At 27.9% G+C, this 113,489-nt stretch carries 141 protein-coding genes and 2 pseudogenes (2 of these 143 only partly in view); 99 read left to right on the forward strand and 44 right to left on the reverse strand.

From position 1 onward, the window contains the following. From kdpB to ASUIS_RS04380, 5 genes and pseudogenes are all read right to left on the reverse strand, one after another. Window positions 1-38 (reverse strand): annotated as a pseudogene (gene kdpB, locus ASUIS_RS04355) (potassium-transporting ATPase subunit KdpB); it reaches 1,962 nt to the left of the window's first position. A gap of 31 nt (window positions 39-69) precedes the next feature. Next, entirely contained in the window at window positions 70-1,767 is a 1,698-nt protein-coding gene (kdpA, locus tag ASUIS_RS04360; protein WP_118885856.1) for a potassium-transporting ATPase subunit KdpA, read from the reverse strand. 2,120 nt (window positions 1,768-3,887) lie between these two features. Beyond that, window positions 3,888-4,535 (reverse strand): hypothetical protein, encoded by a 648-nt coding sequence (locus ASUIS_RS04365; protein WP_118885857.1) that lies wholly within the window; start codon window positions 4,533-4,535, stop codon window positions 3,888-3,890. Between the two features lie 417 nt (window positions 4,536-4,952). Next, the gene (locus ASUIS_RS04375) at window positions 4,953-5,189 is read right to left on the reverse strand and encodes a hypothetical protein (RefSeq protein WP_118885859.1); all 237 of its coding nucleotides are present in this window, start codon (window positions 5,187-5,189) and stop codon (window positions 4,953-4,955) included. A 9-nt stretch (window positions 5,190-5,198) separates the two neighbouring features. Beyond that, entirely contained in the window at window positions 5,199-5,420 is a 222-nt protein-coding gene (locus ASUIS_RS04380; RefSeq protein ID WP_192894445.1) for a helix-turn-helix domain-containing protein, read from the reverse strand. A gap of 304 nt (window positions 5,421-5,724) precedes the next feature. Between ASUIS_RS04380 and ASUIS_RS04385 the strand changes: the two genes are divergently transcribed. Both ASUIS_RS04385 and ASUIS_RS04390 read left to right on the forward strand, forming a co-directional pair. Next, complete coding sequence (locus ASUIS_RS04385) at window positions 5,725-6,441, forward strand: hypothetical protein (RefSeq protein ID WP_118885861.1); 717 nt, start codon at window positions 5,725-5,727, stop codon at window positions 6,439-6,441. A gap of 306 nt (window positions 6,442-6,747) precedes the next feature. Continuing rightward, a complete protein-coding gene (locus tag ASUIS_RS04390) occupies window positions 6,748-7,878 on the forward strand; it encodes a tyrosine-type recombinase/integrase (RefSeq protein WP_118885862.1) in 1,131 nt (376 codons plus the stop codon). Here the strand turns inward: ASUIS_RS04390 and ASUIS_RS04395 are convergent. The 15 genes from ASUIS_RS04395 to ASUIS_RS04465 form a co-directional block, all read right to left on the reverse strand. After that, window positions 7,871-8,116 (reverse strand): MerR family transcriptional regulator, encoded by a 246-nt coding sequence (locus ASUIS_RS04395; RefSeq protein WP_118885863.1) that lies wholly within the window; start codon window positions 8,114-8,116, stop codon window positions 7,871-7,873. The two genes, ASUIS_RS04390 and ASUIS_RS04395, sit on opposite strands and share 8 nt — an antisense overlap. After that, on the reverse strand, window positions 8,109-8,321 hold the full coding sequence (locus ASUIS_RS04400) for a hypothetical protein (protein ID WP_118885864.1): 213 nt from the start codon (window positions 8,319-8,321) through the stop codon (window positions 8,109-8,111). Before ASUIS_RS04400 ends, ASUIS_RS04395 begins: the two co-directional genes overlap by 8 nt. Next, window positions 8,315-8,716 (reverse strand): hypothetical protein, encoded by a 402-nt coding sequence (locus tag ASUIS_RS04405; RefSeq protein WP_118885865.1) that lies wholly within the window; start codon window positions 8,714-8,716, stop codon window positions 8,315-8,317. Before ASUIS_RS04405 ends, ASUIS_RS04400 begins: the two co-directional genes overlap by 7 nt. Before the next feature lie 127 nt (window positions 8,717-8,843). After that, complete coding sequence (locus tag ASUIS_RS04410) at window positions 8,844-9,110, reverse strand: hypothetical protein (protein WP_118885866.1); 267 nt, start codon at window positions 9,108-9,110, stop codon at window positions 8,844-8,846. A 41-nt stretch (window positions 9,111-9,151) separates the two neighbouring features. Then, window positions 9,152-10,849, reverse strand: coding sequence for a ParB/RepB/Spo0J family partition protein (locus tag ASUIS_RS04415; RefSeq protein WP_118885867.1), 1,698 nt, complete (start codon window positions 10,847-10,849; stop codon window positions 9,152-9,154). A 2-nt stretch (window positions 10,850-10,851) separates the two neighbouring features. Beyond that, on the reverse strand, window positions 10,852-11,139 hold the full coding sequence (locus ASUIS_RS04420) for a hypothetical protein (RefSeq protein ID WP_118885868.1): 288 nt from the start codon (window positions 11,137-11,139) through the stop codon (window positions 10,852-10,854). Next, on the reverse strand, window positions 11,120-11,398 hold the full coding sequence (locus ASUIS_RS04425; protein WP_192894446.1) for a hypothetical protein: 279 nt from the start codon (window positions 11,396-11,398) through the stop codon (window positions 11,120-11,122). Before ASUIS_RS04425 ends, ASUIS_RS04420 begins: the two co-directional genes overlap by 20 nt. Continuing rightward, window positions 11,391-12,002, reverse strand: a complete 612-nt coding sequence (locus ASUIS_RS04430) for a ParA family protein (protein ID WP_118885870.1) — start codon at window positions 12,000-12,002, stop codon at window positions 11,391-11,393. Before ASUIS_RS04430 ends, ASUIS_RS04425 begins: the two co-directional genes overlap by 8 nt. 14 nt (window positions 12,003-12,016) lie before the next feature. Then, window positions 12,017-12,394: a hypothetical protein gene (locus ASUIS_RS04435; protein WP_118885871.1), complete on the reverse strand. Its 378-nt coding sequence runs from the start codon at window positions 12,392-12,394 to the stop codon at window positions 12,017-12,019. A gap of 2 nt (window positions 12,395-12,396) precedes the next feature. Beyond that, entirely contained in the window at window positions 12,397-12,603 is a 207-nt protein-coding gene (locus ASUIS_RS04440) for a hypothetical protein (protein ID WP_118885872.1), read from the reverse strand. 13 nt (window positions 12,604-12,616) lie between these two features. After that, the gene (locus ASUIS_RS04445) at window positions 12,617-12,940 is read right to left on the reverse strand and encodes a hypothetical protein (protein WP_118885873.1); all 324 of its coding nucleotides are present in this window, start codon (window positions 12,938-12,940) and stop codon (window positions 12,617-12,619) included. A gap of 385 nt (window positions 12,941-13,325) precedes the next feature. Further along, on the reverse strand, window positions 13,326-13,514 hold the full coding sequence (locus tag ASUIS_RS04450; RefSeq protein ID WP_118885874.1) for a hypothetical protein: 189 nt from the start codon (window positions 13,512-13,514) through the stop codon (window positions 13,326-13,328). A 555-nt stretch (window positions 13,515-14,069) separates the two neighbouring features. Then, window positions 14,070-14,666: a hypothetical protein gene (locus tag ASUIS_RS04455; RefSeq protein WP_118885875.1), complete on the reverse strand. Its 597-nt coding sequence runs from the start codon at window positions 14,664-14,666 to the stop codon at window positions 14,070-14,072. After that, the gene (locus ASUIS_RS04460; RefSeq protein ID WP_118885876.1) at window positions 14,653-15,717 is read right to left on the reverse strand and encodes a type I restriction endonuclease; all 1,065 of its coding nucleotides are present in this window, start codon (window positions 15,715-15,717) and stop codon (window positions 14,653-14,655) included. Before ASUIS_RS04460 ends, ASUIS_RS04455 begins: the two co-directional genes overlap by 14 nt. A gap of 36 nt (window positions 15,718-15,753) precedes the next feature. After that, the gene (locus tag ASUIS_RS04465; RefSeq protein WP_118885877.1) at window positions 15,754-16,389 is read right to left on the reverse strand and encodes a helix-turn-helix domain-containing protein; all 636 of its coding nucleotides are present in this window, start codon (window positions 16,387-16,389) and stop codon (window positions 15,754-15,756) included. A gap of 100 nt (window positions 16,390-16,489) precedes the next feature. Between ASUIS_RS04465 and ASUIS_RS04470 the strand changes: the two genes are divergently transcribed. The 34 genes from ASUIS_RS04470 (at window position 16,490) to ASUIS_RS04640 (ending at window position 40,680) form a co-directional block, all read left to right on the forward strand. Next, complete coding sequence (locus ASUIS_RS04470) at window positions 16,490-16,717, forward strand: helix-turn-helix domain-containing protein (RefSeq protein WP_118885878.1); 228 nt, start codon at window positions 16,490-16,492, stop codon at window positions 16,715-16,717. Further along, window positions 16,717-17,217: a phage regulatory CII family protein gene (locus ASUIS_RS04475; RefSeq protein ID WP_118885879.1), complete on the forward strand. Its 501-nt coding sequence runs from the start codon at window positions 16,717-16,719 to the stop codon at window positions 17,215-17,217. The genes ASUIS_RS04470 and ASUIS_RS04475 overlap by 1 nt, the downstream gene beginning before the upstream one ends. Before the next feature lie 3 nt (window positions 17,218-17,220). Next, a complete protein-coding gene (locus ASUIS_RS13670) occupies window positions 17,221-17,391 on the forward strand; it encodes a hypothetical protein (protein WP_153801672.1) in 171 nt (56 codons plus the stop codon). After that, window positions 17,384-17,602, forward strand: a complete 219-nt coding sequence (locus ASUIS_RS04480) for a helix-turn-helix domain-containing protein (RefSeq protein ID WP_118885880.1) — start codon at window positions 17,384-17,386, stop codon at window positions 17,600-17,602. Before ASUIS_RS13670 ends, ASUIS_RS04480 begins: the two co-directional genes overlap by 8 nt. Continuing rightward, window positions 17,595-18,965: a DnaB-like helicase C-terminal domain-containing protein gene (locus tag ASUIS_RS04485; protein WP_118885881.1), complete on the forward strand. Its 1,371-nt coding sequence runs from the start codon at window positions 17,595-17,597 to the stop codon at window positions 18,963-18,965. Before ASUIS_RS04480 ends, ASUIS_RS04485 begins: the two co-directional genes overlap by 8 nt. Further along, on the forward strand, window positions 18,965-19,153 hold the full coding sequence (locus ASUIS_RS04490) for a hypothetical protein (protein WP_118885882.1): 189 nt from the start codon (window positions 18,965-18,967) through the stop codon (window positions 19,151-19,153). Before ASUIS_RS04485 ends, ASUIS_RS04490 begins: the two co-directional genes overlap by 1 nt. Next, window positions 19,146-20,000 (forward strand): hypothetical protein, encoded by an 855-nt coding sequence (locus tag ASUIS_RS04495; RefSeq protein ID WP_118885883.1) that lies wholly within the window; start codon window positions 19,146-19,148, stop codon window positions 19,998-20,000. The genes ASUIS_RS04490 and ASUIS_RS04495 overlap by 8 nt, the downstream gene beginning before the upstream one ends. Beyond that, on the forward strand, window positions 19,997-20,368 hold the full coding sequence (locus ASUIS_RS04500; RefSeq protein ID WP_118885884.1) for a hypothetical protein: 372 nt from the start codon (window positions 19,997-19,999) through the stop codon (window positions 20,366-20,368). Before ASUIS_RS04495 ends, ASUIS_RS04500 begins: the two co-directional genes overlap by 4 nt. Continuing rightward, on the forward strand, window positions 20,365-20,706 hold the full coding sequence (locus tag ASUIS_RS04505) for an HNH endonuclease (RefSeq protein ID WP_118885885.1): 342 nt from the start codon (window positions 20,365-20,367) through the stop codon (window positions 20,704-20,706). Before ASUIS_RS04500 ends, ASUIS_RS04505 begins: the two co-directional genes overlap by 4 nt. A gap of 96 nt (window positions 20,707-20,802) precedes the next feature. Next, entirely contained in the window at window positions 20,803-21,372 is a 570-nt protein-coding gene (locus ASUIS_RS04510) for a P27 family phage terminase small subunit (RefSeq protein WP_118885886.1), read from the forward strand. Continuing rightward, window positions 21,362-23,011, forward strand: a complete 1,650-nt coding sequence (locus ASUIS_RS04515) for a terminase large subunit (RefSeq protein WP_118885887.1) — start codon at window positions 21,362-21,364, stop codon at window positions 23,009-23,011. Before ASUIS_RS04510 ends, ASUIS_RS04515 begins: the two co-directional genes overlap by 11 nt. 646 nt (window positions 23,012-23,657) lie before the next feature. Beyond that, a complete protein-coding gene (locus ASUIS_RS04530) occupies window positions 23,658-24,887 on the forward strand; it encodes a phage portal protein (protein WP_118885890.1) in 1,230 nt (409 codons plus the stop codon). Further along, window positions 24,887-25,618: a head maturation protease, ClpP-related gene (locus tag ASUIS_RS04535; protein ID WP_118885891.1), complete on the forward strand. Its 732-nt coding sequence runs from the start codon at window positions 24,887-24,889 to the stop codon at window positions 25,616-25,618. Before ASUIS_RS04530 ends, ASUIS_RS04535 begins: the two co-directional genes overlap by 1 nt. Window positions 25,619-25,620: 2 nt before the next feature. After that, window positions 25,621-26,742: a phage major capsid protein gene (locus tag ASUIS_RS04540; protein ID WP_118885892.1), complete on the forward strand. Its 1,122-nt coding sequence runs from the start codon at window positions 25,621-25,623 to the stop codon at window positions 26,740-26,742. Window positions 26,743-26,753: 11 nt separating this feature from the next. Then, on the forward strand, window positions 26,754-27,155 hold the full coding sequence (locus ASUIS_RS04545) for a hypothetical protein (protein WP_118885893.1): 402 nt from the start codon (window positions 26,754-26,756) through the stop codon (window positions 27,153-27,155). Beyond that, window positions 27,152-27,718 carry a head-tail connector protein gene (locus ASUIS_RS04550; protein ID WP_118885894.1) on the forward strand — a complete coding sequence of 189 codons (567 nt, stop codon included), beginning with the start codon at window positions 27,152-27,154 and terminating at the stop codon, window positions 27,716-27,718. Before ASUIS_RS04545 ends, ASUIS_RS04550 begins: the two co-directional genes overlap by 4 nt. Then, window positions 27,718-28,047, forward strand: a complete 330-nt coding sequence (locus ASUIS_RS04555; protein ID WP_118885895.1) for a phage head closure protein — start codon at window positions 27,718-27,720, stop codon at window positions 28,045-28,047. The genes ASUIS_RS04550 and ASUIS_RS04555 overlap by 1 nt, the downstream gene beginning before the upstream one ends. Next, a complete protein-coding gene (locus ASUIS_RS04560; protein ID WP_118885896.1) occupies window positions 28,040-28,447 on the forward strand; it encodes an HK97-gp10 family putative phage morphogenesis protein in 408 nt (135 codons plus the stop codon). Before ASUIS_RS04555 ends, ASUIS_RS04560 begins: the two co-directional genes overlap by 8 nt. Continuing rightward, on the forward strand, window positions 28,440-28,787 hold the full coding sequence (gp17, locus tag ASUIS_RS04565) for a tail completion protein gp17 (protein WP_118885897.1): 348 nt from the start codon (window positions 28,440-28,442) through the stop codon (window positions 28,785-28,787). Before ASUIS_RS04560 ends, gp17 begins: the two co-directional genes overlap by 8 nt. A gap of 3 nt (window positions 28,788-28,790) precedes the next feature. Next, the gene (locus ASUIS_RS04570; protein ID WP_118885898.1) at window positions 28,791-29,231 is read left to right on the forward strand and encodes a phage tail tube protein; all 441 of its coding nucleotides are present in this window, start codon (window positions 28,791-28,793) and stop codon (window positions 29,229-29,231) included. Then, entirely contained in the window at window positions 29,231-29,581 is a 351-nt protein-coding gene (locus tag ASUIS_RS04575; RefSeq protein WP_118885899.1) for a hypothetical protein, read from the forward strand. The genes ASUIS_RS04570 and ASUIS_RS04575 overlap by 1 nt, the downstream gene beginning before the upstream one ends. A gap of 68 nt (window positions 29,582-29,649) precedes the next feature. After that, window positions 29,650-29,889 (forward strand): phage tail assembly protein T, encoded by a 240-nt coding sequence (locus tag ASUIS_RS04580; protein WP_118885900.1) that lies wholly within the window; start codon window positions 29,650-29,652, stop codon window positions 29,887-29,889. Window positions 29,890-29,891: 2 nt separating this feature from the next. Beyond that, window positions 29,892-32,033 carry a phage tail tape measure C-terminal domain-containing protein gene (locus ASUIS_RS13855; RefSeq protein WP_118885901.1) on the forward strand — a complete coding sequence of 714 codons (2,142 nt, stop codon included), beginning with the start codon at window positions 29,892-29,894 and terminating at the stop codon, window positions 32,031-32,033. After that, window positions 32,033-32,368, forward strand: a complete 336-nt coding sequence (locus ASUIS_RS04590) for a hypothetical protein (RefSeq protein ID WP_118885902.1) — start codon at window positions 32,033-32,035, stop codon at window positions 32,366-32,368. The genes ASUIS_RS13855 and ASUIS_RS04590 overlap by 1 nt, the downstream gene beginning before the upstream one ends. A gap of 2 nt (window positions 32,369-32,370) precedes the next feature. Further along, complete coding sequence (locus ASUIS_RS04595) at window positions 32,371-32,994, forward strand: DUF1833 family protein (protein WP_118885903.1); 624 nt, start codon at window positions 32,371-32,373, stop codon at window positions 32,992-32,994. Next, the gene (locus ASUIS_RS04600) at window positions 32,991-33,380 is read left to right on the forward strand and encodes an NlpC/P60 family protein (RefSeq protein WP_118885904.1); all 390 of its coding nucleotides are present in this window, start codon (window positions 32,991-32,993) and stop codon (window positions 33,378-33,380) included. Before ASUIS_RS04595 ends, ASUIS_RS04600 begins: the two co-directional genes overlap by 4 nt. Further along, the gene (locus tag ASUIS_RS04605) at window positions 33,368-37,309 is read left to right on the forward strand and encodes a phage tail protein (RefSeq protein ID WP_118885905.1); all 3,942 of its coding nucleotides are present in this window, start codon (window positions 33,368-33,370) and stop codon (window positions 37,307-37,309) included. Before ASUIS_RS04600 ends, ASUIS_RS04605 begins: the two co-directional genes overlap by 13 nt. A gap of 1 nt (window position 37,310) precedes the next feature. After that, entirely contained in the window at window positions 37,311-38,324 is a 1,014-nt protein-coding gene (locus tag ASUIS_RS04610) for a hypothetical protein (RefSeq protein ID WP_118885906.1), read from the forward strand. An 11-nt stretch (window positions 38,325-38,335) separates the two neighbouring features. Beyond that, window positions 38,336-38,806 (forward strand): hypothetical protein, encoded by a 471-nt coding sequence (locus ASUIS_RS04615; RefSeq protein WP_118885907.1) that lies wholly within the window; start codon window positions 38,336-38,338, stop codon window positions 38,804-38,806. Further along, window positions 38,803-39,048: a hypothetical protein gene (locus ASUIS_RS04620; protein WP_118885908.1), complete on the forward strand. Its 246-nt coding sequence runs from the start codon at window positions 38,803-38,805 to the stop codon at window positions 39,046-39,048. Before ASUIS_RS04615 ends, ASUIS_RS04620 begins: the two co-directional genes overlap by 4 nt. 1 nt (window position 39,049) lies before the next feature. After that, window positions 39,050-39,499 (forward strand): phage holin family protein, encoded by a 450-nt coding sequence (locus tag ASUIS_RS04625; RefSeq protein WP_118885909.1) that lies wholly within the window; start codon window positions 39,050-39,052, stop codon window positions 39,497-39,499. Continuing rightward, window positions 39,496-39,849, forward strand: a complete 354-nt coding sequence (locus ASUIS_RS04630) for a hypothetical protein (protein WP_118885910.1) — start codon at window positions 39,496-39,498, stop codon at window positions 39,847-39,849. Before ASUIS_RS04625 ends, ASUIS_RS04630 begins: the two co-directional genes overlap by 4 nt. A 55-nt stretch (window positions 39,850-39,904) precedes the next feature. Next, window positions 39,905-40,099: a hypothetical protein gene (locus ASUIS_RS04635; RefSeq protein WP_128326720.1), complete on the forward strand. Its 195-nt coding sequence runs from the start codon at window positions 39,905-39,907 to the stop codon at window positions 40,097-40,099. After that, the gene (locus tag ASUIS_RS04640; protein WP_118885912.1) at window positions 40,096-40,680 is read left to right on the forward strand and encodes a transglycosylase SLT domain-containing protein; all 585 of its coding nucleotides are present in this window, start codon (window positions 40,096-40,098) and stop codon (window positions 40,678-40,680) included. The genes ASUIS_RS04635 and ASUIS_RS04640 overlap by 4 nt, the downstream gene beginning before the upstream one ends. Before the next feature lie 96 nt (window positions 40,681-40,776). Here ASUIS_RS04640 and ASUIS_RS04645 read toward each other — a convergent pair whose 3' ends face one another. After that, entirely contained in the window at window positions 40,777-41,163 is a 387-nt protein-coding gene (locus tag ASUIS_RS04645; RefSeq protein ID WP_118885913.1) for a class II SORL domain-containing protein, read from the reverse strand. A 143-nt stretch (window positions 41,164-41,306) separates the two neighbouring features. Here ASUIS_RS04645 and ASUIS_RS04650 point away from each other — a divergent pair, with 143 nt between their 5' ends. The 3 genes from ASUIS_RS04650 to ASUIS_RS04660 all read left to right on the forward strand — a co-directional run bounded on the left by ASUIS_RS04650 (window position 41,307) and on the right by ASUIS_RS04660 (window position 43,651). Next, window positions 41,307-42,128, forward strand: a complete 822-nt coding sequence (locus tag ASUIS_RS04650; protein ID WP_118885914.1) for a thiamine-phosphate kinase — start codon at window positions 41,307-41,309, stop codon at window positions 42,126-42,128. 26 nt (window positions 42,129-42,154) lie between these two features. After that, window positions 42,155-43,219 carry a tRNA pseudouridine(13) synthase TruD gene (truD, locus tag ASUIS_RS04655; protein ID WP_118885915.1) on the forward strand — a complete coding sequence of 355 codons (1,065 nt, stop codon included), beginning with the start codon at window positions 42,155-42,157 and terminating at the stop codon, window positions 43,217-43,219. A gap of 78 nt (window positions 43,220-43,297) precedes the next feature. Beyond that, window positions 43,298-43,651 (forward strand): hypothetical protein, encoded by a 354-nt coding sequence (locus tag ASUIS_RS04660; RefSeq protein WP_118885916.1) that lies wholly within the window; start codon window positions 43,298-43,300, stop codon window positions 43,649-43,651. 40 nt (window positions 43,652-43,691) lie between these two features. Here ASUIS_RS04660 and ASUIS_RS04665 read toward each other — a convergent pair whose 3' ends face one another. After that, window positions 43,692-45,869, reverse strand: coding sequence for a methyl-accepting chemotaxis protein (locus tag ASUIS_RS04665; RefSeq protein ID WP_118885917.1), 2,178 nt, complete (start codon window positions 45,867-45,869; stop codon window positions 43,692-43,694). A gap of 107 nt (window positions 45,870-45,976) precedes the next feature. On the opposite strand from ASUIS_RS04665, the gene ruvA reads away from it, so the two are divergent. The 6 genes from ruvA (at window position 45,977) to ASUIS_RS04695 (ending at window position 51,556) form a co-directional block, all read left to right on the forward strand. Further along, entirely contained in the window at window positions 45,977-46,540 is a 564-nt protein-coding gene (ruvA, locus tag ASUIS_RS04670; RefSeq protein ID WP_118885918.1) for a Holliday junction branch migration protein RuvA, read from the forward strand. Window positions 46,541-46,565: 25 nt separating this feature from the next. Further along, window positions 46,566-47,606 (forward strand): D-alanine--D-alanine ligase, encoded by a 1,041-nt coding sequence (locus ASUIS_RS04675; protein WP_118885919.1) that lies wholly within the window; start codon window positions 46,566-46,568, stop codon window positions 47,604-47,606. 3 nt (window positions 47,607-47,609) lie between these two features. Then, on the forward strand, window positions 47,610-48,329 hold the full coding sequence (locus tag ASUIS_RS04680; RefSeq protein ID WP_118885920.1) for an alpha/beta fold hydrolase: 720 nt from the start codon (window positions 47,610-47,612) through the stop codon (window positions 48,327-48,329). Beyond that, window positions 48,316-49,752, forward strand: a complete 1,437-nt coding sequence (locus ASUIS_RS04685) for a Mur ligase family protein (protein ID WP_118887638.1) — start codon at window positions 48,316-48,318, stop codon at window positions 49,750-49,752. The genes ASUIS_RS04680 and ASUIS_RS04685 overlap by 14 nt, the downstream gene beginning before the upstream one ends. Window positions 49,753-49,766: 14 nt before the next feature. Further along, window positions 49,767-50,255 (forward strand): HIT family protein, encoded by a 489-nt coding sequence (locus ASUIS_RS04690; RefSeq protein ID WP_118885921.1) that lies wholly within the window; start codon window positions 49,767-49,769, stop codon window positions 50,253-50,255. A gap of 71 nt (window positions 50,256-50,326) precedes the next feature. Beyond that, window positions 50,327-51,556 (forward strand): zinc ribbon domain-containing protein, encoded by a 1,230-nt coding sequence (locus ASUIS_RS04695; RefSeq protein ID WP_118885922.1) that lies wholly within the window; start codon window positions 50,327-50,329, stop codon window positions 51,554-51,556. Window positions 51,557-51,590: 34 nt separating this feature from the next. Here the strand turns inward: ASUIS_RS04695 and ASUIS_RS04700 are convergent, their stop codons facing one another. The 3 genes from ASUIS_RS04700 to ASUIS_RS04710 form a co-directional block, all read right to left on the reverse strand. Beyond that, the gene (locus ASUIS_RS04700) at window positions 51,591-52,841 is read right to left on the reverse strand and encodes an NAD(P)/FAD-dependent oxidoreductase (protein WP_118885923.1); all 1,251 of its coding nucleotides are present in this window, start codon (window positions 52,839-52,841) and stop codon (window positions 51,591-51,593) included. A gap of 533 nt (window positions 52,842-53,374) precedes the next feature. Next, window positions 53,375-54,349, reverse strand: coding sequence for a hypothetical protein (locus tag ASUIS_RS04705; protein ID WP_118885924.1), 975 nt, complete (start codon window positions 54,347-54,349; stop codon window positions 53,375-53,377). A gap of 25 nt (window positions 54,350-54,374) precedes the next feature. Beyond that, the gene (locus tag ASUIS_RS04710) at window positions 54,375-55,025 is read right to left on the reverse strand and encodes a S24 family peptidase (RefSeq protein WP_118885925.1); all 651 of its coding nucleotides are present in this window, start codon (window positions 55,023-55,025) and stop codon (window positions 54,375-54,377) included. A gap of 416 nt (window positions 55,026-55,441) precedes the next feature. Between ASUIS_RS04710 and ASUIS_RS04715 the strand changes: the two genes are divergently transcribed. From ASUIS_RS04715 to ASUIS_RS04780, 14 genes are all read left to right on the forward strand, one after another. After that, a complete protein-coding gene (locus ASUIS_RS04715) occupies window positions 55,442-55,624 on the forward strand; it encodes a hypothetical protein (protein ID WP_118885926.1) in 183 nt (60 codons plus the stop codon). Between the two features lie 9 nt (window positions 55,625-55,633). Continuing rightward, complete coding sequence (locus tag ASUIS_RS04720; protein WP_118885927.1) at window positions 55,634-55,867, forward strand: hypothetical protein; 234 nt, start codon at window positions 55,634-55,636, stop codon at window positions 55,865-55,867. 1 nt (window position 55,868) lies between these two features. Next, window positions 55,869-57,974 carry a DDE-type integrase/transposase/recombinase gene (locus ASUIS_RS04725; protein WP_118885928.1) on the forward strand — a complete coding sequence of 702 codons (2,106 nt, stop codon included), beginning with the start codon at window positions 55,869-55,871 and terminating at the stop codon, window positions 57,972-57,974. A gap of 8 nt (window positions 57,975-57,982) precedes the next feature. After that, complete coding sequence (locus ASUIS_RS04730) at window positions 57,983-58,687, forward strand: ATP-binding protein (RefSeq protein ID WP_118885929.1); 705 nt, start codon at window positions 57,983-57,985, stop codon at window positions 58,685-58,687. Then, window positions 58,677-59,510, forward strand: a complete 834-nt coding sequence (locus ASUIS_RS04735; protein ID WP_118885930.1) for a hypothetical protein — start codon at window positions 58,677-58,679, stop codon at window positions 59,508-59,510. Before ASUIS_RS04730 ends, ASUIS_RS04735 begins: the two co-directional genes overlap by 11 nt. Beyond that, window positions 59,498-59,725: a hypothetical protein gene (locus tag ASUIS_RS04740; protein ID WP_118885931.1), complete on the forward strand. Its 228-nt coding sequence runs from the start codon at window positions 59,498-59,500 to the stop codon at window positions 59,723-59,725. Before ASUIS_RS04735 ends, ASUIS_RS04740 begins: the two co-directional genes overlap by 13 nt. Window positions 59,726-59,840: 115 nt before the next feature. Continuing rightward, complete coding sequence (locus ASUIS_RS04745) at window positions 59,841-60,122, forward strand: hypothetical protein (RefSeq protein ID WP_118885932.1); 282 nt, start codon at window positions 59,841-59,843, stop codon at window positions 60,120-60,122. A gap of 56 nt (window positions 60,123-60,178) precedes the next feature. After that, a complete protein-coding gene (locus tag ASUIS_RS04750) occupies window positions 60,179-60,844 on the forward strand; it encodes a DUF3164 family protein (protein ID WP_118885933.1) in 666 nt (221 codons plus the stop codon). Further along, window positions 60,841-61,377 (forward strand): glycoside hydrolase family 108 protein, encoded by a 537-nt coding sequence (locus ASUIS_RS04755; RefSeq protein WP_118885934.1) that lies wholly within the window; start codon window positions 60,841-60,843, stop codon window positions 61,375-61,377. Before ASUIS_RS04750 ends, ASUIS_RS04755 begins: the two co-directional genes overlap by 4 nt. A gap of 1 nt (window position 61,378) precedes the next feature. After that, complete coding sequence (locus tag ASUIS_RS04760) at window positions 61,379-61,606, forward strand: hypothetical protein (RefSeq protein ID WP_118885935.1); 228 nt, start codon at window positions 61,379-61,381, stop codon at window positions 61,604-61,606. A gap of 115 nt (window positions 61,607-61,721) precedes the next feature. After that, on the forward strand, window positions 61,722-61,934 hold the full coding sequence (locus tag ASUIS_RS14025; protein ID WP_438938489.1) for a DUF7220 family protein: 213 nt from the start codon (window positions 61,722-61,724) through the stop codon (window positions 61,932-61,934). A 281-nt stretch (window positions 61,935-62,215) separates the two neighbouring features. Then, window positions 62,216-62,527, forward strand: coding sequence for a hypothetical protein (locus ASUIS_RS04770; protein WP_118885937.1), 312 nt, complete (start codon window positions 62,216-62,218; stop codon window positions 62,525-62,527). Then, window positions 62,514-63,428, forward strand: coding sequence for an AAA family ATPase (locus ASUIS_RS04775; protein WP_226799987.1), 915 nt, complete (start codon window positions 62,514-62,516; stop codon window positions 63,426-63,428). Before ASUIS_RS04770 ends, ASUIS_RS04775 begins: the two co-directional genes overlap by 14 nt. A gap of 294 nt (window positions 63,429-63,722) precedes the next feature. Further along, window positions 63,723-64,157: a phage protein GemA/Gp16 family protein gene (locus ASUIS_RS04780; RefSeq protein ID WP_118885938.1), complete on the forward strand. Its 435-nt coding sequence runs from the start codon at window positions 63,723-63,725 to the stop codon at window positions 64,155-64,157. Here ASUIS_RS04780 and ASUIS_RS04785 read toward each other — a convergent pair. The 4 genes and pseudogenes from ASUIS_RS04785 to ASUIS_RS13925 form a co-directional block, all read right to left on the reverse strand. Next, window positions 64,105-65,265, reverse strand: a complete 1,161-nt coding sequence (locus tag ASUIS_RS04785) for a putative phage abortive infection protein (RefSeq protein WP_118885939.1) — start codon at window positions 65,263-65,265, stop codon at window positions 64,105-64,107. The two genes, ASUIS_RS04780 and ASUIS_RS04785, sit on opposite strands and share 53 nt — an antisense overlap. 227 nt (window positions 65,266-65,492) lie before the next feature. Next, window positions 65,493-66,338 (reverse strand): putative phage abortive infection protein, encoded by an 846-nt coding sequence (locus ASUIS_RS04790; RefSeq protein ID WP_118885940.1) that lies wholly within the window; start codon window positions 66,336-66,338, stop codon window positions 65,493-65,495. Between the two features lie 94 nt (window positions 66,339-66,432). Beyond that, window positions 66,433-66,933 (reverse strand): IS3 family transposase, encoded by a 501-nt coding sequence (locus tag ASUIS_RS13920; protein ID WP_118885941.1) that lies wholly within the window; start codon window positions 66,931-66,933, stop codon window positions 66,433-66,435. Beyond that, window positions 66,917-67,579: pseudogene (locus ASUIS_RS13925) on the reverse strand (IS3 family transposase); the annotation flags it as partial. The pseudogene ASUIS_RS13925 and the gene ASUIS_RS13920, both read right to left, overlap by 17 nt. 444 nt (window positions 67,580-68,023) lie before the next feature. Here ASUIS_RS13925 and ASUIS_RS04805 point away from each other — a divergent pair. The 24 genes from ASUIS_RS04805 to infA all read left to right on the forward strand — a co-directional run bounded on the left by ASUIS_RS04805 (window position 68,024) and on the right by infA (window position 79,372). After that, window positions 68,024-68,422, forward strand: coding sequence for a hypothetical protein (locus tag ASUIS_RS04805; RefSeq protein WP_118885943.1), 399 nt, complete (start codon window positions 68,024-68,026; stop codon window positions 68,420-68,422). Window positions 68,423-68,755: 333 nt separating this feature from the next. Continuing rightward, window positions 68,756-69,070, forward strand: coding sequence for a 30S ribosomal protein S10 (gene rpsJ, locus ASUIS_RS04810; RefSeq protein WP_014473685.1), 315 nt, complete (start codon window positions 68,756-68,758; stop codon window positions 69,068-69,070). 18 nt (window positions 69,071-69,088) lie between these two features. Next, window positions 69,089-69,664: a 50S ribosomal protein L3 gene (rplC, locus tag ASUIS_RS04815; RefSeq protein ID WP_118885944.1), complete on the forward strand. Its 576-nt coding sequence runs from the start codon at window positions 69,089-69,091 to the stop codon at window positions 69,662-69,664. Next, on the forward strand, window positions 69,661-70,272 hold the full coding sequence (rplD, locus tag ASUIS_RS04820; protein ID WP_118885945.1) for a 50S ribosomal protein L4: 612 nt from the start codon (window positions 69,661-69,663) through the stop codon (window positions 70,270-70,272). The genes rplC and rplD overlap by 4 nt, the downstream gene beginning before the upstream one ends. Before the next feature lies 1 nt (window position 70,273). Next, window positions 70,274-70,555, forward strand: a complete 282-nt coding sequence (locus ASUIS_RS04825) for a 50S ribosomal protein L23 (RefSeq protein ID WP_108557717.1) — start codon at window positions 70,274-70,276, stop codon at window positions 70,553-70,555. Between the two features lie 11 nt (window positions 70,556-70,566). After that, a complete protein-coding gene (gene rplB, locus ASUIS_RS04830; RefSeq protein ID WP_118885946.1) occupies window positions 70,567-71,394 on the forward strand; it encodes a 50S ribosomal protein L2 in 828 nt (275 codons plus the stop codon). Between the two features lie 9 nt (window positions 71,395-71,403). Continuing rightward, a complete protein-coding gene (rpsS, locus tag ASUIS_RS04835) occupies window positions 71,404-71,679 on the forward strand; it encodes a 30S ribosomal protein S19 (RefSeq protein ID WP_118885947.1) in 276 nt (91 codons plus the stop codon). Between the two features lie 2 nt (window positions 71,680-71,681). Continuing rightward, a complete protein-coding gene (gene rplV / locus ASUIS_RS04840) occupies window positions 71,682-72,014 on the forward strand; it encodes a 50S ribosomal protein L22 (RefSeq protein WP_118885948.1) in 333 nt (110 codons plus the stop codon). Next, window positions 72,014-72,718, forward strand: coding sequence for a 30S ribosomal protein S3 (rpsC, locus tag ASUIS_RS04845; protein ID WP_118885949.1), 705 nt, complete (start codon window positions 72,014-72,016; stop codon window positions 72,716-72,718). The genes rplV and rpsC overlap by 1 nt, the downstream gene beginning before the upstream one ends. Before the next feature lie 2 nt (window positions 72,719-72,720). Then, window positions 72,721-73,146, forward strand: a complete 426-nt coding sequence (gene rplP, locus ASUIS_RS04850) for a 50S ribosomal protein L16 (RefSeq protein ID WP_118885950.1) — start codon at window positions 72,721-72,723, stop codon at window positions 73,144-73,146. Further along, on the forward strand, window positions 73,133-73,324 hold the full coding sequence (gene rpmC, locus ASUIS_RS04855; protein WP_118885951.1) for a 50S ribosomal protein L29: 192 nt from the start codon (window positions 73,133-73,135) through the stop codon (window positions 73,322-73,324). The genes rplP and rpmC overlap by 14 nt, the downstream gene beginning before the upstream one ends. A 10-nt stretch (window positions 73,325-73,334) precedes the next feature. After that, window positions 73,335-73,586, forward strand: coding sequence for a 30S ribosomal protein S17 (gene rpsQ, locus ASUIS_RS04860; RefSeq protein WP_118885952.1), 252 nt, complete (start codon window positions 73,335-73,337; stop codon window positions 73,584-73,586). Then, on the forward strand, window positions 73,586-73,954 hold the full coding sequence (rplN, locus tag ASUIS_RS04865; protein ID WP_004510830.1) for a 50S ribosomal protein L14: 369 nt from the start codon (window positions 73,586-73,588) through the stop codon (window positions 73,952-73,954). The genes rpsQ and rplN overlap by 1 nt, the downstream gene beginning before the upstream one ends. A gap of 1 nt (window position 73,955) precedes the next feature. Next, complete coding sequence (gene rplX, locus ASUIS_RS04870) at window positions 73,956-74,195, forward strand: 50S ribosomal protein L24 (protein WP_118885953.1); 240 nt, start codon at window positions 73,956-73,958, stop codon at window positions 74,193-74,195. 1 nt (window position 74,196) lies between these two features. After that, window positions 74,197-74,745, forward strand: a complete 549-nt coding sequence (gene rplE, locus ASUIS_RS04875; RefSeq protein WP_118885954.1) for a 50S ribosomal protein L5 — start codon at window positions 74,197-74,199, stop codon at window positions 74,743-74,745. Continuing rightward, complete coding sequence (locus ASUIS_RS04880) at window positions 74,745-74,930, forward strand: type Z 30S ribosomal protein S14 (RefSeq protein WP_105912160.1); 186 nt, start codon at window positions 74,745-74,747, stop codon at window positions 74,928-74,930. Before rplE ends, ASUIS_RS04880 begins: the two co-directional genes overlap by 1 nt. 13 nt (window positions 74,931-74,943) lie before the next feature. After that, entirely contained in the window at window positions 74,944-75,342 is a 399-nt protein-coding gene (gene rpsH / locus ASUIS_RS04885; RefSeq protein WP_118885955.1) for a 30S ribosomal protein S8, read from the forward strand. 9 nt (window positions 75,343-75,351) lie between these two features. Beyond that, window positions 75,352-75,888 (forward strand): 50S ribosomal protein L6, encoded by a 537-nt coding sequence (gene rplF, locus ASUIS_RS04890; RefSeq protein ID WP_118885956.1) that lies wholly within the window; start codon window positions 75,352-75,354, stop codon window positions 75,886-75,888. Between the two features lie 9 nt (window positions 75,889-75,897). After that, the gene (rplR, locus tag ASUIS_RS04895) at window positions 75,898-76,257 is read left to right on the forward strand and encodes a 50S ribosomal protein L18 (protein ID WP_118885957.1); all 360 of its coding nucleotides are present in this window, start codon (window positions 75,898-75,900) and stop codon (window positions 76,255-76,257) included. Window positions 76,258-76,266: 9 nt separating this feature from the next. Further along, window positions 76,267-76,707 carry a 30S ribosomal protein S5 gene (gene rpsE, locus ASUIS_RS04900; RefSeq protein ID WP_014473702.1) on the forward strand — a complete coding sequence of 147 codons (441 nt, stop codon included), beginning with the start codon at window positions 76,267-76,269 and terminating at the stop codon, window positions 76,705-76,707. A 4-nt stretch (window positions 76,708-76,711) separates the two neighbouring features. Continuing rightward, window positions 76,712-77,110, forward strand: a complete 399-nt coding sequence (rplO, locus tag ASUIS_RS04905; protein WP_118885958.1) for a 50S ribosomal protein L15 — start codon at window positions 76,712-76,714, stop codon at window positions 77,108-77,110. 2 nt (window positions 77,111-77,112) lie between these two features. Continuing rightward, on the forward strand, window positions 77,113-78,375 hold the full coding sequence (secY, locus tag ASUIS_RS04910) for a preprotein translocase subunit SecY (RefSeq protein WP_118885959.1): 1,263 nt from the start codon (window positions 77,113-77,115) through the stop codon (window positions 78,373-78,375). A gap of 2 nt (window positions 78,376-78,377) precedes the next feature. Beyond that, window positions 78,378-79,142, forward strand: a complete 765-nt coding sequence (map, locus tag ASUIS_RS04915; protein ID WP_118885960.1) for a type I methionyl aminopeptidase — start codon at window positions 78,378-78,380, stop codon at window positions 79,140-79,142. Window positions 79,143-79,153: 11 nt separating this feature from the next. After that, complete coding sequence (infA, locus tag ASUIS_RS04920; protein WP_014473706.1) at window positions 79,154-79,372, forward strand: translation initiation factor IF-1; 219 nt, start codon at window positions 79,154-79,156, stop codon at window positions 79,370-79,372. A 164-nt stretch (window positions 79,373-79,536) separates the two neighbouring features. On the opposite strand, the gene ASUIS_RS04925 is transcribed toward infA, so the two are convergent. After that, complete coding sequence (locus tag ASUIS_RS04925) at window positions 79,537-79,749, reverse strand: hypothetical protein (protein ID WP_118885961.1); 213 nt, start codon at window positions 79,747-79,749, stop codon at window positions 79,537-79,539. A gap of 127 nt (window positions 79,750-79,876) precedes the next feature. Here ASUIS_RS04925 and ASUIS_RS04930 point away from each other — a divergent pair, with 127 nt between their 5' ends. The 6 genes from ASUIS_RS04930 (at window position 79,877) to ASUIS_RS04955 (ending at window position 88,955) form a co-directional block, all read left to right on the forward strand. Continuing rightward, on the forward strand, window positions 79,877-80,545 hold the full coding sequence (locus ASUIS_RS04930) for a uracil-DNA glycosylase (protein ID WP_118885962.1): 669 nt from the start codon (window positions 79,877-79,879) through the stop codon (window positions 80,543-80,545). Then, a complete protein-coding gene (locus ASUIS_RS04935) occupies window positions 80,542-81,789 on the forward strand; it encodes a hypothetical protein (RefSeq protein WP_118885963.1) in 1,248 nt (415 codons plus the stop codon). The genes ASUIS_RS04930 and ASUIS_RS04935 overlap by 4 nt, the downstream gene beginning before the upstream one ends. 45 nt (window positions 81,790-81,834) lie before the next feature. Next, window positions 81,835-83,592: an aspartate--tRNA ligase gene (aspS, locus tag ASUIS_RS04940; protein ID WP_118885964.1), complete on the forward strand. Its 1,758-nt coding sequence runs from the start codon at window positions 81,835-81,837 to the stop codon at window positions 83,590-83,592. 32 nt (window positions 83,593-83,624) lie between these two features. After that, window positions 83,625-84,404, forward strand: coding sequence for a metal ABC transporter solute-binding protein, Zn/Mn family (locus ASUIS_RS04945; RefSeq protein ID WP_118885965.1), 780 nt, complete (start codon window positions 83,625-83,627; stop codon window positions 84,402-84,404). A gap of 120 nt (window positions 84,405-84,524) precedes the next feature. Next, window positions 84,525-87,110: a chemotaxis protein CheW gene (locus ASUIS_RS04950; protein ID WP_118885966.1), complete on the forward strand. Its 2,586-nt coding sequence runs from the start codon at window positions 84,525-84,527 to the stop codon at window positions 87,108-87,110. Window positions 87,111-87,182: 72 nt separating this feature from the next. Then, window positions 87,183-88,955, forward strand: a complete 1,773-nt coding sequence (locus tag ASUIS_RS04955) for a YgiQ family radical SAM protein (protein ID WP_192894462.1) — start codon at window positions 87,183-87,185, stop codon at window positions 88,953-88,955. A gap of 77 nt (window positions 88,956-89,032) precedes the next feature. Here ASUIS_RS04955 and ASUIS_RS04960 read toward each other — a convergent pair whose 3' ends face one another. Next, window positions 89,033-89,674, reverse strand: a complete 642-nt coding sequence (locus ASUIS_RS04960; protein ID WP_118885967.1) for an adenylate kinase — start codon at window positions 89,672-89,674, stop codon at window positions 89,033-89,035. A 130-nt stretch (window positions 89,675-89,804) separates the two neighbouring features. On the opposite strand from ASUIS_RS04960, the gene ASUIS_RS04965 reads away from it, so the two are divergent. The 3 genes from ASUIS_RS04965 (at window position 89,805) to ASUIS_RS04975 (ending at window position 92,353) form a co-directional block, all read left to right on the forward strand. Beyond that, a complete protein-coding gene (locus tag ASUIS_RS04965) occupies window positions 89,805-90,374 on the forward strand; it encodes an adenylate kinase (RefSeq protein ID WP_118885968.1) in 570 nt (189 codons plus the stop codon). Between the two features lie 3 nt (window positions 90,375-90,377). Then, the gene (locus ASUIS_RS04970) at window positions 90,378-91,148 is read left to right on the forward strand and encodes a competence/damage-inducible protein A (RefSeq protein WP_407923310.1); all 771 of its coding nucleotides are present in this window, start codon (window positions 90,378-90,380) and stop codon (window positions 91,146-91,148) included. 65 nt (window positions 91,149-91,213) lie between these two features. Further along, window positions 91,214-92,353: a DUF817 family protein gene (locus tag ASUIS_RS04975; RefSeq protein ID WP_118885970.1), complete on the forward strand. Its 1,140-nt coding sequence runs from the start codon at window positions 91,214-91,216 to the stop codon at window positions 92,351-92,353. 7 nt (window positions 92,354-92,360) lie between these two features. Here the strand turns inward: ASUIS_RS04975 and ASUIS_RS04980 are convergent, their stop codons facing one another. From ASUIS_RS04980 to uvrC, 4 genes are all read right to left on the reverse strand, one after another. Further along, complete coding sequence (locus ASUIS_RS04980) at window positions 92,361-92,717, reverse strand: VanZ family protein (protein ID WP_118885971.1); 357 nt, start codon at window positions 92,715-92,717, stop codon at window positions 92,361-92,363. A gap of 76 nt (window positions 92,718-92,793) precedes the next feature. Further along, window positions 92,794-92,958 (reverse strand): nucleotidyltransferase family protein, encoded by a 165-nt coding sequence (locus ASUIS_RS04985; protein ID WP_204513380.1) that lies wholly within the window; start codon window positions 92,956-92,958, stop codon window positions 92,794-92,796. 39 nt (window positions 92,959-92,997) lie between these two features. After that, the gene (locus tag ASUIS_RS04990) at window positions 92,998-94,020 is read right to left on the reverse strand and encodes an alanine racemase (protein ID WP_118885972.1); all 1,023 of its coding nucleotides are present in this window, start codon (window positions 94,018-94,020) and stop codon (window positions 92,998-93,000) included. 2 nt (window positions 94,021-94,022) lie between these two features. Further along, on the reverse strand, window positions 94,023-95,873 hold the full coding sequence (gene uvrC / locus ASUIS_RS04995; RefSeq protein WP_118885973.1) for an excinuclease ABC subunit UvrC: 1,851 nt from the start codon (window positions 95,871-95,873) through the stop codon (window positions 94,023-94,025). A 124-nt stretch (window positions 95,874-95,997) separates the two neighbouring features. Between uvrC and ASUIS_RS05000 the strand changes: the two genes are divergently transcribed. Both ASUIS_RS05000 and ASUIS_RS05005 read left to right on the forward strand, forming a co-directional pair. Next, the gene (locus ASUIS_RS05000) at window positions 95,998-96,636 is read left to right on the forward strand and encodes a GNAT family N-acetyltransferase (protein ID WP_118885974.1); all 639 of its coding nucleotides are present in this window, start codon (window positions 95,998-96,000) and stop codon (window positions 96,634-96,636) included. A gap of 339 nt (window positions 96,637-96,975) precedes the next feature. After that, window positions 96,976-98,067 (forward strand): response regulator, encoded by a 1,092-nt coding sequence (locus ASUIS_RS05005; protein ID WP_118885975.1) that lies wholly within the window; start codon window positions 96,976-96,978, stop codon window positions 98,065-98,067. Here the strand turns inward: ASUIS_RS05005 and ASUIS_RS05010 are convergent. The 3 genes from ASUIS_RS05010 to ASUIS_RS05020 all read right to left on the reverse strand — a co-directional run bounded on the left by ASUIS_RS05010 (window position 98,061) and on the right by ASUIS_RS05020 (window position 99,898). Beyond that, on the reverse strand, window positions 98,061-98,804 hold the full coding sequence (locus ASUIS_RS05010) for a choline/ethanolamine kinase family protein (protein ID WP_118885976.1): 744 nt from the start codon (window positions 98,802-98,804) through the stop codon (window positions 98,061-98,063). The two genes, ASUIS_RS05005 and ASUIS_RS05010, sit on opposite strands and share 7 nt — an antisense overlap. After that, a complete protein-coding gene (gene pnuC, locus ASUIS_RS05015; RefSeq protein WP_235659495.1) occupies window positions 98,794-99,351 on the reverse strand; it encodes a nicotinamide riboside transporter PnuC in 558 nt (185 codons plus the stop codon). Before pnuC ends, ASUIS_RS05010 begins: the two co-directional genes overlap by 11 nt. Before the next feature lie 67 nt (window positions 99,352-99,418). After that, a complete protein-coding gene (locus tag ASUIS_RS05020) occupies window positions 99,419-99,898 on the reverse strand; it encodes a glutathione peroxidase (protein WP_118887642.1) in 480 nt (159 codons plus the stop codon). Between the two features lie 205 nt (window positions 99,899-100,103). Here ASUIS_RS05020 and ASUIS_RS05025 point away from each other — a divergent pair, with 205 nt between their 5' ends. Continuing rightward, a complete protein-coding gene (locus ASUIS_RS05025; RefSeq protein WP_118885978.1) occupies window positions 100,104-102,017 on the forward strand; it encodes a HAMP domain-containing methyl-accepting chemotaxis protein in 1,914 nt (637 codons plus the stop codon). A gap of 26 nt (window positions 102,018-102,043) precedes the next feature. After that, complete coding sequence (locus ASUIS_RS05030) at window positions 102,044-102,739, forward strand: SapC family protein (RefSeq protein WP_118885979.1); 696 nt, start codon at window positions 102,044-102,046, stop codon at window positions 102,737-102,739. Between the two features lie 21 nt (window positions 102,740-102,760). On the opposite strand, the gene ASUIS_RS05035 is transcribed toward ASUIS_RS05030, so the two are convergent. Together ASUIS_RS05035 and ASUIS_RS05040 are read right to left on the reverse strand one after the other, a co-directional pair. Beyond that, on the reverse strand, window positions 102,761-103,423 hold the full coding sequence (locus ASUIS_RS05035) for a response regulator transcription factor (RefSeq protein ID WP_118885980.1): 663 nt from the start codon (window positions 103,421-103,423) through the stop codon (window positions 102,761-102,763). Continuing rightward, complete coding sequence (locus tag ASUIS_RS05040; protein ID WP_118885981.1) at window positions 103,420-104,484, reverse strand: hybrid sensor histidine kinase/response regulator; 1,065 nt, start codon at window positions 104,482-104,484, stop codon at window positions 103,420-103,422. The genes ASUIS_RS05035 and ASUIS_RS05040 overlap by 4 nt, the downstream gene beginning before the upstream one ends. 86 nt (window positions 104,485-104,570) lie before the next feature. Here ASUIS_RS05040 and ASUIS_RS05045 point away from each other — a divergent pair, with 86 nt between their 5' ends. After that, on the forward strand, window positions 104,571-106,931 hold the full coding sequence (locus tag ASUIS_RS05045) for an ATP-binding protein (RefSeq protein ID WP_226799990.1): 2,361 nt from the start codon (window positions 104,571-104,573) through the stop codon (window positions 106,929-106,931). On the opposite strand, the gene ASUIS_RS05050 is transcribed toward ASUIS_RS05045, so the two are convergent. The 4 genes from ASUIS_RS05050 to ASUIS_RS05065 all read right to left on the reverse strand — a co-directional run bounded on the left by ASUIS_RS05050 (window position 106,924) and on the right by ASUIS_RS05065 (window position 111,638). Continuing rightward, entirely contained in the window at window positions 106,924-107,355 is a 432-nt protein-coding gene (locus ASUIS_RS05050) for an NUDIX domain-containing protein (RefSeq protein WP_118885983.1), read from the reverse strand. The genes ASUIS_RS05045 and ASUIS_RS05050 overlap by 8 nt on opposite strands. 63 nt (window positions 107,356-107,418) lie before the next feature. Continuing rightward, window positions 107,419-109,512, reverse strand: a complete 2,094-nt coding sequence (locus ASUIS_RS05055) for a TonB-dependent siderophore receptor (protein WP_118885984.1) — start codon at window positions 109,510-109,512, stop codon at window positions 107,419-107,421. A gap of 116 nt (window positions 109,513-109,628) precedes the next feature. Further along, entirely contained in the window at window positions 109,629-110,498 is an 870-nt protein-coding gene (rhuM, locus tag ASUIS_RS05060) for a RhuM family protein (RefSeq protein ID WP_118885985.1), read from the reverse strand. A gap of 219 nt (window positions 110,499-110,717) precedes the next feature. After that, a complete protein-coding gene (locus ASUIS_RS05065; RefSeq protein ID WP_118885986.1) occupies window positions 110,718-111,638 on the reverse strand; it encodes a DUF4365 domain-containing protein in 921 nt (306 codons plus the stop codon). Window positions 111,639-111,815: 177 nt separating this feature from the next. Between ASUIS_RS05065 and urtA the strand changes: the two genes are divergently transcribed. Beyond that, window positions 111,816-113,087 carry an urea ABC transporter substrate-binding protein gene (gene urtA / locus ASUIS_RS05070; protein ID WP_118885987.1) on the forward strand — a complete coding sequence of 424 codons (1,272 nt, stop codon included), beginning with the start codon at window positions 111,816-111,818 and terminating at the stop codon, window positions 113,085-113,087. A 52-nt stretch (window positions 113,088-113,139) separates the two neighbouring features. Beyond that, window positions 113,140-113,489 carry the 5' end (the start) of an urea ABC transporter permease subunit UrtB gene (gene urtB, locus ASUIS_RS05075; protein WP_118885988.1) on the forward strand. 1,228 nt of this gene lie beyond the right edge of the window, so the window shows 350 of its 1,578 coding nt (coding positions 1-350); its start codon is at window positions 113,140-113,142; its stop codon lies beyond the right edge, outside the window.

Consider the following 113,489-nt stretch of genomic DNA (forward strand, 5'->3'; position numbering starts at 1 on the left):
CGACTCTTTAAATGCATTTTTTATTATTGCGTTATTATTAATTTGAACTGTTTCTTTCATATTTTTTCCTTAATATATCTTGCCAGATAGCATAAGTACATGCTCTGCAATCGCTGTAAACGTTAATGCTGGTAAAAATGTCAACGCTCCCAAAATTAGAATGGTAAACGCCAAAAAGATGGTAAACGTCGTATTATCACTTTTCACTGAACCAGAAGATAGAGCATACGTTTTTTTGTTCGACATACTCACAGCAATTGCAATCATTGGAATGATTACCCCGAAACGACCAATAAACATCGCAATAGCCAACGTAATGTTATAGAACGGTGTATTCGCTGTAAGTCCAGCAAATGCACTTCCATTGTTTGCAGCTGCAGATGTGTAAGCATAGAGAATTTCTCCCAAACCATGCGGTCCAGCGTTGTTTAAGCCTGCTAGTCCATCGGCATAATTCGCCGCAATTGCCGAAAATCCCAAAATTGCCATCGATGGAAGCAATAAAGCGATGATAACAGCTTTAATCTCATAAGCTTCAATCTTTTTACCCAAATACATAGGTGTTTTTCCAACCATTAGACCGATCATAAACATTGAAAGGAGTACATAAACTATCATTGCGTAAAATCCTGCACCGACCCCACCAAAGATAACCTCTCCAACCATCATCTGAAGCATCATTGTCCCACCAGCAAGAGGCGAATAACTGTCATGCATAGAGTTAACTGCACCACATGATGCCGCTGTCGTAACCGTTGCAAATAGACTCGATGCACCTAAAGCAAACCGAACTTCTTTCCCTTCCATACTTGGTCCATTTTCAACACCCAAAGAGCTCAGCATCGCATTTCCCTGCGATTCAGCATAGTACGTACCACCCAGCGTTAGCGCAAACAACAGTGTCATCGCCCCAAAAATAGCAATCCCCTCTCGACGGTTACCTGCAAATTTACCATATGTAAACAACAATGCGACAGGAATTAAAAAGATTGAAAATATTTGTATAAAATTAGTCAATTCATTCGGATTCTCAAAAGGATGGGCACTGTTGACATTGAAAAATCCGCCACCGTTAGTCCCAAGCAGCTTAATTGCCTCTTGACTTGCAACAGGACCCATTGCCAAAGTTTGTTTTGCTCCTTCTATTGTAGTTACATCAATATACGGTGCTAAAGTCTGAATTACCCCTTGTGACACGAAAAAGACTGCACAAATCAGCGCAATTGGCAATAACAAACGTAATGTTGTTTTAGTCATATCAACATAAAAATTGCCAATTCCTCTACCCGTTAAACCACGCATAAGAGCTACTGCCACTGCAGCACCAGTAGCTGCGGAAAGGAAGTTTTGAATACTTAACCCGACCATTTGTGAAAAGTAGCTCATCGTACTTTCACCACCATAACTTTGCCAGTTTGTATTAGTAACAAAACTAATGGCTGTATTGAGTGCTAAATGCCAACTTAAATTCGAGAAATTTTGTGGATTAAGCGGAAACACATTTTGAAAAAATAACATAAAAAATAAAGCAAAAATTCCAAGAATATTAAACACCATCAGTGAAACAGTGTACTCTTTGAAACTTTGTGATTTTTTAGAATCAATACCACTGATACGAAATAAAATATTTTCAATCGGAGATACAATTGGATCTAAAAATGTTTGTTTACCATCAAAAATCTTGTAAATATAATTACCAAGAAAAAAGCCAAAAATGACCACCAAGATTGCGAATAACGCAAATAATACCATGTCTAATTCTTCCATTTATAGCTCCTCAATCTTTACAAGAGAGTAAATGAAGTAAATAAGCAACATTATTGCAAGCGTTGCGCCTGCGATTATTTCAAACATCATGTTTGACTCCACATAAAATAGATTTCAAGTGGTATTGTACTCCGTAATAAGTCAAGAAAATCTCAAATAATTCGGCAATGATGTCAAGAAAAAATCAAGATTTAATATTATACTTCTTGAATAAACTGTAAATCCTTTATCCCAATTTATTATGGCACATGCTATTTAATATAGTTTCAATAATAATCTTTTGATTTCATTAAAATTCTAAAGAAAGAAAAAGTATTTTTTCAAGTAAGGATTCAAAACCTATAGTTCTATTATTTTTATCACTTGGGAAATGTCCAGTTACGGAACGATAGTTTTTTTGATTTATCTTTGTTCAAAAAGTTATTGCATCATCATACATAATTTATCCAAAGTTATTTTGATAGGTTATAGTCTAAATTTTTTTAAATATTAAAATATTTCTTCGTACTATTACTTTTTAATGAATTAATATATTTTGAAACATAAGGTTATAATGGTATTAATATAAAAATTAGACTTAATTAAAAAGTTTTTAGAATCATTTTTAATTTGATTAATAAATCAATATGTTGAATGATTATTAAGTTTTCAATTGATGTTGATATATCTTTAATTCAAGATTATATTTATAAAAATGTAAAAAAAATTTAATTTTATTAACTATTATCATTTTTTAATGAATATGACATTTTATAACTGGTTTAATACTAGAAATATCATAATCAGCTCTTTTTTTTAAGCAACTCAGAAATAACATGAGAATCAGCCATAATTAAGTATCCTTTAAATTTGAGAAAATAGAAAGAATTTAGTAAATTTTAGAGATTTTTTCTTGTGCAAGTGCTACATAATATTGTATTTGTAACTCATCTTTATTCTTCATCTTTATTATAAGTTTTTATTAATTTATAAATTAGAATTACAACTAAAATACCTATTATGCTCACCATTGTTATATTTCCATAAGACATATAAATCCTTTAATTTTATTATAGGTTTATTCTAAATCAAAATCTATCAATTATTTATCAATATATAAAGATAAAAATAAAGATTTTATAAAAACAGTTTTAATTTACTTTAATTAGAAAATAGTACAAAATATGTTCTCAACTAGAGAGATTTATTATCTTCAAAATATAACACTTTATATGATAAACCCTTAATAAATTGGAAAGAAAATCAAACATTTTATTTTAATTTAAAAAAGAACTATACGCCAAAAATTGACGAAAAAAATAACTTGTTTTATGAATTAGAAAGCGAGAAAAAAAATGGAGAATTTTTATTAAATAGTGATAAAAAATATTCAGCAAAAAAATAGTAAATTTATCATCAATTTGTTTTACTAAATTTATTAGAATATCTTTATCAATAGGATTTTGATGTTCTCTCCTTTGAATTGCATGTTTTGAGATGATAAGCTTTGTTTGATTTAATAAATTGTTCATGGTGTCTCTTTTTGGATTTTATAATGTAATTATATATAATATATAAAAATACTTCTTTTTAATAACTTTTATCTTAAAATTCTTAAAACTTCAAATCAAATTAAAGATAAATAATGGATAATAAAAAAACTGCTCCAACTGAAAAAATAAAAAAGATTAAGTGGGGGAGAAAGATTTAAGTAAAGGCTTATATGTTCCAAACACTAATAGCCTCAAAAGAAAAGGCTTTTAGAGATATCATGTGCAATTGACCGACTTAATTACAATGAAGGACCAAAAACAAAAGGAGACGGAATGTATTGGATCTACACAAATTATAATCCGTCAACAAGAAATAGGACACAAAAATGATTGACAAATTGGTACAAAGATGAATTATAAAAACAAGCTCAACAACCTGTACCTGGAGTATGTTCAAAAACTTAAACTTTTTTGGAACAAGCTTACCTTTAATAAAAACTGCTCGTAAGAGATTTTAGAACAATTAAACTGAAGGGCAAGTGGCAAAAAGACTTGATAGTTTGGTCTTTAAATTTTACTTATTCGACACTTGAAAGCTCAAAAATCTCGTTCTTTATACTTGTCCTTCCTCTGTGTTTTGTTGTATATTTATCTAGTGCCTATTACTTTTACTATAGGTTCAATTTCATTTTCTAACAATGTAATTCCAAATTCATGCTTGCTTAGTACTAATATTCTTTTAGTTCTTTGTTTTATTACATCACTATTTATCTTTTGAGGATTATTTTCAAATTCTTTTTTTGATAAATATGTAATAATACCTTCCTTTGATAAATTTGATATTAAATTTATATCAATTCGTTCTACAATAATTTTAAGTAATTTAATGATATCTATTGTCTCTTCTTCTTTAAAAGATAATATATTTGTTGATGTAAAATCAAGACTATTAATTGTTCCTGACCAATAATTATTTAAAATATTACCTTGAGTCGTAATTAAACTTGAAAAGGAAGGTGAAATACTATCAGCAATATGAGTAAAATGATTTCTTCTTAGTCTAATATATTTTAAAGTGTCAATTATCTCTCTATTAATAATATTATAACTTGAGTTAGTTAAAGTTAATATATATTTTTCTTCTAATTCCTTACTGTTTGATAATTGGTATGTTAATGGATTAAAATCTTTTAATAATTGAATACCATCTTTTAGGTAATTACTTGTTACCTCATAGCTAGTTGATATATATGAACCAAAAGTAACTGTTTGATCTGTCAACCCTTGAAATGACAAAAAGTCATACCCTATGACAATTTGTCACCCCTAGTAATTTGTACATTTTTGAGCATTTGATATTGGACAAATTCATCGAACCATTTTTGAGTTGTCCTTAAAAAATTAGTTTCAGCATTTATCGTTAAGAGTTCCTTTTCAAAAAGTTCATTAATTGCTCTTTGCACACTTCTTTTACTAATCCCGAAAATATCAGCAATCGATTGTCTTGAAGAGTAACACCAACCAGGAGCTATAGAACTTGGATTATTTGACACCTTCTTTTCTTTTGTCAGAAGACATAAATATCCTTTTATAGTAATTGTTATATTAAATAATTGATTAGTATTTGTGTTATAATGCTAGTCAATTAGAACCTTAAGTGCTTTAATTGGCTCTCTCTTAGTTATACTCACCAAAGTCTTTTAAGAGGGAGTTTCATATTGTTTTCATCTGATTATCAATCAAATGTTTTGCAATTGCAGTGATTGAGTACATAATTTGTCCTCGTTCTTTTCCATTACTTCTTGTATATGGAATACCTCTTGCTTCTGATCTATCTTTTTGTAGAGCTTTATTGCTACATCCAACGACAGTAGATGTTTCATCTTCATCAAGAGTAACTTTTCCAAATTTTTCAAAAAGCAATTTTGATAATGTTTCATATTCATTCATTTTATATTCCTAGTTTTGAGCTAAAAATTCAGCTATGTCTCTTTTAGTATAAATGTATGATTTTCCTATTTTTTTACATTTAGGACCAATATTTTCTTTTGCCCAATTTACAATTGTTCTAGATTGGACTCTTAATATTTTTGCTACATCATTACTATCAAGTGTTAGAGTTTTTTCAAAACCTAACTCATTTATGTCATTTAAATATTTTTCTATAATTTCATCTTTCATAGAATTCTCCATTTCTTTATGATTAATTTTTTAATTTGAACTTTTGATTAATCAGGCTGTTCCACAATCCTTTACCCTCTTATGGTGAGGACTACCCTTGGACATTATGATTTTAAAGAACAATAAATATTAACAATTAAATGTAATATTTACATTTAAAAGTATTAATATGCATATAAAATGTATTATATACAAAAATAATTTGATTAGTCAAGCATTTTTACATTAAAACTCATAAAAAATAGATAAAATTGTATTATTTACATTTTTAAGCTATAATTATAAAAATTAATAAGGAATAAAATTGAAAGAAGCTATAAAAAAAATATTAGATATATCAGATAAAACTTATTATAATTGGAAAAATCAAAATAGACCTATAATTTTATTACTAGAGTTATGTTTTAGTGAAAATGAATTAAATACATTTTTGATTAATAATGAGAAGCCATATAAAATTTCTTATGCTGATAATTATTTTTCTAGTTTATATCGTAGCTTAATGCATTATATTGTTTCAAATGAAGGTTCAAAAGCTTTATTTACTACATTATTCAACAATAAAGATGTAAATATCTATAATATTGAAAATCTAATTCTAAATGAATTTACGGAAAAGAACTTAGATAATTATGATATTATTGAATATTTTAATAAAAAACCTGATAAAAAATTATTATTATATATTTTTTATAATATTGATAATAAGTGGTTGATCTTAGAAGAAAGTTTAATAGAATATAAATGGCTAATAATTTATTTTGAGATTTTTAAACTATCAATTGAAAAAAATATTTATGATGAAATTTTTGGACAGCCAAATAAAGATATTGATAAGTGTGTAGTTCCAAGACCACCTTTCCTATTTGCTTCTTATCACAATAATGATCTAATAGAAGATAAATATTTATATATATTATTAGAGATAAAAAAATCAATAATTGATGGAACATATAAAAATTTGCCTAAATATTCTCCATATGATAGTGAATTTAATTTACATACAAAAACAATTGAATAATAAAAATTTTAATCTAGGTGTCAAATAGGTGTCAAACATAAAAAAGGCAAGAGATAAAAACCTCTTGCCTTTTCGATACAGTAGTGTTTAGTGCTTATTCAGCTACTGATACTTCTACTGGTGTACCTTCCTTTTTACAATAAAAAAACAATCTTTTCTATAACTCCCAAAAATAGCCTATATATACTATGAAATCGTGCTTACTAATCAACTTGTCAAAATACTAATATCACATTTAACCACATTTAAAAACAATTAATTGTAAACTTAGGTTACAAATAGGTAACAAAAAAATCAAGGCTTTTTATGACTCCAACTAAGTTTACAGGTGTATATTATCGTGATACAAAAAGTAATGAAAGAATATTTTATATCACATACAAAATAAAGAGTAAATTAAATAGGGAAAAGATAGGTTCAAGCAAAGAGGGAATCACAGCAGCTTATGCTAGTAAGATTAGATCTAAAAGAACTTCAATTGATAGGTTAAAAGAAGATGCACCTATGAATAAAAAAATTATTCCAACTTTTGATGAAGCTTTTGAAATGTATGTAAAAAAGATTGAAGGGAAGAGTGATACAAATAATCAGATAAATAGATATAAGCTTCATGTAAAACCAACTTTTGGAAATCATAAGTTAGATGATATTTCAATTGAAATGTTAGAAGATTTTAAGAGAAAATCAAAAACTTTAATAAGTGCAAAAACTAAAAGACCTTATTCTTCAAAAACATTAAATGATTGGCTAGATATTATTAGTACAGTTTACAATTACATGAAAACAAATCATGATTTAGATATTAAAAATCCTGCTCACAATGCAAAGCTTCAAAGAGAAAAAGTTGATAATGATAGAGAAAGATATTTGGATTTAGATGAAATAGAAAAACTTTGGGAGTCAATAGAAAATAGAAAAGGTGATGATGAAGTAACTTATAGAATTAAACTCTTTGTAGCTTTATCTTTGAGTACAGGTGCAAGACTTAGAAGTGTAATGACAATATCTAAAGCAGACATAAATTTACAGCAAGATACTATCCTCATTAAGAATCATAAAGCAAATAGAACATATACAGGATTTTTACATCAAAATTGGAAAAAATTAATTGAAGATAGAATGAAAGAGTTAAGACCAGTTGATTATATAGTTAGTGGAACACCAAATGAAATTGTGAGATCTGTAATTGGTAGAAATTTACAGCCACTATTAGAGCAGTTTAATGAGGGGATTGATGAAGCTGATACAAAAAGAAGAGTTGTAATTCATAGCTTAAGGCATACCTTTGCAAGTTTACTTGCAATCCAAGGAACGCCTATTTATACTATTATGAGATTAATGGACCATGCAGATATAAGTCAAACTATCAGATATGCTAAATTAAGCCCTGATAGTGCAAAAGATAGTGTAAAGCAGTTAGCTTTTAAAATTAAATAGTTTTAGTTTCATTTTCAATAATCTGTTTTGCAATTGCAATAATAGAATAGAGTGGTTTTCCTTGGGGTTTATTATTTAGTCTTGTAAATGGAATACCAATAGCTGCTGCTCTATCATCTTCAAGAGTTCTTTTTGATACTCCTAAAATTTGAGCAGCTTCTTCTGTATCAAGTACAACTTTTCCAGTTTGTTTAGCAATAATTTCTGCTAATATTTTTGAATCTTCAAGTTTACTCATATTTAACCTTTCTAATTTCAATTGAACTATTAGTATCACCTTCATGATCAATTTCATATTGTTCAATATATTTATCTAACTTATCTTTTGAATCAAAAGTTTTTTTTACCTCACCTGTACACATATGAAACATATGTATTACCTCATACTCTTTTACTAGACCTGAAAAATCATTATTTGTCAGTTTTTTTACAAAATTTAGCATTTAATTCTCTCAATAGTTTTATGAAGCCTAAACCTCTCTTTTTCACCACAATTATAAGAATCCCAATTGTATGGAACAGAAACAAAGCCATTGTGATAGCATTTTCTATCAGAATCATTATCTCCACAATTATCTCTGCTATTTGGATGAATACAAGCTCCATTCACAAAATAAGCACAATTCCCACAAATCCAAACTACTGGGAAAACTTTTTTTCTAACTAATTTATATTTGTCAAGTAAACCTATTGATTGATAAAAAACTTTTACCCAACCTTTTTCAGGAACAAAACCAAAGAGAATAAATTCATTTGTTTGAAACTTTTCAGTTAAAGATTTACTTTCACCAGGTATTTTTATATCATAAGTAAATTCATCTACTATTTTATCTTTCATTTTTTATCACTCCATCGTGACAAGTACTTTTTAACAACAGTAAAACCATTTTCTTTAAGTTCTTTTATTGCTTCTTGTTCTTTTGTCATGTTTATGTCATCCTATATTATTTTTTTGTATTAATAGCCTATAAAATAGGGCTTGGTTTATGTAATGCTTTCGTCATATCTACATAATTCTTTTTATATTTATACAACGGCATATATTCAATGTAAAATTCATTATTTCCACATTTAGGACAAATATGTTCTTGTTCAACTTCATCTTTCTTTTTTAATGCAAGTTGTGGATAAGTACCTTTCCATTTACAAGCTCTTGTTCTTGTACAAACTCTTATTTCTACACATTCAACTTTTTCTACATCATCTAATTCATTTAATGCTATTTTTGTCATTATAGTTTCCCTTTGATTTTTTCTAGTCAAGATGAGGGGGATTAAAACTTATATTGTTTTTTCAAATACCCACCAGTTTTTAATATATCTTTTGGAAGAGTATTTAAAAAATTACAAGCTTTTTCACTTCCTGTATTCTCATATTTTATATATTCTTTTTTAGAATTTTTAATTAAAGTTTTTGCTTTGTTATATGAGATATGTTCAGATTCATTATCCATATATTCTATATACACATCATTTTCATTTAGTTCTAAAAGCTTTATTTCTTTTGGTTCATCATCTTTTAATGGTGCTTTTTCTTTTGGAGTAGGTTTGTTTTGTTTTAACTCTTCAATCTCTTTTCTCAACTCAAGATTTTCTTTTGATAAATTAAATATGATTTCATCATATCTATTATCTAAAGTTATACTGCATCCATCTGAAGACAAAAATATTCGTTCCGCTGATAATTTTTGAGTATATCCATCTTTATTACTGATACATGCATTAATTTTATTAACCTTATTATCAACCTCTTTAGGGCTTTTTTGTAAAATTAATCTATAAATTATTCGTTCATATTCATTATTTATTTTTATTTCTGAATTATAATCTCTATAGCCATCATTAATAAGTTGAGTAAATTTATTTTCTAGCTTATTAGCTTCATCTAATTGTTCAGAAAAACTTTTTTTCCTCGGGAAATTTTTAGTAAAACTTTTTGCTTGTTCAACTAAATCATTATCTGCATCTTCAAATCTTTCTAATGTGTGATTTATAGGTTCTTTTTTTATTTCTTCTTGAACTGTTGATAGTTCTATCCAAAATCTATAGATTTTATTCTCTAAAAGATTATTTGATATTTTAATCCAATCATCACCTAATTCTTTTAAAGATTCTAATTCCTTCTTACCAGTTTTTAATGTAAATCTCAACTCATCATTTGATTGAATTCTTTCTTGTTCTCTATTAACTTTTTCAATTATGCAATGGTAAGTTTTATTTAAATTCAAAGAATGAAATGGGGGCTTACCACCTAATAAAATATCTAAATTTACTTTTGTAAAATAATGACAAATAAACTTAAAAGCTCCAAAATATTCACTTTTTAGAGAAATAGGTTCTTTAAAATCCTTAATCTCATCCCTGGTAATTTCTTTATTATTGTATTTCTCATAAACCTTTTTTTGAGTATCTGCATCCCCAACTCTTGCAATTTCATCCATAACAGAGATTGGAATATTTATTTTCTTTTCTTCTATATCTTTAAGTATTTCAGTATCAAGTTTTAAAGAACCAAAAGCTTTACTTACAAAACTATCTTTTTTACCAATTCTGTTTGCTAAATCTGATTTTTTCGCATATCTTCCTGAATCCCAAAGTTTACAAATATATTTTGCTACTTCAAAATCTGTTAAATCACTTCTTTGAATATTCTCAATTAGTGTTAGTTCTTCTACTTGTTCATCACTTGATGTAAGTATCAAAGCCATGATAGTTTTAGCTTCATTGTGTAAATGAGCTTTATATCTTCTCTCACCACTTACAATCATATAACCATCATCTTTTTTAACAACTGTTATTGGTTGAAGTAAACCATGCTCTTTGATGTTTGCTGCAAGTTCTTCAATATCATCAAATTGTTTTCTTGGTTGATTTGGGTTTGGGTAAACTTTTGTAATTACAAGTTCATTGAAAGCAGTGATTCCTGAAGTTCTTACTTTCCCAGCTGTAATTTTGTCTAAATTAGATAACATTTTTAGCCTTCCTCATGCCATTTATAGCCTAAGCTTTTTAAATATTCTTTACCTTCAATAGTTACTCTATAATAAGGCAAATTTAATCCATTTACTTGAAATGTTGCATATCCCAGTTCTACTAATTTATCCCATTCATCATCTTGACTTACTTGATAATGATTTCTATATGAAGTGGGGTAGGGGTTATATCTTTTATTTGGTTGCATATAATCATTTGTACTTGTATGAGAAATACCTAAACAATGAAGCATATTTCTAATACTTTTTTTAGGGAAGATTGTTTCCATTATTAACCCTATCTATAAATTTGTTTGCATCTTCAAAAATCTTCTGTGATTTTTTAAAGTATTCACTGGCCAATCTAAATTTTTTTTCATTCATATACTCTTGTGCTTGATTACTTACTTTTACTGCTTCATCACACATTCTGTTATATTTAATTATTGGAAGTTTCATAAGAATTCTTTTTCTAAAATCAATTTCCATTATTCCAAGTATTAAATCTTCTTTTGTATATTCATTTAAGTGATTATGAAAATCAGCCAATAAGCTCATCTTTTAATCTTTCAATTTCATCCCTTGCTTTTAAATCTGTATATGTAAATACTGATTTACCTAAAGCTAAAACATCTTTATATGTTTTCCTACTTCTAATAATTGTTTTTAGAAGTTTTGCACCACTTTTATTTACTACTTTTTCAATCTCTGTAAAATCTTTTTGTAGTGGATGGATATTATTTAAAACCATATTTATTGAAGTAGCATTTATATCTTCTATAATCGCTTCAAAGGTTTTAAAACCTATTACCTCTGTAATGCTTGGACTTATTGGAACAAGTATCTTATCTGCTCTTGAAAGTGCAATTCTGTTGATGTCTGAATCAAATCCACCAACATCAATAATTAAATATCCATGATTCTCTTCAATAATCTCTAAAAGTTCACTTCCAGTTTGTGGCTGTAATACTTCAATAGTTGCTTCATTGTTCATTTCAGCAATTGCATTTATAAAAAATAGTGTTTGTTGAAAATCTAAATCAACAATTCTTACTACTTCACCAGCTGCATGAAGTGAGTGAGCCAAGTTCCATGCAAGAGTTGATTTACCAACACCACCTTTTGTGTGTGCTATTGTTATTACTTTTTTCATTTATTATTCCTATTTTATATTATTTGACAACTTTCACATCTAACCCAATCTTCATTTTGTAGTTGGATTAGTTTTTCTTCAAAATTTACACTTAAAACTTCATACTCTTTATCTTTATAAATAACTTTTGAATTTGCACTGAATGGATGATTATTAAATTCATTAATAATTCTTTCAACATAACCTATGATTTTTATTTTTGTATGTAAAAGAGAAATATCATATCTATAATCTTTTTCTCTATCTTCATATCTCTTATTTTCAATTTTCAACTCATGGTATTCATCATAACTTTGTAATAGTTCTTCTAATTCTAGATTTGTTAAAACTATTTCTTTTCCACTTGTTAGGCTGTAAATAGTTTGTTCATTACCAATATAAAGCTTGTTCATTCTCAACCCTTCTTATCAAAATATATTTCCCAAACACATTGCAATTTTTTACAATAATGATCAAGTCTTTCTTGTTTTGTAAATTTTGGCAAACCTACAGTTATTCCATCCGCTAAAGCATCAATTTTTGTGTTATATATGTTCATTGCATTTTTTCTCGCAACCATTATTTCACCTGCAAAGGTTGGCTTCTCAAATAAACCAATCATATTAAACTCCTATTTATAAGCTTAAATATTCATCATAATTTGTGGCAATAAATAAATAATTTTTTTTATCTCTATCTGATAAATTCTTATATATTTTATATGTGTTATATACTTCTTGTAAGTCATTATTGATTAAAAAACCAGTTTTTTCTTTTAAGTCATTCAATCTATCTTGAATGACTTTTACTTTTATTTCTTCTTTAAAAGATAACATCATTGCCACATCTTTTGGAGTAAGTTTTAGGCCTAAATAAGAGTTCCAACTCTGTGCAATTTCAGGTAAGTTATTACCTAATAATTCTTTTTCTTTTTTTAATAAATTTTTATCTGCTTTCATATTTTTCCTTTAATTTTTTAATATGGAAATCACACTTTATATATGTAATTTACACATTAAAAAAGCCACCTGATGCTGACTATCAGATGGCTAACCGAAACGAATGGGATAAACTCTTTCGAGCGACTAATGCAAATCAAACTTGATGTTGGGTTCAAAAAGTTTTTATTAGAGGGTTTGACTCAATTTAAGCAATTCAAAAATAATCACAGGAAGAATAATAAATCATTGGCTTGAGTCTTTGCACCAATGATTTATTTGTTAATTAACTTTTTAACTTCAAGATTTTCAATCTCTTATAGCAGCTCTTTGATTGTTTTAAAAATAGGGTACTTGAAGAGTTCTTCTTGGGTTTTTGCTTGGGTTTTTGGGTTTTCAATTGCACTCATTGTTCTATCTCCTTACCAATAAAAGTTTCACTTATTACTTTTTTACATTGTTTACATCTAAATATTTGCCAAGATTTTGGACTTTCACCCTCATAAACATATATGGAGCCATCAGCTCTCATACTATTTGATTGATTTAAATATTTATCAATCTTTTTGCCACATATACATTTGCCTTTTTGCATATTCCCTCCAATTCTAATTATGACTACTCATAAAAAAGAGCAACTTTCACCAAACTAATCAAACGGATTTTTGATTAGTAATTACAAAAATAAAATAAAAATACTCAAAAAGACAACCCTTTCTCTTTTTGTTGGTTTATTTAGATTATTGCTCTTTTGTATAAATAGTTCCTGCATTTTCTTTTCTTGGTATGCAGCACATGACCTCAATAAACTCAAATCAGTTATTAACCTCTAGGGCAACTGATACCACTTACGCTTTGATTTTCGTATCAAACAAATAAATGAATTTGTTTTTTTAGTGGGTTTGAACAATGGGATAGAAAAATGATTCTTTCAAAGAACTTATATCGTTTTTGATATGCTTGTTTTGAAATAGTAAGATATACTTACTTAAATAAATATTAAAATAGTAAGACTTACTTACATAAATTTATTTTTTCTATTATCTTTATTTGAAGTTTTGATAGTGATTTATTTTCCCACGGGAAAAATTAGACATAAAAAAAGGCTAGATATTAATATCTAGCCTTTTTTTTAATAGAAATATTTATATTATAAATATCTTTTTAGAAATTTACTTTCTAACTCATTAAAAAATACATTTCTATAACTTTTAATAAGTTTTTGATATCCTTTTTTAATATCTTCTTCAAAAGAAGCACTGTTTTTTATTGTAATTACATCACTATATGAATATGAATTTATTACTTTTCCATTTTCTTCTATTTCAAATAACACATTTAGATTTAGAGAATAATCCGTATCCATTCCAGCAGAAAATACACCAACTACAGGTATTTTATTAGCTGTTGAAAAAATCCAATAAGGAGTTGCTTCTTTTATTGTAACAACCAAAGTTCTATTAGAATTTGAATTAAATACTAATTTAGAAAAGTATTCTTTCATATCTTTTTCAACTACACTAGCAGTTGATTCTTTTGTCTGTATTGGTATTTGTGAATCACCAAAGCCTGTATAATCAACTTTTATTTCTTTTTCAACTTTTTCTATATATATTGTTTTAATATTAATATTCAAAGGAGCTTGATTATTAAAATGATTAGTACCTAAATCAACTTCCATAGGTTTTATTGTACAACCTACAAAAAATAATATTAGAAAAGGAATAAAAAAACTATATTTTTTCATTGTGTAATCTATCCACAACAGCTAGTATTTCATTTTTATATTTATAAATATCTTCTATATTTTCAATTGCAAATTTTTCTTCTTTTTTATCTTCTATATGTAAAACTAAATACTTTTGTTTTGTATTGAATAGTAATCTGCAAATCCATTTTCTATTATTATCATCTAATAAAACACCAAAATAACTTTTAGTATCTCTTGCGAAAATTCGATTTAATTGTGTTTTTTCAGCTAATATTGATTTGATGATAAAAAATCCCTGAAGTTCTTCTTCTGTTGTTTCGATACCATTATTGTCTTCTTCAATTACTTCTTCTTGTTCACTATTTATTTCAACATTCAGTTTAGATTTTAATGAATTTATTTTATCTTGAGCCATATCTGAAATAATTTCAGAAAAAGCAGTTTTGACATATGCTTTGAACTCTTCTATAATATTTTGTCTAAGGGGTTTTGATGCAAGTTTTGATGCAAAAATACGAATAAATTCTTCTGAAGGTTCTTTTGCTTCTTCTTTAAAAATATTCTTTATACCAGTAATGTATTTTTTAGTTTCAGCACTTGTAAGTATCTTATTAACATCAAAATTTACACTTTTAAATTTATCAAGTTCTCGTATATCTCTATCTTTTAAATTTAACATATTAAAAATAAAAAAAGGAACAGGATCCATTTTATTTGGTTTTTCTAAATCTGTAAAAAATCTGTACTCTATCCCATTTGTTAAAATAGCAAATTTACTTTCTGTAACAGTAAAATACCTTTCAAGTTGAGTAGCATGATTATTTAAATTTTCAGTATGAGATTTAGCTTCTATAAGAATTAAGGGATTTCCCCCATACATAATCGCATAATCAACTTTTTCATTTTTCTTTTTACTTATATCAGCTGTAAATTCAGGAACTACAACAGTTGGATCAAATACATCATAACCCAATGTACTAATAAATGGCATAATAAAAGAGTGTTTTGTTGCCTCTTCAGTCAATACATTATCTTTTAGACTACTAATTCTTTGAGCTAATATATTTAATTTTTCAATAAAATCCATGCATTTTCCTCTTTGTTTTAATATTTGAAGCCCAAGTTATCGACCTATAATTTTTAGTCTAGCAGCTCTATTATTTTTTTTAGAACTTACTACATGAACTACCTTATGATATATTAACTTATCCATTATTAATTTATCATCTTTTCTAATAGTTTTTATTTTAAAATTTTCACTAACATTATAAGGTATAAAATTTATTAAATAGTTTTCATTATCTTCAAAAAAAACTTTTATTGCACTTTCATCATCAATTCTATAATAAACCATATCACCATTTTGCACTTTTACAAATGGATCTATTATTGCTCTGTCTCCATCATATATTTCTGTTGCCATGCTATCACCGCATGCAATCACTGCATATAGATTTTTGTTCCATTCATCTTCTTGTATATAAGTTTTTAGATTTTCTTCTTGTAAACAATTATTTTCTAATACACCACAAGATGCAGTGCCTGTGATTGGAATAAATTTAACATTTTTTTCTTGACTGCTTAAATCTAAACCAAGTATTAAAGATAATTTTTTCATATTTTCATAAGTTGGAGTATTACTATTCTTTTCATAATTAGTAATTGCATTCCTTGTTACACCAATCAATTTACCTAACATCTCTTGTGATAAATTTTTATCATTTCTTGCTTTTTTTAGTCTATCACCAAAATTATCCAATTAAACGCCTTTTTGCAATGTAAGTAATACTAACATATATAATGTAAGTATAACTTCCTATTTAAACTAACTGTAAGTAAGAATAACTTACTATTTCAGAATGAAAGAAATTAAAGTTAACACAATATCAAAAGAATTGAACATTAGCCATTCTGCGGTTAGCCAATGGTTTAGTGGAAAGACTAAGCCAAAGATTGAATATGCGATAAAAATGAATGAACTTTTTAACATTCCTTTTGAAGCATGGAAAGATATTAAATCTTACGTTAATGACAGTATATCAAGTACTCAAAATATAAAACAATTACCAAATGAAAAGGAAATGTAATGGCACAAAGAGATTATGTATTAAACAAACAACCTAAGGACCCTAGATTTTTAGCTGCTTTTAGAAAAGCTTTTAATAAAGATAGAAAAAGCAATAATTTTACACCTGAAGAATCAGCAAATGAAATGGGTTTATCTCATGGAACACTTGAACAAAAACTAAAACCATCCACAGAAAACGATATTACAGTTACTGAATGGAATCATCATCTTGAATTAACTGGTGATTTTTCTACTTTGGAATATTTTGCTTTAAAACATGGTTTTGAACTTAAAAAACTTGATATTAACACTAAAGATATACCAATCAATGAAGTTCTTGAAGATGCAGATAACGCAATGCAAGAATCAAATGAAGCTTGGGGGAAAATCAAATCATCTTTAAAAGATAAAAAACTTAGCAAAAAAGAAAAAATAGAGTCATTAAGAGAGATTAATGAAGCTGTTAAATCACTTCAATTACTTTACTTTGATGTAGAACATATTGAAATCGAGGAGTAGTGTATGAATGAAGCTCTAAACTTATCAAGAAAATTCCCATCACAAAACAGTATTCAAATTCAAAAACTTGAATTAAATGATGCTGATTTAGTAGATATGAAAGATATAAAAACACTAATCAAAGATACAAAAAGATATCTTGAAAATATAAGAAAAGGTATAACTCATGGCTAATAATACTAATCAAGACAAAATCCTAACTTACTTGAAAAATGGGAATACTATCTCACCTGCAATTGCTGCACATGAATTTGATTGTTTTTGTTTAGCAGCTGTTATTGGAAAACTTAGAAAAAAAGGTATTGAGATATTTAGTCAAAAGATAGAAGGAACTCAAACAAAAGAGTATTCATTAACTTCATTTAAAGATAGTTCAGATGAATAATAATAGTGTTTATTCTATAAATATTGAAAGAGCTGTATTATCTGCTATATTTTTTAATGGTGATGAAATATATACTGCAAAAGATATTTTAAAAGCTAAAGATTTTTATTTACCTGCTCACCAAAAGATATTTGAAGCAATGCTAAAACTACACAATGAAGATATGCCAATTGATGAAGAGTTCTTAAGAAAAAGGCTAGATTCAAAAGATGTAGATGATTCTGTATTACTTGAGATATTAAGTGCAAATCCCATTTCAAATACAAAAGCTTATGTAAAAGAAATAAAAGATGGTGCAATTAAAAGAGATTTAGCATCACTTGCAACAACGATTAAAAAAGTAGCAATAGAAGCTGAAGTTAGCTGTGAAGAAGCTATTGCTACTGTTGAGAGTGAGCTTTATAAGATAACTGATACTTCTAAGAGTTATAAGAGTAGAAGTATCTTTGATGTAGTTCAATCGTTTAAAGAAAAACATCAAAAAGCTTCACAACCTGATACAAATAAAAAGCTTGTTAAATTGGGTATACCTAACTTTGATAATAAATTTAGAATCGCACCTGGTACTCTTGTAATTATTGGTGCAAGACCTTCAATGGGAAAATCAAGTTTAGCCTTTCAAATAGCAAATAGATGTATTAAAGATAAGCTTGGAGTTGTTATTGATAGTTTAGAAATGCCAGCTGAAGATGTAATTCTTAGAATGATTGCTCAAGAGAATCAAGAGGATATTACTGATTTATTAAATGGCTTAGTAAAAGATATTAATAAATTCAATGAAACACTTCAAAAACTATCTAATAGTGACTATTTACATATAGATGACAAAGTACTTACTTTTAATCAATTAAAATCAAAATTCTTAAAAATCAAAAGACAAAGAGCAAAAAAAGGACTTCCAACTGATGTTTGGATATTAGATCATATTGGATATGTAAAAACTGATTTAAGATGGAAGAGAGAAGAACTATCAGCAGGAAGTAAGATGCTCAAAGAGGTAGCTAAAGAGTTGGGTATAACTATTATTGCTTTATCTCAATTGAATCGTGGAGTAACTGAGAGAAAAGGTAATTCAAAAAATAGACCACAAATTAGTGATTTAAAAGACACTGGTAGCTTAGAAGAAGATGGGGATATTATTATCTTTCCTCATAGGGATTCATACTATCAGAAAGCTGAAAAGAATGAAATGGAAGCAGATGTAAATGATGCAAATATTTTAGTTTTAAAAAATAGAAATGGACCATGTGGAGTTATTAACACACAGTTTAAAGGTCCAACCAACAGCTTTGGATATTTCCCAGTTGTTGAGATAACTTATAAGTCTAATGATAAAGCAGAAGTGTCTTCTATTTATATGTGATGATTGAAATAATTGAATTTAAAACAGGGGAAAAAATAGAAGTGAATACACCAAAAGATTTAAAAGAGATATTGAAATACTGTAACCCATCTATGATGCGACATTATAAAGCACAGCTACCAATGTTAGATATAAAAGGCTTTGGTGAAGCAATAGAGATTAAAAGAATAGGTATAACCAATGAGTAAATATTATGTAATGATGCCAACTGGATATGTTGAAAAGCTACAGCAAGATGGCAAAAGAGATAAGGCAAGAGCATTTTTAGAGTATTTTCTTGATATGCATAATGATAATATTAATTCATTTAGATTCTATCAACAATCATGGGGGTTAAGGTCTTCTAGTACACCAGTTGTTTGGATAAAAGAATTCAAAGAAGAGATTAGTAAGTTCTTTACATTTTGGGAGCTTAAAAATAGTTCACACTATTCTGCTATCTCAAAAACAATCGAACAAAAATCGAACACTAAAGAAAATCAAATCGAACATCAAAAAGAAGATACAAGCCCGATAAATTCAGATAACTTAAAAGATGAATCGAACACTAAAGAAAATCAAATCGAACATCAATCGAACGAAGATACTAAGAACTCTAATATTAATAATATAAATGCAGATTCTAACGAATCAGCAGATCAAAATCCTTCTTCTAAAAAGAATAGTTATAGTGCAAACTTTGAGATACTTTGGAATAGATACGATAAAAAAACTTCTAATAAAAATAGAAGTCAGTCTATTTATTTAAAAAGATGGAAGAACACTGATATTAAAATAATAATGGAAGCAATAGATAAATATAAAGCAGCTATTGATTTAACTTATCAAAAAGACTTTGATGGTTTTTTAAATGGTGTTATTGATACTTATGTTCCAAGAAGAGCTTGGGTAATTGATTCAAAACAAAATAGACATTTAGGTTGGTTCTATGACAATGAGAATAAATTTATTAGTGATAGTTTAGTTCCTTTAAAACTTGAAAGTTCTTATATTGCAGAATATATTGCAAATAAAAGATTTGGATATGTAGCATGAGTTCAATACCTAAAAGCTTATTTGATTATGCAAAAGAGTCATCAAAGAAACATAACATTGATGTTGATGTAGTGAAAGATATATTATCAAATCTTCCATATATCAAAGTAGGTTATGAATTAGCTTTTATTGTTGAAAAGAAGTTAGGACTTAGAAGTAGATATTTTAGTGAAGCATACTCAAAAGGTTATTCAATCAAAGCTGATATGTTTAAAGAACATGATCACTTGTATATAAAACTTGATGATGATATTAAAAAACTTTTAGAACAAAATTATATCTGTTGCAAGATAAACAAAGAAGAAGCTAATGAGTTTGAAGTAGTTATTTCACTAACTAAAAATACTTTATTAGGATTTTATAAATGAGTAAAAGAATATGTCCAATTCATGGATTATGGGATAAGACAGAACAACAACCTAGATGTCCTAAATGTAAAACTATTAGAGATAAAACTTATGATAAGAAAGAAAGAAATCAAGAATCAAATAAATTTTATCATAGTGTCGAATGGAAAAAAGTTAGAGATATAGTTTTAAATCGCAATCCATTCTGTGTTGAATGTGGTAAACCAGCTGATACAGTTGACCATAAAGTTGCTATAAAAAAAGGTGGAGCTAAACTAGATTTAGAAAATTTACAATCAATGTGTAAAAGTTGCCACAACATTAAAGAAAATGAAGAAGGTAATAGATGGAAAAAATAAAAGGGAGGGTAGGTCATTTTTCTGTGAGTTGGTTCACTCCTACACCGACCCTTCAGTCAAATTTTTACAAAATCAAGTTTAGAGGGGTACCCTTAAGTGGAAAATCTTGAAAGTATAAAAAATGCAGTAGAAAATACAAAGCGTTCATATCGTGCAATAGCTAAAGAATTTGGAACGAACCATACACAAATTGGAATTTTAATCAAATTGCACAATTGGAATGTTGAACATAGAATTTCCAAAAATTCCACTGTTTCCACTACTGAATATAAACCACACGTGGCAATATTAGGTAAAACAGCAGTTAGAAAAATTGAAGAAATAAAAAAAGAATTAGGTAAACAATATTCACCAGTTGATGAACCATTAATTGTGATGTATGCAAAATCTTATGAAAGGTATATAGATCTAGAAAGTAAATTAGGGTTAGGTGTTGATAAGATTATTTCAACTAGTACAAAAACTGGTTCTGAATATATGTCACCACTTTTTACAGCAACACTTGCAATTCAAAAGAACCTAGTAACTATTGCAAATCAACTTGGATTATCTATTGCTTCAAGAAAAAAACTTGGATTAAACTTTAAAAAAGAAGAGGAAGGACAAACTTCACTTTATGATTTTGTACCTGAGTTTGCTTCTGATGAGGATTTAGATGAAATTTAACAATCAAGAAGTTCATGCTTATTATGAAAAAACTTTTGAAAGACATCATAGAGATTTAGCAGCTGTTGAATCAGGAGCTAAATCTAATCTAAGATTTAATAAAAAGCTTGGAATAGCATATATTAAAATTATCGAGAATATGAAACACTATAAAGGTGAATTAGCAGGGCAAAATATAAAACTTGAAGCTTGGCAAAAGAAATCAATATGTATTGCTTTTGGATGGGAAAAAAAGAATTCAAGAGGTAAATGGGTAAGAAGATTTAATACAGTATTTTTCTTTATTCCTAGAAAGAATGGTAAAACTTTATTAGCTTCAGCAATAACAATAGCAGATTCAATTATTAGATATGAAATGGGTGGTGAAGTTGTTATATTTGCTACAAAGAATAAACAAGCAAAATTAGCTTGGACTGGTGTTGAGCATATGGTAAAAGCTCATAAAGAGTTAAAAGATGATAGTAAAATTACCTATGGGGTAATTACTATGCAAAAAACAGATACAAAGTTTTCAACTCTTGGTAGAGATTCTGATACTGAAGATGGTTCTAATCCAACAATAGGAGTTGCAGATGAATTACACGCTCATCCTGATAACTCTTTGTGGGAAGTAGTAGAATCAGGTCAAGGTTCAAGAATTCAACCCTTGATGTTTGGAATAACAACAGCTGGTTCAAATGTATTTAGCCCTGGTTATAATATGTATGAATATGCAAAAAATATTTTAGAAGAAAGAATTGAAGATGATAGTTTTTTTGCTTTTATTGCAGAACCTGATAAAGATGATGATCCATTTGAAGAATTAACTTGGGCAAAAGCAAATCCAAATTATGGAGTTTCAGTTTCTAAAGATTATATGGAAAGACAAGCAAAACAAGCCTATGAAAGACCAGAATTAAAAAACAATTTTTTAATTAAAAATTTAAATATTTGGACAAATAGTGCTGAATCATTTATCCCTTATGAAAAATGGAAGGCATGTGCTGGTGAGATGATAGATTTTACCATTCCTGGGGCTATTCCTATATTAGTACAAGGATTTGACCTTTCAATAGCAGATGATTTTTCAGCAAAAGCAAATATTTATAAATATCAAAATAAATATTATGTAAAAATGAAGCATTATATACCTAAAGAAAATCTATTTGAGAGAGAAAAAACACTAAAAGTACCTTTAGTTAGTTGGGTAAATGAGGGATGGATTACAGCAACACCAGGAAGTACAATAGATTATGATTTTATATATGAAGATATGAAAATTCATCTTGATAGTTGTAAAGCTGTTACATATGACCCATGGAAAGCAAAACATTTAGTTAAAAGGCTAGAAGATAATGGATATGAAGATAATATTCCAATAAGACAAGGTTTTGGCTCTATTTCTTCACCTACAAAATTCTTTTTAGATTTAGTAAAAGAGGGCAATTTAGTGCATGAAAATGACCCAGTTTTAAACTGGATGGTATCAAATTTAACGATTATCTCAGATGCAACGGGAAATATTAAGCCTGATAAAACAAATCCAAACAAAAAAATAGATGGAGCAGCTGCAATAATTAACGCACTTTCATATTTTGAAGCAACACAAGATGAAAAAACTGTAAATGTGTATGAAGAGAGAGGATTAAGAGATTTGTAGAATTTTCCCGTGGGAAAATTATGTATTGGGTTGGTGACATGTAGCACCAACGCCAGCGATTAAAGATACAGTTAGTAAAGTAGTTAATAATGTAGTTTTCATTATTTACCTCCTTTTTTTGTTGTATTTTTTGGAATTTTTTGGCTTCCTTCTTTTTTGCTTGAAGATTTTATTTGCAACTTAATATCTAAATCAAAAATAAAACTATTTACCGAATTTTCATTAGGTTTATAGTGTTTGCTTTTAATTTTACTAGGCTTATTACTAACCTTAGTTTTTTTCTCAATTTTGTTGTTTTGTTTTCCTCTACCAAAAGTATCACTACCCCAATACATAATAAAGTATTATATTGATATTTTTATTAATTAATTTATTAATTTTTACAAATTTCCAAATTCTTTTCCAAATCTTTCCAACGCCAACATATGTTGGCGGCAATTTTATAAACTTCTCTCATGGAAAAATTAAAAACCCTTATAATCATATTATCATTTCTATTGTTCCTATCAACAATTATTTCAATTGGAGTATTTTGTCTTTTTGATTTTAGATACTTTCAAATATCTTTAGGTTCAACATATCTAATTAGTACATTTTTTATTCTTTCTCAATTTATTTTAATTTTATTAACTAAAGATACTCAAGAATGAAAAATTTACTATCTCCATTTATGTCTGCTGATACTACTGAAGTATTTCATAGTGATAGTACTAGATATTTAGATTTGTTTTCTTCAAGAGGTAGTGTATCGGTTGGAACTGCTCAAAAAATAGCAGATGTATTCGCTTGTATAAATCTAAAAGCAAATGCAATGGCAATAATGCCTTTAAAGCTTTATATAGTTACTGATAATGGAAAAAAAGAGCATAAAGAACATACTTTATATAGACTTTTAAGAAAAGAACCAAATCCAATATTAACAGCTTTTGAGTGGAAAAAAATGATTTCTCAAGATTTAGACTTAAGGGGAAATCATTATGCTCAAATAGTTAAAAATGGGTTAGGGGAAATAGTGGCACTTTATCCACTAAAAGCTGATTTAATGACTGTAACTCATGTTCTTAAAGGCAATAACAAAGAAAAAATCTATGACTATAATGGTATTTCAATATCTAGCGATAGAATTCTTCATATTATAGATATTCCTGATAATGAAGGATTAGTAGGTATTTCAAGAATTGCATATGCAAGACAAACATTAGAATTTGCAAATAATACTGCAACTCATGGAAATAAATTATTCAAAAATCAAGCAACACCAAGTGGTGCATTTACACATCCTACCGTATTGTCACCTGATGCTTTTACTAGATTAAAAGAGAGTTTAGCAGATAAATATTCAGGTTTAGAAAATAGTGGTAAACCTATATTACTTGAAGATGGTTTGACTTTCACACCAATTACAATTAATAATAGTGATGCTCAATGGCTCGAATCAAGAAAACTTAATCGTGAAAATATTGGTGCAATATTTGGTGTTCCTACTTCAATGCTAAATGATTCAACAGCAACAGCTTATGGAAATTTAGAGCAAAAATATTTAGAGTTTCAAACTGGTACTGTTTTACCAGTTTCTATTGCAATTGAAGAAAAAGCAGAACAAAAACTTTTAACTAACAAAGAAAAACAAAATCTAATTATTAAATTCCAATTTAACGCATTATTAAGAGCTGATGTAAAAACAAAAGCTGAATACTACAAAAACATGTGGGGAATTGGTTCTATGAATCCAAATGAAATAAGAAGTAATGAAGATATGAACTCTTATGAAGGTGGAGATAACTACTTTATGCAGTTATCTTATGCACCTGTAAGCAGAATAATAAGCGGTGAAGCTACAAAAGATTTAAAAAATTTCACGGGGGAAAATAAATAATGAATGAATTTTTGATTGATGGAGAAATAGGCTCTTGGGGTATGAGTGCATCAACTGTGAGAGAATATTTAAGTTCTATAACTGGTGATGTAAAAGTAACATTAGAGAGTCCAGGTGGTAGCGTTTTCGAAGGTATCTCAATACACAATGCATTTAAAGAATATGACAAAGGGACTGTAACTATGGTTATGGGTTCTTTAGTAGCTTCAATAACTACATATATTGCAATGGCTGGTGATAAGATTGTTGCTCATGATAACTCAACATTCATGATTCATAATGCTTGGACCTTTACTTATGGCGATGAAAATGAATTAAGAAAAGTAGCAGATGTTTTAGCTGGACTTTCTTCATTGATAGCTAAAAAATACATTTCAAAAACTGGGAAATCAAAAGAAATTATAAAACAAGCAATGGATCAAGAATCTTACTACTTTGGTAATGAAATTTTAGATTTTGGTTTTTGTGATGAAATTATTTCAACTGAAAATCAAAACACTAAAGATGAATCATTGGCATTAGCAAGAGAGAGTTTTAAAGCTTGTTGTAAAACAGCAAGTGAGAAATTCTCAAATGATGAGTTCGTGCAAGCTGTTGCAAAACTCACTAAAGATGGTGTTTTAGATGTTGTTCCTAATGTAGATGATGAAGAAAAAGAGGTGGCATTAAATAGTGCTAAACAAGATGAAAGAAAAAGAGAAATCGAAATCTTAGAAAGAAAGGTATTTTAAATATGAAAACAAAAGAAGAATTAATTCAAGCTAGAAAAGATGCTTTAGACAAAATGATTGCAATTTCAACTGGTGAAAATTTTGCACAAGCGAATTATGATGCTGCTAAAAAAGAGGTTGATAGTTTAACTGCTCAAATTGAAACATTAGATATTCAAGCAAAATTAAGAAATCAAGTTGATGATGTTTTACCAAGTGCAAGTATAGATAAAGATAAAGAATTTGAAAGAAATGCTTTTTGGAATATGGCAAAAGGGAAAAATCTTTCAATAGATGAGATGAAAGCATTATCAACAACAGAAGGTGCAAAAGGTGGATACTTAGTTCCAGAAACATTTGCAACAACAATTATTTTAAAAAGTGCAGAAAAATCATACATAAGAAACATTGCAAATGTTTCAACATCTAGTCATACAGAAAATATACCAGTTGAAGGTGACGATGGTGAAAATGGGTGGATTGATGAAGAAGGTGTTTACCCTGAATCTGATCCAACGCTTGGACAAATTCAATTAGCAGCATGGAAAACAGGAAGAATTGTTAAAGTTACAGATGAAGCACTGGATGATACAGTACCAGCAATTGAAAATTATATTGCAATGAAATTTGTAAAATCTACTGTTAAATCAGAAGAAAAAGCTTTTGTAGATGGTGATGGAGTAAAAAAACCAACAGGATTTTTATTAACAGCTCAAATTGGTAAAGTAGCAGCTTCTTCTGTTGCAATTACATCAGATGATTTATTGGATTTAATGGGTTCATTAGATCCAGATTATGAACAAAATGCAGTTTTAATGATGAATAAAAATACTAAAAATTTATTACGAAAACTAAAAGATTCTACTGGTCAATATCTTTGGGTTCCAGGATTTAATGGAGATCCGGATACTTTTGATAAAAAAACTATTGTAATTAATAAATTTATGCCAGATGTTGCAACTGGTAAAAAACCTATTGCTTATGGTGATTTTTCATATTACTACATTAAAGATAGAAAAGTTATGACTCTAAAAAGACTTGACGAGTTATATTCAACAACTGGTCATGTGGGATTTAGAATTGATAAAAGAGTAGATGGGAAATTAGCTCTACCTGAAGCAATTAAAACGCTAAGAATGGCATAAGGGGCAAAATAATGAGAGTGAAGTTTTTAACTTCTCTCGTCGGTCCAAATATTAATTATCAGACTGGCGTGACTGAAGATATTATAAATAATGAAGGGTGTAGTTTAATTAAAAATGGTGTTGCTGAACCAGCTGATAAAAAAGCAAAAGAAATTTATGCACTTTTTTTAGATGATGAAAAATCAAAACAAGAACAAAAAGAAGAAGAAGAGAGACAAGCTGCAGCAATCTTAGAAAAAGACTTTTTAGAAAATAAAAGAGCAAATTTACAATCTGAAGTAGATGCAATCACGCATATTTTAGATGATGCTGTTGTTTATTATAAATCTTATGTTGATTTATTAGATGATTTAAATAAACAAGAACCTGAAAAAAAAGAAGATGAACAAAACCAAGGTGATGAAGAAAAATGATAGTTCAAAAAGTAGTTCCAACACAAACGGATATTGATAATATTTTATCTTTAGCAGTTGCAAAAAAATTTATAAAAGTTATTGATATAGAAGATGATACGGATATTCAAGATTTTATAAATTCTGCAATAACTGAAGCTCAAGATATTACAAATAGACAGTTTGCAAGTGCTACTTATGAAATGTATTTATCAAATTTCCCTGGGGAAAATTTTAAATTTCAAAAAAATCCAGTTCAAGAGATAGTATCAATTGAATATATGGATATTAATGGAGTGTATCAAACAATAGATTCAACATCATATTATTTATTTAATGAGTATGAAGTTGGAAAAATTGTATTTAATACTACTCCAAATGTACAAATAAAAAATCATAAACAAGCTGTGAGAATTACTTTTAAAAGTGGTTATACAACTAATTTTCCAGCGGATTTAAGACAATGGTTAAAAGTGAGAGTTTCTACTTTATATGAATTTAGAGAAGAACTAACAGCAGGTGTTTCAATTGCAAAAAATAATCATGTTGATTCAATTTTACAAAGATATAGGATAAGAAGTTAATGAGAGCAGGAGCTTTTAATAAATATATAGATTTTCTTTCAAAAAACAAAACTCCAGATGCAATTGGAGCTAGAAAAGTAGAGTTTGAAAATGTATTTAATCAGAAAGTTCCTGCAAGTATAAGAGATATTCAGACTACTGAAAAGTATTTTGACAATTCGGTTCTATCAAAAACGGAGTTAATTATTTCAGTTAGGTATAACTCATTGATTAATGAAAAATTAGTTATTGAATATCAGGGCAGAAAATATGAAATTATTAAAATAAACAATATTTATGCTCAAAATAAACAGTTATTAATCGCTGTAAAAGGTTTTGATAATGAGTGAAATCAAAGGTTTAAAAGAACTTTCAAAAGCTTTGAAAGCTTTTCCACAAAATGTTCAAAACAATATTTTAAATAGTGCAGTAAGAGCTGGGATTGTTACTATTCAAAAAGAAGCAAAAAAGAATGTTCCAAAAAGAAAAAGAAAATTAGAAAAAGCAATTGTAATCAAAAAAAGACGACCAAAAAACAAGAATCAAATCAAATATCAACTTGGGATTAAACAAGGTGGAGAAGATGATGCTTATTATGGACATATCGTTGAATTTGGTAGTTCTAAAATGCAAGCTGAACCTTATATGAGACCAGCTCTTGAATCAAAAGCAGATGAAGTAATAAATGAAGTTAGAAAAAAGATGTCTCAACGAATAGATAAAGAGATTGAAAGAAGTAAAAATGCTTAAACAATTTGTATATCAAAGTTTAAAAAGTAATGAAATTACAGCAATCGTAGAAGATAGAATATTTTCTAAAAAGATAGAAAGTGATACTGCATTTCCTGCTATTACTTATCAAAGAATTATTGACAATACAGAACAGCATTTAAAAGGTATGGATAAAGAAAAAGGTATTTTTCAAATATCTCTTTATTCAAAAGATGAGTTGGAACTTGAAAATTTATTTCAAGTTTTAAAAGAGAGTTTAAAAAATATAGCAATATATAAAAATGCAGTTGATGCCTATGAAAGTGATACAAAACTTCATAGTATCAAAGCAGATTATCAATTTTATAAAAAGGATTAAAGCATGAGTTTAGCAATTAGCGGTCAAGGTGCAACAATTAGTGTAAGTGTAGATGGAACAACTTTTATTGAAGTTGGCGAAGTAAAAACATTTGGGGGTATTGGTGGTGGAACGCCATCGGTTAAAGATGTAACACATCTAAAATCGAAAGGAAAAGAGAAAAAAGTAGGTTTGAAAGATGAGGGTCAAGTTACTTTTAGTGGAAATTATATAGAAGATGATCCTGGACAAGGAATGTTAGAAAATGCGAGAGGTGAGACTATCTCACTAACAATGAAAGTTGAATTAGATAATAAAAAAACACCAGAAGGTAAAGGGACTACTTGGGTTTTTGAGGTTTTTGTTTTAACATTTAAATCGGACGGTATTGGTGTTGATGAAACATTAATATTTGATTCAAGTTGTGAAATCACTGGTTCTGTTACAAAAACTAAGGCTTCGTAATGTTTTTTAAAAAAAATACTTTTAATAAAGAAGAGTTCATTAAAAAAAATACAATAAATAAATTTCCTTTTGAAAAAAAAGAAGGTTTATTTGTCAGTGAGCTAACAATTAAAGAGAAATTTTTAATTGAAAATAAATTGATTGAAAATGCTATTTCAGTAGAAGATAAAAAACTAAAAGTAACAGATGAATCATATTTTGATTCTATTTGCTTAAGAGTTTCTCTTGGATTGGTGGATGCTGATGGTAATAAAGTCTTTATCCCTGAAGAAATTAAAAATCTAAAAGATAAAGAATTTGTTGAGAGTGCAAATGAAAAGATTTTAGAGGTAAATAAAGTAAAAAAGTAGATGATAGGCGGTTTTTATTCCGTCTAGCATTAAATCTTGGTTGTACTGTATCAGAACTTGAAAACAAGATGTCATATAAAGAGCTTTGTGAGTGGTATGAATATTCACAAATTGAGCCTTTTTTATCTGATAGAGTAGAAATAATGTTAGCAAAAGAGATGCAACTATTTGCAAATGTAAATAGAAATCAAAAATCAAAACCTTTTTTAATTGAAGATTTTATGATAACAATTAAAAAAGAACCAAAAAAAGAGCAATCTTTAGCAGAACAAATCATTGAAGCAATGAATAATATTAAGAAAGGATAGTAATGGCTACAAAAATAGGTGGAGTATTAATTGATGTAGCTGCTGATGTATCAAAGTTAGTTGAGGGTATGACAAAAGCTCAACAAACAGTTGATAAAACAGTTAGCAATATAAAATCATCACTTGGTCCTCTAGCTGGTATTATCTCAGGAATAGTTTCAGTTTCTACTATGAAAAATATTATTGATACAGCTGATGCTATGGGAGAACAAGCTCAAAAATTAGCATTAAGCTCTGAAGCTTGGAGTAAATATACTTACATAGCCAAATTTGCAGGAGTTGAAATCTCAACTTTAGAGTCTGGTTTTTCAAAATTAATTGCAAATATAAATGACTTTAATCGTGATGGTGGTGGTGGAGCTGCTAAAGCTTTTGAAGAGCTAGGGATTAGTGCTTCATTTGCAAAAGAGAATTTTACATCAACTGAAAAAACTTTCGACATAATCGTTTCTAAACTTCAAAGCATGGACGATGGATATAAAAAAACTGCATTAGTTCAAGAGATTTTTGGAAAAGGTGCAGGTGATTTAGTAAGATATACCGACCTTGGAGCAGATGGGATTGAAAGACTTGGTAAACAAGCTGAAATAACAGGAAATATAATCTCTCAGGATTTTGCAAATAATGCTGGTGAGTTGAATGATGGATTAGATGCCCTTGGTTCAATTTCAACTGGTGTAGGAAATAAAATCATGACAGTTTTTACTCCTGCATTAGTAGAAGCAAGTAGAGCCGTTTCTGATTTTTTAGATATTCAAAGAGAAATGAGTGCTTTTGAACTAAACCAAAAAATACAAGAGACATCAAAACATATTAAAGATTTAGAAAATGACTTAAAGTCAGTTTCTCTTGGAGATAAACTTTTTGGAAATAGTGAGGATGGTAAAACATCTGCTGAATTAAGAGCTGCTAAAAATAATTTGAATGCATATAAAGAACAATTAGAACAAACATTAAAAGTTGAAGAAAAAATCTCAAAACAAAAACAAGATTCATTTAATGCAGGGAAGAATCAAGTTAATGAAGAAAATGAAGCTAAAAAACAAGTAGAAGCATCAAAAAAACATGCTGAAGAAAGAATAAAGCTAGAAGAAGATTTTAACAATAAATATAAACAAGCAACTATGAGTAAATATGATTATCAAGTCTCTTTACTTGATGCTGAAAAACAAAAATTATTGAATAATAAAATATCTGCTGTAAAAGTTGAAGAATGGTATCAATCAAAAATAAAAGAAGCAAATGAAACTAGGGTAAAAGAGCAGGAAGATAATGATAAAGAGATATTAGAAAAACAAAAACAATTTACTAATGAATATAATCAATCAGTAATGACACGATTTGATTATGAGAGAGAACAGCTCAATCAACAACGAAGTGAATTGAAAAAACAAAAACAAGATGAAGTAAAAATAGAAGAAATGTATTCTGCTAAATCTAAAGAAATAGCAGCAGATGAAGCTGAATATTATAAGAAAATGGAACAAGAAAAAAGAGAAGCTTCAAATGATTGGCATATGGGAATGGAAGATGCTGTTAAAGAGTACCAAGACAATGTAAATGATAACTATGCTCAATCTAAAATGTTTTTTGAAAGAACTTTAGATGGTATGAGTAGTTCTCTAGCTGATTTTGTGGTTGAAGGAAAATCTAGTTTCAGTGATTTTGCAAGAAGTTTGGGTAGTGATTTAGCAAAACTTGTTATTCAAAAACAACTTGCAGGAATAGCAGGTAATCTATTTGATAATAGTGGTATTTCTAGTGCTTTTAGTAGTATTTTTGCTTCTGCACATGGTAATGTATTTGAAGGTGGACATGATGTTGCATTTGCAACAGGTGGAGTTGTTGGGAGTCCTACATACTTTCCTATGACAAATGGTAAAACTGGACTTATGGGGGAAGCAGGACCTGAAGCAATTATTCCATTAAGTAGAGTTGGAAGTGATTTAGGAGTTAAGTCTATTCCTTCTAAAGTTGTTTTAAATATTCAAAATAATACTTCAAGTGAAATAACAGCTGACAAAATAAGTGAACTTACACAAAATAATCAAAATGGAGAAGCAGAAAAGGTTTTAACAATTGTAATGAATGGAGTAAGCAGAAACACAATGGGAATTCGAGATATTATCAAAGGGACTAGATAATGGCTATTTATCCTACTACTTTAAATATTGAAAGCTTTGATGAAAAAACTATTAAACCAGTTTCTACAAGTAGTTATAACAGTGGATATTCTCAAAAAGTTGCAAAATATACTAGAAAAATTCTAGCTTTTTCTTTTACACATGAGAATTTAACATTAGTCGAAAAAATAGAATTAGATACATTCTTTACAACAAATCAAGGTCTTAGTTTTAGTTTTGTTCATCCATTAACGGATGATGTATATGAAGTTAATTTTGAAATGGATGAAATCAATTTTTCATACGATAAAACAATGAAAACTTATAGCACTAAAATAGCTATAAAAGAGGTTTAAAAATGTTATCTGATATTACAAAAATAGAAAAAAACCAACTAAATAGCAACAGCGTTTGGCTTAGTATGTTGGAAATAAATATTCCATCTGTTGCAGAAACTCTAAGAATTGTAAATAACAATGAAGATATAACTTGGAAAAGTTTTACTTGGCTTAAATTCCCTTTTGAGCTTGATGAAATATCACAATCTGTGAATGCTGAAACTAGCCAGTTTCAAATAAAAGTTGGAAATGTAAAAAATATAATAGGTCAATATATTCGACAATATGATGCTTATGTAAAAACAAATGGTTTTGAAGCAATAACTGTCGTTTTATATATTGTAAATAGTAAAGATTTAGCAAATACAACACCAGTTTATAGCACAAACCTAATACTTACAACTTCAAATTTAAATCATTTAGAAGTTAGTTTTACAGTAAGTGCTAGGGATTTGTTCCGTGCTAGAACACCACAAACTAGAATGTTTCCTAACTCTTGTAGATTCAAATTTAAATCTACTCTTTGTGGATATTCAGGACCAGTATCTTTATGTGATAAATCACTTTCAAGATGCAGACAACTTGAGAATTCTAAAAGATATGGCGGTTTTCCAGCTATTGGGAATCAAGGAGTTTCAATATGATAAGTAGATTTATTGGTATTCCTTTCGTTTCTAAAGGTAGAACTTTTAGAGGGTGTGATTGTTATGGACTTGTAAAGCTTTATTATAAAGAAGTTTTAAATATTGAAATTCCTGAAACTGTAATTACAGCAGAACAACCAAGACGAACATTTGCAAATTATTTAAATGAGATTTCAAAAAACTGGACTTCAACAGTTCCATCTAAAAATGCAGTTGTTGCAATGGCTGTAAATGCTGAACATCCAACTTTAATAACTCATTTTGCAGTGATGATTGATGATAAAAGATTTATTGATACAAGGGAAAATATGAGTTCATATCTAACAAGTATTAATGATGAAAAAATAAAAAACCAAATAAAAGGATTTTACAAATGGCAACATTAACAACAATACTAAATCCTTTTAATCCAAATGAAAAAACAGTTCAAAGGATAAATCCATGTTTTATTTATGAGTGTTTAGTTCCATACAGTGAAGACATAGAATTTGTAGTATCTTTAAATGGGAATATCACAGAAAACTATGAATACAAACTAAAAGAAAATGACTTTTTAGTAATAGTTCCTATACCTGCAGGTGGTGGCGGTGGTGGTAAAAATGTAATTAGAATCGTTGCAATGGTAGCACTTGTAGTTGCTTCTCAGGGTTTAGCTGCTGGATTTATGGGAGCGACTGCAGGGATGGTGGGAGCTGGTGTTTATGGTGGAATGACTGGAGCTTTTATTTTGGGTGGTTTGCAAGCAGGGATTATTATTGGTGGTGGTATGCTAGTAAATGCACTTTTACCAGCTGCATCACCATCTGTTGCAACTTCAACAGCTCTTAGTGAAGTATCTCCTACTTATGCTTATAGTGGTGGTTCAAATAATCGTGAGGTTGGAACAACTCTCCCTATTATATTGGGAACAGCGAGAGTAACACCACCAGTTATTGCTAGTTATTTATCATTAGATGGTGATAAACAATATCTAAATATTCTAATGGCTGTAAATGATGGAGTTGTAAATAATATAAGTGATATAGAAATAAATAATCAAGCAATATTAAATTTTAATGATGTTGAATATTTTACAACTTTAGGAACTGAAAATCAAACAGCAATCGGAAATTTTAGAGATACTGCAACAACGATTTCATTAAGTAGAAATCTAAATGAATTAAATTATGAAACTACATATACAACAGTTTCAAACACTATAAATGAACTTGAAGTTGTTATGCTTTTTGGAAGTGGTTTATTTAGTATTTCAGATGATGGGACTTATTTAAATAAATCTGTATCTTTTGAAATAAGTTATAAAAAAAGCAGTAGTACAACTTGGATAACTCAATCTTATACCGTTTCAAATACTTATAAAACTTCAAAAAGATTAAGTTATAGATTTAAAAATCTTGAAGTAGATACTTATGATGTTAAGATAAAAAGAACAAGTTCTTATGATACCAATACAAGAGTTGCAAATGCTCTTAGTTTAGATTATATAAATGAAATAGTGTATGATGATTTTTGTTATCCAGGTGTTGCCTTACTTGCTATTAATGCAATGGCAACAGATCAATTAAATGGTAGTATTCCTACAATAACTTGTTTAGTAAATAATACAGGAACTGTAAAACAAAAAAATAACCCAGCTTGGGCTTGTTATGATTTATTAAAAAGAGAAGGGATTCCTGACGAAGATATTAACTTAACAAAATTCCAAGAGTGGGCAGATTTTTGTACTGCTAAAAACTTAACAGTTGGTTTATATTTAGATTCTCAACAAGAGCTTCAATCAGCTTTAAATATGATATCTGTTTTAGGTCGTGGGATTGTATTACAGTTTGGAAGTATCTTTACTCCAATTGTTGAAAAAGTAGTTGATATTCCAACTCAAGGTTTTTTATTCACTGGTGGAAATATTATTGATAGTTCATTTTCAATCTCATATATTCCATACAATGAACGAAGTAATACTATTGAAGTTACATACTATGATGAAACGGATAGTTATAAATCTAAAACAGTTCAAGTTCAATCACATGATTTTGATTCAAAAACCATGGAAATCAAATCTTCAATTAATTTATATGGTTGCACAAGAAGAGCAATGGCAGCATCTTATGCAAAATTTTTATTAAATAAAAATAGATACATAAGTGAAACTGTATCTTTTACAGCCTTTGTAGATTCCATTGCTTGTAATGTTGGTGATGTAATAAAAGTAGGTGTTAAGTATATGACAAATACTTTAGCAGATGGAAGAATTTTAGGAGTTGAAAATAATAATACATTAATACTTGACCAAGAAGTAGAACTTTTGGACAATGAAGATTATCAAATACAAATAAGATGTATAGATGATGAAATCATGACTATCAATATTCCTTCTGTTAATATGAATACTTTTTCACATAGGATAGAAATTGGAACTTTCCCACGGGAAATTAATAAATTTGATGTATATGCTCTTGGAAAACTTGATACAGAAGCAACAAATCTTTATAGAGTAACAAGTATTACAAGAGCTAGTGATCTAAAAAGAAAAATATCTGCAATTGAATATAACGAAGATGTTTATAATGATAGTGCAATTATTAATGTAGAACCAATAGTATTAATTGATAATACAACAAATATTCAAACCGAAGAAATCTTAATTCAAAAAAATGATGGAACAATAGATGAAATACTTGTTGTCTCTTTTAATGGTAATAAATTAACTAATACTATTTATTTAGATGGTAAAAAAATAGGAACTACAACAACTAATAATTTTGAAATCAAGAATCTTTTAACAAGAGGTAAATCTTATGAAATAAAAGTAAATGATAAAGCTATTTCATATACTTTTATAGGTCTTTTAGCAAAAATAGGAACACCAACAGATTTAAGTATTAATCTATTAGCTACTAATACAGTTATTTCATGGAGTCCAGTTGCATATGCTGCTGGATATAGAATATATCATAACAATGTAGTAATTGAAGATAATATTAAATCAAGTACATTTAACTATAAGCTTTTAAAAAATGGTACTCATACTTTTAAAGTAGAAGCTTTAAATGTAGGGTTAAATCCAAGTGATGCAATTGAAGAAAGTATTGTAGTTGATGTTCCACTTTCTCCAAATGTTAGTGTTGCATATAAAGGTGAGAATGTACTTATAAAATGGGAAGAGTCAAATTCAACTTATCCAATTTCACACTATATTGTAAGCCATGATGACCTTACAACAATAGCAAAAACAACAACATATACAACCAAGGCAAATTGGAATTCAAAGAGTATTACTATTCAAGCTGTTGATATTGCAGGAAATGTTTCTACAATCAGAACAGCTACTTCTACAATAGCCCTTCCAACTGTAACTGAGGTTACTTCAAAAGTTATAGATAACAATATTTTATTGTATTGGAAGCAAACAGCAAAAACTTTACCAATAGCCCATGTGGAAATAAAAAAAGGTGAAACTTTAGCAACTGCAGAACAAATAGGAACAAATAATTCAACCTTTGCAAACCTTTTTGAGTCTAAAAGTGATTACTACACTTATTGGATAACACCAGTTGACTCTGCAGGAAATAAAGGAGATAGTTTATCCACTACAGCTCTTGTAAATGAACCACCAGACTATACTCTAAATGCTCAATGGTTTAGTGACTTTTCTGGTACAAAATATAATTCATTTTCTGAGTCAAAGAAATTATATTTAGGTATTAAAAATGAGACTTTTGAAAATCACTTTATTGTAAATAATTGGAGCTCAGCACAAGAGCAAGTAAATGCAGGTTATTTGCTTTATGCACAACCATTTGCAACTACTTCATATTATGAAGAAGTGTTTGATTATGGAACTGTTTTAGCTTCAACAACTGTTACAGCAATTCTTGATTATGAAAGAATAGGCAATGGTGGATTCCAAATAGATATTTCAATTAGCGAAGATAATACTAATTGGACCTTATATAGTAATAGCTCAAAAGTTACTACTTCAAACTTTAGATATGTGAAAGTAAAAGTTAGTTTTATAGGAAGTGTAAATGATGCCTTTATCGTAAATACAATGGAGGTAAAACTTGATTCTAAAATCAAAAGTGATAATGGAAAAACAACAGCAAAAGATAGTGATGTACATGGAACAATAGTAAATTTTAATAAGTCATTTGTTGATGTAGTAAACATATCTATTACTCCACTTGGAACAACCTTAAAAAATTTTATTTGTGATTTTACAGATGTTCCAAACCCAACTTATTTTAAGGTGTATATATACGATATGAATGGAAATAGAATAACAAGCGACTTTACTTGGTCAGCGGAAGGATATTAATATGAATGCGAATTGGATTTTACCTGTACTAACTTCAAACTATGCTAATTTTTTAGCAGAAATGAAATCAAGAGATGAAGATATTGCTATTTGGTTTGACAATACAACTTCTGAAAATTTACCAAATAAAACTAAACGATGGAATAGCTCAGGTGGTAAATTTGAGATATGGGATGGAACTACTTGGAGTGATTTATCAAATCTATATGAAATAAAAGTAAGAGATAGTGATAAGTTAAATGGTCAAACTGCATCATATTATGCAGTAGCAAATCATGGGCATACTGCTGCAACAACAACAGCAAATGGTTTTATGAGTTCTACTGATAAAATAAAACTTAATAATATTGCAGAAGATGCAAATAACTATTCTCATCCAACAGGTGATGGAAACTTGCATGTACCTGCAAATGGAATAGCAAACAATGGTAAATTTTTACAAGCAACATCAGTTGCAGGAGTTTATATTTGGGCTTCTCTTCCAACTTCAAGCTTATCAACTTTAGGGATAAATGCAACAGCAGCAGAATTAAATATTTTAGATGGAGCTACTGTTTCAACAGCAGAATTAAATATTTTAGATGGAGTTTTAATCACAGCTGAACAGTTAAATTATTTAAGTGCATTAACTGGAAATGTTCAAACACAATTAAATGCAAAAGCAGCACTTGCAAGCCCAGCATTAACAGGAACTCCAACAGCACCAACCGCTACAGTTGGTACTAATAATACACAAATAGCAACTACTGCATTTGTATTGGCAAATATTACAAATACAGTAGTAGGCACTGCAAATGCTGGGTTATCTGCAGGTGCAATTGGAAGTTATACACATGCCTCAATAATCAGTGGAGCACTACTCTCTTTAGGTGGTACCATAGCTGGTAGTGGGATTAATGCTGGTAATTCAAAACTTACTGGGGGGAGTGTCTTGACAGGTACATGGAGATATATGGGAAGAGGTTCAACCTCTCAAAGCACAGAGTCTTATGGACTTTTCTTAAGAATTGCATAAAGGGGAATATAATGATTTTTACAAAAATTAAAGATTTAAAATATAGTAAAGAAGATAATTCTTTTATAGATTTACTTGCTACTTGTGAAGAGTATGGGGAAATTCCAATGACTCTTAATTTAGTAGATACGGAAGATTTACATTATTTTGCAACTGGTACTTTTGATGAAGATAAAAATGAGATTTTAATACCACTTGAAGAGTACTGTAAAAAGCAAAAAATAGCTCCTTATGTTGAGCCAGAGCAAGTTGTAATTATTCCTAATTCAATTACACCTCTTCAAGCAAAATTACAATTATTAGATGAGGAATTACTTGATGAAGTTGAAGTAATGGTTAAAGTTGATAGAAAAATAGAACTTTATTGGACAAATGCTCAGAACTTCTATCGAAATGATGAAATCCTTTTAGGTATGGCAACAGCTCTTGGATTAAGTGATGCACAACTTGATGATTTATTTTTACAAGCGAGTAAATTATGAGTAAAGATCTAATAGAAAAATTTGAAAATGATAGAAAAAAAAGAAGCAGGTTAAATAGGATTTTACTCATCTTTGACCAGATGTGTAATGTTATATTTTGGGATGGAAGTCAAGATGAAACAGTTAGTTCTCATATTGGTAGAAGAATAGAAAAAGGTGAAGCGACATGGTTTGATAAAAAACTTTGTTGCTTTTTAAAAAGATTAGAAAAAAATCATTGTGAAAAAAGTTTAGGAGAGTAGAGTGAATTTAAATGTAAATGATTTAGCAACAATCGTAAAAGTATATTTTGTAGTGGTATATAGTTTGGTAATTGTTGCTTTAGATTATGCCGAAATACCACATAAAGCATTTTTTGTTTTATGCATCTTGATGTCTGCGGACATAATAACAGGAATAATAAAAGGATTTACTCTTAAAGAGCTTTCTTCTCGTCCTATTGTTACAGGTATGCTTAGAAAAACAGGATTGCTATTAGCTATTTATTTTATTTTTTTAGGAGTTTCAGTTATCAAAGAGTTTGGTTTTATAGGTAATTTAGCTTTAGGTATGTTTATTTTGGCTGAATTAATATCAATTCTTGGAAATATTATTGCAGTTAGAGAAAAACAAAGAATAAGTGAACATGATGCATTGATAGTTATTAGTAATGTTTTAAAAGATTTATTTCAAAAAAGGGGGAAAACAGAATGAATCCAATAAAAATATTTTTCGATAAATTCAAAATTTATTTTTTTGTAGCGTTTATATTAGCTTTTATTTATTTCTATTCTCAAAATCAAAGTCTAAAAACAGATTTGAAAATAAAAAGTGATGATCTAGTTGAACAAAAAAATATAAATGATTTAACTATAAAAGCCTATGAGCAAACTTTAGAAATTGAAAAAGAAAAAAATACTTTTGAAATTACAACACAAAAAGAAAAAGAGCCACTAATAAAAATAAGTGAAAAAGTAAAACAAGAAGTTCAAAATGTGAAAAAATATAAGGAGGTAAAACAAGATGAAAAAGAGTGTCCTAAGCTTGGTACTTTTAAGCTTTAGTTTTTTATTTGTTGGCTGTTCTAGTAAAGAGCCACAAATAGTTTTTAAGCCAAAGGTGGAGTGTTTCAAATTTGAAAAATATGTATTTAGCGAACAAGTAGATATTGAAGCACCAGAATATATTCTTAACTTAGCAAAATTAAGAAGTGAAGAACTAAATGGTGGGATTGCTTTTTATGAATCTCAAATTGATAGATATATTGCTTGGTGTAAAGGGCAGGAAGAAAAGGCAAAAGAGGTAAATAAATGAAAATGATAACAGTAGCAAACGCAATAGAAGTTGGTGTAAAAACTTATTCAAATGAATATGAAGATGCGATTAATGTATTATGGAAACATAATATTCAAATAACTCCAGAGATAGATATTGTATCTTTCTTGATAGCTCAATCAGTTCAAGAAAGTAGATTTGATACTAAAGCTGTAAGTCCAATGGGTGCAGTGGGAATTGCTCAATTTATGAAAGCAACTGCTACACAAATTGGTGAAGAGTTAAAAACTAAACTAGCATTATTTAAAGATGGATTTGATAGAGAAAATCCAGAACAATCAATTTGGGCTCAAATTTACTATATGAATAAACTTTTTAAAGTTTGGGATTTAGGAAGAACAGATGAAGAGAGATTGAAACTTGCTTTTGCTTCATATAATGCAGGAATTAGAAATATTTTAAGAGCTCAAAAAAAAAGCGGAAATAAAAAGTTTTGGAATGAAATAAAATTATCTTTACCTTTAGTCACAGGCGATAATGCAAGAGAAACAATTGGATATGTAGATTATATTTTCAAGTATGCTACTGATGTTCAAAAGTTTAAAATTAAGATGCATTAATTTTTTTTGTAATCTTAGGTTACAAATAGGTAATAAAAATAAAAAAAGGTAAGAGATAAAAATCTCTTACCTTTTCGATACAGTAGTGCTTAGTGCTTATTCAGCTACTGATACTTCTACTGGTGTACCTTCCCAGATACCGTGTTTTGTACAGTAACCGTGAGCTACTAAGTTTAATTTACTTCCAGTTGGAATAATTGTAAATGTAGTTGTGTTATGAGCTTTAACATTTCCTAGTGTTCCTGGAACATAAGAAGCTTTAGCTAATTGAATATCCCCATTATATAAAGTTACAGATTCAATATAATGATCAAAATCATCTGGATGAGTATATTCGTTACCCATTTTTACAGTTACTTCAAATGGTTCACCTTTTTTTGCATTTGATGCACAGTGAATAAATGGACTGTGTCTATCTATTAAATCTTTTTTAGCTTCTCTTTCAACAGTATCGATATCAACATATTTGTTAATTTTTGGCATAGTATCTCCTAAATTTAATTATTTAAGGAAATATTATACAATAATTTTTTTAAAATAATTAAGATATTTTTTATCCTCTTTGTAATTTATTCAAAAAAGACAAATCACCGTGTATATTTTGCTCATCTTTGATATAATAGGATATGAATAAAGAAGAATATTTTATAAAACAATTTTCAAATAATAAAATTATTGGCGATGATGGTGCTTTTATTGATGGTTTTGTTTACTCAATGGATGCTTTTTTTGAAAATGTTCATTTTAAAAAAGAGTGGATGAGTTTAAAACAAATTGCTTATAAATCAATGATTGTAAATATTTCAGATGCAATTGTAATGAATGCAATTCCTCTATATGCACTTCTAAGTGTGGCAATTCCAAAATCATATACAAATGAAGATTTAAAAGAGTTAGTAAAAGGATTTAAAAAAGCAGCTAAGAAATTTGACATTCAAATTATTGGTGGAGATACAATCTCAAATGAAAAACTTGATATTTCAATAACTATAATTTCAAAAACATCAAATCCAGTTTTAAGAAGTGGTGTCAAAAAAAATGATTTGATTTGTCACACTGGGATTTTGGGTTCTTGTAAAGAAGATTTACAAAAACTTTTTGAAAATAAAGAGGTTTCTAAAAAATCAAAATTTATAAAACCAAAATTAAAACCATACTTTTTTTATGAAATTGCGCCATATATTACAGCTTCAATGGATATTTCAGATGGACTATTTTTTGAATTAGAAAAATTATCAAAAGCAAGTTCTGTGGGATTTGAGTTTTTTAATGAAATAGATGAAAGTATTGGCAGTTCAGGGGAAGAGTATGAAATTCTTTTTTCTTTTGATGAGAAGAATTTAGAAAAAATAAATAAAATTGCAAAAAAACATAAAGTAGATTTAAATATATTTGCAAAAGCTATAAAAGGCAAATATAGAACTGCTTGTAAAAATCATCATTTTTAAAATATAAATAAAATAAGGAAAAATATTTGGAACAATTACAAAGATATTTAAATCACTCGAAAATTGATGTGGTTTTTAAACAAAACAAAGATGATTTCGTAGTTACGGAAATCCCACTTTATGAATTTTCAGGTGAGGGTGAACATTTAGTTTTAAAAATTAGAAAAAAAGATTTAGCAACTTGGGATGCAATAGAAATACTTGCAAAATATCTAAATTGTAGCTCAAGAGAGTTTGGATATGCAGGACTTAAAGATAAAAATGCTATGACTGTTCAATCAATTTCAGTTCATAGAAAATATGAAGAACAATTAAAATCTTTTCAAAATGAAAACCTAAAAATACTTGAAACAACTTACCATAACAACAAAATCAAAGTAGGGCACTTAAAAGGAAATAAATTTTTCATTAGACTTAAAAGAGTTGGTTCTATAGAAAAAAGAAAAATCGAAGAGGCTTTAGGTTCAATCGTAACTCATGGAATTCCTAATTATTTTGGTTTTCAAAGATTTGGAATTGAGGGTGATAATTATAAAAAAGGTAAAGATATTATTGATGGAAAACTAAAAGAGAAAAGAAGGAATTTAAAGCAAATGTATATCAATGCTTATCAAAGTTATCTTTTTAACTCTTGGCTTTCAAAAAGAATTGAAATATCAAAATTAATTGAAGCGTTTGAGCCAAAAGAGATTTATCAAAAATTAAATCTTCCACTTGATATTGTAAAACAGATGAAAAAACAAAAACATCCTTTTAAAGTAATGACTGGTGATTTATTATCTCATTATCCTTTTGGAAAAATTTTTACAATTGAAAATTTAGAAGAAGAATCGCAAAAATTCAATGAAAGGGATAGAGTTCCAACAGGACTTTTAAGTGGAAATAGGGTTAAAAACTCAGTTGACTTAGCTTATGAAATTGAAAAAGAGTTTGAAGAAAAAACAGGTGAAGATGGTGCAAGAAGATTTGCTTGGATTTTCCCTGAAGATATTTCAAGTAACTATAAAGAAGAAAAAAACTGGATGGAGATACAATTTTATCTTCCAAAAGGTTCATACGCAACTGAAGTAATTGCTGAAATAATTCATTAATAATTAAATAAATATAAAATGTATTAAGTTAGAATAAGTTAAACTCCTTTAAAGTATCTAAAAAATAAAGGAAGTTTAATGTCATACGAAGAGTTAATTGCCCAATTATGTGAAGTTATAAAAGAATCAGAGATTAATGCTCAATTAATTTATGATAATACAGAATCAATTGAAGAAATGATAAACAATTTAGAACTGCCTTTACATAAAAAAGATAAAGTAATAAACAAAATTTCTGATATTTTTGGTTTATTACAACATCAAGATTTACATAGACAAAAAATAGAAAGAGTTGTAAATTTTGTTTGTGAGAAAAATGATATAGATAAAAGCCAATATAATCTAGCACCAAGTGCTAAAAACATTGACTCATGTGATGAGATGTTGTCTAATGATGAGTTAGAAGCATTGATAAAACAAATGCAGTCTTAGAATAAAAGAAGTTTTCTTCTTTTATCCCAATTTATTTATTTCAACTATTTTTTTTTATATTATTAAGATTAGTAAAAATTTTAAAAGTATCTATTTCAACTTCTTTTGCTTTTTTATTCAAAGTTTCATTCGAGTCTTTATTTGAATTTGCATCAACTAAATCTTGCAGATTATTATGGAATTTCTTATTTAACATATCTATATTATTTATTATTTCCATATCAACTTTTTTAGTTGAATTAATCTGATTTTCACACCACTGTTTTAAACTTTGGTTTTCTTCTATTTTAAATGATTTATAATCACCTAATTTTGCATATACTTTATCTTTTGTATTTAATACTTCTACTTTTAATAAAGCAGTATCGTAAACTAAATCTACATCAGCAACTTTATCTAAAGAGTCTTGCAAAAATGAAGCTTTAGCAGCAGCTGTTACTAAAGAGTTTGACATATTAGCAATATTTTCAGCCATAGTTGAAATTTGATCTGCAACTTGTGCATTTTTTTGAGTAGCTTGATCTAATAAATTAATAGCATCATTAATTTGAACTATTCCTTTTTCTTGTTCTTTTGAAGCACCAGCAACTTCATTTATTGTCAAAATTGTATTTGAAATATTCTCATTTAATTCTTTATATCCTTCAATCATATTATCAGATATATTTTTACCTTCTTTAGCTTTTCTGCTAGCTAATTCAACAATATTTTTAATTTCTCGAGCTGCTTCTGCACTTCTATTTGCTAGGTTTCGCACTTCTGCTGCAACTACTGCAAATCCTTTTCCAGCTTCACCAGCAGTTGCAGCTTCTACGGCTGCATTTAAAGAAAGAATATTTGTTTGGAATGCAATTTGATCAATTACTTCAATAGCTTCATTTATTGAGCTTACTTCTTTATTTATTTCATCCATTGATTTAGCAGTTTGATTTGCCAAATCTTGTCCATTTCTAGCAGATACTGTAACATTTTGAGCAAGTTGTGACATTTTATTTGTTGCTAATGTATTTGCTTGAATTGTTGATGTTATTTCTTCTAATGCTGCTGCTGTCTCTTCTAGTGATGCTGCTTGTTGATTTGAAGAAGTTGACAGATTATTTGAAGCACCTGAAAGGGTTTGAGTACTTTCATTTAATGCATTTCCTGTATTCATAACCATTGCTAAAATTTCAGAAGTATTATTTCCTACAAGTTTAATACCAGCTGTTAATGAACCTAAGTTCCCATAAATTCCATCATCATCTATTTTATAATCAAATTTTGATTCTGAATAATATCTTAATGTTTCATTGATTTTATCTAAAGTATCTTTTGTACTTAAAATCATAGAATTTAATCTATTTTTTAAATCTTCAACATGTGGGTTTGATGCTTTAGCATTTACTTTATATACAAAAAATCCATTTGCAGTTTTTTCTAAAATATCACTTGCTTCTTCTATTACAATAGCATCTTGTTTTAAACCAGCTCTTACTTTATCCATGTAAGCATTAAATAAAGTTGCAACTTCACCTATTTCATCTTTTGATTCAACAGCTAAAGATATATTTGTATCATTAGAATGTAATAGATTTTCAAATCCATGTTTTAATTTTTCAATTGGATTAGTAGCTCTTCTTACTATAAAGAAAATTAAACCAATAGTTATAAAAGCTAATACTACAGATATTATTGAAATTTCTGTAATTAAAGCTCTTATTTGTATATCAGCTTCATCTAATGAAAAAGTTAAATCCATTACTCCAATTACATCACCTTCATTTTGATTACCATGACACATTAAACACTCTTGTGTTGCAATCATAGGTTTTATCATTCTTATATTGTGACCATTTTCATTATGTGTTTGTAAAAGTAAAGGTTGTTTAGAATCAAATGTACTTAAAACTTCTTTATCTGTTGTATATGGAATACTAGAAGGATATAACTCCATTAAAGATTTACCTTTTGCAACAGTTAAGTTTTTAACACCTTTGATATGTCTTGCATCTTCTTCTGCTTTTGCTATTTGTACAGGATCTCCTGTATTCATTGCATTTCTTAGACTTTGAAACATCGCAGCATTTAACATCTCTAGATTCTCTTTTGTTTTTTCAATAGAATCTTTTGTCACTTTAGATGTTGTAAAATATACAACTGTAATACTACTTAGCGACATTAAAATAAATAGAGCAACAATTATCTTATTACTTATTTTTTTTGTTATTAATTCAAGCATGACACCAGCCTTTTTTGTTTAAGTGTATTTATTATATAATGAACTTCATTTATTAAATATTAATTAAATATTAAATTCAAGATTTTATAAGATAAAGAGTTAGAATAATGATAGTCGGGCTTATAGGAAAAATAACAAAGAAAGAACCAACGTTATTAAATGTAAATGTAAGTGGAATAATTTACGAAGTTTTTGTTTCAATAAATTGTAGTTCAAAAGTTATTTCTGATGAAGTAAAGCTTGAAATCACTCATATAATTAGAGAAGATTCTCAATCTTTGTATGGATTTTTAGATGTAAATGAAAAAAAACTTTTTGATACGGTTATTAAAATAAATGGTGTAGGTCCGAAAGTTGCCCTAGCAATTTGTTCTACATTTACACCAACATCTTTTGCACAAATTGTAAATGATAATGATGTTACAATGCTAAAAAGAGTTCCAGGACTAGGTCCAAAAGGTGCAAGTAGAATATTAGTTGAGCTTTCAGGGTTTATAGTTGATTCACATGATGGAAGTGATAATACAGCATTCTCTTCTTCATTTGAAGCAGCACTTGCATTAGAATCTTTAGGATTTAAAAAAGATTTAGTTTCAAAAGTATTAAAAACTTGTGTGAGTGGAAATACAAGTGATTTAGTAAAAGAAGCATTAAAAAAATTACAAAAATAAAATATATTTATAAAAAAGGAATTTGATGAAGATAGCTATAGTTTTTGGTGGAGTGAGTTTTGAACATGAAATCTCAATAGTAAGTTCAATTGCTATGAAAGATGTATTAAACAATGAATTAATTTATCTATTTTTAGATGCATCGAGAGATTTATATTTAATCCCTACGAATATTATCAAATCAAAATTGTTTAGCACGGGTGAATATAAAAAATTTGACAAGGTTTATTTCCAAAAAGGTGGCTTTTACAAAAAAGGTGGACTTTTTTCAAAAGAACAAACTATTCCTTATGATGTTGTTTTAAATCTTTCTCATGGTGGAGATGGAGAAGATGGTATTTTATCATCTGTTTTAGATTTTTATAATATTCCATTTATTGCTCCAAGAACTGAAGCTTGTGTAGTTAGTTCAAATAAATTTTTAACAAAAGGTTATGCTTCAAGTGTTGGAGTTAATACTTTAGATTATAAATATTTTACAAAAGGTCAAAAAGTTACTGTTGATTCATTTCCAGTTATTTTAAAACCTGTAAAACTTGGAAGTTCAATTGGTGTTTCAATTGTAAAAAATCAAGAAGAGTTAGAATATGCTTTAGATGTTGCATATGAATTTGATAATGCAATTATAATTGAGCCATTCCTTAGTGGAGTAAAAGAGTATAACTTAGCTGGAACAAAAGTAAATGGAGAGTTTAGATTTTCTATTATTGAAGAGCCACAAAAAGCTGAGTTTTTAGATTTTGATAAAAAATATTTAGATTTCTCAAGAACTTCAAAAGCTTTAGAAGTTGATTTAGGAGAAAAATTAAATGAAGAAATAAAAGAGTCATTTAGAAGACTTTATAATACTTTATTTGAAGGCTCAATCATTAGATGTGACTTTTTCGTTGTAAATGATACTGTATATTTAAATGAAATAAATTCAATTCCTGGGTCTATGGCAAATTATCTATTTGAAGATTTTGCAACTTTATTTAATGATGTAGCAAATACGCTTCCCCTAAAAAAACATATTCCAATAACTTATGAATATGTAAATAAAATACAAGCTACTAAAGGAAAATAAGTTTTGGCAACAAAAAATCTGATTGTTGATAATAAAAATTTTGATATTTCTTATGAAATAGTAAATCCAACAGCTACAAAAGATATAATTTTTTTACATGGTTGGGGTTCAAATAAGGATATTATGAAAAATATTTTTTCACCTTATTTGAAAGATTTTAGACATATTTATATTGACTTACCAGGATTTGGGAAAAGTTCAAATGATTATGTATTAACAACACAAGATTATGGCAAAATTGTTGATGAATTTTTGAATCTTTTAAGTTCTTCAAAAGATATAATTACCGGTCACTCTTATGGTGGGAAAGTTGCAGTTTTATTAAAGCCTAAAAATCTAGTACTATTAAGTAGTGCTGGAATTTTAGAAGAAAAACCTTTTGATGTAAAAGCAAAAATCTTTTTGGCAAAGATTTTTAATGCTTTAGGATTAAGAAATATTACAAAAAGATTTAGAAGTAAAGATGTAAATACAATGAGTGAAAATATGTATGCAACTTTTAAAAATGTTGTAAATGAAGATTTTTCATCATATTTTTCAAACTTCTCAAATAATTCTTTAGTTTTTTGGGGAGAAAAAGATACAGCTACTTCTTTGGAATCTGGAAAAAAAATGGCATCATTACTAAAAAAATCAACATTTACATCTTATGATGGAGATCATTTTTTCTTTGCAAAAAATGCAAAAAATATAAGTGAGAGAATTGAAAATGGAATACTTTAATATTATTACGCACATTATTTTAATAATGAGTTTAGGTTGGTATTTAATTACTAATCTTCAATGGTATAACTATAAATTAGAAAGAGTTATCCTAAAACATCACAAATGGCAATGGCATATTACATATTTTTTATCACCTATAGTTCTTTTTTATATTATTCCTGAACCTTATTATGCAATTTATTTTTATCTTATATATATGACAAGTTTTGTTTTATGGAATAAAAAGTTAGATAAACCTCTTGTTTTAACATCACGTGTTAAAAGATTTTTAGCAATATTACTTTTTATAACATTTGCAATGACAGCACTTTGTTTAGCAAGTCCTGATTGTACAAATATGTTTATTTTTATTCCATTGATTTTAGTTTACGTTATTTCTTCAATTATGGAAAAAATATTTTTTATCTCTTTTAAACATAAAGCAAAACAAAGATTTCAAAGTATTGCAGGATTACGAACAGTTGCAATTACTGCTTCATTTGGAAAAACATCTATTAAAAACTATTTATATCATGTTTTGAAAAAGAAGTATAAAACTTATAAAACACCAAGAAGTGTAAATACAATAGCAGGAATTGTACTTGATGTAAATAAAGATATTCCACTTGATACACAAATATATATTGCAGAAGCAGGGGCTAGAGTAAAAGGTGATATTGAAGAAATTACAATGTTTTTAGAACCTGATATTTGTGTTATAGGAAGTGTTGGAGAACAACATATTGAGTATTTTAAAACCCTTGATAATATAATCCATACAAAAATGGAAATTTTAAAATCTCCAAAAATGAAAATGGGATTTGTTCATGAATCGGTTCCAATTAAACCATATCCAGCTATTACAAAATACCCAAATAATCTGCATATTACAAAAAGTAATTTAGATGGAATTTGGTTTGATGTTGAAGTTGCCGGAAATATAGAACATTTCCATGCTCCAATTTTGGGAAGTTTTAATGCTATAAATTTAACAGCAGTTATTTTAGTGTCTCATTATTTAGGTATGAGTATAAATGAAATAAAAATGGCTCTTTGCACTCTTCCTCAAGTTGAACATAGACTTCAAAAAATAGAAGCAGGCGGAAAAATCATAATTGATGATTCTTTTAATGGAAATCTAGCTGGAATGCTTGAAGCTGTAAATATTTGTTCAACTCATACAGGAAGAAAAGTAATTATAACTCCTGGACTTGTTGAATCAACAGATGAAGCGAATATCCTTTTAGCAAAAGAGATAAATAAAAATTTTGATTTTGTAATTTTAACTGGAAGTTTAAATACACATCTGTTTAGTGCAAATATCGATAAAGAAAAAGTATATGTTTTAAAAGATAAAGCATTAATGGAAGCAACTTTAGCAAAAACAACAAGATCTGGTGATTTGATTTTATTTGCAAATGATGCTCCAAACTTTATATAAAATCTAGGATAAAAATGGAACATTTATACGCGCCATGGCGATATGATTATGTGAGTGAAGAAAAAATAGAGGGTTGTGTTTTTTGTCATATATCTAATAATATAGCTGATGAAAAAATGCAAGTTGTATTTTTTGATGAATATTGTTATGTGGTTATGAATAAATTTCCATATAGTCCAGGTCATATGATGGTTGTTCCTTTTTTTCATAATTCAAATATTGAAGATTTACAAGATGATGTTTGGTTACAAATGAGTAAACGTGTGCGACAAGGAGTAAAGCTTTTAAAAGAAGTTATGCCATGTGAGGGTGTTAATATTGGTATGAACTTAGGAAAGGCAGCAGGTGCAGGAATAGAACAACATGTACACTATCATATGCTTCCAAGATGGAATGGAGATACAAATTTTATAAGTACACTTGGTGGAACAAGAGTATATCCAGCTTCATTTGATGAGATTTTTAAAAAACTAAAAGATAATGCTTCTAAATACTTTATATAAATAATTATAATTTAATAATAGTAACAAACTAAAAGAGTAAAATAGCTCCTAATTTTTTTAGGAGTTTATATATGAAAGAGTTCATAAAAAGTTTTTATAAAAATAACTTTGTTTACAATGGAACAGAGAAGTTATCAAAACTTACTATTTTTTTTATTATTTTATTGGATATATTAATTTATAGCACTTTAAATCTTGGAATTGATTTTCAAACAAGAGTTCTAAATAGCCCAACAGTTACTTTCCCATACAAATGTCGTGATGTTATAAATAGTACAAATATTGATGATTTTAATGCATATTTTTATTCAAAAGATAGTTATAACAACTATTATTACGATGATAATTATAAAGAAATAAAAGATTCTTTAATAGATAATAGATGTTCTATTTCAAATACAAAAATAGAAGAAGTTAAAAAAGAACATGATATTAAACAGCTCATTATTGCTCAAAATGAATTATTAAATAGTGAAAATAAAATAAATAATGAACTTTACTACATAAAAGAAAACTACAACACAGTTTTATTTGAAAAACTCTCTTCTCAAAATACAGATAAATCAATTATCAAAGATAATCTAACAACTCAAAATGTAAAAGAAAGATATGTAACTTATGAAAAAGAGTTAGCAAAAATCCAAAAAGAAAAAGAGGATTTTTATAAAACATTTTCTGAGTCAAAAAGTGTAAAAGATTTAATTTCTTATGTAAATGATAATAATGTACAAATAAATGATGACATAGAAGAAGCAAATAAAGCATACAGCTTAAAAATAGAATTAGTAACTTTGCTATTTTTATTTCCATTAGTTTTTGGATTTTTCTATTTAATGAAAAGATATTTACTAAAAGAAAAATATATACTTTATGTGATGTTTAAAAACATTTTTATAATAAGTTTAATTCCAACTTTTATCTCAATTTTTAGTTTAATATATGAATTTTTACCAAAAATATTTCTTGAAAAATTGATGCAATTTTTTTATGAACTTGAAATTCCATTTGTAGTTTATTATTTTGTGATTATAATTTTTGTTTTTATATTTGCTTTTTTAATAATAAAAGTACAAAAAAGATACAAAGAAAACAACAATAAACTAAAAAATAACAGTATAAGTAAAGTAGAGTCTTATAATAAAAATATTTGTAATAGTTGTGGAAATAGTGTTGATTTTAAAACAATGAATTTTTGTCCTTGTTGTCAAAATCAACTAAAAATAGAGTGTAGATTTTGCCAACACAAAACAATAAAAGGATTATCTTATTGTAGTAATTGTGGGCAAGATATCAGCATTTAATTTGCCTATGAAATGTAGGTATTAACCTACATTTCTAATATTTACCTTGATAAAAGCCAGAAAATAAAAGAATATCATCACTGTTTTTATTCTCTAAATCATTAATAATTAAATCTTTTAATATAGTTGCAAGTGCTGGACCAAATGTCATACCAAGCCAACCTAAACCCATTCCATAGATTAGATTCTTATATTTTTCATCTCTTCCAATTAAAGGCATATCATTAGGTGTTAAAGGTCTAAATCCAGTCCATTCAATAATATTTTCCATTTCAAAAGGAATAGTATATTTTTTGAAGTTTTCTTTTATACTCTCTATTTGTTCTTTTACTACTCTATGATCTATTGAGCCAATTTCTAATTTAGAAGTAATTCTTATATCATCTCGTCTAGGTGTCATAACAATAAATAAATCAGCAAATAGTGTTGAAGTAATAGGCTGTAATTCTTTAGGCATTGTAAATGTTAGACTATAACCTTTAGCTGGAGTCATCATTAGATTTTGTTTTAGTTTATCAGCTAAAAGTGTTTGATAACCTGTTGACATTATGTATGTATCAGCTTCATAAGTATTTAGTGCAGAACTAATTGATTTTATTTCTTTATTTCCATATTCAATATTCATTATTCTTTCGTTTAATATAAACTCAGCACCATTTTCTTTTAAATATCTTTTTAGCTCAAGCATAACTCTTTTTGGGTCAAAGTGAGTATTTCGTTTAAAATGAATTACACCCTTTACATCATCAGTTACACAAGGTATGAAATCTTTTATTTTATTTTTCTCTATTACTTCAAATATATCATCATTTTTAATGGCATAGTCAAGTAACTTTTTATCATAACTACTTTGCTCTGTAAAAACAGATAACATACCCTTTCTATGAAAGTCAAAGTCTAATCCATCAACATTCTGCATCTTCTCATATAAGTCATTAGAGATATGCCCATACTTCTCAAATAAGGCTAATGTTCTTTTTAATCTATCTTTGTTTGCACTATTAACAAACTTCCAAAGCCATTTGTATATTTTAATATCTAAAGTAGGGTGTATATTAACAGGTGATTCACCTTTGAGCATAAGTTTTAAAGTGTTAAATACAATTCCAGGATTAGCAAGAGGTCCTTTGTCAAATGCAGATAATAAACCAGCATTACCAAAAGAAGTTGAATCAGTTATGTCACTTTCATCTATAATAGTAACTTTCCTACCAGCCTTAAGAAGTTCGTATGCAGTTGTTAAACCCATAATCCCTGCACCAATAATTATAATGTCTCGTTTCATAAATCAACTCCTTTAGTGAAGAAAAAACTATAAAACAATATACAATATTTATTCCAAAAGTAAATTATATTTTGCGTATGAAATGTAGGTAAAATAGCGAAATAAGTATTGTTTTTATGTGTACATACATTTCATAAGCAAAATACATGTGAGGTATTGTTTAAAATGTATGTATTTTCTAAAAGCTTTTTTCTCCATATTTAGCCCATATTATCGGCTTTTATTCCCTTTTTCTAGTGCGGTTGTTAAAATGTAAGTGTATTGAACTTTACTATACACAATCTTTAACTTTATTCAACATCTTTTTATACATCTCTTATCAGCATATAATTACCACAAAATAGAACTTTATCCTTTTTTCAAGACTCATTTTATTTTTGAAATTTAAAAGAGTGAAGCGGTTGTAAAAGTAGTGTAATACAACTTGAGCAATACAACTAATACAACTGTAGCAATACAAGTAAAAATTTTAAAGTTTTGCTGATAAAATGTAGGAATATTACTTACATTTTACAAGCAAATAATTATAAAAATTAGTTTTCTATATATTCTAAAATATATGCATCTTTTGTTTTTTTAGTTACTCTATCTTTTATAATTTTTAACCTCAATTTAACTTGTTCTTTACTATCAGCCTTTTTAATTAGCTTCATCCTTTCTTGAGGTGTTAATATAGAAGAATTTGCTGGTTGACTAATACCTACAATTTTAAACATTTTTCCATCTCTTACGAAATTATAATATTCAAGTGTATATATTTCTGTAACTTCTTCTTCAATATCTTGAAGATTCGGAGCAATATAATCAAATTTCGAAATATCATTTTTTGTAAGAGTTTTATGGTCTACTGTTTTATATACTTCATTATCTTTTAATATGGCTAAGGTTTCTTTTTTAGGAGTATTTATTGAATCTTGAATTGTTTTATTTTGGAGTAAAACTTTATTAACTTCGTGAAGTCTATCAAAATATTGTTTTGTTGCTTCTCTTTCATTATTTCTATCGTTTCTTTCGTTTTGGTTATCTAGATTTTCAAGTTCTTTCATTTTAATCTTTTCATGGGATTGAATTTGTTCATTTAGATGATTGATATATTCATTAGCACTAAAACCTCCAACAACGAGACTTGCAATAGTTATAAGAGTCCACATTTTATGTTTACTGTCCATACTCATTATAGTCTCCTTACTAAATATATCACTAAAAATCTCCAAACAACCGTGTTTCAATTGAAACCGTAATACTCTTTCCTGTTCACTAAATGCTATCTCAAATTTACTTTCAAGTTCATTTAAAAGTTTTTCAAAGTTTTTTTGATGAGATAATATTATCTTTGCAATATCAGAAGTTATATAATTTATATTATAATGATTAAATCTACCACCATCTAACTTTATAATATGTTTTATAGGCTTAACTTTTCCTAGTTTATAATCTTCATTATTTAATATGGCTTCTCTTAATCTCTCTATTTCTTCAATAGACGTTATATCTAATACTTGTATCACTAGTTTCCTTTTTTTTTTAATTTATTTATCTTTGAATACTTAAAACTTTTAAACCCAATACCTGAAAAGGTAGTTGATTTTCACTTGGGTTAAAAGTTTCACTTTGATATTTTGTGTTATCTGAAATGATTAGTATAGTTCCATCCATTTTGAATTGAAGCCTTTTGATAATTATTTGTCCTCCAAGTTGGATAGCATAAACTCCATTTATTCCAAAAGTTGTATTTTCATCTATTAGAACATAATCACCGTCTCTTAAAGTCGGTTCCATACTATCACCATCTACTTGAATACCTTTTACTTTGTTAGTATTAATAGGAGTTCTAAAAAAGCTTTTATCTAAAGAGATAGTATCAACAGTTTCAATTACATAGTTATATATTCCCTCTCCGGCTCCAGCTCTAACATTCAATAAATCTATATTGTAATTATTGTTTGATTTTATTAGTTCATTTGTTTCTGAAATAAGCATTTCCCCTTTGCCTGTTATTAACCACCAACTATTAATAAGGAAATTTTCCTGTAAATATTCTAATTCTATGGCTTTTAACTCTTTTACTTTACCTCTTTCTATGTCTTGAACTCTAGAAAAAGGAAAATTTACTAATTCTGCAAAATCTTTTTGAGTATCGCATTTTAGGTATTTTCTAACTAATTTTATTCTTTCAGATAACATTTTTTCAACCTTTTTATAGGAAAATATCCTTTTTTATCTTGACAAATAGGAAAATTTCCTTTATACTTCCAACATATTTCCGACACATAAGACGGAAATTATATCACAAGGCGATTAAAAAATAAGTTTTTTAATATTTTTGCCTTGATTTGTCTTGAAAAGTAATATTTTTAATATAAATAACTCCTTGATTAGCGAGAGCTATTGACCGCCTAGGGAGTATAAAAAGAATAGGAACGGATGGCTGATTGGTTGAAACAGCAAAATCTATAAACCAGCATAATGTTTATGCTTAAGTCCTTATATTGATATTTTTGAGTACTCAGCTAAACAGTATCAAATAAGGGCTTAACCGTGAATATTGATGAAAGTATTAATTTTTGTGAGTATTTATATTTTAATTTAGGAGTTTAAAAATGATAGTTAATTTTGGTTTTTGGAATATTCAAACAGAGCCGGAGGTTATGTTTGGAAAGAAGTATTTTATATGTAGTCATAAAAACAACCCAACAAAGTTGGAGCTTGTATTTGTAAAGGGCGATAAGCTTGAGGGAAAAAAAGAGTTGGTTGAATTTATTGAAAAAGAAATTTTAGAGTAAAGGTAGGCGATGAAAAAAGATTTTAAATCTATGACTTTACGAGAAAGGTTTGATTCAAGAGGATTTTCTCCTCAAGCTTATGCTAAAGCTCATGGGGTTGATAGAGCTACATTATATGATGTATTTAGTGGAGCAATTACGGGAAAAAAAGATAGCTCAAATAAGAGTGGTGATGCTAGAAAAATAATAGCCCAACTAAAAAAAGACAAAGTGTGGATAGGCAAACTTCCTTGGGAGGTATAGGATGGAATTTACTGAAAAAAATTTAACCGATAAATTAGGAATTTCTCAACAAGCTATTTCAAATGCTCTAAAACTAACTCCTTGTGAATCTAAAAATATAGAAGGAAGTGCAAAACCAGTCAAACACTATAAGTTTGATGATTTGCCTCAAAGATATAAAGATAAGCTCGAAGAGCTTGGACTTGCCCCAAAAAAAAAGGAAGAGCAAACCGACATTTCAAAAGCAAATTTTACAAAGACCTATTTATTGGCTACTCCTGATAAACAAGAGATAGCAATCATGCGATGTAAGCTGATTAAGTTTTATCTTGCACGAAAATCAAATACAAATAGGATGAAGTGGTTAAAAGAGACTTTAAAAAACAACATAGAGTTTACTTGTTTGGGTGATGTAACAGAGAGACAACTAGATACTTGGCTGAGAAAATATAAAGAGGCTGAGGCTGAGGGTAGCAATATAGTTGAAATTTTCATTGATAAAAGAGGAGGTGCTGCTGGAGCAGGAGTTAAAAGTTTAGATGAAAAGACCAAAGAGGTTGCTATTGCTTACTTTGTCAAAGATAGCATTATAAATATCTCTGAAATTCATCTAAATATGAAACATAAATTCGGTGAATTAATGCCATCTTATGATGTTTTAAATAGATTTTATCGTGATTGGAAAGAGAAAAATCCAGTTTTCTATGAATTTGCAAAAAGTCCTGATAGTGCAAAAAATAAATATATGCCTGCCATTGGAAATGCAAGTGAAAAAGCTCAATACAAAAATCATTATTGGGAGTTGGACTCAACACCTGCTGATATTATTTGTGCAGATGGAAAAAGATATGCAATTATGGCTGCAATTGATGTATTTACAAGAAGAGTTGTATTTCATGTATCTGAAACTTCAAGTGCATATAGTATTTCGCAACTTTTACGAAAAGCAATACTAAAACTTGGTATTCCTGAGAATGTAGTAATTGATAATGGAAAAGACTATACATCAAATCACTTCATGAGTATTTGTTATAACTTGAAAATAAACCCAGTTATCGTGCCACCTTTTAGTGGAGATAAAAAACCACATATTGAGCGAATGTTTGGAACTTTATCAAGGCAATTGTTTATGCAAGTGCCAGGATTTGTAGGAGCAAATGTATCTCAAAGAGCTCAAATACAAGCAAGACAATCTTTTGCACAAAAAATTAACTCCATTGAGAAATGGAAAAAGTTAAATGCCTCAAGAACTGAGGAAGAACAAAAAGTAATAAAAGATGCTTGGAAAATCAAGAAAGAAAACTTAGGGCTTAGGCTTGAAGTTCTTAAAACAGCTGATGAACTACAAGACTTATGTGATAAATGGGTTTTAAATATTCACGAGCAAGAAAAGCATAAAAGCTTAGGTATTAGTCCAGTTGCAAAATGGAATAGATGTCCTATGACTGTTAAATCAATACCAGATGCAAGTATGTTGAATCTATTGTTAGGCGAAAGTATTATCAGAAAGATTGGTAAAAAAGGTATTGCATACGATGGGCTTAACTATTGGCATGATGATTTAATAGATCACATGGGTGAGAATGCTTTTATATTAGTTCCTGATGATATGGGTTATATCTTTGTCCATAAAACAGATATGACTTTTATAGCAATTGCTGAAGACCCAGCACATACAGGTCAAAGTAGAGCAATGGCAAAAAGAGCAGCACAAAGATGGACCGCTCTTACAAAACATCTTGACAAGATGCTACATGAAGCTAAAAGTATTGCTGATATTACCATCATGGATAGGATTGAAGCTGTTAAAGATAGAGTTGAAACTCATACAGTTGCTGTTACAAAACGAAGTGAAGTGATAGATGCAGTTATAAAAAATGCACCAATTATTGAACTTGCAGATTTAAAAGCAATGGAAAAATCAAATAAATATGATTTCAAAAATAAAGATGAAGAGGGACTTCCTGCAAAAGTACTTCCAAGTGGAAGACCAGCATTTAAAACAAAAATAGAGAGGTTTATTTGGGTACTTGAACATCCTGAAGCAATAAATGAAAAAGACGAAGAGCTAATGGATAAATACCCAGATTTATATGAGATTGCAAAATCTCAAGCAAAAGTAGGATAGGAGAAAAGATGCAACATAGATTTATACAAACAACAAACTTTATGCTTTGTTTGGAAGCAATGAGAGAGTTATCAAGGCTTCCACGAGATATGGAAAAAATGGGTCTGTTTTATGGAAATGCAGGGCGAGGTAAATCACTTATTATTGAGAAGTTAGCAATAGATGAGGGTGCTGCTTTGGTACGAACATTAGGAAGTTGGACTCCAAAACAAATGATGATAGATATTTGTGAAGCTTTGGAGATAGAAGATACGGGAACTACTTCAACCTTACAACATCGAATTATTGATGAACTAACTTTGAGTAAAAGAATATTGATAATAGATGAAGTTGATACTTTATTTATGAACGGTAAAAAACAACTTCTTTTAATGTTAAGAGATATTCACGATATGGCAAAAACTCCAATTATTCTAACTGGAATGGAACAATGTGACAAAATGTTTAAAAGAGACACTCACTACTATGAGAGATTTTCAAGAAAAGTAAAAATGGGTGATACAACACAGCATGATATAAAACAGCTTTGTTTGAATGCTGATATAACAATCGAGGATGATTTAGTTGAACATTTTTTCACTAGATATGGAAATTTTAGACCCGTAAAAGTACTTTTAAATGCACTTGAAGAGTATTGTGAAAACAACGATTTATCAAGTGCTAGTTTGAATACTTTTAAGGCAAGTGGAGTGGAGAAAATCAATGCCAAATAAACTAGAAGAGAGGGTAAAACGATACATAAAGATGAAAAAATTCTTTATGTTGAGTGATGCATTACTCATAACAGGTATTTCAAAAGATACTCTCTTAAAGATACTTGAAAGACTTGAAAAAGAGGGTTTAATTATTCAAGATAGGGATGAGAAATCTCTAATGAATAGGTCTTATACGGTTTTTTCAAGGCATGAAAAGAGAGCAATATCATCTAAAAGTGAAGATAAAAAGATAGATATAGAATTAATAAAATCTATCAATAAAGTTGCAAATATATTAGTAAAAGGAGAGCTACAAAGTAGGGTTTATTATGAAGTTCTCAATGAGTCAAAGCTTAGTAAAGGTGTGTTTGCAAAAGTAGTAAATGTATTGTTAAAGCTTGGAGTTTTAAAAGAGCATAAAAAAGAGCTGGAGATAAAACAAAATAGAACTTTTGAGATTGATAAAAGTTTATTGGATACTTTACTTACATTTCATAAGCAAAAAAAATATAAAGATATTCAAGAGATACTTGATGATAAGAAACCTTTGCGTTACGTGGCTGTACCAAAAGAACTTACACAAGTATTGAATGTGATTATAGGAAATGAAGTTTTAAAAAGAGATGAATTGGCATATCAATCAGGAGTTACTAGAAAAAGGTTATCAGATTGGTGGCAAATATTAAAAAAACTTGGGATTAGGATTGATAGTTTTAAAGAAAATGAAAACGATAGGGTTTCTTATATTTTTTCAAGCAAAAGAGCAAGGGTTGTTTTAGCATATATAAACAATGGAGCTTATGAAAAAGATAAGGAACTGAAACACCTATGGACGCACTAGAAATACTAAAAGAAAAAATTAAAGAAAAATCCATAGGAAAAGTTGCCATTGAACTAGGGCTATCCAAAGCTACAATCAGTCTAGTTGCTAGAAAAAAATACCCAAATCCCCAAAAAATATACTCAAAAATCAAAGAACATTACAAACAAGAAATTATAGGTGTACAAAGTACAACAACAGATTTAATGCAACTTTTAAAGGAGATAGATTCATGACTACTGCAATGTATATAGTGATATGTTTCTTATGCTTTCTAGGAGGATTTATCCTAAATGAAGTGCTAAGAACTAAAAGAGAAGATAAAGAAAAAATACCATTTAAGGAGACGAAATGAATGCAACAGACCAAAAAACAGTACAAATTGTAGGGAATAAATATATTCACATGGAAAATTCTAAAACAGTAAATAATGAGTTGGTTTACACTATTAGAAATGGTGCATTAGTAATGCAATTAAATAAAGAAAGTGCAGAGCTTGTTAGTATAACTTTACAAGAATGGTTAAAACAAGAAGATAACGAAGAAACAAAGTTAAGAATGCTGAGAAATAAAGCAAATCAAAATAGTTCTAAAAAATATCCTCTTGGTGATGATAGCGAAGAGCATTCATAGAGCTCACAATGGTGAGCTTTATTGAGTACTCAAAAAATAAATTATAAGGAGAATATATGCCTAAAGTAAATGGAGCTGGGCAATGGTGCAATAAGGAAGGTGTTTATGTACATAAAGACATGGTGACTATTGATAAGCAACTTGAAGATGATGTTGTTGAAAGATTAACAGCAGGTGCAATTGACTTACAAGTTCTTTTATTAAGATTTAAAACTCAAGCTTTTGAGGAGTGTTATGGATTTGTAGATTTACTTCGACAAAAGTACAACATGGAGCGAATCACTTCAAAGAGTGGAACTGTTACATTAAAGTCTTTTGATGGAACAAAAGTAGTTGAAATTCAAGTTGCAAAACTTATATCTTTTGACCAAAAACTAAGTCTTGCAAAAGAAAAGATTGATGAGTATTTAACTCTTAAAACAAACGGAGCTGATGCTGAAATTCAAACATTAATCACAAGAGTATTTGATGTAAAGAATGGAAAAGTTGATGCAAAACAAATCCTGAGTTTAAAATCTTATCCAATTCAACATGTACTTTGGAAAGAAGCTATGACTATGATTGATGATGCTACAGAGATTGCAGGAACAAAATCATATATCAGATTTAAACATAGAAAAAATGGTGAAGTTGATGGAGCTTTAGAAAATATAGTTTTAGATTTAGCAGGTTTAGAAATAGCAGTTGAAGATAAAAAGCTGGTAACAGGAGAGCAAGTATGAGTGAGAATCAAACTAATAAAGGCTTTTTTGATGAAGCTTTTACAACAGTTCTAAAAATTGAAAAAGGTTATGTAAATAGCAAGTTTGATAATGGTGGTGAGACAAAGTTTGGGATAAGTAAGAAAACTTATCCTGAGCTTGATATTGCAAATCTTACTTTGGAAAAAGCAAAAACTATTTACTTTTATGACTTTTGGAATTGTGACCTTTTGAGATTATCAAATATCAAAGATAAAGAGATTGCAATTGAGCTGTTTGATACAAGTGTGAATATGGGACAAGATGATGCAGGACTATTTCTACAAACTGCTTTAAATCATATAAATCGAAATCAAAGGATTTATAAAGATTTACCAACAACAGGTTATATCGGTTCTATGACTTTAGCTGCTTTAGAGATAGTTCTTAAAAGAGGTGAAAAGCAAAAGCTTTTAAAAGCTCTGAATGGAGAGCAATATAGAAAGTATGTGAAGATTATAGAAAAAAATCCTGAGCAAGAAATGAATTTTGTTGGCTGGTTGGAAAGGGTTTAAGATGTTAGAAGAGTTATTTAATGTTTTGAAAGCAGATTGTAAAAACTTTGATTTGCAATATGAAAAAGGCAAGTATAGACTTGTCCTTGATGGAGCAAAAGATTTTACAGGTGATACAGTTGAAGAGGTTCTAAATAAAGCTGTTGATTGGCTTGATAGTGATGATTCTAAACCTAATATGGAAATTAATTATAAAGCTTTGGGTTATGAAAGTGATGGTAGAGAATGATACCTCAATCTAACGAGAAAGAAAAAATCATAACAAAAGAGCAAGAAGCTCTACAAGAACTAAAAGACAACGGTTTTACTATCGTTAAAGATTACTCGTCACGATGAGGGGACAAATGCAATCTAAAAAAGACACACACAAAGAAGTACTTCTAAACAATGTTTTAGGAGTGCTTATAGGTTTAATAACTATGAGAATAATGCTTCCTTTAATAGAGGGTTTGAGTTTTGAAACACGAAGTATTATCATAGTTACAGTTATGTTTTGCCTTAGTTATACACGAGGCTATGCAATAAGAAGATTTTTTAATAAAAGGTTAATGTCCTGAATAATACCTCAATCTGACGAGAAAACTTTTTATTAGTCTTAAAGAGTTCTCGTCGAAATGAGGTACTAAATAAATTAATTTCATAGAGCAGCTATTGAGCTGTTCTATTGAGATTATTAGTAGGAGTAAATTATGAAAAGAAAAATTATATTTTTTTATGTGTTTTTACCATTATTGTATGTAGAGATAGCTTTTTCTGAACTGGGAAGAGCTTATCGTAATCTATGCATAAATAGTAAATTTAGAGAAACTTATAAATTTTGTAAAAGGAAGTGGGAGATATGAACATACTATCAGTTAATACAGGTGATGCAAAACTTGATGAAGCCTATAAGAACATCCAAGTTCATATTTGCACCTTTGATAAGTTTATAGAGTTTGAGAATTATTTTAATTCTATCGTAAAAACAGATGATAAAGAAGTGCTTTTAAGATGGCTTTTAAAAGTGCTGTTTGTTGAGTTTAAATATGGAAGAGAGCAAATCAAACATGACTTTGATATTTTGCTTGAGAGAGTAAGTCCTAGTGATAAAGAACTATTAGAAAGATGGTTAAAAGAAAAATTAGAGAAAGTGAGAGATGAAAATGTTTAATTTTTTAAAAGGAAATACTTTAGTTAAAGAAGATTTTTCTTTGGATGAAAAAGTAGAATATATTAAAGATTTTTTATACTCTAATAGTGTAACCCTGATATATTCTCCTCCCAAAAAAGGTAAAACATGGCTTGGATATGGAATTACTACAACTTTGGCGAAAAGAAGTGATATAAGAAGAATAATTTATGTAGACATGGATAATGGTCTTAGCTCTTTGGCTGAGAGAAAAATAGATGATAAGTTAATAAATCATCCTAAAATTGAATATGTTAGTCGTGCGAAGATTAGTTGCTCTCCAATAGAATATTTAAGACAAATAGATGAGGAAGCAAAGAGAGATAATTATAAAGATGTGACTTTTGTATTTGAAACTACAAAGGATTTTGTAGATACAGATAGTAAAAGTCAATCTGAAGAGTTTATGAAAATTATCATGAGAATAAGAGATGCAGGTGCAACTGTTATCATAATGCATCATGCAACAAAATCAGGAAATACAATATCAGGAGTTCAAGTATTCATAAACTCTCCTGATAATGTTTATGAAATGACTCAAAAAGCTAGAGAAGAAAATATGTTGCATTTTATGTTAAATGTAACATACTCACGAAATCTTGTAAAAGATATTGGAGTGAGTGTAAATACTAAAACCTTAGAACTTACAAAACTTGATGAAGTTTATTCAACCATGAGTGAATATGAAGAAAACTTTGTAAGAAAAGCAAAAGAGATTCTAAATAAAAATCCTGATGGATTAGGACAAACAGAACTTTTAAATCAAATTGGATATGAAAAAACAGATAAAACTGCAAGGGATACTTTGGATAAGTTTACCGATAAATTTTGGAGTAAATACCAAGAAAAGAAAGGTAAACCTATAACTTATACTTCAATTTAGTGCAACCGTTACAACCACTACAACTACCATAAACAAAGGCTTATAATATGGTGGTTGTATAGGTTGTAATGGTTGCCTACTTATTTAATTAACAAATCACCAATTAAAAGAATCAGTTTTAATAATTCAATAATCAAAAAAATAAGTTTTAATAAACATATCATATCTTTCTCCTATTTTATTAAAAGAAGAGTTATTTTTTTAATCTTCTTCTTTTATTTGCAAATTTTAGTAAAACAAAAAATTTGTAAAAAGGGGGGGTAATCATAAAAACAGTATCAAAAAGGAAAAAATATGACAGATAGACAAAAAACTTATAAGAAAAGCCTTATTCAAAAAATTCAAGTAGTTAAGCATAATGTGTTTACAGACGATGAAATGAGAAAAGAGTTTATGCTCTCAAGGTTTGGAGTTGATAGTACAACTAAGTTAAGTATAGATGAACTAAAACTACTTCTTGATTTTTGCAATAGAAAAGTAAGTGATATTCCTATGTTAAATCGTAATACAAGAATAGAAGATATGATAACTGATGAACAAATTGAAAAGATAAGAGTTGTTTGGAAAGAAAAAGCTAGAGATAAAAGTGAAGAGGCTTTAATGAAATTTGCTTGTAAAATAGCAAAATATAAAGCCTCTAGGATAGATGATTTTAAACTAAGAGAAGCTCAAAAGATTATTGTTGCTCTTCAAAGAATGAGAATTCCTTCGAATCAACTTTATTTATAGAAGTATAAGAGTCATTAATATACTTTTTCCAATATATATTATCACCAAAAATTTTATTTATAGGAAATTCTTTGTTTAATTCCTTAGTTCTTATAATGCAATCTTCAATATCAATTGATAAAAATTCTATAATTTTATTATCAAAAATAGTATGTTCTAAGAATTCGTATTTAATTAAAAGAGGCAATAGTTTTTCATTACCATTTTTACATATAGAATTAAAAAAAAGCATTCCTAATTCTGTAGATGATAATTGGGCTCTTAAAATGTTTGAATAAATTTTTTTATTGCTTATATAACTATTATCTATAAATTTCAATATTTGGTAAATATTCCTAAAATAATGATTAATATCAAAACTAAAATAACCAATAAAATCTTCAAAAATAACAGAAGTTTTTTTTGGGCTATAAAATTCAGCAAATTCCTTTTGGAATTTTAGAAAATTAAAAAATATATGATTTATAACTTCTCTGCCTTCTACTCTTTTTTCAAATATATAATTAAAAGAATTTGAGGTTTCTCTAGGTGTAATCTTAAAGTTTTCTTTTTCTACTTTTATGTTTGAAAGTGAGTTATTGTGCAAATTGATCATATTAAAAAATGTATTTTCAAAGTTTTGAGTTTTTAAAGATTTTGATTGTTCTAGTAAAGCTTCTGATGAAATTTCTGTCGCTTTTCTTGTTTCCCCTAATTCTTTTACTGAAATTTCTACTTGTTCTCTTGTAAGTTTTAGTTCTTTTTGTTGCAGTATTATAGTCATTAAAAGTGCCATGAAAGAACAAAAAGTTAATATAGGATTTAGCATTCCTCCAAAAAAATCTCCAAATGGACCTAATATTTCTACTACATCTTTAATTCCCATTGTTGTAACTTCTTCAACAGCTTTAATTCCTATTGTTGTAACTTCTTCACTATTTTTTATTTCGATAAAATTCCCAATTATAATAGATCCAATTTCAATTAAAAATATAGTTCCAATAAAAGCAATAGCTACGCAAAAAATATAAAATAAACCTTTTATAGTTTGATCTTCATCTTTTAACGCATTTGAAATCTTTAAATAGATTTTATTAAAAAATCTTTTATCTTTATCATTTTCTTCCAAATCTTTTTCTCCCTTAAAATAAAGTTGCTTATTCTATTCCAAAAATAATTAAGAAGTTATATATAAAGAAAGTATGATAACTGTATTTCAAATTGAAAAAATAAGTATTATTTAGAAAGAAAAAGTTAGGGATAAAAGTGAAGAGGCTTTAATGAAATTTGCTTCTAAAATAGCAAAATATAAAGCCTCTAGGATAGATGATTTTAAACTAAAAGAAGCTCAAAAGATTATTGTTGCTCTTGAGAGGATGTATTAAGATAGTTAATATATTTTTTCATATGATAATTTGAACCAAATATTTTATTTTTTGGATAGTTTTCATTTTCTATATCAGTAGTATCTTTTATACATTTATTAATAGCTTCAAATGCATATGATTCATGTAGATAAGGCGATTTAAATATTGATTCACTAGGTTTTCTAGGATTAGTATATTGAAGTATTATATTTAATGGTTCTAAGAATTCAAATTTAACAAGTAAAGGAAATAATTTATTATCCGATTTATATATAGAGTTCATAAATAGAAAAGCAAATTCTATACTTGAGAATTGTGCTCTTAATATATTAGTATAAAATTTTTGATTTTCTAATTCCTTATTTTTGTTTATATCTTTCAGTATTTCTTGTTTATTTATAAATTTTAATATTTGATAAACATTTCTAAAATAGTGACTTATAATATCATCATATTCATAGTGGAAGTGATTATATAATACAAAAATATCTTTTGTTTTTATATTATCCTTTATATAAATATTTAATATTTCAAATAGTTTTGAGATAACATTCTTACCATAATAAGGCTTGTCTTCAATTAAGGCAACTTTTTTATTTAGAATACTGTAATAGTATGTTTCTCTTCCATCAAAGTCAAAATCTGGATGCTTTTCTTTAACTTCTAAAGAAATATTTTTTATAATTTCATTATGTAAATTTATCATATTAAAAAAAGTATTTTCAAAGTTTTGTAGTTGTAATGATTTTGATTGTTCTGTTAATGCCTCCGATGATTTTGCAAGTTCTTCAGTTGAGTTTTTTAATTCTTTACTTTGAAGTTTGATCGTAAACAATAGTAAGCAAAAACTTAAAAAAGCAAAGATTGGATTTAAAGTACCACCTAAAAATGATCTGTCAACCCTAAAACATACTCAGAAATTATAATCCCTAAGCAGCAATTTCTTTTTGTAACAATTTTTGTTTTTCTTCAAACTCTACTGGTGATAAATTGTTATTTGCACTATGACTTCTTTCTCTATTATAAAACACTTCTATATATTCAAATATTGATCTTTTTGCTTGTTCTTTTGTATGATAAATTTCATGATGGATTAATTCTGTTTTTAATGTATGGAAAAAACTTTCTGCAACTGCATTATCATGACAATTCCCTTTTCGACTCATACTTTGAATTATTCCATGTCTTTTGAGTAAATCTTTATGTTCATAAGAAGCATATTGACTTCCTCTATCTGTATGCCAAATTAGTCCTTTTTCTGGATTTCTTGAAATAAGAGCCATCTTTAAAGCATCATTTACAAGTGAAACTTTCATTGTTTCATCCATACTCCAACCAACTATTTTTCTTGAATATAAATCAATAACTGTTGCAAGATACAACCATCCTTCACTTGTTGGAATATAACGCGTATTAATAAAAAGATATATTTAATATCTTTTTATTAATACTTCTATCGCCTACATATTTTTCATCAACTTTTGAAGCATAGAAATCTCTATTTAAAATATTGGGAGCTATTGGTAAATTATGATTTGAATCTGTTGTCATAACTTTAAATCTTCGTTTCATTTTTACAAACAATCCTAATTGTTTTAGAATATTTCTAATTCGTCTTCTTGAAACTATTACACCATATCTTTCAAGAAGTTTATCTTTTATCCTTCTTGTACCATATGTTTGTCTTGATTGAAGAAATATTATTTCAATTAGTTCATTAAGTTTCTCATCAACTTTTTGAATTACACAACCATTTTTAACCCAATTGTAATAGCTACTTTTATCAACTTTAAAAACTTTACACATAAGTTTTATATTGAAACTCTTTCTATGCTCTTTTATCCAAGCATACTTTGATAGAGTTTCAAATGCTGCGTATGCTGTTGCCTTTTTTAGAATATCTCTTTCTTGTTTGAGTAATTTATTCTCTGCTCGTAGCTGTTTTAGTTCAGCCACTAATTCTTGTTGTGAGGATTTAGATTGATTTTTAGTTTCATCAATAGGAGTTGTTATATTATTTTCTTTTTTATAAACTTTAATCCAATTATAAATTGTTTTATCATTTATTCCAAGATCTTTTCTTGCTAACGCTACGTTCTATGCTGCAATTTGCATTGCTGACTTTTTACTATTCAAAATTAAGTGAACAGTCTCATCTCTAAACTCTTTAGTATATTTACTATTTCTCATTTTTTCTACTTCTTTCATACTTATTATTTTAACTTAGAAGTTTTTAAATTCCAAGTATGAATTAGTGTAGCCGGATCAGTAATTAAATATTTAAAGTTACAGCATAATTCTGAACTTAGGTTTTTATTAGTTGAAGCATTTGAATTATTTCAAAAGTTTATAGATGAAATATATGCAATATTAGGCTTATATGATAAAACAATATGGTCAAAAAAAAGAAAAGATTCAAAAAAAATATACGATGATGATTATACTTCTATAGATGAAATAAAAAAATTAATTAAAAAAGATGGGTACAGGAATATAAAAACTTATCAGCAATTAATAGATTTGAGAAATTTTTTAGATGATTTATATTTATATGAAATAAAAGATAGTGATTATTTTTTTATAATAGTTTTAATAAGTTATTTGAGACATAATATTGTACATAATCAAGGTTACATTCAAAGAAATAAATTAAAAGAAAAGATATATTCAGAGTTAGAAAAAAGAGAAGCAGAGTTAAATAATAAATCTGTAGGATATAACTATATGGAAAGAGATGATGAATTTATAAGTCGTATAAATTCATTTTTTGGTAATGGCGAATATGAAAATATGATTTGTATCACAAATATACCAATTGAAAGTAAAAGTTATGAGGATAGATTTAAAGATATTTTAATATATGATTTAATAAGTTATGCAGTATTAATTAGTAAATTAGTTATAAAGAAGTTTGAATAATTTGCTTTTAAAATGTAGGTAAAAAAGTCTAAAAAGATACAATTTTTATATGTACATACATTTCATAAGCAAAATACATACATTTTAAAAGCGGTTTTACACATTTTAAAAGCGGTTTTACATTAGCAATACAACATTCTTATTCTTAATAAGAACTTATTTTACTACTTAAACTACTCTAATGGTCCTTTTAAAAAGGAAATAAAATTAACAACTTTTTCTATGAAAGCCCATAATACTTGACATTTAACTACAATTAAGTTATAATCCGCGTCCACTAAATGTGGTTAGGGTGCATTTATGCGCATCTAACGAGTTCTTTAAAGGAAAAAAATGGAAAAGATTAGATTAAAGCTTAAGGCTTATGATCATAGAGTTTTAGACAGAAGTGTTGCTTCAATTGTTGAAGCCGTTAAAAGAACTGGTGCTGATTTAAGAGGTCCAATCCCTCTTCCTACAAAAATCAGAAGATATACAGTTATTAAAGGTCCTCACGTAAATAAGGATTCTAGAGAGCAATTTGAAATCAGAGTTCATTCAAGAATTATTGATATTATAGCTGCAACTCCAGATACTGTAGATTCGTTAATGAAACTTGACTTAGCTCCTGAAGTTGATGTTGAAGTTAGATCTATGGGTCAAGAATAAGAAGAAAGGGTAATATAGATGGAATTTATAGTTCAAAAAATCGGTATGAGTAGAACAGTTTCTGTTCCAAGTACTCCTGTTACACTTTTAAAAGTTCTTGATACTAAAGTGTGTGAAGTGACTGACGGTGTAGCAATTGTATCTTATAGCAATGGTAAAAAGTTTAACAAAGCTATCGAAGGTATACAAAAAAAATATAACTTATCTAAAGAGTTTAACAGATTTGCAACAATGACTGTAGCAAATGCTGAAGCTGGTGATTTAGATGTTTCTGGATTAAGTGAAGCACAAACGCTAAAAACAACTTTTAAAACAAAAGGTAGAGGGTTTACTGGAGCTGTTAAAAGATGGAATTTTGCGGGTGGTAGAGCATCACACGGTCATAGAATGGGTAGAAGAGTTGGTTCAATCGGTAACTGCGAATGGCCAGGTAGAGTTCAGCCAGGTAAAAAAATGCCAGGGCAATACGGAAATACAAATGTATCTGTGAAAAATGATGTTATTTCATTTGACGCTGAAACTGGAATTTTAGTTCTTAAAGGTTCAGTATCTGGTCCAAACGGAGCATTAGGAAAAGTAAAGGTTGCTAAATGAGCAAAGCAATAGTATTAAACGAAAAATTTGAAAATAGTGGTGAAGTAGTTTTACCAGCTAGTTATGAAGAAATTAACAAACATAATTTATATTTATATGTTAAATCTTATTTAGCAGCATTAAGATCAAATACAGCGAGAGCTAAAACAAGAGCAGAAGTAAGCGGTGGTGGTAAAAAACCTAAAGCTCAAAAAGGTTCTGGTGCAGCTAGATGGGGTTCAAAAAGATCTCCTTTATTCGTTGGTGGGGGTCAAGCATTTGGACCTACTAAAAGAAACTATAACCAAAAAGTTAACAAAAAACAAAAAGCATTAGCATTAAAATATGCTATTAATGCTCAAGCAAATAATAGTACTTTATTTGTTGTTGATTCAATCAAAATTGAATCTGGAAAAACTAAAGAAGCAGTTGCAGTTTTAAGTAAAATAAACAAAAGAGATACATTAATCGTATGTGATACAATTGATGAGAAAACTTATTTAGCGTTTAGAAACATTAAAAACTGTTATATGGTTGAAAAGCAAGAAGTTAACGCTTATTTAATTGCTGCATACCACTCAGTACTTATTGAAAAATCAGTACTTGATGCATTAACAAAAGAGGCTTAAGATGGCAGATATTACAGATATTAAAGCAATATTATATACAGAAAAAACAATTGAGCTTCAAGAAAATGGTGTAATCGTTGTTCAAACTAGTCCAAGAATGACTAAAAACGGTTTAAAAGAAGTATTTAAAGAATATTTTGGAGTAACTCCTTCAAAAGTAAATTCTTTAAGACAAAATGGTAAAGTAAAAAGATTTAAAGGGAAAATAGGTAAAAGACCTGATTTCAAAAAATTCTATGTAACATTACCAGAGGGCGCAGCAATTGCGAACCTTTCAGCTTAAGGGGATTATAGATGGCAATTAAAAAATTTAGACCAATAACTCCTGCAAGAAGATTTATGTCTGTTATGGATACTTCAGATATTACTTCTAAACCAACTGTAAAATCTTTACTTGTAAGAGTAAAAGCAAATGCTGGTAGAAATAATAACGGTAGAATTACATCTAGACACAAAGAAGCAGGTGCTAAAAAATTATATAGAATTATTGATTTCAAAAGAGATAAATTCGGTGTTGAAGGTACAATTTCAACTGTTGAATACGATCCATATAGAAACTGTAGAATTTGTTTAGTTACTTACCTAGACGGTGATAAAAGATATATCATTCAACCATCAGGATTAAAAGTAGGAGATAAAGTACAAGCTGCTGAATCTGGACTTGATATCTTACCTGGTAATGCAATGAGATTAATGAGTATCCCTGTTGGAACAATGGTTCATAATATTGAAATGAAACCAGGTAAAGGTGGACAAATCGCTAGATCTGCTGGTGGATATGCTCAAATTATGGGTAGAGAAGACAAGTATGTAATCATGAGATTACCATCTGGTGAAATGAGAAAAATTCTTGGTGTTTGTATAGCTACAATTGGTGTAGTTGGAAACGAAGATTTCTCAAACATGGTAGTTGGTAAAGCTGGTAGAAGTAGACACCTTGGTATTAGACCTCAAACTAGAGGTTCTGCAATGAACCCTATAGATCACCCACATGGTGGAGGTGAAGGTAAAACTAACTCTGGTAGACATCCTGTTACTCCATGGGGTATGCCAACTAAAGGTTATAAAACTAGAAAGAAAAAAGCTAGTGATAAACTAATCATTTCAAAAAGAAAGAAGTAAGGGTTTAAAATGGCAAGATCGATAAAAAAAGGTCCATTCGTAGACGCACACCTGATGAAAAAAGTTATCAAAGCTAATGAAGCTAATGATAAAAAACCAATTAAAACTTGGTCAAGAAGATCTACTGTATTACCAGATATGATCGGATTAACTTTCAATGTGCACAATGGAAGAAATTTCGTTCCAGTTAACGTTACTGAGAACCACGTTGGATATAAATTAGGTGAATTTGCACCAACTAGAACATTTAAGGGCCATAAAGGTTCTGTTCAAAGAAAGGCATAAGAATGGCTAAAGCAATATTAAAATTTATTAGACTTTCTCCAATTAAAGCTAGATTAATTGCTAGAGAAGTTCAAGGAATGAATGCAGAGTATGCAATCGCATCTTTACAATTTACTCCAAATAAAGCTGCTGGAATTATTTCTAAAGTTATAGCTTCTGCTGTAGCTAATGCAGGTTTAGATCCAGTTGATGCAGTTGTTGTATCTGCAAGAGTTGATAAAGGTCCAGTTCTTAAGAGATTTACTCCAAGAGCAAGAGGAAGTGCTTCTCCAAGACACAAACCAACTGCACATATTATGATTGAAGTAGCTGCTGCGACTAAAGGAGATAAGTAATGGGTCAAAAAGTTAATCCAATAGGTTTAAGATTAGGTATTAATAGAAATTGGGAATCAAGATGGTTTCCTAAATTTGAAACAATGCCAGCAAACGTTGCAGAAGATGACAAAATCAGAAAGTATGTTAAAAAAGAATTATACTATGCTGGAATTGCTCAAACTATCGTTGAGAGAACTGCAAAAAAAGTTAGAGTTACAGTTGTTGCTGCAAGACCTGGTATTATTATCGGTAAAAAAGGTGCAGACGTTGAAAAACTAAAAGATGCACTTTCAAAATTAGTTGGTAAAGAAATCGCTGTTAATATTAAAGAAGAGAGAAAACCTCAAACTTCTGCTCAATTATCAGCTGAAAACGTTGCTCAACAATTAGAAAGAAGAGTTGCATTTAGAAGAGCTATGAAAAGAGTTATGCAAAATGCACTTAAAGGTGGAGCAAAAGGTATTAAAGTATCTGTTTCTGGTAGACTTGGTGGAGCTGAAATGGCAAGAACTGAGTGGTACTTAGAAGGTAGAGTTCCTTTACATACTTTAAGAGCAAGAATTGACTATGGTTTTGCTGAAGCTCATACAACTTATGGTTGTATTGGTATCAAAGTTTGGATTTTCAAAGGTGAAGTATTAGCTAAAGGTATCCCAACTGAAAAAGCTGAAGACACTTCTTCTAAACCTAAAAGAAGACCAACTAAGAAAAGAGGTAAATAATTATGTTAATGCCTAAAAGAACTAAGTTCAGAAAAATGATGAAAGGCCGAAATAGAGGTATGGCTCATAGAGGAAACTCTTTAGCATACGGAGATATCGGTATCAAAGCTGTAGAGCACGGTAGAATTGATTCAAGACAAATTGAAGCATCAAGAATTGCGATGACTAGAAAAGTTAAGAGACAAGCAAAAGTTTGGATTATGGTATTCCCTGATAAACCACTTACTGCAAAACCATTAGAAACAAGAATGGGTAAAGGTAAAGGTTCTGTTGATAAATGGGTTATGAACATTAAGCCTGGAAGAATTTGTTTTGAGATGGCTGGAGTTTCTGAAGAATTAGCTAGAGAAGCTTTAACTTTAGCACAACACAAGCTACCATTTAAAACTAAAATTGTAACAAGAGATAGCGAAAATGAACTATACTGATTTAAAAGACAAAAACTTGAATGAACTTCAAGGGTTATTAAAAGAGAAAAAGGTGCTTCTTTTTGAATTAAAAGCTAAGCTAAAAACAATGCAGTTAACAAATACATCTGAATTAAGAGTTGCTAAAAAAGACATCGCTAAAATTCAAACAGCTATGACTGCTGCAAAAGCTAACTAAGGATCTAAGTATGACACATAAAAGAGAGATTCAAGGTGTAGTGGTAAAAAAATCTGGAGATAAAACAGTTTCTGTACTAGTTACAAGATCAGTTATGCATCCAAAATATCACAAAACTGTAAAAAGATTTAAAAAATACTTAATTCATGACGAAAGAAACGAGTTAAATGTTGGAGATAGTGTTATCGCTGTTGAGTGTAGACCATTGTCAAAAACTAAATCTTTTAGATTAAAGACAATTGTAGCTACAGGAGTTAAATAATGATTCAAAGTTTTACAAGATTAAATGTAGCTGACAACACAGGTGCTAAAGAGATTATGTGTATCAAAGTTTTAGGTGGGTCTAAAAGAAGATATGCAACTGTTGGTGATGTTATTGTTGCTTCAGTTAAAAAAGCTCTACCAACTGGAAAAATTAAAAAAGGTCAGGTTGTTAAAGCAGTAGTTGTTAGAACTCATAAAGAAGTTCAAAGAGAAAATGGTTCATTAATTAGATTTGATGATAATGCTGCGGTTATTCTTGATGCAAAAAGAGAGCCAGTTGGAACAAGAATCTTTGGACCAGTTGCTAGAGAAGTTAGATATTCAGGTTTCATGAAAATCGTTTCACTTGCACCGGAGGTATTATAATATGGCAATTAAATTAAAAATCAAAAAAGGTGATACTGTAAAAATTATCGCTGGAGATGACAAAGGTAAAACTGGAGAAGTTTTAAGAGTATTACCTTCAAAAAATAAAGTAATCGTAAAAGATTGCAAAGTTGCTAAAAAAACTGTTAAACCTGATCAAGAAAAAAACCCAGAGGGTGGATTCATAAACAAAGAAATGCCAATTGACATTTCAAATGTAGCAAAAGTAGAAGGTGAGTAAAATGGCATCAAGATTATTTGAAAAATACAAATCAGAAATCAAACCAGTATTAGAAACTGAGTTTCCAAAAAATAAAACTTTAACTGCAAAAGTAGAAAAAGTTGTTATTTCTGTTGGTGCTGGTGAAGCGATGAAAGATTCTAAATTAATCCAAAATATTGAAGATACAATTTCTTTAATTGCTGGTCAAAGAGCTGTTAAAGTTATTGCTAAAAAATCAGTTGCTGGTTTTAAAGTTAGAGAAGGTATGCCAGTTGGTGTAAAAGTTACTTTAAGAGGTGAACAAATGTATCATTTCTTAGATAAATTATGTAACGTTGCATTACCAAGAGTAAAAGACTTTAGAGGTCTTAACAAAAATGGTTTTGACGGTAGAGGAAACTTCAACTTTGGTTTAGATGAGCAATTAATGTTCCCAGAAGTTGTATATGATAATATCATTAAAACACATGGTATGAATATTTCAATTACTACTAGTTCAACTGACGATGCTGAATCATTCAGATTATTAGAATTAGTAGGAATTCCATTTACAAAAGGAAGAGCGTAATGGCAAAGAAATCTATGATTGCTAAACAACAAAGAACACCTAAGTTTGCAGTACGTGCATACACTAGATGTTCTGTTTGTGGAAGACCTCACTCTGTTTATAAAGATTTTGGTTTATGTAGAATTTGTTTAAGAAAAATGGCTAACGAAGGTTTATTACCTGGTGTTAGAAAAGCTAGTTGGTAGGAGAATTTAAGCTATGATGAATGATATAATCGCAGATGCTTTAACTAGAATTAGAAATGCTGCAATGAGAAAATTAGAAGTTGCAACATTATTACACTCAAATACTGTAGTAGGTGTTTTAAACGTTTTATTACAAAAAGAGTATATTGCTGGATTCAAAGTTATTGATGGACAAAACAATAAAAAAACAGTTCAAGTTGAATTGAAATATGATGATAATGAGAAATCAGTAATCAATGAAATCACAAGAGTTTCTAAACCAGGAAGAAGAGTTTATAAAAACGCTTCTGAAATTAAAAACTTTAAAAATGGGTACGGTACTATTATCGTTTCAACTAACAAAGGTGTACTTGCTAATGATGAAGCATATGCAGCTAACGTTGGTGGTGAAGTACTTTGTACTGTATGGTAGGAGAGTGTAATGTCTAGAATTGGAAAAAAACCTATCGCAATTCCTGCAGGAATTGAAGTAACAGCTAATGGTTCATTAATTAGCGTTAAAAAAGGAAACAACGTTTCTACTGTGGAAACACATGGAAGAGTTGGTATTGAAATTGCTGATGGACAAATTGTTTTAACTAGAAATGGTGAAACAAAAGAGTCTTCTGCATTTTGGGGAACTTATAGAGCTTTAACAGCTAATGCTATAAATGGTCTAACTACTGGATTTACAAAATCTTTAGAGATCAATGGTGTTGGTTACAGAGCTGCTGTAAAAGGTGATGTTTTAGAACTACAATTAGGTTATTCTCACCCAATTAACTATGAAATCCCAAAAGGATTAGAAGTTACTGTTGAAAAAAACATAATTCATGTAAAAGGTGCTGACAAACAACAAGTTGGTCAAGCTGCTGCAATTATTAGAGGCTTTAGAAAACCAGAACCATACAAAGGTAAAGGTGTTAAATATACTGATGAGAAAATCATCAGAAAAGCCGGAAAAACTTCTAAGAAGTAAGGTGTAACTATGAGTAGAATAAAAGATTTAGCTAAAAAAAATGCGTTAAGAATCAAAAGAAAAAAAAGAGTTAGAGGTTCAATTTTTGGTACAGCTGAAAAGCCAAGAGTATCAATTTTCAAATCTAACAAATACGTTAGTGCACAAGCTATCAATGATGTTGAAGGTGTAACTTTAGCAGCAGTTAGCTCAAAAGCTATGGGTTTAAATGTGAATAAAGAAAATGCAGTAAAAGTAGCAGCACAACTTGCTGAAAACTTAAAAGCAGCTGGAATTGAATCAGTTGTTTATGACAGAAATGGTTATCTTTATCATGGTGTTGTAGCAGCATTTGCTGACGCATTAAGAGAAAATGGTATCAAATTATAAGGGTTAATGATGGCAGTAAATAGAGAAGACTTTCAAGAAGCAATCGTTAAAATCGGAAGAGTAACAAAAGTTGTAAAGGGTGGTAGAAGATTCAGATTTACAGCTTTAGTTGTTGTTGGTGATAAAAACGGTACAGTAGGATTTGGAACTGGTAAAGCTAAAGAGGTTCCTGATGCAATTAAAAAAGCATTAGATGACGCTTTCAAAAGCTTAGTTACTGTTTCTATTAAAGGAACTACAATCGCACATGATATTGAACATAAATATAATGCAAGTAAAATATTATTAAAACCAGCATCTGAGGGTACTGGACTTATCGCTGGAGGAGCTGCAAGACCTGTTCTTGAGCTTTCTGGAGTTAAAGATATTATTGCTAAGTCATTAGGTTCAAATAATCCAAACAACCTTGTACAAGCTACTGTTGAAGCATTAGCTAAGATTAAAGGATAGAATTATGGAATTAAATAACTTACAACCAGCAGCTGGTAGTACTAAAAATACTAAAAGAATCGGTAGAGGTCAAGGAAGTGGTACAGGTAAAACTGCAGGAAAAGGTAATAAAGGTCAAAAAGCAAGATCTGGTTACAAAATGAAAAGAGGATTTGAAGGTGGTCAACAACCACTTTACAAAAGACTTCCTAAAGTTGGATTCTTTTCAAGAGTAGTTAAACCTTATTCTATCAATGTAGATAAAGTATCTCAAATTGCAACACTTGATGAAATTACACTTGATACTATTAAATCTGTGTATAAATTATCAAAATCAGTTGAAAAAGTTAAATTAATTGGTTCAACTGCAAAAGATTTAGTAGCTAAGATTAAAGACGAAAACGTTACAACTACTGGAAAATAGCCATGAGTAAAGATCTAATAAATAAGATTCTTATTACATTAGGCTTTATTTTCCTTTACAGGTTATTGGCATACGTGCCAGTACCTGGAGTTAATATAGACGTTGTTAAAGAATTTTTCGACTCAAATGCAAATAATGCATTAGGTCTTGTAAATATGTTTAGTGGAAATGCAGTTGAAAGACTAAGTATTATTTCACTAGGAATCATGCCTTACATTACTGCTTCAATTATTATGGAACTTCTAGCAGCAACTTTCCCAGCACTTGGTAAAATGAAAAAAGAGAGAGATGGTATGCAAAAATATATGCAAATCATCAGATATACAACAATTGTTATTACATTAATTCAATCTATTGGTGTATCAGTTGGTCTTAATTCATTAACTGGTCAAAGTGGTCAAGGTGCTATTTCAATCGATATGAATACATTTATTGCTGTTTCTGCAATTTCAATGTTAACTGGTACTATGCTTTTAATGTGGATTGGTGAACAAATCACACAAAAAGGTATTGGAAATGGTATTTCATTAATTATTTTCGCTGGTATTGTTTCTGCAATTCCAAGTGCAATTGGTGGAACTATTGATTTAGTTAACAATGGACAAATGAATTTCTTAGTAGTTATTGCAATATTAGTTATTATTATGGCTACTGTTGGAGCAATTATTTATGTTGAATTAGGTGAAAGAAGAGTTCCTGTATCATATTCTAGAAAAGTGATGATGCAAAATCAGAAAAAAAGAGTTATGAATTATATTCCTATTAAAGTAAATTTAAGTGGAGTTATTCCAGCAATTTTCGCAAGTGCTATATTGATGTTCCCTGCAACTGTATTGCAAGGATCACAAAATAAGTATTTAGTAATGATTGCGGATTATTTAAATCCTAGTTCATATACTTTTAACGTATTTATGTTTTTATTTGTAGTTTTCTTTGCATTCTTTTATGCATCAATTACATTTAATGCAAAAGATATTTCTGAGAACTTAAAAAAACAAGGTGGATTTATTCCAGGTGTTAGACCAGGAGCAAGTACAGCTGAATTTTTAAATGAAGTAGCTAGCAGATTGACTTTCTGGGGTGCTATATATATGGGATTAATTTCAACTCTTCCTTGGCTAATTGTAAAAGCTATGGGAGTACCTTTCTATTTTGGAGGGGTTGCTGTACTAATTGTTGTACAAGTTGCAATTGATACTATGAGAAAAATTGAAGCTCAACAATATATGAATAAATATCAAACTTTAAGTGCGGTTGGATTATAAAAATGGCAATCCCATTAAGAAAACCAAACGAAATAGAAAAACTTCGAAACGCAAATATTGTAGTAGCAAAAACATTAAACTTTTTAAGTAAATCAGTTAAAGCTGGTATGACTTTAAAAGAAGTTGATACAATGGGTGAAAAGTTCCTAAGAGATTTAGGAGCTAGACCCTCATTTAAAGGCTTATATGGTTTTCCTGCTGCTATTTGTACTTCTTTAAACGAAGTTATTATCCATGGAATTCCAAGTAATGTTGTTTTAAAAGAAGGTGATATTCTTGGTCTTGATATAGGAACTGAGATTGATGGTTGGTATGGTGATTCAGCTATTACTATGCCTATTGGAAAAATTTCTAAAGCAGATGAAGAGTTAATTGCTTGTTCAAAAGATGCTTTATATTATGCTATTGAGATTATTCAAGAAGGTATGAGATTTAAAGAATTATCAAAAGCCATTGAAGATTTTATTGTATCAAGAGGTTATCAGCCACTAGTTAGATTTTGTGGACATGGTATTGGAAGAAGACCGCATGAAGAGCCAGAAATTCCTAATTACTTAGAAAATGGAAATACAAAATCTGGTCCAAAAATCAAAAACGGAATGGTATTTTGTATAGAACCCATGATTTGTTCAAAAGACAGAAATCCTGTTATTTTAGAAAATGGTTGGGATGTCGTGTCTGCTGATGGATTAAGAGGTAGTCATTATGAACACACAGTTGCTGTTATTGATGGTAAAGCAGTTATTTTAAGTAATTCGGAAGATTAAGGGAGAGAAAAGTGGCAAAAGATGATGTAATAGTAATTGATGGAAAAGTAATTGAAGCTTTACCAAATGCTATGTTTAGAGTTGAGTTAGATAATGGACATGTAGTTTTATGTCATATCTCAGGAAAAATGAGAATGCACTATATTAAAATTTTACCTAATGATACTGTAAAAGTAGAAATAACACCTTATTCACTAGATAAAGGTAGAATCACTCATAGATATAAATAATTAATATTTATTTCTAAAATTAAATAAGGAATTTATTTCCTTATTTTTTCTTCAAAAAATTAAAAATTCCAAAAATATAAAAAACTATGAAGCTCAAATTTTATAGTATTTCGCACACTTTAAAAAAGTTATACTATATAAATTTAGCTCCATAGGTTTGTATACTAATTTATTCTATCTTTTGTTAAATTAATCTCTTTTTCTATTAAATTTTTTTGTTCAAGCAATAATTCTAAATGTTTTTTTAAAATCTCTCTATCCTTATATGATTCAATAATAAACTCAAAAAGTTTAGGTCTGCTTTTTTTCCAATTATGCAAAGTTGTTTTATTTACATCTAAATCAAATTCTAGTTTTCTTAAACTAGGTGCAGTCATTTTATTTCCTATACATAATAATTTTAATATTTTATAAAATATTGGAACAAAAGTCAAGTAAAAAATATATTATGTATAAAATATTGGAACAAATATTTGTTCAAGAAAGATTTATGTACAATTTCACATGACAAAAACAGTAAAAAATCGTGTGTTAAAACATTTAAATTATTTAAAATCATTTGGTTATGAATATCATGAAGCTTTGGATTTTTTTTCAAATAATATAAAAAATGTAAAGTTACCTAATAATATAAATGACTTAAACATTAGTGTTAGTCATTGTTATTTATGTGAACTTTCAAAATGTCGGAAAAATGTATTATTTGGATATGGAAATCCAAATTCTAAAATTATGTTTATAGGTGATGAACCAAGTAGTAGTGAAGATGAAATAGGCTTGAATTATGTTGGGAAAAGTGGTGAATTACTTGTAAAAATGATTGAAAATGTGCTGAATATAACTAAAGAAGATGTTTACTATACTACTTTAGTTAAATGTAAAAGTATAAATGGTTTGAATAATTCAAATATTGAAACTTGTCATGATTATTTACTAAAACAAATTGAGTTGATAAAACCCAAATTGATTGTTGCGCTTGGAGAAAAAACTTATTCGTACTTGTTAAAAAATGGTGATAATTTTTCTCAAATAAGAGGAAAAGAGTTGATTTTTAATGGAATTTCATTAATAACTACATTTTCACCAACTTTTTTATTAAGGAATCCATCTTCTAAAAAAGATGCATATTATGATATGTTAAAAATAAAAAATTACATGGAGAGTTTAAATTGAAGCAAATAATTGCCCTAATAATACTTGTATTTGTATTTTTTGGTTGTACTCAAAAACAAACTGTACAATTGAAAATGCCAAATAAACAAAATACATATGCAAAACCTGCAAAAATGGCGCCTAAAGAGGACAAAATAACTGTTGTTCAAGAGTTAGAACCAATAGATATTGTTGAATCAGATAGCAAAGGTAAGATTATAAAAGATGAGCCAGTTGAGTATGAAGTAGCTCCTATAATAGAAGGTGATAAAATAGAAAATCAAAAAACTTCTACACCTAAAGGTTCTTCAGAAAATGAAATAGAAAATAAGATTGAAATTGATTCTTCAAAGGTTAAAATGAAAGTTGCTTTCATTTACCCTTCAAATTTAGTTTCAAAATATGCTAAATCATCGATAAATACCGTTTCAGGGTATTTATCGCATCAAAATTCTGATTATGAATTAGTTGTAATTGATACAGAAAATGAAAGTGCAAGTAGAATAAATTCAGCATTTCAAGAAGTTAAAAATGCAAATATCACAAATGTAATTGCTTTATTTACTCCTAATGCAGTTGGGACTTTAAATAATGTTGTTTCTAGTAATTTAAAAGTTTATTTACCTCTTATTGAGAAAAAAGAAGTATCTTCAAGCAATAGTAGTTTAATTTTTGGTTCGATTTCTTATGATGATCAAGTTAAAAAGCTAATAAATTATTCAAGTGGTAACAATATTATGTTTTATCAAGATACATATTTAGGTTCTAAATTAAAAAAATCTTATGAATTAGTAGTTTCTGATGTGAGATTAAAAAGAGAGATTAAAAAGAGTGAAAATAATTTTAAAGGTATTGTAACAGGTTCTGGATTAGCTAATTCGACACTATTTTTAAATACTGATATTGTAAAAAGTTCATTAATTTTATCGCAATTAAGATCTTATGATGTTTATCCAAAAGTTGTTCTTTCTACACAACTTAGTTACGACCCTTTATTAATGACATTAACACAAGATAAAGATAGAGATAGATTAATTGTGGCTAATTCAATTGATGTTGTTGATAAAGAGTTAAGGGATGAAATTGCAACTGCTGGTGGAAATATAGTTTATGAATGGGTTGATTATTCAACATTAGTTGGAATAAATTATTTATATTATGGAAAAAATTCAAGTTTAGTTCCAACAAAAATAGAAAATAATCAAGCAGTATATAATCCTCGATTATTTAGTTGTACAGAATTTGGCTTTTCAGAAATTAAGTAAGAATTAGATAAAATCGCGAATATTTATGTGAATGGAGATTAGAATTTGAGAACACATTATTGTACAGATGTAACTGAAGCTAAAATTGGTGAAACTGTAACTGTTGCTGGTTGGGTAAACAGTAGACGTGACCACGGTGGAATTATATTTATAGATTTAAGAGATAAAAGTGGATTAGTTCAACTAGTAGCAGATCCAAGTGATAGTAAAGATGCATTAGCAATTGCTGAAACAGTAAGAGATGAGTTTGTTTTAATAGCAACTGGACTTGTAAGAGCAAGAGGCGAGGGACTTGAAAATCCAAATCTTGCAACTGGAAAAATTGAAATTGTATTAAAAGATTTAGTAATTGAAAATAGATCTAAACCAATGCCATTTGATATTAATGATGAAAAAGTTAATGATGAAATCAAATTAAGAAATAGATTTTTAGAATTAAGAAGTAGAAAATCATTTGAAATTTTCCAATTAAGAAGTAAAGCAACTATTCAAGTTAGAAATACTTTAGATGAATTAGGTTTCTTAGATGTTGAAACTCCAATTTTAACAAAATCTACACCAGAAGGTGCAAGAGATTATTTAGTTCCTTCAAGAGTTCATCCAGGTGAATTTTACGCACTTCCACAATCTCCACAATTATTTAAACAATTATTAATGGTTGCAGGATTTGATAAATATTTCCAAATTGCAAAATGTTTTAGAGATGAAGATTTAAGAGCTGATAGACAACCTGAGTTTACTCAAATTGACGTTGAAATGTCATTTTGTACACAAGATGATGTTATAGCAGTTGCTGAAAGATTAATTTACGATGTATTTACAAAATGTGGTAAAACAATTCCATCAACTTTTAGAAGAATGAAATATTCAGAAGCTATGGAAAAATACGGTTCTGATAAACCTGATTTAAGAATTGATATGCCACTTGTAGATGTAATTGATATTTTTGCAAACTCTACAAATGAAATTTTTGCAGAAATTGCAAAAGACAAAAAAAATAATAGAATCAAAGCTTTAAAATGTAAAAATGGAGATAACATATTCTCTAAAAGACAAATGAAAGGTTTTGAAGATTATGTCAGAAAATTTGGAGCTAAAGGTTTAGGTTACTTCCAAATGAAAGAAGATGGATTAAAAGGTCCATTAACTAAATTCTTCTCAGAAGCTGATTTAGAAGAAATCGTAAAAGTTACTGAACTTGAAGTTGGTGACGTTGTATTCTTTGGAGCGGGAGCTAAAAAAGTAGTTTGGGATTATATGGGAAGATTTAGATTATTCCTTGCCTCTGAGATGAATATTGTTCCAGCAGATGCTTTAGAATTCTTATGGGTTGTAGATTTCCCAATGTTTGAAGTTGAAGATGGAAGAACAAAAGCTTTACACCATCCATTTACTATGCCAAAATCATTAGATAACGTAGAAGATTTAGAAGAGATTGAATCAATTGCTTACGATATTGTTTTAAATGGTACTGAGCTTGGTGGTGGTTCAATTAGAATTCACAAAGAAGAGATTCAATCAAAAGTATTTAAACTAATGGGAATTTCTGATGAAGAAGCAAGAGAGAAATTTGGTTTCTTACTTGATGCACTTCAATATGGAGCTCCATCACATGGTGGATTTGCAATGGGACTTGATAGAATGATTATGTTATTAGCTGGAACTGATTCAATCAGAGATGTAATAGCATTCCCTAAAACACAAAAAGCTCAATGTTTATTAACTCAAGCTCCATCAAGTGTTGATGAAGAGCAATTAAAAGAGTTAAGTATTAGACTTAGAAAAACTGTTACAGATTTATAGTAACAGATTATTAAATTAGAGGAAATAATATAATGTTTAAAATCATTTTTTTACTATTATTTCCTCTTTTTCTTTTTTCAAAAAATTTAGTTGTTACATATTTCCCTTTAGAAACTAATCTTGTAAATAAAATTGCACAAAAAGAGATAAAAACAAGGGAAATTACAAGTAGATATCTAAATACTTATAAAGACATTCCTATTTCTGAAATCTCAAAATTAGCTAATTCAAAAATATTTTTTCATTTTGGTTTAGAAGTTGAAAAACAATATGCAGAAGTTTTATTAAGACATAATCCCAAATTAGTAATAGTTGATATTTCTGCAAATGTAAGCAAAATAGAAAACAATCCTTATATATGGACTGATCCACTTAATTTAAGAGCTGTTGCAAAAAATATTTATGAAGCTTTCGCAAAGTATGATAAAAGTAAAGAGAGCTATTACAAAGAAAATTATGAAAAATTTCTTGATGAAATTGACCAAACTTTTTTAAAAATCAAACAAAAACTTAATAATAGTGAAATACAATATATTTATGTATTTGATGACTTTTGGGAATATTTTGCAAAAAGATTTGGAATAACTACAGTTTTTAGAGAAAAGAAATATTTAAGTAGCAATGAACTATCACAAGTTAATGAATTTACAAAAGATAAAAATATTACAAAATTATTATTTTCTAAAGAAGATAAACAAGACTTTATTAACTCTCTTACCAAAAATTTAAATATTAATGCCATTGAAGATGATATTTTCAATGATTCTTGGCAATTAAATATTTTAAATTTTGTTGAACAAATCTCAGAATAAATACACTAAATAATTATATTTTTAAAAAGAATACTTTTTATACACCTGTATATAGATTAAATATTATTTAAGGTATATAATACAACTTAAGATATTTAAAGGTTTAGGAAAATAATTATAATGTTAAAAGATATAGTGAATTATAAAGGTATCAATGTAAAAAAAGAGTTGTATCCTATTATCAAATATATTGAAGACGTGGATAAATATAAAGATGAATTAGGAAGATTAAGTTCTTCATGGGATATGTTGGCACTATTGGGTCAATTGGGTGATATAAATATTGATATTGGAAAAACAAAAGAGAATTTTTTAAATTTAACTTCAACTTTATTAAATCACTTGAGTGAACAACAAATAAAAAAAGTAACTCAAGAAATGAAGTTCAAAGCTAGTGTTGCCATTGATGTTTTAATTAGAAATCTTTTTGAAAGAACAGCTGATATTGGATTTTTAGCAACAGATGATGATATTAGAACTTTTATACAAACTTATGTTTCAAAATATAATGATGAAAGTTTAGTTTTACGACAAAATATGCAAAAAAGATTTAAAGAGTATGTTTCGAAATACTCTGTATATTTTGATATTGTTTTGCTTGATACTCATGGAAAAATATTAGTTAGATTAAATGATGAAATTAAAACTGAAAAAGTTGATTTATCATTTGTTCAAAAAGTATTAAATTCAAATGAAGATTTTGTTGAAACATATAAATATCATGATTTTATTCCTCAATATAAGAAATCATTAGTATATTCATACAAAGTTACAAAAACAAATGATTCTAGTTCTCAAAATTTGGGTGTTTTAGCTCTTTGTTTTAGATTTACAGATGAAATGAATGGGATTTTTAATAATCTTGTTGATACAAAAAATAAAGAGTGTTTAACTATTTTAGATGAAAATGGTTTGGTAATAGCAAGTAGTGATAAAGATCATATTGATTTAGGGGTAAAATTACCTATAGTTTTAAATGAAAATTATAAAATCATATCATTTAGAGGAAGAGATTATTTAGCAAAAACTTGTAAAACAAATGGTTATCAAGGATTTTATGGACTTAAATGGTATGGACATATAATGATTCCTTTGGATTACGCATTTTTAAGTGATGAATTAAATACTTTAAATGTGGATTTTAATATCATTAATTCTATGATGGATAATGAACAACACTTTTCAAGAGAGTTAAAAGAAGTTTTTTATAAAAGTAAAACTATTCAAGATAATTTAGGTCGAGTTATTTGGAATGGGAATATTGCTCAAAGTAAATTAAATTCTGTAAATAGAGAGTTTTCTAAATCACTTTTAAATGAGATTGGAGTTACTGGGAATAAAGCAAATTCATCACTTAGTAATCTAAATCAAACAATTATCTCTTCAATTTTAAAAGATAGTGAATTTTTATCTTCATTAGCTATTGATATTATGGATAGAAATTTATATGAAAGAGCGAATGATTGTAGATGGTGGGCAATAACATCATATTTTAGAGAAGCTTTTGATGATTACAATAGTTTACCTGACAAAAAAGATGAAATAAGTAGTATTTTACATTATATAAATGGTTTATATACGGTTTATACAAATATTTTAGTTTTTGATAAAAATGGAAAAGTAGTAGCTGTATCAAATAGAAATTATGAATATTTAATTGGAAAAATATTAACTCAAGAGTGGGTTGAAAAAAGTTTACAATTAAAGGATACTTCAAAATATTGTGTTTCAAAATTCGAAAAATCTGCACTTTATGATAATGAATCAACATATATTTATAGTAGTGCAATTAGATCATTTAAAGATGAAAAAATAATTACAGGTGGAATTGCTGTTGTTTTTGATTCAACTCCACAATTTAGTGCAATGCTTGATGAGTGTTTACCAAAAAATGTTGATGGTGTTAAAATAGATGGTGTTTTTGCTATTTTTGCCAATAAAGATAAAAAAATAATTTCATCTACAAATAAAAATTTTGAGGTTGACAGTTATTTAAATATTGATGATAAGTTCTTTACTTTAAAAAATGCTCAACAAAAAAGTCAAATAATAGAAATGGATAATAAATATTATGCCGTTGCTGTTAAGTGTTCAAATGGATATAGAGAGTATAAAAGTAGGGTTGATGACTACAAAAATGATGTTTTATGTTTTGTATTTATTCATATTGGAGATATAAATTGTAATGTTTTTTTAGATAGTTCTAAATCGAAATTTTTAACAACATCTAAATCAAAATATACTCCTACAAGTGTAGAGTTAGCAACATTTTATTTAGGTAAAAAATTATTAGCTGTAAGTGCTAAAAATGTAATAGAATCAATAGGAATAGAAGAGTTACAAGAATCTATTGATATGGATAAAAAGAATCATTTTAAAGGAATGGTTTTACATAAAGATAAGTTAGTATCAGTTTTGGATATTAGAGATTTTGTAAATGAAGAAATCACAAATGAGAAACTTACAAATATCATTTTAGTTGAATATGATAAAAATAATATTGAACATTGTATTGGAATTTTGGTATCTTCTTTAGAAACTGTAAGTGTTGTGGAAGAAAAATCAATCCAACATATTCAAAATCACTTTTTAGGAGCTGGAACTTTAGTTGAAAGTATTGTTGAAATAACTGACTTAGAAGTTTCAAAAGTAGCTATGGTTTTAGATATTAAAAAAATCGATGAAAACCTGACAAAAAGGGTTTAAATCTTTTCATAGTAGGGGTTAAAATATATTTGGGCACAATACGAAAAAACTAATATATTTTAAAGAAGAATAATGAGTAATATTAATAAACCAAATAAATTTTTACCTACAACTAAAGAAGAAATGAAACAAAGAGGTTGGGATGAGCTAGATGTTGTTCTTATAACAGGAGATGCTTATATAGACTCTCCTTTTATGGGAATTGCAGTTGTTGGGCGAATCCTTGAAGATATAGGATTAAGGGTTGGAATAATCGGACAACCTGATGTTAATAGTGATATTGATGTTAAAAGATTAGGAGAACCAAAACTATTTTGGGGAGTAAGTGGTGGAAGTATTGATTCAATGGTATCAAACTACACAGCGACAAAAAAATTCAGAAATAGCGATGACTACACTCCAGGTGGACAAAACAACAAAAGACCAGATAGAGCAACTTTAGTTTATACAAATCTAATAAGAAGATACTTCAAAAATACAGTTCCAATAGTTCTTGGGGGAATAGAAGCGAGTCTTCGACGACTTACACACTATGATTATTGGACAAATAAACTTAGAAAACCAATATTATTTGATACAAAAGCTGATTATATGGTTTATGGAATGGGAGAACAAGCTATTATTGATTTAGGAAATTATCTAAAAGAGGGAAAAAACCCAAAAACAATAAGAGGACTTTGTTATATTTCAAAAGAAGCACCAAAAGAAGAAACATTTTTAGAAATACCATCACATCAAGCATGTTTAGATGATAAAGAGAAATATATTGACCTTTTCAAAGCTTTTTATGACAATAATGACCCTATTTATTCAAAAGGACTTTATCAAGAAGTTGATGGAAGATATTTAATCCAAAATCCACCAAGTCGACATATGGAAGAAAATGAGATGGATAAAATCGCATCTTTCCCATATCAAAGAGATGCCCATCCGTACAATGCAAAAGATGGAAAAGTAAAGTGTCTTGAAACTATTAAATTCTCAATTATGACACACCATGGATGTTGGGGAGAGTGTAACTTCTGTGCAATTGCAGCTCATCAAGGTCGAACTATACGAACAAGAAGTGAAAAAAATATTTTAGCTGAAGCAAAACACTTTACAACAATGAAAGATTTCAAAGGAATTATTTCAGATGTTGGAGGACCAACAGCAAACATGTACGGTTATGAATGTGTTAAAAAAATGAATCTAGGAACTTGTGTAGAAAACAAAAGATGTGTAGATGCCCACAGACTTTGCCGAACTATGAAAGTTGACCATAGCAGAAACATACAACTTTTAAAAGATATAAGAGCAGTTCCTGGTATTAAAAAAGCATTTGTTGCTTCTGGTGTTAGATATGATTTAATTACAGCTGATAAAAAGCATGGATATGAATATCTAAAAGAGATGGTAGACCATCATATCTCAGGGCAAATGAAAGTTGCACCTGAACACACAAATGATGAAGTTTTACATCACATGGGAAAACCAGGGAAACAAACACTGATTGATTTTAAAGCTATGTATGACAAACTAAATAAAGAATCAGGGAAACAACAGTTTTTAACATATTATTTGATTGCAGCGCATCCTGGATGCGAAGAAAAGCATATGCATGAGTTAAAACAGTTTACAACCCATGAATTAAAAATGAATCCAGAACAAGCTCAGGTTTTTACACCAACTCCTGGAACTTATTCAGCTGTTATGTATTACACAGAACTTGATCCATTTACAAAAAAGAAAATTTTTGTAGAAAAAGACCAAAGAAGAAAAGAAAAACAAAAAGAGATTGTTGTTGCAAAAACAACTTTTGGTGGGAAAAAGAAAACAGGTTCAACATCTGGAATGCAAGGTTAGATTATTATTAATAGTAGGCATAAAAAAAGGCAACTATTTAAAAATAGTTGCCTTTTTTATTTTTGTAAAAAAAGTTTTTACGCTAATGCGTTAAGCATATCAGTCGTAACTTCTGAAACATCTTTTGTTCCATCAAGTTCCATAAATACACCCATCTTTGTATAAAAATCAATTAATGGTGAAGTTTGTGTGTGGTATGCATCAAGTCTGCTAATAACAGTTTCAGCATTGTCATCTTTTCTGATAATTAATTCACCACCACAGTAATCACAAATATTTTCTTCTTTTGATGGATTAAATTCTACGTGGAAAGATGCTCCACATTTTGAACATACTCTTCTTCCTGTAATTCTTCCAACGATTAATTCATCAGGAACATTTAAAGAGATTACTTTATCTAAAGAGATTCCCATATTTTTCATTAGTTCATTTAAAGCTTCTGCTTGAGCTAAAGTTCTTGGGAAACCATCAAGGATAAAACCATCTTTACAGTCAGACTCAGCAAGTCTGTCTTTGATAATACCAATAATAGTTGAATCAGGAACTAGTTTTCCCTCATCCATAAATTTTTTTGCTTCCATTCCCATATCTGTTTTATCAACAATAGCTGCTCTTAAAATGTCACCTGTTGATATTTGTGGAATATTATATTTTTCAATTAAAAACTTTGCTTGTGTCCCTTTACCAGCACCAGGTGCTCCAAATAGCATTAAATTCATACTTTATCCTCGTAGTTTTTGCGTATTGTATATAAAAAGGTTTTAATAACACATAAGGTTCTAATACTACATAAAGAATTTAAATGATTTTTGATACAATCGTCTCTTGAAAATTCAACTAAGGGCATAAATGAAAAAATTATTTCTAATTATTGGAGCACCTGGAAGCGGTAAAACTACGGATGCAGAACTAATTGCTGCAAAACATAATAATATCACTCACTATTCAACTGGAGATATGTTTAGAGCAGAAGTTGCAAGTGGTTCAGAACGAGGTCAAATAATCGAAACATATATTAGTGCTGGAAATATCGTACCAATTGATATTGCTATTGAGACGATTTTAGGGGCAATTAAAAAAGCACCAACGGATGTAATAATCATCGATGGATACCCAAGAAGTTTAGAACAAATGACAGAATTAGATAAATATTTAACTAATGAAAGTGAAGTAAAACTTGTAAACTGTATTGAAGTTGAAGTATCTGAACAAGTAGCACGTGATAGAGTTTTAGGTCGAGCAAGGGGAACTGATGATAATGTGGAAGTATTTAATAATAGAATGAAAGTTTATGCAGAACCTTTAGTGCAAATTCAAGAGTTTTATACAAAAAAAGATTTACTAAAAAAAATCAATGGTGAAAGAACAATTGAAAAAATCGTAACTGAAATGGATGAATATATCCAATCTAAAATCTAAATCATGTTAGAAAAACCAAATTTTTATAGCGTAATAATTGGAACAGAACTTTTAAATGGGCGTCGCAAAGATGCCCATTTTGCATTTTTAAACCAACAACTTTTAAGCCGAGGTTGGGAACAAAAAGCTTCTTTTGTCATAAATGATGACACAAATCTTATGGAAAATATTTTTAATCTAATAAAATCAGACCCAAACTCTGTAATGTTTTGTTTTGGTGGAATTGGAGCAACGCCCGATGATTATACAAGGGAAGTTGCAGGAAAAGTTTTCACTTCTGGAGCTATGGAATTTCATGAAGAAGCAAAAACTAGAATTATAAACCAGTTTGCAGATGAAGCTTACCCTCATAGAATAAACATGGCATATCTGCCAATAAACGCAAAACTTCTAACAAATGTAGTAAATAATGTAGCAGGATTTTACCTAGAAGATAGATTTTTCTTCACCCCAGGTTTTCCATCAATGAGTCAAGCTATGGTTGTTGAAGCTTTAGATAAGTTATATCCAAAATCAAATATAGAAAAATACAGACGTGTAATGACAATAAACGCAAGCGAAAATGACTTAATAGATACTATGAAAAAAATCCCTGAAAATATAGATTTATCTTCACTTCCTAAGATTTTAGGAGATAAAAGAAAAGTTGTAATTTCTTTGGCTGGATATGATAAGGATGAGGTTGAAAAGTATTTTGGTTTGTTTGTTGATTATTGTGTGGAGTTTGGGAAAGAGTTTGTTTTAGAGGATGTGAGTTTTGAGAAGTTGTTTTAGATAATAAGTTTATAAATTGAGATATTAATAATTAAATAGAATGATTTTAAAATTTAGGAATAAAAATGTTAGTTGAATTTTTTAAAAAACAGATATCCGCATCAATATTTGGACTATTTTTATTAATTATCATTATTTTAACAAAATATTATTATCCCTTTGCTCCATATTTACATCGATATGATTTTATTTTCATTATAGCAGTTATTTTTCAGTGTTTATTTGTGATTTTAAAGTATGAAACTAAAAATGAGACAGTAGTTATTGTTGTTTTTCATATATTAGCAGTAATAATGGAATTGTTTAAAACATCTGATAATATAGCGGCTTGGTATTATCCTGAAGAATATTTACTTGGGATAAATAATGTCCCATTATTTACGGGTTTTATGTATAGTGCTGTAGGTAGTTATCTCGCTCGCTCATGGAAAATTTTTGATATTAAGTTTAACAATTATCCAAAATTGGAATTTACGATAGTTCTTGTAACTTTAATTTATATTAATTTTTTTACACAACATTACTTATACGATATTAGGTTCTTTTTATTATTCGCAAGTTTTGGATTATTTTATTACACTCGAGTGCATATAAAAATAGCAATAAAACAAATAGAAGTTCCTTTATTAGCAATATGGATATTGATTGCTATATTAATTTGGTTGGCAGAAAATATTGCTACATTTGCTGGAATTTGGTTGTATCCAAACCAAATGAAAGAATGGGAAATGGTTGGGTTGTCAAAGTTGTCATCATGGTATTTATTAATGATATTGAGTTTTGTACTAATTTCATTGATTAAATTGGCTGAATACTCAAATATAGTTGACAACTTTATAAGATTTATAACAGTATCCTATATTACTTTAATTCCTATCATTATTATTGATGCTAATGTAGGTCATGGAAATATAACATTTGAATTTTTGAAATATATACCTGGTAAAGATTATACTGGACATATTTTTTTATTTTGTGGATTTACCATAGCATTAAATTATCTCTTAAAATGTAAAAGAGGTAATTTTTTATATGGGCAGAATTTATTACTATCTAATGGTATTGTATTTTGTTTTTTAGTTATCGAAGAAGTATCCCAATTATGGATAAGTACACGTGTTTTCGAAATAGCAGACATTATAAGTGGTGCATTGGGAATTTTATTAGCAAATCAGATTATAAATAAATTTATATGTAAAAGATAAATTTAATTTATTTAAATCTTATCATCGAAAATACGATAACACCAACCACATCAGCTAATAAATCATATAAATCAAAGCTCCTATAGGGGATAAAATATTGGCTCATTTCCTCTAAAAAAGCGAAGAAAAAAACGATGATAGCTCCTAGTTGGATATTGTATCTAATGAGATAAATTGTTCTGAAATTAAGAGCAAAATTTAAAGAAAATGCCAAAATGCCATATAGAAGTAGATGAAAAAATTTATCTCCATGGGGAATAGATTTGATAAATTTAAAAATAAAGTTTTTAGAACCTATATCTGCTAAAACAATAGCTACTAAAATACACAAAAACACTGTTAATGGGAAAAGAAATTTTTTCAATGCTCAAACCTCAAAATGGATAATAATTTATTATATATTTAATTTTCTAACTTGAATAGATATTCTTTACTCTTTTTTAAATTATTTTTACAAAAATATCTATATCACTATTTTCTGTTGCTTTATCTCTTGCATAACTTCCAAATAGTCCTATTTGTTCAACATTATATTTATTTCTGAATTCAGAATAATGCTCTTTTAAATAATTTAAGATATTTGTTTTATCAATTGGTTTTGACATTGTTATATCTCCTTTAAAATTTTATTCTGTTGGATTGTATCATACAACTTCTTTTTTTATAAATGGACTCAAAGTTGTTGTGATTTCATAAGTTATTGTATCGTGCTCTTTTGCTAAAACTTCAACATCATCAAAGATACAAACTTCTTCATCTTTTGTATTTAAAGATAAATTATCCATAGAAACACGACCTAAAACTTTATAACCTTTTGGTGTTGTGTAAGAGTTTCTTTCATTTAATCTTAAAAAACCATCTCCATAACCTAAATCATAAGTAGAAACAGTCATATCTTTGTCTGCTGTGAATGTTCCTCCATAACCAACACTTTGTCCTTTTTTTATCTCTCTTGTTGCTAATCTATTAGCCCAAAGTGACATAACAGGTTTTAATTTTGGAAATTTAAAAATTCCTGCATTATCTAAATATCCATAAGTTGCAATTCCAACTCTTGCAAAATCTTCATCGAAATTTGATGTTCTAAAAAGTGCTGCTGAATTACAAGAATGGAAGGCTGGAATAGGTAATAAAAGTTTTTCACATATCTTTTTCACATCCTCTTTTACCCTAGTAAAAACAGACTTTTGCCAGTAGAAATCGGTACTTAATTCATCTGCACTTCTATGGTGTGTGAAAACCCCAGTAATTCGGATATTTTTTTTAGAAAGCCCTAAAAAAGCCTCTTCTAGCTCATCTGGCATTACTCCATTTCGATGCATACCCGTATCTACCTTAATATGAACTTTTATATTTTCAGGTAAGTTTTTTATAGCATCTAAGCTGTTTACAGCTATGTGAAAAGCATGTGAATAAGTGTGAATATCTTTTTGTGCAAGTATCACAATATCATCAAATAATTTTTCTATGATAAGAGCTTCATCAAGACTTTTTACTACTGCTTTTTTGATTCCAAATTCTTTTGCCATTGTTGCAATTTCAAAAAGTCCATGACCATAAGCGTTATCTTTTAATACAACAGCGACCTTTTCAACTGAACCTGTTTGTTCTGAAATAACTCTAAAATTGTGAAATAGATTTTCTTTATTTAATAAGATTTTTGCCAAGATTAATCCTTTGGGGTAATAAAATAATTTGATATGATAATTGCATCTTTTTCATTTAAAACATTTTTTAATTCTTCAACAGATGCATTTTTGATTTTTTCAAACTCACCAAAATATAAAAGAAGCTTTTTGATTTTTGCTTCTCCTATTCCTTTTATTTGCAGTAACGATATTTGTTTATCTTCTGCTCTTTTTTGTTTTTTATGAAAATTGATTACAAATCTATGGGCTTCATCACGCTGTCTTTGCACAAATTGAAGTCTTTTATCACTTGTTGATAATTTTAGATTTTTAAATTCACCACTTTTTGTTTTGTAGTGAATTATATCTTTTGCTGCACCTTTTGCTCTGTGGGCTTTTGCATCAACTTTCTCTTTTGCAACTGCAATTATATCAAGATTTACTCCAACTGATAACACAATATCATAGGCTAATTTCAAAAGTGTCTCTCCACCATCAATTATCCATAAATCAGGAGCTGGATTTTTTTCAAAACTTTCAACTCTTCTTATTAACATCTCTCTCATTTGAGAATATTCATCTTTTGATTCAAGGTTATAGTGTCTAAAAGCTTTTTTATCAAATGAGTTTAACTCTTCATTCCATACAATCATAGCTCCAACGGTTGCTTGTCCCATCATATGAGAGTTATCGAAGCTTTCGATTCTAAAGGGAAGAGTTTGAAGTGTAAATAAATCTTTTAATTCTTCATAAATATTTGTTTGATTTTTACTTGAATCAATTCGTAAAAGTTCATCACAATTACTTAAAGCAATTTGAACAATATCTTTTTTCTTATCTTTTTTAGGATTTATAATTTTGATTTTTTTATTAAATCTTACTTGTAAAAACTCTTCAAGTTCAGCTGTATCTTCAAGTTCAATTCCTACTAAAATCTCTTTTGGTAAAAGTGGAATTTCATTGTCATAGTAGTTGATAATTGCTCTTTTATAAGCTTCTTCGAAATCAAATTCAAACTCTTCATCAAAATTATCAACCTTTAAAAAATCATGGCTTGAAGAGGCTATTTTCCCATCTCTTATAAACATTCGCACAACTACTGCTTTTTTATTTGAGGCTGTGATTGTAAAAATATCTATATCTTCATTTGTTGTTAAATCTATTCCTGATTTTATTTGAGATTTTTCGATTGTTTTTATTCTATCTCTTATCATCATGGCATCTTCAAATCTAAAATCGTTTGAGTATTGAAGCATTCTTTCATTTAGTTTTGAGATTAGTTTTGTTTTATTGTAGATGTATTCTAGGGCATTTTCTACTATTTTTGTGTATTCTTCTTTTGAAATTTTATTTTCACATGGGGCAAAACATTTTTTTATTTGATGGAACAAACAAGCAGTTTTACCTTTAACACAAGATTTTTTTTGCACCAACGGAACTATTTCATAAATAGAATCAAGCATATCTTTTGCACCACTTGAATATGGTCCAAAGTATTTGATATTTTTGCCCTTATGGATTTTTCTTGTGATTTCAAGTCTTGGGAAATCTTCTCCATAATCAATTACAATATATGGATAGGTTTTATCATCACGAAGTAAAATATTGTATTTTGGTTTTAATTGTTTGATTAAAGAGTTTTCCAAAATCAAAGCATCATGTTCATTTGGAACAACTATCCATTCGCAAGACTCAACTTCACTAATCATTTTGTAAATTCGTGGTCCTAACTTATCAGCAGGTAATAGTTTTGGAGTAAATTTAAAATATGATTTAACTCTATTTTTTAGAACTTTTGCTTTTCCAATATAGAGTAAATGACCGTTTTTATCGAAATATTGATAAACACCAGCATCAAAGGGAAGTTGTTTGAGTTTGTCTTGTAGATTCATCGTGAAATAATACCCGAAAGAGTTTAAAATATTTTAAAATTTATGCTGGTTAGAATATAAACAACAAAATCCCCTTATTTAGATGGAATAAGACTAGAATGAATCCCATATCGAAGGATTTAAAATGAATGTGATAGAACTAAATAGGGATGAATATTTAATCTCCGTGAAAAAAATCGAAGATTTCAAAAGTTTGTCATTTTCTAAAAATGCCTTAGAATGGTGGGATAATTACTACAGTTGGGAAAAATTTCCTCCTTTATGTCTTATAAATACTAAAAACAAACATGTTTGTTATTTGTTTTATAGCATTTCAAAAGATAATGAATATCTAACAATTCACAACCTCTTAACTCCAAATACGCACAGAAGTCATGGTTATGCCTATAAACTTCTGAAATATCTTTTTTCTCATCTTTCAGGACATAAAATAAGAAGATTTAAAATGAATTGTGTTAGTTCATCTTTGGATTTTTATAATAAATTAGGTTTGGAGTATTGGGGAATAAATGATTTATCTCAATATTATTGTGATTTTAAAATGCCAATAAAAGATATTAGTGAAATTCCTCAAATTGTAAAAGATTCAAAACTAAGTGAATTAAGTGATGAAAGAATTCTGCAAATTTTTGAAAAACTTAAAAATAATGGTACAGCTTTGGAAGAAAAAATGATTGATAAATTTGAAGATTCAAAGGAAAAATTAGAAGGTAAATATCATTTTGATTTACTTTGTAAACGATTTGATGAAATAAAAAAATAGTACAAGAATTATACAGTTATCTAAAAATTATTTTATTTTTTATCTGTTTTTCTTGATTTTCTAATTTCTCGATTTTCTATTAAATTTTCTAATTTCTTTTGACTTAAATTATTTAATGAATAATTATGAAATAATATATCAATAATATTAATATACCCTATAAAATAGATATTTTATGAGTTATTAATAAAATAACAAATACAATATAACATTTTAATAATAAGATTATTCTTCTTGTATTTATTTGATTTTTTTATGACTTAAATAATAAAAATATATGCTTATAAGTAGTAATTAAATTATTTTTGTATAAAATTTTACTAGCGTGGGAGGTGTATCATGTCTCAATTACTAAAATGTAGCTTTGACAAAGCTTATCTTGAAAAAGCAAAAATTTTGTATATCGAAAGCGAAGATGTAGCAAGAAATGAAGCTACAGAGATTTTTGCAGTTTTTTTTAAAAAAGTTTTAATTGCAAGGGATTGCAAAGAAGGACTTGATGTTTTTATAGAAAATAGATCAGAAATTGATATTGTTTTACTTGATATAAATATGCCCAATTCAAGAGGACTTGAATTATTAGATGAAATTAGAAAAATTGATTGGAATATTCCAGTTTTAATACTCGCTGTATTTAATGAAGTTGATATTTTATTAAAATCAATAAAATATAACATTACAAACTATATTGTAAAACCTATGCAACTTAATACTACACTAAAAATCATTTCACAATTAATGGAAGTTAAGGAACAAAAAAAAGAATTAGCTAGAAAAGATAATGAATTAAAACAATTTATATCAATTTTAGATTCTTCTAATATTATTTGCGAAATGGATTTAGAATTTAATATCATATCTGCAAATGATGCTTTTTTAATAAATTCAGGTTATGAATTAAATGAAGTAATTGGCAAAAAGATTAGCGATAAAACTATCTTATGTAATCACGAAATGCAAGAGTTAAAAATCAAAGATAGTTTATTACGAGGTAAAACTTGGATAGGACTTAGTAAAAGGGTTTCAAAAGAAGGAACTTATTATTACACTCATTCAACAATACTACCAATTTTTCATAATGATGGAAAAATAAAAAAATTTATAGAATTTGCAACACTAATTTCTAAATATGAAAATGAAATATTAGCACTAAAAAAACATATTTTATTACTCAAAACAGAGAGTTTTAAAGCCCATAAAGAGCTAAAAAAAGAGAATCAACTTTATTTAGAATTATCTGATACTTTACAAAAAGAAAAAGAAAAATCTAAATCATTGAGAAGAGAAATTGATGATGGAGTTGTTAATAGACAAAAGATTCAATTAGAATTATATGAATTGAAAAAAGAAAACAGCAGATTATTAGAAAAATTAGCTATTCAAGAAAAAAGAATTGATGAATTTCAATCAGCTGTATTTAGTGGTCAATAGCATTTAAACCATAAATCACAAAGATTTTTATATATGATCTTAAAGTGGTTTAGTTTTTTTCTATGATATTTTTTATAATTCTTAAAATATGTATTTAACAAGATTTTTTCTTCATTTTTATTCAAAGAAAACTCTATACAAACACAAGCTAAATCAAAAAATCTATCATTTAATCCAGCATATTCCCAATCAATTATTTTAATAGAATTATTTCTAAAAATAATGTTTTTAGGATTTAAATCATGGTGTGTAAGTACCAACTCTTTTTTAAATTTTTTTAGCAAAAATAGGCTTTTAAAAGCGTCTTTTATAAGTTTTTTACTTTTTATATCATCTAAATTTTTATTATAGTTTTGTAAATCTTTTTTAATATCATAAGTTTTTGTTTTTACTTTGATGTTATGAAACTTTTTTATTTTTGAAACTAATTTTATTAGTTCAGAACTTGAAAGTTTAGTTTTATGAATACCATTTTTATATTCATAAATCATAAACTTTTCATTTAAAAAAATAGGTTTTAATGCTATATTTTTTGTATGTGCTTTTTTTTGGATTTGATATTCAAATTTACGGCTTATATTTACGCTTTCATTTGATTTGAAAACTCTTATTACATAAGAATTTTCAGTTGTTGACAGAAGATAACTAATATTATTAAAACCTTGATTTTTCAGCATTTCAAGGCTTAATAACTCTTCTTTAAAAATATTATATTTTTTTAATTCTTCAATAGTCAAAACTTAAGTACTCTTTTTTCCATTGTCTATAAGCGATATAAGCAAGAATTGTATAAATTACAAATAATATAGCAGTTAAATAAAAGCCTTTATTTATATAAATATAAATAGAAACAGTATCAATCACAATCCAATAAAGCCAATTTTCTAATACTTTTTTTGTAAGCATATAAGTAGCAAATACTGCAAATACAGTAGTAAATGTATCTAAATATGCAAAATCAGCACTTGTATAATTTGACATAAAAAAACCTAAAATTAAAGAAGTTATAATTAAACTCCCAATAATTTTTAAATTTTTTATTAAACCATAAGAGTTTATATCTAAATTTTCAAGGTGATTTATTCCATCTCCATATTTCCAAGAATACCAACCATAAACAGCCATTATTAAATAAAAGATATTTAACGCACTATCCATTAAAAGTGAAGCATCAAAAAATAAAATACTATAAATTAGTGTACTAATAAAAGCAGCAACCCAACACCAAAGATTTTGTTTGATTGCTAAAATAAGATATGTAACTGATAAAAAAACTGCCACCATTTCCCAAGAAGTCATATAAGAAATAGCTTCTTGAATGTTGTTTAAAAAAGTTTCTATCTTAAAATCCTTATTTTAAAAGTTTTATAATATCTTTTTCTATTGATTCAGGAGTTGTTGTAGATGCAAATCTATCTATAACATTTCCTTCTTTATCAACCAAAAACTTTGTAAAGTTCCATTTGATATTTTCAGTTCCTAAAATACCTTTTTGACTTGATTTTAAAAATTTATAAATTGGAGCTTCATTTTCTCCATTTACATCAACTTTTGCAAACATATCAAATTTTACATCATAAGTTAAAGAACAAAATTCTTTGATTTTTTCATTTGATTCAGGCTCTTGATTTGCAAATTGATTCGAAGGAAACCCTAAAATCATAAAATCTTCATTTTTGTATTTCTCAAAAAGTTTTTCCAAACCTTCATATTGGCTTGTAAAACCACATTTACTTGCAACATTTACGATTAAAAGAACTTTCCCTTTATATTTTGACATTGATATTTCTTGCCCATCTATTGTTTTTACATTAAAGTCGTAAATACTCATTTGATTTTCCTTTGCGTTTATAAAACTAAAAATTACTAAAACAGAAAGTATCATTTTATTAAACATATTATTCCTTGTCTCTTTTAAATAAGAGTAATTCTATCTTATTATTCTTTAGAATTTACAGTTTAACGAAATGATATTAGATTAATACTATTTATTTGTTATAATTATACAAATAGTTAAAAAATAATCAGGAGTAGAAGTGCTACAAAATCTAAAAACAAAGTCAAAACTGTCATTACTTTCTTTAGTTGCATTAATTGGAATATTAATATTAGGAATATTAGGAACTTTTAAGTTAAAAGAAGTAAATAGTGGTTTAGTAAGAGTTTATAATGATAGAGTTGTTCCACTAGAGCAATTAAAAATTATTGCAGATGAATATGCTGTAAATATTGTTGATACAACTCATCAAACAAGAAATGGAAATTTTCAGTTTGATAAATGTATTTCAAATATAGATAACGCTCAAAATAAAATAAAGACTAATTGGAATAAATATTTATCAACATCTTTAACAAAAGAAGAAGATGTTTTATCAAAAGAAGTTAGTCAACTTATGAAAGTTGGTGATGCTGTTGTTGATAAAATCAAACAAAGTTGTGTAAATAAAGATTTAGAATCAATTACAAAAATAACAATTAATGAACTTTATCCAAAAATTGATCCAATTGGTGAAAAAATCTCAGCTTTAATTTCTTTACAATTAGAAGTAGCAAAAAAAGAAACTTTAATAGCCGAAGATATTTATAATACAAGTAGAAGCATAATAATATTTACTATATTTATTTCTTTTTTGATTATATTTATTTTATCGTATATGATTATTTCGGATATTACTGGAAAATTAAATAGTTTAAAAACAGAATTATTAAACTTTTTTTCTTTTTTAAATAGGGAAACAACAAGTGTAACTCTTTTGGACATTAACTCAAAAGATGAATTTGGAGAAATGGCAAATGTAGTTAATGAAAATATTGTAAAAACTCAAAAATTAATAGAAGATGATAATTTATTGATTGAAGATGCAAAAGTAGTAATGACAAGAGTAAATAATGGATGGTATGGACAATTTATAGAAAAGTCAACTTCAAATGCTTCTTTAGAAGAGTTTAAAAATAATGTAAATGAAATGATAAAAAATACAAGAACTAGATTTATTCACGTAAATGATGTTTTGGATTCTTATTCAAGAAATGATTTTAGAGCAGTTTTAAAAATGGAAAAAAATGATGAAAAAGGTGGAGTTTTTGAAAACCTAGTAAATGGTTTAAATACTCTACAACAAACATTAACTAGCATATTAGTTGAGAATAAATCAAATGGATTAACATTAGATGAAAGCTCAAATATATTACTTGCAAATGTAGATAAGTTAAATATCAGTTCAAATGAAGCAGCTGCATCTTTGGAAGAAACAGCAGCCGCATTAGAAGAGATAACATCAAATATCAGAAACAATACTCAAAATATCCAAAAAATGGCAAGTTACTCAAATAGTGTAACAGCATCGGCAAATGATGGAGAAAAACTGGCAAACCAAACAACAATTGCAATGGATGAAATAAATGTACAAGTTAATCTAATAACAGATGCAATAAGTATTATTGATCAAATAGCATTTCAAACAAATATTCTTTCTTTAAACGCAGCCGTAGAAGCAGCAACAGCAGGAGAAGCAGGAAAAGGATTTGCAGTTGTTGCAGCAGAAGTGCGAAACCTAGCTTCAAGAAGTGCAGAAGCAGCTAAAGAGATAAAATCAATAGTTGAAAATGCTACAAAAAAAGCGAATGATGGAAAAGATATAGCAAATCACATGATAGAAGGATATAAAGAATTAAATCAAAATATTGTTAATACAATAAATCTAATTCAAGATATTGAAATGTCAAGTAAAGAACAATTAACTGGAATTGAACAAATAAATATGGCTGTAACACAATTGGATCAACAAACACAACAAAATGCAAATGTTGCAGCACAAACACATGATGTTGCAGTTTTGACAGATGAAATTGCAAAATTAATAGTAAATGATGCAAATTCTAAAGAATTTGTTGGTAAAGATGAAGTAAAAGCAAAAAACATTAATCTGGATAAAAGTAACAAAAATTGATAATTCAAAAATAAAAAGGGAACAATGTGTACAAAAAATTAGAAGTATTAAACAAAATTCAACACAAAAACAAAGGTGTAGCCGAAGTTACTGATTTTTTATATTCAAAAAATCTAATAAATGCACCAATTGCATTATCAGAGTTTTTTGAGGCTTGTAAAAATTATCCTATATTTTTTGCAAAAGATAAAGATAATAAATGGTTTTCAACGGCTCTTTTAGGATATAAAGAGGGTGAAAATTTATTTGTAGATAAAAAAGGAAAATGGAAAGAGTTACATTATATTCCAGCTTTTCTGAGAAGTTATCCTTTTATTCTTGTAAATCAAGAAAATAAAAAAGAGATGGTAGTTGCAATAGATGCTGAGTATTTAAATGAAAAAGAGTCTTCAAAAAAACTATTTGATGAAAATGGAAACAATAGCGAGTTTTTAAATAAAGCAATAGGTTTTTTAAATCAATATTATGCAGATTCTCTTTCAACAAATGAGTTTATAAAACAGTTAGAAAGCTGGGAATTACTTGAAGAAAAAGTTGTAAATATTTTAAATAGTAAAAATGAAAAATTCACTTTAGGTGGCTTTTATGTTATAAATGAAGAAAAATTAAAACATTTAAGCAAAAAGAAAAAAGATGATATTTGTGCAAAAAATGCTTATTCTTTAATCACAGCTCATCTTATTTCACTTTCAAATATTCAAAAATTGGGAAGTATTAAATAAAAAAATTTAAAAGTAAGTTGGCTATTTTATAAGTTTATAGCCAATTGCTCTTAGGTTTAAAATCATTCCGTTTTTTAGTTTTTTCTTTAGTTTATGAACAATTGTTCTCATGCTTACCGCTTCCATTTCTTTACTATCCCAAACATATTCGTGAATCATTTCATTTGTAACTGTGTTATTTATATTTTTTACAAGTAGGCTTAAAAGTAGTTTTTCTTTACTAGTAAGTTCTATTTCATTATTTGATTTAAACAAAGTTTGCTCAAGTAAATTAAAAGAAAAGTCATACCCTAAATCTACTATAAAATAACTATTTTCATCTTTTTTTATATGGCTTAAATGATATTGGATTCGTAAAAACAACTCTTCAAAATCAAAAGGTTTTTTAATATAATCATTACAACCTAAAGTGTAAGATTTTTTGATATTTTCAATATCAATTTCAGCACTTATCATAATAATTGGAACAGTTAAATCATCTTTTCTAATAAACTCTAAAACCTTGTGTCCATCAAATCCCAAAACATTTAAATCCAAAATATATAAATCATATTTACTATTTAAAATCACATCAACAGCTTTGTAACCATCACTAAAACTATCCACAAAAAAACCTCTATTTTGTAAAGAGAGTTTTATGATTTTATTTAAAGCAAAATCATCTTCAAGTAAAAATATTTTCATAGATTTTCTCCTTTGATAATGAGATTTTTAGGGAAGATATAAGAAAAAGTTGTTTGATTATTTAAAGAGTTAACTTCTATTTTTATCTCATATTTATCACAAATCTCTTTTACAATACTAAGTCCTAATCCAAACCCGATATTTTTATCTTTTTGTTGATAATAGGCATTAAAAATTACTTTTGTATCAGCAATCTCTATTCCTTCATTTTTTATTTCAAGTTTATAAATATCTTCTTTAGAGTCCAAAATAATATCTATATTTGAATCTTCAAAAGAGTATTTTATAGCGTTTGATAAAGTGTTATCAATAACTCTTTCTAACTCATAAGAATCCATTAAAATATCGAACTCTTCATGAATATCTAAACTTATATCAATATTTTTTACATTTGCCATCTCATCAAAAAAAGCTAATCTTGAAGATAAAAATCTTACTAAATTTATATTTGATATTTCAGAAACTCTTTTCTCTTTTTTACTTAAGTAATACAAATCATTGTATATTGAAGATAGAGATTTTGTTGAAGCTTTCATAGTTTCAAACTGCTCTTTATAACCTAAAATTGACTCTAAATTATCAATATTTAGATTTATTATACTTAGTGGTGTGTTCATTTCATGGATGATTTTTTTTAGGAAAAAGTCTTGTTGCTCCAAAAGATTTGAGATAGTTTTTTTACTTTCAAAAATATTTAGTTGGGTTTTTATTCGTGCAAGAACTTCCTCTTTTTCAAAAGGTTTAGTAATATAATCAACTCCTCCTTCTTCAAAAGCTTTTATTTTACTTTGTACATCATCTAAAGCACTTATAAAAATAATTGGAATATCTTTTAAATTTTCTTCATTTTTAAGAAGTTTACAAACTTCAAATCCATCTAGATTTGGCATTTTTATATCCAAAAGAATCAAATTTGGTGGATTTACTTTTGAAGAGTTTATGGCAAATATTGGATCAGTTGAAGCTCGAACCAAATAATTTTCTTCTTTTAAAAGAGTATTTAAGTAGTGTAAATTCTCAGTTTTATCATCTATTATTAGTATTGTGTATTTTTTATCCATATAGTTATTCTTTTTACATATTGTAGTTTGTTAAGATTATAGATAAAAATTAATTAGGATTTAGTTTGAAATTAAAGAAATTATTTATGTTGCTGTTTATTTTAAATACAGTTTCCTTTATTTGTGTGGCAGTTGTCATAAATAAATATCAAAAAGCTACCATAAAACTTGAAGATGCATACAATATGCAATATAAATCTTTGATTCTAGCAGATGAGTTAAGACAAAGTAGTGATGATTTAACAAGAATGGCACGAACTTATGTAATAACTGGAAACTCTATGTTTGAAGAACAATATAAAACAGTTTTAGCCATACGAAATGGAGAACTTCCAAGACCCAAAAGATATAATGGAATTTTTTGGGATTTTTTGACTTTGGAAGGAATAAAACCTTTACTTGATGGTGATAAAATACCACTTCGAGAATTGATGAAAAATGCAAATTTCCCAGAATCAGAGTTAAATTTACTTTTTATTTCTCAAAATGAATCTGATGATTTAACAAATCTTGAACATAAAGCCATGAATGCAATAAAAGGAATTTTTCAAGATAAAAAAGGAAATTACATAATCAAGGGCAAACCTGATTTTGTTTTAGCTAGAGAATTAATGCATTCATCACAATATCATCTTGCAAAAATCAGAATCATGGAACCACTTGATAGGTTTTATAAAGCCTTTGAAAATAGAACAAAACAAAAAGTTGAAGAGGCAAAAAAGAGTGTAAATGAACAAGAATTTAATGTAAATGCAATAGTAATTCTTTCAATAATTTTGTTTTTAATGTCATTTTTTATCATTTTATTTAGAATCATTTATCCTATGGATTTATTAAGAATCGTGATGTTAAAACTCTCAACAAATGAAATAAATGTGGAAATAGAAAAAAATGAGTTCGATGATGAAATGGGAGATATGATAGGAGCTGTTGAGATTTTCAAAGAAAATACCGAAAAATTAGTTACAAGTGAACATCAACTAAAACTTGCTATGGAAGATGCAAAAAATGCAAACCAAGCAAAATCTATTTTTTTAGCAAGAATGAGCCATGAATTAAGAACTCCATTAAATGCAATTTTAGGTTTTGCAAATATTCTAAAAAAATCTATGAATGCTACTATTCAAGAAAAAGAGAATCTAAATATCATCAAAAAAAGTGGTGAACATCTACTAAATATCATAAATGAGATTTTAGAACTTTCAAAAATTGAAGCTGGAAAAATAGAAATAAATCCAAAAAACTTTGATTTTTTTGAATTGATAAAGGAAATAGAAGATACTTTTGCCTTTAGATGTGAAGCAAAAAATTTAAAATTTGTTATAAGTCTTTCCTCTTCTTTGCCAAATTTTATAAAAGCTGATGAGCAAAGACTTAGACAAATTCTTATAAATTTGTTAGGGAATTCTTTGAAGTTTACAAATGAAGGAGAGATTTCTTTATATATTTATACTTTAAATAATAAGCTATTTTTCGAGGTAAAAGATACTGGAATTGGAATTGATATAAAAAATCAAGAAAAAATTTTCAAACCATTTGAGCAAGTAAAACTTGACAATTACACCCAACAAGGAACAGGTTTAGGTTTAGCAATCACAAAAGAATTAATTACTTTGATGGGTGGAACGATTTATGTTAAAAGCCAAATAAACAAAGGAAGTGAGTTTTATTTTAGTATAAATTATGAAAAAGCAAATATTGATGAATTAACTTTAAAATCACAAACTAAAGAGATAAAAGGAATAAAAAATTTTCAAGATGAAAAAACAATTTTAGTAGTTGATGATATAAAAGAAAATAGGGATTTAATAGTACAACTTTTAGGGTTTTATGGCTTTAAAACACTTGAAGCAAATAGTGGATTAATGGCACTTGAGGTTTTTGAAAAACAAGATGAAAATCAAAAAATAGATTTGATTTTTATGGATATTTTGATGGAAGAACTTGATGGTTTACAAACTATGCAGATTATAAGGAAAAAACAGAAGAACTCAAATATTCCAATCATTGCTTTATCTGCAAATGTTTTTGAAGAGGACAAAAAACAAGCAATAAAATCTGGTGCAAATGACTTTTTACCAAAACCAGTTGAAGAAAAAGATATTTTATTAATGCTAAAAAAATATCTAAATATAGAGTTTGAATATGAAGAAAAAGAAGAAAAAATTGATATATCACAAGAGTTGAAAAATCTTTCAAAAGAGTTTTTAGAAAAACTAAATGAACAAGTTTTATTGATGAATAATGAAGAAATTTTATCTTTGATAAAAGAGTATAAATTATCACTTGAATTACAAAATCATATAAAAAATTTAATAAATGAGTTTAAATATCAAGAATTGATGGATTTATTAAAAAATATTTCAGACTTAACTTTTAGAGCAGAACAAACAATCGCAGCTGGTGGAACAAGAACTATTTTAAAAACTTTTGGGTTTTTTAAATAGTTCTTATTGATAAATTATCTTTTTCTATAAAATCCAAAATAATTTGTTTATGGTCAAAAACCAACTTTTCAAGTGGAAGTTCATCCAGTTTATAAACATAAACCTCTTTTGCATCATCTTGAGCAATAGGTTTTCCATAAGCTTTGCAAACATAAACCACAGAAGCTGTGTGAAATCTCTCATCTCTTTTTGGGTCTGAATAAACTCCAAGAAGTGACTCAATTGAAACATCTAATGAAGTCTCTTCTTTCATCTCACGAATAACTGCATTTTCAACAGTTTCACCAATATCTACAAATCCGCCAGGAATTGCTACTCCAAGAGGTCTGTTTAATCGTTCAATTAAAACTATTCCTTGAAAATTTTCTTTTTCATCATATAGTTTTATTATTCCATCAACTGCTAAAAATGGTGTTTTTATCATAGTTTTCTTTCTTATTAATATCATTATTTTAATAAGTATATCAAAACTATAAATTTAAAATAATTAAAAATTATATTTGACTGAAACATTAAAATTTCTTGGTTCACCATAAACCATCCAATAATTACCAATTCCTTCATAATATTTTTTATCAAATAAATTATTTACATTTAATTGAACAGAGGTATTTTTATCTAATTTATATTTCATCATTGTATTTGCTAATAAATAATCTTTTTGTTCAATATATGAATTTCCTGTTCCTGTATAATATTTACTGTAATATTTTAATCCAGCTCCTACATCTAAATCTTTATTTAACTTATAATTTGTAAATAAATTTGCAGTAGCTCTGGATTGTTTTGTATTTACTTTTTCATTTTTTGCATCTTTTGCTTCAAATTTTGCTAAAGAAAAAGTTGTATCTAATTTATCAGTAAGTTCTCCAGCTAAAGAGACTTCATAACCCTTACTTTCAACACCTTTTTTTGCTTCATATGCATAACTTCCATCAGATAGTGTTACTCCGTCAATTACTTGAGGAACATTGTCTTGTATTATTTTAAATAATGAGAAAGATGTGTTTAATTTTCCATCAAAATATTCACCTTTTATACCTGTTTCATAATTTTTACCTACAATTGGATCTAGATATTTTTCATTTATATCTTTTACTCTTTGTGTTTTAAAAATATCTGTATAACTTACAAATAAAGAGTGATTATCATCTAATTCATAAACTAAACCAGCATAAGGAGTTAACTCATTTTTGAACTCTCTATCTTCAACAGTTTTATCATCACTATGATATTTCCAAGTTGATAGCCTTGCTCCTGTGATTAGATTAAGTCTTTGAGTTAAAGAAAATCTACCAACTAAATAGATTCCTATTTGTTCAGTTTCTTCTGGAAAACCAGTTGTATAAGCTGTATTTGTAAGAAGTGCTTTTCCATCGTAATCAAAAAGGTTCGATACTGACTCAAAGGCTTGTCTATATTCATCTGAATCTTTTGATTTATTATATGTACCTCCTGCAATAATCTCTTGAGAAAGATTTAAAACATTAAAAGGAACATCAAAATAAGAATCTAAATTCATCTCATCATATGTAACATGATCTGCATATTGACTCACATTCATTCCACTACCATTAACTTTGTTTAATGAACCTGTAAATCTTAAAGTGTGAGTTCTTTCATAAATTCTTCTAAAAGAGCTTGAAAGATTAAAAGTTATGTCATCATAAATATAGTGTTTTATATTTCCAAAAACTTCTTTTGTTTCCATATCCCAATAAGCCCAATCTTTTGTAAGTGAAGTTGACCTTGGAAAATCTGTTCTTGTTCCATCTGAATAAAAAGCAGGCAATGCCCAAAACCAAGCACCACCTCTATACATATTATCATAAAAAGTACCTATAGAAACAGAAGTTTCATCACTTAAATCAGCATCAATAATTCCATAAAAAAGAGTATTGTCTTTATCAAAATTGTCATAAAAGTCTTTTGAATTTTCATTTTTTAATACAACTCGACCTCTTACTTTTTTATCTTGCGTTAAAGGTGTTGACATATCAATCGTTTGAGAATATGAATCCCATGAACCAGCATCTAAAGTTAAACTTCCTTCAAATTTTTTGCTATTAGCATGTTTTCTAATAAAATTCATACTCAATGAAGGGTCTCCTTGTCCTGTCATTAGACCATTTGCTCCTTTTACAACTTCAACTCTATCATATATTGCCATATCAAAATCGTTTTGACTTGTAGTTGAATATGAGGGTGAACCATCAACTTTGTAATAAGTAATGTCAAAACCTCTTGCAGCTGAAACTACATTTGTTCCTCTATTATTTAACGTAACACCTGCTATATTACTTAACACATCTTTATAACTAGTGATATTTTTGTCTTCAATCTCTTTTGAAGTAATTACAGTAATTGTCTGTGGTGTATCTTTTATAGATAGGTCTAATTTTGTAGAAGTATTCATATAATCAGTAGTATAAGAATCCGTTCCCTGCGTTACATTTGAATTATTTTCTATTACAGAAATAGTATCTAATGAAATAACTTCATCTTGTGCAAATAGTTTTGTGCTTAAAACTAAAATTGTAGCTAGACTTAAATGTCTAATATTAATTCTTTTTCCTATCACTTATTGTCTCCTTGAAATGAAAGAAAAAATAATATAATGACATTGTTAATTAGCTGTTAATTTTTCTTCTTATTACAGTTATTGAGAATTAAATATCAAGATTAAAGATTAAATTTTTATTCTTTTAATTTTTCTAATAGTTCTGATATTTCCAAATTTATCTTAGAAAAAGCAAACCATTTTTTACCCAAATCCTTCAAACTAGCACCAATATGATAAATTTCTTGATTATCAATAATCAGAAATCTATCGTGAGAATTTTTGAAAGTTCTTAGCGTGATATTATTGTATTGCTTTGAGTATTTTTCAAAATCAAGTTTGAGTTGTTTAGAAATAATATTTGTATAAATAGTTACTTTTATATTTGATGTTTTTGAAAATAGAGTTAAAACTGTATCATCTATATAGTTATCTATTAGAATAATTTCACTTTTTGCACTTCTTAATAAATCAGAAATAAAACTATAAGAGTCATAAATTTGTCCATCATAGAAAATGCCTTGAGTTGTTTCTATAGTATTGTTTTTTATAAGTGACTTGACATCATTCATTTGAGATTTTAAAATATTTACATCATTTTCTAAATTTACAAATCTTTCATTAGTAATTTTATCTGCATTTATTACATAGCCATTTTTAATGTAATTTTTTAAAATAGATGTTGCCCATTGACGGAATTTTGTAGCTGTAATTGAGTTTACTCTATATCCTATTGATATAATCATATCAAGATTATAGTGTTCAATATTTCTTTGAATCTCTCTATTTCCTTCTTTTTGAACTATTCGAAAAATTCGAATAGTTGAATTTTTATTTAGTTCTTTTTGTTTATAAATATTTTTAATATGATAATTAATAGTATGTATTTCAACACTAAAAAGCTCCGACAGTTGCTTTTGTGTAAGCCAAATTGTTTCTTCATTTACAGAAACTTTTAGTTCTAATTCTCCATCATTGTAAAGTACAATATTTGAAATATTATCCATAAAATCACCTTTGAAAAGTTGTTTTATAACTTTATCAAAAAAATTAGTTTTGCTTTAAAAATATTGCAAATTGTTATTTTTCTCTTGATTTTAAAAAGAATAAATTTAGAGCTTAGAATAGAGGAAATTTATTTATTGGTATTAGAGTATGCATTCCCAAGTAGAACTTGGGAACGAAGATAAGCTAGAGCTTGGGAACGAAGAAAAAAAGTTTTGAAATTATTTATTATAAGAAAGATAAGTTGACATATAAGTAGGTAAAAACCATTCTCGACATAATTCTTCATAATTACGTCCTAAAATATTTAATCTTCGCCACATTTCTTCTATAGAAAGTTTAAGTTTATATATATCAATATTATTACTATAAATATATTTTTTTAATTGCATTAATTCACCAAAAATTATATTTAAGATTTGCCACATTTCAATATCCTTCCAAATATCGAGTAATTCTAATAAATTTATAAAATGTTTAATCATATTTATAAATTCTTCATTCTTTAGTGCATAGTTATATCCAATCTCTTCATTCTGATAATTGAATAAATTAAAAGCTGAATATAATTTTTGTCGTTTTGCAAAAAATCTTATAGGAATTAATCCTTCATAAGATGAAACAATCTCATTTTTATATGGTATGTATAATATTTTAGAATCTTTTCTTAAATAATCAGAATCTTTTGGAATAATACATTTATCAATCAAATCGTTTAAACAAATAAAAAATATTTGTTTTGTGTCAAGGGTAACATAAAATAGCAAAACAGGTACCCCTGAACCCATTGATTGTATAGTTTTTAATTCACTAGTTTCTAATTGATGTTTGATAACATCAATTTCTATAAATTCTTCCTTCTCCTTTAATTTATATTTTGCTACATTATCACGAGACTTTACTTTGATTTTTTGGACTTTTAATTTTTCTACAGATTTAACTTGAATAAATAAGTGTTCTCCCAAAGTTTCAGCTTTTCTTTTTTCAGCATCAATATATTTAAAAATTTCAATTGATAAATCGATACCGTAATCAGGACGATATTCTCTTATTAGCCATTCTTTTGGCAATATTTCTTTTATAATATCAAAAGATTCACTTTCCATAATATGCTGAAAAGCTCTGATTTTCCTATTTGTCATAGTATTATCCTCTATTTTTTTGTTTTAGTAAGTGTATAACTATTTTTTATTATTTTCAAGTTGTCTAAATTCTATACACTAACCATTCCCAACTCACATCAAAAACAACACTAAAACAACACTTCTTTTTTATACTTCGCTTAGAAGTCAAAAGGACTTAAACTAAAAGGAGATTTTATGAAAAGATTATTTGCAAAAGCAATCGTTACTTCTGCGTTACTTGGTGGAATGTTAGTTCATGCTGCTGATACTATCAAAGTTGGGGTTTTACACTCTTTATCTGGAACTATGGCTATTTCTGAGACTACATTAAAAGATACGGTTTTAATGTTGATTGATGAGCAAAATAAAAAAGGTGGAATTTTAGGTAAAAAACTTGAACCAGTAGTTGTTGACCCAGCTTCAAACTGGCCTTTATTTGCTGAAAAAATGAGAGGATTATTAACTCAAGATAAAGTTGATGTTACATTTGGTTGTTGGACATCAGTTTCTAGAAAATCAGTTCTTCCAGTTGTTGAAGAGTTAAATGGTTTATTATTTTACCCTGTTCAATACGAGGGTGAAGAGTCAAGCAAAAATGTATTCTATACAGGTGCTGCGCCAAACCAACAAGCAATTCCAGCTGTTGATTATTTAATCAAAGAGATGGGTGTAAAAAGATTTGTTTTAGCTGGAACGGACTATGTTTATCCAAGAACTACAAACAAAATCTTAGAGGCTTATTTAATCTCTAAAGGTATTAAAAAAGAAGATATTATGATTAATTATACGCCATTTGGTCACTCTGATTGGCAATCAATTGTATCTGATATTAAAAAATTTGGTTCAACTGGAACAAAAACAGCAGTTGTTTCAACTATCAATGGAGATGCAAATATTCCATTTTATAAAGAGTTAGGAAACCAAGGTGTAAAAGCTGAAGAGATTCCAGTTATTGCATTCTCTGTTGGTGAAGAAGAACTTTCAGGAATTGATACAAAACCTTTAGTTGGACATTTAGCTGCATGGAATTATTTTGAAAGTGCTGATACAAAAATCAATAAAGATTTCATTTCAACATGGCACAAATTTATCAAAGATGACAAAAGAGTTACAAACGACCCAATGGAAGCTACATATATCGGGTTTAATCTATGGGTAAAAGCTGTCGAAAAAGCTGGAACTACTGATGTTGCAAAAGTTAGTGATGCAATTATTGGATTAAGTGTTCCAAACTTAACAGGTGGAACTGCAAAAATGCTACCAAATCACCATATTACAAAACCTGTATTAATCGGTGAAATTCAAGAAGATGGTCAATTTGAAACTGTTTCTTCAACAAAAGAAATTGAAGGTGATGCTTGGTCTGATTTCTTACCAGGATCAAAAGATTTAATCGCTGATTGGACAAAACCAGTTAATTGTGGAAGTTACAACACAGTTACTAAAAAATGTGTAGGTACTAAATAACAAATCAAAATATGGAAGAGTTTTCTTCCATATTTCTCTTAAGGAAATAAAAATGAATATTTTAAAAATAATACTCCTTAATTTATTGATTTTCTCATTTTCATACTCTTCTACTTTTGAGGAGTTATCTAGCAAATTATCAGATAATAGTTTCAAAGTAAAAGAAGATGTTTTAAATGAGTTAATAATAAATTATAAAGATGAACAAAGATTAGAAATTTTATTACAAAATATGCTTTTAGGAAATTTATATTTTCAAAATCAAAGCAATGAAATCCTATTTTTAGAGAAAGATAGTTTTAAATCTATATTTACTAATAATGTTATTTCAAATGCTAATCAAGATGATTTTTCAAAAGTAAAAATAAATAATAAATTAAGAAGTGTTATAAAAGCCTCATT

Source organism: Arcobacter suis CECT 7833, from assembly GCF_003544815.1.
Lineage (GTDB): Bacteria > Campylobacterota > Campylobacteria > Campylobacterales > Arcobacteraceae > Aliarcobacter > Aliarcobacter suis.

Excerpts from the sequence above, each read along its gene's own strand:
- rpsC (WP_118885949.1), top strand. The coding sequence starts at position 72,014 with ATGGGTCAAAAAGTTAATCCAATAGGTTTAAGATTAGGTATTAATAGA.
- ASUIS_RS04545 (WP_118885893.1), top strand. The coding sequence starts at position 26,754 with ATGAGAGTGAAGTTTTTAACTTCTCTCGTCGGTCCAAATATTAATTAT.
- ASUIS_RS04750 (WP_118885933.1), top strand. The coding sequence starts at position 60,179 with ATGCCTAAAGTAAATGGAGCTGGGCAATGGTGCAATAAGGAAGGTGTT.
- ASUIS_RS04620 (WP_118885908.1), top strand. The coding sequence starts at position 38,803 with ATGAGTAAAGATCTAATAGAAAAATTTGAAAATGATAGAAAAAAAAGA.
- ASUIS_RS04645 (WP_118885913.1), bottom strand. The coding sequence starts at position 41,163 with ATGCCAAAAATTAACAAATATGTTGATATCGATACTGTTGAAAGAGAA.
- ASUIS_RS05020 (WP_118887642.1), bottom strand. The coding sequence starts at position 99,898 with ATGAGTATTTACGACTTTAATGTAAAAACAATAGATGGGCAAGAAATA.
- ASUIS_RS14025 (WP_438938489.1), top strand. The coding sequence starts at position 61,722 with ATGCAATCTAAAAAAGACACACACAAAGAAGTACTTCTAAACAATGTT.
- ASUIS_RS04395 (WP_118885863.1), bottom strand. The coding sequence starts at position 8,116 with ATGAGTAAACTTGAAGATTCAAAAATATTAGCAGAAATTATTGCTAAA.
- ASUIS_RS04540 (WP_118885892.1), top strand. The coding sequence starts at position 25,621 with ATGAAAACAAAAGAAGAATTAATTCAAGCTAGAAAAGATGCTTTAGAC.
- ASUIS_RS05040 (WP_118885981.1), bottom strand. The coding sequence starts at position 104,484 with ATGGATAAAAAATACACAATACTAATAATAGATGATAAAACTGAGAAT.
- rplF (WP_118885956.1), top strand. The coding sequence starts at position 75,352 with ATGTCTAGAATTGGAAAAAAACCTATCGCAATTCCTGCAGGAATTGAA.
- ASUIS_RS04965 (WP_118885968.1), top strand. The coding sequence starts at position 89,805 with ATGAAAAAATTATTTCTAATTATTGGAGCACCTGGAAGCGGTAAAACT.
- ASUIS_RS04775 (WP_226799987.1), top strand. The coding sequence starts at position 62,514 with ATGAAAATGTTTAATTTTTTAAAAGGAAATACTTTAGTTAAAGAAGAT.
- ASUIS_RS04825 (WP_108557717.1), top strand. The coding sequence starts at position 70,274 with ATGGCAGATATTACAGATATTAAAGCAATATTATATACAGAAAAAACA.
- ASUIS_RS04555 (WP_118885895.1), top strand. The coding sequence starts at position 27,718 with ATGAGAGCAGGAGCTTTTAATAAATATATAGATTTTCTTTCAAAAAAC.
- ASUIS_RS04740 (WP_118885931.1), top strand. The coding sequence starts at position 59,498 with ATGGACGCACTAGAAATACTAAAAGAAAAAATTAAAGAAAAATCCATA.
- ASUIS_RS04430 (WP_118885870.1), bottom strand. The coding sequence starts at position 12,002 with ATGAAAAAAGTAATAACAATAGCACACACAAAAGGTGGTGTTGGTAAA.
- ASUIS_RS04435 (WP_118885871.1), bottom strand. The coding sequence starts at position 12,394 with ATGAACAAGCTTTATATTGGTAATGAACAAACTATTTACAGCCTAACA.
- ASUIS_RS05035 (WP_118885980.1), bottom strand. The coding sequence starts at position 103,423 with ATGAAAATATTTTTACTTGAAGATGATTTTGCTTTAAATAAAATCATA.
- ruvA (WP_118885918.1), top strand. The coding sequence starts at position 45,977 with ATGATAGTCGGGCTTATAGGAAAAATAACAAAGAAAGAACCAACGTTA.
- ASUIS_RS04975 (WP_118885970.1), top strand. The coding sequence starts at position 91,214 with ATGTTAGTTGAATTTTTTAAAAAACAGATATCCGCATCAATATTTGGA.
- ASUIS_RS04490 (WP_118885882.1), top strand. The coding sequence starts at position 18,965 with ATGATTGAAATAATTGAATTTAAAACAGGGGAAAAAATAGAAGTGAAT.
- rplX (WP_118885953.1), top strand. The coding sequence starts at position 73,956 with ATGGCAATTAAATTAAAAATCAAAAAAGGTGATACTGTAAAAATTATC.
- pnuC (WP_235659495.1), bottom strand. The coding sequence starts at position 99,351 with ATGGTGGCAGTTTTTTTATCAGTTACATATCTTATTTTAGCAATCAAA.
- ASUIS_RS04945 (WP_118885965.1), top strand. The coding sequence starts at position 83,625 with ATGTTTAAAATCATTTTTTTACTATTATTTCCTCTTTTTCTTTTTTCA.
- ASUIS_RS04770 (WP_118885937.1), top strand. The coding sequence starts at position 62,216 with ATGAACATACTATCAGTTAATACAGGTGATGCAAAACTTGATGAAGCC.
- rpsJ (WP_014473685.1), top strand. The coding sequence starts at position 68,756 with ATGGAAAAGATTAGATTAAAGCTTAAGGCTTATGATCATAGAGTTTTA.
- ASUIS_RS04600 (WP_118885904.1), top strand. The coding sequence starts at position 32,991 with ATGATAAGTAGATTTATTGGTATTCCTTTCGTTTCTAAAGGTAGAACT.
- ASUIS_RS04515 (WP_118885887.1), top strand. The coding sequence starts at position 21,362 with ATGAAATTTAACAATCAAGAAGTTCATGCTTATTATGAAAAAACTTTT.
- ASUIS_RS04925 (WP_118885961.1), bottom strand. The coding sequence starts at position 79,749 with ATGACTGCACCTAGTTTAAGAAAACTAGAATTTGATTTAGATGTAAAT.
- ASUIS_RS04495 (WP_118885883.1), top strand. The coding sequence starts at position 19,146 with ATGAGTAAATATTATGTAATGATGCCAACTGGATATGTTGAAAAGCTA.
- ASUIS_RS04405 (WP_118885865.1), bottom strand. The coding sequence starts at position 8,716 with ATGAAAGATAAAATAGTAGATGAATTTACTTATGATATAAAAATACCT.
- ASUIS_RS04455 (WP_118885875.1), bottom strand. The coding sequence starts at position 14,666 with ATGAAAAAATATAGTTTTTTTATTCCTTTTCTAATATTATTTTTTGTA.
- rplD (WP_118885945.1), top strand. The coding sequence starts at position 69,661 with ATGAGCAAAGCAATAGTATTAAACGAAAAATTTGAAAATAGTGGTGAA.
- rpsQ (WP_118885952.1), top strand. The coding sequence starts at position 73,335 with ATGACACATAAAAGAGAGATTCAAGGTGTAGTGGTAAAAAAATCTGGA.
- ASUIS_RS04720 (WP_118885927.1), top strand. The coding sequence starts at position 55,634 with ATGAAAAAAGATTTTAAATCTATGACTTTACGAGAAAGGTTTGATTCA.
- ASUIS_RS04615 (WP_118885907.1), top strand. The coding sequence starts at position 38,336 with ATGATTTTTACAAAAATTAAAGATTTAAAATATAGTAAAGAAGATAAT.
- rplR (WP_118885957.1), top strand. The coding sequence starts at position 75,898 with ATGAGTAGAATAAAAGATTTAGCTAAAAAAAATGCGTTAAGAATCAAA.
- ASUIS_RS04475 (WP_118885879.1), top strand. The coding sequence starts at position 16,717 with ATGGCACAAAGAGATTATGTATTAAACAAACAACCTAAGGACCCTAGA.
- ASUIS_RS04665 (WP_118885917.1), bottom strand. The coding sequence starts at position 45,869 with ATGCTTGAATTAATAACAAAAAAAATAAGTAATAAGATAATTGTTGCT.
- ASUIS_RS04630 (WP_118885910.1), top strand. The coding sequence starts at position 39,496 with ATGAATCCAATAAAAATATTTTTCGATAAATTCAAAATTTATTTTTTT.
- ASUIS_RS04390 (WP_118885862.1), top strand. The coding sequence starts at position 6,748 with ATGACTCCAACTAAGTTTACAGGTGTATATTATCGTGATACAAAAAGT.
- ASUIS_RS04595 (WP_118885903.1), top strand. The coding sequence starts at position 32,371 with ATGTTATCTGATATTACAAAAATAGAAAAAAACCAACTAAATAGCAAC.
- ASUIS_RS04505 (WP_118885885.1), top strand. The coding sequence starts at position 20,365 with ATGAGTAAAAGAATATGTCCAATTCATGGATTATGGGATAAGACAGAA.
- rpsE (WP_014473702.1), top strand. The coding sequence starts at position 76,267 with ATGGCAGTAAATAGAGAAGACTTTCAAGAAGCAATCGTTAAAATCGGA.
- ASUIS_RS04695 (WP_118885922.1), top strand. The coding sequence starts at position 50,327 with ATGAAAGAGTTCATAAAAAGTTTTTATAAAAATAACTTTGTTTACAAT.
- rplO (WP_118885958.1), top strand. The coding sequence starts at position 76,712 with ATGGAATTAAATAACTTACAACCAGCAGCTGGTAGTACTAAAAATACT.
- rplV (WP_118885948.1), top strand. The coding sequence starts at position 71,682 with ATGGCTAAAGCAATATTAAAATTTATTAGACTTTCTCCAATTAAAGCT.
- ASUIS_RS04715 (WP_118885926.1), top strand. The coding sequence starts at position 55,442 with ATGATAGTTAATTTTGGTTTTTGGAATATTCAAACAGAGCCGGAGGTT.
- ASUIS_RS13855 (WP_118885901.1), top strand. The coding sequence starts at position 29,892 with ATGGCTACAAAAATAGGTGGAGTATTAATTGATGTAGCTGCTGATGTA.
- ASUIS_RS05045 (WP_226799990.1), top strand. The coding sequence starts at position 104,571 with ATGTTGCTGTTTATTTTAAATACAGTTTCCTTTATTTGTGTGGCAGTT.
- ASUIS_RS04375 (WP_118885859.1), bottom strand. The coding sequence starts at position 5,189 with ATGAATGAATATGAAACATTATCAAAATTGCTTTTTGAAAAATTTGGA.
- ASUIS_RS04560 (WP_118885896.1), top strand. The coding sequence starts at position 28,040 with ATGAGTGAAATCAAAGGTTTAAAAGAACTTTCAAAAGCTTTGAAAGCT.
- ASUIS_RS04930 (WP_118885962.1), top strand. The coding sequence starts at position 79,877 with ATGACAAAAACAGTAAAAAATCGTGTGTTAAAACATTTAAATTATTTA.
- ASUIS_RS04985 (WP_204513380.1), bottom strand. The coding sequence starts at position 92,958 with ATGTCAAAACCAATTGATAAAACAAATATCTTAAATTATTTAAAAGAG.
- ASUIS_RS04955 (WP_192894462.1), top strand. The coding sequence starts at position 87,183 with ATGAGTAATATTAATAAACCAAATAAATTTTTACCTACAACTAAAGAA.
- ASUIS_RS04700 (WP_118885923.1), bottom strand. The coding sequence starts at position 52,841 with ATGAAACGAGACATTATAATTATTGGTGCAGGGATTATGGGTTTAACA.
- urtA (WP_118885987.1), top strand. The coding sequence starts at position 111,816 with ATGAAAAGATTATTTGCAAAAGCAATCGTTACTTCTGCGTTACTTGGT.
- ASUIS_RS05065 (WP_118885986.1), bottom strand. The coding sequence starts at position 111,638 with ATGACAAATAGGAAAATCAGAGCTTTTCAGCATATTATGGAAAGTGAA.
- ASUIS_RS04570 (WP_118885898.1), top strand. The coding sequence starts at position 28,791 with ATGAGTTTAGCAATTAGCGGTCAAGGTGCAACAATTAGTGTAAGTGTA.
- ASUIS_RS04470 (WP_118885878.1), top strand. The coding sequence starts at position 16,490 with ATGAAAGAAATTAAAGTTAACACAATATCAAAAGAATTGAACATTAGC.
- ASUIS_RS04530 (WP_118885890.1), top strand. The coding sequence starts at position 23,658 with ATGAAAAATTTACTATCTCCATTTATGTCTGCTGATACTACTGAAGTA.
- ASUIS_RS04380 (WP_192894445.1), bottom strand. The coding sequence starts at position 5,420 with ATGAAAGATGAAATTATAGAAAAATATTTAAATGACATAAATGAGTTA.
- ASUIS_RS04440 (WP_118885872.1), bottom strand. The coding sequence starts at position 12,603 with ATGATTGGTTTATTTGAGAAGCCAACCTTTGCAGGTGAAATAATGGTT.
- rpsS (WP_118885947.1), top strand. The coding sequence starts at position 71,404 with ATGGCAAGATCGATAAAAAAAGGTCCATTCGTAGACGCACACCTGATG.
- ASUIS_RS04690 (WP_118885921.1), top strand. The coding sequence starts at position 49,767 with ATGGAACATTTATACGCGCCATGGCGATATGATTATGTGAGTGAAGAA.
- rhuM (WP_118885985.1), bottom strand. The coding sequence starts at position 110,498 with ATGGATAATATTTCAAATATTGTACTTTACAATGATGGAGAATTAGAA.
- ASUIS_RS04500 (WP_118885884.1), top strand. The coding sequence starts at position 19,997 with ATGAGTTCAATACCTAAAAGCTTATTTGATTATGCAAAAGAGTCATCA.
- ASUIS_RS04730 (WP_118885929.1), top strand. The coding sequence starts at position 57,983 with ATGCAACATAGATTTATACAAACAACAAACTTTATGCTTTGTTTGGAA.
- kdpA (WP_118885856.1), bottom strand. The coding sequence starts at position 1,767 with ATGGAAGAATTAGACATGGTATTATTTGCGTTATTCGCAATCTTGGTG.
- rplB (WP_118885946.1), top strand. The coding sequence starts at position 70,567 with ATGGCAATTAAAAAATTTAGACCAATAACTCCTGCAAGAAGATTTATG.
- ASUIS_RS04640 (WP_118885912.1), top strand. The coding sequence starts at position 40,096 with ATGAAAATGATAACAGTAGCAAACGCAATAGAAGTTGGTGTAAAAACT.
- ASUIS_RS13670 (WP_153801672.1), top strand. The coding sequence starts at position 17,221 with ATGAATGAAGCTCTAAACTTATCAAGAAAATTCCCATCACAAAACAGT.
- secY (WP_118885959.1), top strand. The coding sequence starts at position 77,113 with ATGAGTAAAGATCTAATAAATAAGATTCTTATTACATTAGGCTTTATT.
- rplC (WP_118885944.1), top strand. The coding sequence starts at position 69,089 with ATGGAATTTATAGTTCAAAAAATCGGTATGAGTAGAACAGTTTCTGTT.
- ASUIS_RS04400 (WP_118885864.1), bottom strand. The coding sequence starts at position 8,321 with ATGCTAAATTTTGTAAAAAAACTGACAAATAATGATTTTTCAGGTCTA.
- ASUIS_RS04535 (WP_118885891.1), top strand. The coding sequence starts at position 24,887 with ATGAATGAATTTTTGATTGATGGAGAAATAGGCTCTTGGGGTATGAGT.
- ASUIS_RS04710 (WP_118885925.1), bottom strand. The coding sequence starts at position 55,025 with ATGTTATCTGAAAGAATAAAATTAGTTAGAAAATACCTAAAATGCGAT.
- ASUIS_RS04590 (WP_118885902.1), top strand. The coding sequence starts at position 32,033 with ATGGCTATTTATCCTACTACTTTAAATATTGAAAGCTTTGATGAAAAA.
- ASUIS_RS04445 (WP_118885873.1), bottom strand. The coding sequence starts at position 12,940 with ATGAAAGCAGATAAAAATTTATTAAAAAAAGAAAAAGAATTATTAGGT.
- ASUIS_RS04580 (WP_118885900.1), top strand. The coding sequence starts at position 29,650 with ATGTCATATAAAGAGCTTTGTGAGTGGTATGAATATTCACAAATTGAG.
- map (WP_118885960.1), top strand. The coding sequence starts at position 78,378 with ATGGCAATCCCATTAAGAAAACCAAACGAAATAGAAAAACTTCGAAAC.
- uvrC (WP_118885973.1), bottom strand. The coding sequence starts at position 95,873 with ATGAATCTACAAGACAAACTCAAACAACTTCCCTTTGATGCTGGTGTT.
- ASUIS_RS04420 (WP_118885868.1), bottom strand. The coding sequence starts at position 11,139 with ATGGAAACAATCTTCCCTAAAAAAAGTATTAGAAATATGCTTCATTGT.
- rplE (WP_118885954.1), top strand. The coding sequence starts at position 74,197 with ATGGCATCAAGATTATTTGAAAAATACAAATCAGAAATCAAACCAGTA.
- rpmC (WP_118885951.1), top strand. The coding sequence starts at position 73,133 with ATGAACTATACTGATTTAAAAGACAAAAACTTGAATGAACTTCAAGGG.
- ASUIS_RS04760 (WP_118885935.1), top strand. The coding sequence starts at position 61,379 with ATGTTAGAAGAGTTATTTAATGTTTTGAAAGCAGATTGTAAAAACTTT.
- rpsH (WP_118885955.1), top strand. The coding sequence starts at position 74,944 with ATGATGAATGATATAATCGCAGATGCTTTAACTAGAATTAGAAATGCT.
- ASUIS_RS04480 (WP_118885880.1), top strand. The coding sequence starts at position 17,384 with ATGGCTAATAATACTAATCAAGACAAAATCCTAACTTACTTGAAAAAT.
- ASUIS_RS04450 (WP_118885874.1), bottom strand. The coding sequence starts at position 13,514 with ATGCAAAAAGGCAAATGTATATGTGGCAAAAAGATTGATAAATATTTA.
- ASUIS_RS04485 (WP_118885881.1), top strand. The coding sequence starts at position 17,595 with ATGAATAATAATAGTGTTTATTCTATAAATATTGAAAGAGCTGTATTA.
- ASUIS_RS04660 (WP_118885916.1), top strand. The coding sequence starts at position 43,298 with ATGTCATACGAAGAGTTAATTGCCCAATTATGTGAAGTTATAAAAGAA.
- ASUIS_RS05000 (WP_118885974.1), top strand. The coding sequence starts at position 95,998 with ATGAATGTGATAGAACTAAATAGGGATGAATATTTAATCTCCGTGAAA.
- ASUIS_RS04610 (WP_118885906.1), top strand. The coding sequence starts at position 37,311 with ATGAATGCGAATTGGATTTTACCTGTACTAACTTCAAACTATGCTAAT.
- ASUIS_RS04675 (WP_118885919.1), top strand. The coding sequence starts at position 46,566 with ATGAAGATAGCTATAGTTTTTGGTGGAGTGAGTTTTGAACATGAAATC.
- ASUIS_RS04755 (WP_118885934.1), top strand. The coding sequence starts at position 60,841 with ATGAGTGAGAATCAAACTAATAAAGGCTTTTTTGATGAAGCTTTTACA.
- ASUIS_RS04970 (WP_407923310.1), top strand. The coding sequence starts at position 90,378 with ATGTTAGAAAAACCAAATTTTTATAGCGTAATAATTGGAACAGAACTT.
- ASUIS_RS04745 (WP_118885932.1), top strand. The coding sequence starts at position 59,841 with ATGAATGCAACAGACCAAAAAACAGTACAAATTGTAGGGAATAAATAT.
- ASUIS_RS04950 (WP_118885966.1), top strand. The coding sequence starts at position 84,525 with ATGTTAAAAGATATAGTGAATTATAAAGGTATCAATGTAAAAAAAGAG.
- ASUIS_RS04460 (WP_118885876.1), bottom strand. The coding sequence starts at position 15,717 with ATGGATTTTATTGAAAAATTAAATATATTAGCTCAAAGAATTAGTAGT.
- ASUIS_RS04410 (WP_118885866.1), bottom strand. The coding sequence starts at position 9,110 with ATGACAAAAATAGCATTAAATGAATTAGATGATGTAGAAAAAGTTGAA.
- ASUIS_RS04685 (WP_118887638.1), top strand. The coding sequence starts at position 48,316 with ATGGAATACTTTAATATTATTACGCACATTATTTTAATAATGAGTTTA.
- ASUIS_RS05050 (WP_118885983.1), bottom strand. The coding sequence starts at position 107,355 with ATGATAAAAACACCATTTTTAGCAGTTGATGGAATAATAAAACTATAT.
- ASUIS_RS04575 (WP_118885899.1), top strand. The coding sequence starts at position 29,231 with ATGTTTTTTAAAAAAAATACTTTTAATAAAGAAGAGTTCATTAAAAAA.
- rplP (WP_118885950.1), top strand. The coding sequence starts at position 72,721 with ATGTTAATGCCTAAAAGAACTAAGTTCAGAAAAATGATGAAAGGCCGA.
- ASUIS_RS04550 (WP_118885894.1), top strand. The coding sequence starts at position 27,152 with ATGATAGTTCAAAAAGTAGTTCCAACACAAACGGATATTGATAATATT.
- gp17 (WP_118885897.1), top strand. The coding sequence starts at position 28,440 with ATGCTTAAACAATTTGTATATCAAAGTTTAAAAAGTAATGAAATTACA.
- ASUIS_RS04415 (WP_118885867.1), bottom strand. The coding sequence starts at position 10,849 with ATGTTATCTAATTTAGACAAAATTACAGCTGGGAAAGTAAGAACTTCA.
- ASUIS_RS04605 (WP_118885905.1), top strand. The coding sequence starts at position 33,368 with ATGGCAACATTAACAACAATACTAAATCCTTTTAATCCAAATGAAAAA.
- ASUIS_RS04735 (WP_118885930.1), top strand. The coding sequence starts at position 58,677 with ATGCCAAATAAACTAGAAGAGAGGGTAAAACGATACATAAAGATGAAA.
- ASUIS_RS04725 (WP_118885928.1), top strand. The coding sequence starts at position 55,869 with ATGGAATTTACTGAAAAAAATTTAACCGATAAATTAGGAATTTCTCAA.
- ASUIS_RS04880 (WP_105912160.1), top strand. The coding sequence starts at position 74,745 with ATGGCAAAGAAATCTATGATTGCTAAACAACAAAGAACACCTAAGTTT.
- ASUIS_RS05005 (WP_118885975.1), top strand. The coding sequence starts at position 96,976 with ATGTCTCAATTACTAAAATGTAGCTTTGACAAAGCTTATCTTGAAAAA.
- ASUIS_RS04650 (WP_118885914.1), top strand. The coding sequence starts at position 41,307 with ATGAATAAAGAAGAATATTTTATAAAACAATTTTCAAATAATAAAATT.
- ASUIS_RS04780 (WP_118885938.1), top strand. The coding sequence starts at position 63,723 with ATGACAGATAGACAAAAAACTTATAAGAAAAGCCTTATTCAAAAAATT.
- rplN (WP_004510830.1), top strand. The coding sequence starts at position 73,586 with ATGATTCAAAGTTTTACAAGATTAAATGTAGCTGACAACACAGGTGCT.
- ASUIS_RS04960 (WP_118885967.1), bottom strand. The coding sequence starts at position 89,674 with ATGAATTTAATGCTATTTGGAGCACCTGGTGCTGGTAAAGGGACACAA.